We start from the raw sequence: 115,343 nt of genomic DNA on the forward strand, positions 1-115,343 counted from the left end.
CAGGAGTCTCACCATTTCCCCTCCCACCTTGCTATTTTTTGGCGGGACGGAAACCCATGCAAAAGTAGAAACCGCCCATTAATTTTGCATATTCACTTTGATAGTATCCTGTTGGAATAGGATGGTAATGTATTTCAAGGTGCTTATATAAAGAAATTCAATTAGCCTCACTTTAAATTGCTGAAACCAGGTGGGTTTGAGAGGTTAATGACAGCTGGGATGGCTGGGAAATGACGAGACTCCCGTGGGAGAAGGACCTAGACGAGACCCCACAGAGAGCGCAGCGAACGAGGAGGCTCGGCAGTTCCCCCACAGGAAAGCGAGTTATTTTCCAGCCAATTACATATACAAACCCACGATATCTCGGAATCGAATCTTCCAGAATACTGCTATATAGTTGGATAACTTCGAACTCAAGCTGATCAAAGATAGGTGTACAGATCGATTAATGGAAGATAAGCATAAAAAAATAGGGCTGTCTTAAACAGACAGCCCTTCTTTTTTGAAACATTTACGATGATTCAAAAAAGTAAAGGGAGAGGAGAAACCGGAGGAAGTGCTTATGGGGATGTAAGCCTTCTCCGTTTTCAGAAGCAGTTTGTTCCGCTTCAACCTCTAGTATGACCATTGACAACGATGTATATTCAATGGATCTACAAATAATTTTAAAAATCAGGTAGATTTCCTGACCAAGAGTTTTTATGGTAGGATAATGTAGAATGATGACAAAAGAGGTGTACATAACATGCGAGTGATTGCTGGAGAATTCAAAGGAAGACAGCTTAAATCTGTTCCCTCTCACCAGACACGTCCTACGACTGACAAAGTGAAGGAAGCGGTATTCCACATGATTGGCCCTTATTTTCAAGGAGGTCGTGCTTTGGATTTGTTTGCCGGAAGCGGAGGGCTTGGAATCGAAGCTATGAGCCGGGGCGTAGAGTCATGTGTGTTTGTCGACCAACAGCAAAAAGCAATAAAGACGATCCACGAAAACATAGAGTTGTTGAGGATTCACGAGCGTACGGAAGTATTTCGTACGGATGCTATGAGGGCTATTAAGGCAGCGGGAAAGCGCGGTCTTTCATTTGAGTACATTTTCTTGGATCCACCTTACAAGAAGTTTTCCTATAAGGATCTGATGGAAGCGCTTCTAGAACATGATTTAATTGGTGAAAACGGGATCGTTATTTGTGAACACGATGCATCAGAAAGCATTCCATCAACAGTAGGACGTCTGAAGCTAATAAAATCTGATATTTATGGAACGAATATAGGTGTATCTATATTTGAGTGAGGAGGAAAAACGATGACACGTTTAGCGATTTGTCCGGGAAGTTTTGACCCGGTTACATATGGACATTTAGACATTATACAAAGGGGAGCTAAGGTATTTGATCACTTGATCGTGGCTGTTTTTAATAATCAGAGTAAGTCCCCTCTATTTGATGTAGATGAAAGACTAGCGCTTCTTCAGGAAGTGACAAAAGATATGGATAACGTTTCCGTCGACGCGTGTGAAGGTCTTTTAATGGACTATGCAAAAGAAAAAAATGCACAAGCGATCATCCGTGGACTGCGTGCTGTCAGTGATTTTGAGTATGAAATGCAGATCACTTCTATGAACAGAAAGCTGAATGAAGAGATTGAAACCTTTTTCATGATGACAAATAATCAGTATTCATTCTTAAGCTCCAGCATAGTTAAGGAAGTAGCCAAATATCGAGCGAATATTTCTGATCTTGTCCCACCTCCTGTGGAGAAAGCTTTAATGGATAAGTACTTGTAATACAAATACCCTCTATCAACTTTTTCGATAGGGGGTATTTTTAGTATAGGTTTTACCAGTATGGCTCTGCCATTTAAAGAAAATCATAAACATAATCATCATTAAAGTAATTGGTGGTCCATAGTGATGGAAGAATTCCATAATAGGTGTTGTAAAATTCTCCTTGGGGTTCCAAATGGCCAGGCTTTTTGCCTGTAAGGAGGAACGGGTGTAAAAATAATATAAGACGACCATAATCCCCGCGGCTAGCAATCCGTGAGCCAATCGGGCGATTGCATAAGGTTTGAATCCGATATCAGTTTCAGCAAGAATACTTGCTATTTGAGCCTGTATAGAAAAACCGTGGAATCCTAAAATAAAGCTCACAAGTACAAGTTGAGTTAATAAGGGTTCTCCTGTTTGAGTGATGGCTCCGATCCCTGTTGTTAATTCTAGCATTCCTGCGATGAGGGGTGCATGAAAGCTTTCAGGTATTAAGGAGAGAGAAAGAAGGAATGAAAGAATTTCCATAATTCCTGTCTGCTTAAACAACTCTGTTAAAACTGAGAAAAGCATAATGAATCCCCCTACCATAAGCAGGGTATCTACGGATTTTGTTACAGCGTCTCCCATCAGCTTCCCAAGTGTTCGACCGTCATTAATACGAGACTGATGCATTCTAGAAAAAGCATCTCTAATCGAAGAGTAATGGGATTCCCGTAATTCTAAATCTTCGTTCCTTTTATAAAATTTCATTATAAATCCTACGAGTACGTTTCCTCCGTAATGGGAGACAGCGATCAATATCCCTAGAGAAGGATCGTGGAAAAATCCCACTGCGATTGCTCCAAATATAAATAGTGGACTTGAAGCATTTGTAAAAGCAACAAGTCGTTCTGCTTCTACTTTGGTTAGCTCGCCTTTTTTTCGTAAATCTGCCGTCCATTTTGCCCCTGATGGATATCCGCTCGCCATCCCCATGACCCAAATAAAGCCTCCTGATCCAGGAACATTAAATAATGGCCGCATGAATCGCTCGCTCAGGGCCCCAAGGCCATGAACCACTCCGAAACCGATCAAAAGTTCAGCTGTAATAAAGAATGGAAGCAGAGAAGGAAAGACGACTTCCCACCATAAATCCAAGCCTCTTAAGCTTGCAGATAGTGAGTCTTTAGGATAAAGGATTAATGCAGCGGCAAGTCCTGTTGTCAAACAGGTTAACACCAAGGTCTTTATTTTCGATATAGGGAACACCTCCCTTGGCCGTAACGGTTTTCTGTACTTCTAATTTCACTCATAGTAGAATGGGGATATATTTGAACCTATTGCTTGTACCTATACACCATGTGTACGCTCATAACTTATATGTTTATACCATAAAATAAAACAAAGTCAGCGAAGGAGGAATGTCAAGTGAATCGTCCAAAGGTCGGTTTGGCTCTAGGGTCAGGAGGAGCCCGGGGATTTTCCCATTTAGGCGTCCTTAAAACACTCAAAGAGTATGACATTCCGGTTGATATGGTGGCGGGAAGCAGTATGGGAGCTCTGGTAGGCTCTTTTTTTGCAGCGGGTCAACAAATTGAAGACCTCTACAAATTAGCCTTTACTTTCAAGCGGAAATATTATCTTGATTTTACAGTTCCCAAGATGGGCTTTATCCAGGGAAGAAGGATCAAGGAATATATCCGTTTATTTACGTTTGGAAAGAATTTGGAAGATTTTGATTTGCCGATGGCCATTATCGCGACAGATTTATATGCAGGAGAAAAGAAAGTATTTAGAACAGGACCAGCTAGTGAAGCGGTTCGGGCCAGTATTGCGATCCCGGGCATTTTCGTGCCAGAAAAGATTGATGACAGGCTTTACATCGATGGAGGGGTTATGGACCGAGTACCTGTGTCCGTGGTTAAAGAGATGGGGGCAGATGTAGTGATCGCTGTCGACTGTGCTCATTTCGATGCCGACCCGAACATTAACTCTATTTATGATGTCATTATTCAAAGTATTGATATTATGCAGGATGAATTAGTTACGGCTATGGGTGTATCGGTCGACGCTGATGTAATGATCCGGCCAGACGTATCTAAATACAGTTCGCGTGCTTTTACGAATATCAAGGAAATCGTTGAAGCAGGAGAAAAGGAAGCTGTGATCCATATAGAAGCGATCAAGAAAATGTTGGCTGACTGGAAGGAGTCTTAATGAATGAGGTCAAATAAACGAGTAATTATAACTGGAATTATAACTCTTTTAATCGTTGCTTTTCTGGGAGCTTATCGTCTTCCTTACTATATTTATAAACCTGGGAATGCCGATGCCCTTGATCCAATTGTAGAAGTCACAGATGGTTTCTCAAGTGAAGGGGATATGCATCTAGTGACAGTACGGGGAGGACAGGCCACGCCATTACAATGGTTGATTGCAAAAGTTAGACCTTTTCATCAGGTCTATCCATTGGAGGATATCCGACCTGAAGGTATAACTGAAGAAGAGTATTACCACGCTCAATTGCGGATGATGGAATCCTCACAAGAAGCAGCAAAAGTGGTTGCCTATAGGGCCGCTGACAGAGAAATTGACATTAATTATGAAGGTGTATTCGTCATGGATGTAATCAAGGGGATGCCTGCTGAGGATCAATTGAAATCAGGGGACGAAATCACCCAAGTTAATGGGGAAAACATTCAAGAATCTGCCGATTTAATTGATTATGTATCAGATATGAAAAAGGGAGAAAAGGTAACACTGACGATTAAGAGAGAAGGGGAAACGTTACAGAAAGAAATTGAATTAGCCCCATTCCCAGATAACAAGGAAAAAGTAGGAGTAGGAATTTCTTTAGTAACAGATCGTACGGTCGAAGTTAACCCTGAAGTGAAAGTGAAAAGCGGGGAAATTGGTGGCCCTAGTGCAGGATTAATGTTTTCTCTAGAAATGTATGATCAGTTAACTGAAAAGGATGTTACAAAAGGCTACCAAATTGCAGGTACTGGAGAAGTAAATTATGAAGGTCAAGTGGGGCGAATAGGAGGAATCGATAAAAAAGTTGTAGCAGCATCTGAGGATGGATGCCAAATCTTCTTTGCGCCAAACGAAGAAGGCCGTGAAGGTTCTAATTACCATGTTGCTAAGCAAACCGCTGAAGAAATCGACACAGATATGAAGGTGGTTCCAGTGGATACGTTCCAGGATGCCGTTGATTACCTGAATAAGCTAGAAGCGAAAAACAGCTAGCAAAAAACCAGCCAGTCATTGGCTGGTTTTTTATATGCGAATAGGTGGACCAAATTCACGCTGGAACATTTTCACTCTGTTTTCAGCATCCAGAACGCTGTAATAGGCAGTAGCTGCTCTTTCCTCAAGATCAAGCATGGAATGATCTATTTGCTGGGGTTGTGTGATAAGCGGAATATCCATTTGTTTTTTACAAGTGTTCAAGTATTCCCTGCCTGTTTTATTCATTCCTAATACACGAACGTAAGGAGGCTGAGGCAATCTGAGAAGAGAACTTGCCTCTTCCTTTCCTGTACCGATCAAAATGTGTACCAGTGTACGCTGCAGTCTCGTCCATGTGTATCTTTTAGTTTTAAGTGCTTCCATGAATTTATCAAAAGAGGCTGCTCGCTTGATTGTCCGTTTTAAACGGTGCTCAAGTCCTTCATCTACACCATGTATTTTTCGAAGCTCGTGCTCAGGGGTTGTTAAGATCTTGTATTGCAGAAAATGAAAATAACGCTCCCACTCATGCCATAGATGGGTTTTCTCTCTATATTTATTTAACTGATCTTCTGTCACTTTCGGCATCGACTTGCTTGCATTTTCTGTGAAACAATGATCTTTTAGCAATTCTTTTCGAATACTTGTAGCACTGGCGATATCTCCAGCGATCGTATCATCATGGTAATGACTATTTGTCCGCTTAACGGTCATCGGTGCAATATTATCATTGTACAGAAGGATCTGCTTCACATAGCTATAGCCTAGAATATTGTTAGGCTGTGTCAAATCAATACTTTCTGTGGGGAGTTCAATGGCTTTATATCCTAAACGTGACGCTTCTGGAAAAGAGAGTCCTTCACTCAGCTGTTTCTTTACTGTTTCGTTAAATAAACCTTCGTTTCTTTTTAAGTGCTCATGAGCCTCCAAAAACTGATTGATCTCACCGCTTTCGCTGCCAAAACAAATAGCTTCCACTCCCATTTCAGACAACGTCTGTACAGCTCCCTGACTGAAATAATCACTATGTTCTACCGCATATATGTATGGAAGCTCAAGGACCAAGTCTGCTTCCGATTGTAGAGCTGCTTTCGCCCTGTGCCACTTATCTATGATAGCGGGTTCACCACGCTGTAGAAAATTTCCGCTCATAATTGCGATTAGACAATCAGCACCGGATTGCTGTCTTGATTGCTCCAAATGAAATTGATGGCCATTATGAAAGGGATTATATTCAACAATGACTCCACAGGCTTTCATCATTCCATAACCTCCTTTAATTATTATTCGTGTCTATTGAACGTTGGTAAGGTTTATTTTATCATGGAGAGAAGGAAAATTCGCATCGAACATGTCGAATGAAAAAATTTAAATAAACATTCTTCATTGTAGAATAATAAGGTGTAAAGAAAAAATATTGACAAATAAGCGAAATCCTTTTACAATAACTCTTGTTGCCATGAGGTGATAACAATGAAATTTCCTCTACAAAAGCTGAGACAGGCGGGAGACGAACCGTTTGTATTTGATGAAGAAGTGGATATTAGCGAACTAGAGGGTATGAATAATGACATACGCAGGATTACTCCTGTGCATGTTAAAGGTCAAGCGATCACACGAGGAAATGATATTACTGTAACTTTTTCAATTGATGGAGAAATGGTCTTGCCTTGTGCCCGGACGTTAGTCGATGTGACATATCCGTTTCACATTGAGGCAATGGAATTATTTAACCTTTCCCCTTATCATACAGAAGAAGGTGATGATGAAGTTCATCCTGTGGATGGAGAAATGCTTGACTTGACGCCTTATATCAAGGAAAATGTACAATTGGAGATTCCAACTCGCATATTTTCTAATGATGATGAGGCTCACGATGAGGCCCCCCAGGAAGGGAAAGGCTGGCAGGTGGTATCTGAGGAACCTGAGGAAACAAAAGTGGATCCTCGAATGGCTAAACTGCAATCATTATTTAATGACGAAAAGAACGAATAAGAAAATCTTCATGGTTTTCTATCGAAAAAGAAAAAGGAGGTGTACAACATGGCAGTACCAAAGCGTAGAACTTCTAAAAAAGTTAAAAACCAACGTCGTACTCACAAAAAACTTCATGTCCCTGGTATGGTAGAATGCCAAAACTGTGGCGAGTACACGAAACCACACCATGTTTGCAAATCTTGTGGACAATACAACGGAAAACAAGTGGTTAATGACTAATCACGCTGTTTTTGGAGAGTCTGATTCTTATCAGACTCTTTTTTTAATTGTATTATGATAAATTTATGGGAAGGAGGGACTGAATTGGAACTGGTAAAGTTAGCATTTAAAGACGAAGGATACGCTCAATTGACTTTGAACAGAACAGAGAAGTTGAATAGTGTTTCAAAACAGATGACGGATGAGCTCTACAAGGCTCTTCAAAAGGTTAAAGAAATGAAGGATATTAAGTTCCTTACGCTTACAGGTGAGGGAGAAAGAGCCTTTTGTACAGGAGGTGATTTAACGGAACTCCATGCAGATATGAATGCTGAAGAAGCTTATGGTGTACTTCATCCTATGAAGGTAGTGCTGTATGAATTGGTTACGTTACCTGTGCCGACGATTGCTTTGTTAAATGGACAAGCGAGAGGTGGAGGATGTGAACTTGCCACGGCGTGCGACTTTCGATATGGTGTGGATTATGCTTCCTACGGATTCGTGCAGGCGAATCTAGGAATTACTCCAGGGTGGGGAGGAGGAGTGCTGCTCTATTCTCGTATCCATTCAAATGCTGCAGCACACTGGTTAATGGAAGCAAAGATGTATACTGCCAAGCAAGCTTATAATACCGGATGGTTACATAAAGTGGTTACTGTAAACCAACTAAGATCTATGGATATAATCCAGTCTTTTTTAAATAAGACTCCAGAACAAATGAAATGGTTCAAAAAACAATATACCTCTCATATTTTTGCACGTGACTTATCCCTAAAGATGGAAGAGGAAGTGCGTCAATGCTCTCTCCTGTGGGAATCGGATGCTCATAAAGCAGCGGTTCAAAAGTTTATGGATAAGAGAAAAAACTGAAGAATAGGATTCTATCAACCATCGTTCCTGCATAACTATAAACAAACGATAGAGGAGGGATGGTATGGATGCCCCTAGACAAGACGCCTGGAAGGAAGAGGAAGATCTCCTGCTGGCTCAGACCGTGTTGAGATATATACAAGAAGGAAAAACTCAGTTAGAAGCATTCCAAGAAGTGGCGGAGAAACTGCGGAGGACCCCGGCAGCTTGCGGTTTCAGGTGGAATGCAACAGTAAGAAAAGAATACCAGGAAGAAATCCAGCAAGCGAAACAAAACCGAAAAGAGAAACGGACTGTTTTTTCAGCTTCATCTACTACTGAAGATTCCCCTATGTCCATCGACGCAGCAATATCCTTCTTAAAAGAAATGAAAGTGAAGCAATTTGAGGATAACGGGAAGCAGAAGCTTGAATATCAACTGAAGAAACTGGATGAAGATAATCGGAAATTGAGAGATCAATTAAAACAGTGGGAGCAAGCATGGAACGAAATGGATAAACTCGTCCACTGGGTAAAAGAAAGGCATAAAAGCCCTATTTAGGAAGTTAGAACGAGAGCATAAAAAGATGGCATTACCCGAACTAATAATAGTACGTATTGAAAATTAAATGAGGCGCATAAAAAAGGCCACTACGATGCGTAGCGGCCTCATTCGTTTGTATATTTTTATGCGTTGACGTCTCTTTCTTCTACACCTGTCGGCATCCAGATCAACGGATTCTCACTTAAGTCACGCTCTACATCATAGTGAGCTTTTTGAAAGCCCATCTTTTCCCAGAAAGCATGAGAATTAATGCGAGGGTTGGTTTTAATAGGAAGGTTGAAGCTTTTTGCGAATTCTACCAGTGCTTTACCGAACCCTTGCCCACGGTAATCAGGAAGAACTTCTAGCTTCCAAAGCTCCAAATAATCTTGAGGCGGTTGAAAGTAGTTATCGTACTTGGCTTTGACGCGGTATAAGCTCATACGTGCAACTAAAGCGCTTCCATAATAAATACCGAAAAAAGGCGATTCGCTATCGTTCTCAACGATATTGCTTTCAAGATCTTCAAGCATTGTAAGTTCTTGATTTCCGTATTCTTTAAAGCGTTTAAATTCTTCAAGTGTTTTATAATTCACCAAAAGTGGTTGGACCTTAGTAGTGGTCATCATGAAAGATTCCCCTTTCTAATATCTGTATCTTACTTCATTATAATATAAAAATTTTCAGAATGAAATAAACAATTCTCTTCATGACAAAATCTGACTGCCATCCTCAAAGTGACTCTGCTACAATAAGGAAAAAAGAAGACGAGCGAAATGAGGGGTTACGATGAATGTAGGGATTATTGGGATGGGATCGGTAGGTATGCTGATGGCCGCTTATTTGGGAAGGGATCACATTGTCGACGTTTATGTAAGAAATGAGGAGCAGAAAGAAAAACTAAACCTAAAGGGAATCTTCTGTGACGCAATAGGACAACCTGTGTCTGTCAATGCTCATTTATTAGAGGAGGGGCTTCCGAAATCTTATGATGTTCTGATTGTCGCTGTAAAACAAACCGGGATCGATTCTTTGTTAAATAATCGTTTTCCCTCTGATACACCGGTTTTGTTCTTGCAAAATGGTATGGGCCACATTGAAAAATTATTAGAAAAACCCTACCCAGCTTGGGTGGGAATTGTAGAACATGGAGCTTTAAAGCAAGATCACTGTCACGTGCTTCATACAGGAAAAGGTATTGTGAAGATTGCCAGTGTCACAAAGGAAAGAAACATCGAGAAGATAGTTTCCTCATTTAACCACAGCGATTTCCCAGTTGAATATGAACCAGATTACAAGGAAATGCTGATTTCTAAGCTAATAGTAAATACAGTAATCAACCCTCTAACCGCTTTATTTAAAGTTAACAATGGGCATATAATAAGTAATTCTTACTTGAGAGAGTTAGCGGAAGCTGTTTGTTTGGAGGCTTGCCTCACACTTAACCGCTCTTTTCATGAAGAGTGGGAAAATGTCCTGACTATTGCTGAATTGACCTCCGAGAACCAATCCTCTATGTTTAAAGATCTGGTGGAAGGTAGACAAACGGAAGTAGATGCCATCAGTGGTTACATCCTTAATAAGAGTAGAAAACCCCTTCCTTACCACCAATTCCTAGTTCAAGGGATTCACGCACTTCAGTGGGAAAGGGGGATTAGGATAAATGGGTGATGCCCTTGTTTTCTTCTTTGCAGCTATATTAACGCTGCCTATTCCTTTTATTTTCGTCTTTTATTTTTTAACGAGAAAATGGACGAAGCATAAATGGAAAGCGATTCATCGCACGACGAGTTTGTCAGCTCCTGTTTTCATTCTATCTGTCCACTTGCTTTTACTCGTATTATTTGAGCAGAGCTTTTTTGCTTATATTCTTATCTTTTTATTTCTCCTATTAGGTCTGTCCCTTATCGTGCAGTATAAATTACACGAGGAAGTGCGCTTGAGACGGGTGTTTAAAGCGTTTTGGCGTATCAGTTTTCTATTTTTCACTTTCTTTTATTTTGGGCTGACCCTCTATGGTCTTCTTGAGCGATTGTTCTCTTAACAAACAGATTAGATGAACTCCTGGGATCTTTTTTGTACAATACAATAGGATACATACTACTAAGAATACTTAACCCGATAAAGGAGTAGTTCAAGACATGCGTATTGATCCGATTGCATTACAATCGAAGCAATTATTATTTCATGAATATAAAAACAACTTTCAAGCGTTAGAAGATAAATTTGAATATAATCCCCAGGATCAGACTATTTGGTCCAACCGCTTAAACTATTTGCGAAATAACAACTATCAAAGGGAAGCTCTTTCAACTGTAATTAAGAACATGAATGAAGAATGGAGAGCTCCTTCATCAACTTGTACAAATATAGAAATGATGAAAAGAGAAGAGAGTACAGTGGTTATTGCTGGTCAGCAGGCAGGTCTTCTGACAGGTCCTCTTTATACCGTTCATAAAATTATTTCGGTTTTGCAGCTTGCTAGACAGAAGGAAAAGGAACTTAGAAAGCCTGTCATTCCTGTGTTTTGGATTGCAGGGGAGGATCATGACTTTGATGAGATCAACCACCTGTTTATGAAAGACAAGCAATCTATGAAGAAAGCCACTATTCAGCAAGTCCCTGAAAAGAAAGCATCCGTATCTGATATAACTATTGCTCAAGAGGATGCGGAAAATTGGATAAAACAAATCTTTCAGGCTGTCAGAGAGACAGAGTTTACAAGTGATTTCTACCATCAGGTACTACATGCGTTAAAACAATCGGAAAGTTACAGTGATTTCTTTGCGAGGCTTGTCTACTTATTATTTCCTGAAGAAGGGCTTGTGGTCGTAGACGCTCATGATACGCGCATTCGAGATTTGGAAAGTCCATATTTTAAAACAATGATTGAAAAGAACGAGGATATTGCCAAAGGGGTGTTTTCCGCCCTCCATATAAATCGACAGCAAGGATATGAAACGGTTCTCGATAGTGAGTGGAACGATGCTCATCTCTTTTATCATCAAAAAGGAGAACGCGTTTTGCTGACTCGTGATGAAGATGGCATTTTTAGAGGGAAGAATAATGAGGTAGCCTTTACGAAAGAAGAGCTCCTTCAGGTAGCGGAGGAGAATCCCCAACATTTAAGTAATAATGTGGTAACGAGACCATTAATGCAAGAAAGTCTATTCCCTGTGCTAGCATTCATTGGAGGGCCAGGTGAAATCAATTATTGGGCTGTGCTTAAGCCTGCTTTTCAAGCAGCAGGGATGCAAATGCCACCAGTTTTGCCTCGTCTATCTTTTACGCTTATTGACAGGAAGGCGGAACAACATATGGAGCGGCTGCAAATTGAGGCCGCCCATGGCGTTCAATATGGAACTGGGGAAGAAAAAATGAAGTGGCTGGCATCAAGGAACGCTCCTCCGATTCAGGAACTTAGTAAGCAAGTAAAATCAGAAATCGATCGGATTCACCGTCCATTACGTGAGAAATCGTCTGATTTTGGACCTGATATTGAACAACTCGCTGAAAAGAATTTGCAATACATTTTTCAGGAGATTGACTTTTTAGAGAAAAGAATGACCCAGTCATTAGAACAGAAGTATAATCAGGAGGTCAATCAGTTTGATGATCTTGATCTGCTGCTTCGTCCGAGTGGTGGTTTGCAGGAAAGAATGTGGAGCATTGTACCTTGGGTGAACCAGCATGGCACAGATTTGTTCCAACGAATCAATCACCATCATTATTCATTTGAAAAAGATCATTACGTGGTGTATGTATAAAGTCTCCCACAATCCCCCACCATATAAAATGAATACAGAAACCTTTGAAATCTTGCCTTCCGGGGCAGGATTTTTTTATTAGAGTTCGAATGAATAAAAAGTATGTGGAGAAAAGTGGGGCGATGTGGTAAGCTGAAAATAGAAGGTGGGGGAACCATATGTTCATGGGTGAATTTCAACATAACATTGATGCGAAAGGACGAATTATTGTCCCTTCCAAGTTCCGTCAAGATCTTGGAGAAAGCTTCGTCCTCACTAGAGGTTTAGATCAATGCTTATTTGCTTATCCTATGAACGAATGGAAGCTGCTTGAAGAAAAACTGAAGAAGCTCCCACTGACTAAGAAAGATGCCCGTGCCTTCACAAGATTCTTCTTTTCTGGAGCTGTCGAATGTGAAGTGGACAAGCAGGGAAGAATTAACATTCCTCCGCCCCTCAGGAAATATGCGACACTTGAGAAAGAATGTGTAGTCATAGGTGTTTCCAACCGCATTGAATTTTGGAGTAGTGATAATTGGGAAACTTATTTCGAGGCATCTGAAGAGTCGTTCTCTGAAATTGCAGAGAACATGTTAGATTTCGATATTTGATAGACAGAGAAACGAGTGAGACGATGTTTGAACATTATAGTGTGTTAAAAAATGAAACCATCGAGCAGCTACATATTAAGCCTCAGGGGGCATACGTAGATTGCACTCTCGGTGGTGGAGGTCATACAGAATTTATTGCATCCCATTTGGATGACAATGGTCATGTTTATGCTTTTGACCAGGATGAAATGGCTCTAGAAGCCGCTAGAGAGAGATTGAAGCCTTATGAAGGTAAAATTACATTTATTCAAGCGAATTTCCGTCAACTTGAAGAAAAGTTACAAGAGATTGGTGTAGAGAAAATTGATGGAATTGTTTACGATCTCGGGGTTTCAAGTCCACAACTGGATGTAGGTGAACGTGGGTTTAGTTATCAAAACGATGCACCACTGGACATGCGTATGAATCAATCGGCTGATTTAACAGCAAGAGAAGTTGTAAACGAGTGGCCGTTTGAAGATCTAGTGCGTATCTTTTTTAAATATGGTGAAGAAAAGTTTTCGAAGCAGATTGCAAGGAAGATTGAGAAAGCTCGTGAAGGAAAACCGATCGAAACGACGGGAGAACTGGTCGAGTTAATCAAAGAAGGAATTCCAGCTCCTGCAAGGAGGAAAGGAGGGCATCCGGCCAAACGAGTATTCCAAGCAATTCGTATTGCTGTAAATGATGAACTTGGAGCTTTTCAGGACAGTCTTCATCAGGCTGCAAGAGTTGTTTCTGTCGGAGGTAGAATTTCTGTCATTACTTTTCATTCCTTAGAAGATCGTTTGTGCAAACAAGCCTTTAAGAAATGGAGTACTAATCCGCCTTTACCAAAAAATATTCCAGTCATTCCGGATGATAAGCAGCCCCCATTCAAACTTGTAACACGAAAACCGATTGTAGCTGAAGATGTTGAACTTGAAGAGAACCGTCGCTCACGCTCAGCGAAATTAAGGGTGGTAGAGAAAGTCAAACCTTGGAATAGTGAATTTCAATATGAAGAAGGGTGGAAGAGAACATGAGCCTTGAGCATGCCAAAAAGGCCCAGCAGCCTTTACAGCAACCGGAAAAACAAAAACAGGTTAAAGTAAAGGTCCATAAAAAACGGTGGATTAGTACAGGTGAGAAGTTTTTATACTCGATTTCAACGACAGCAGTACTTGCTGCTTCCATTTTCTTTGTCCAGTTTTCAGCGACCACGGACTCTTTGAACCGTGATATTAGAAGCTTAGAGAAAGAAATTTCTCAGCAGGAGTCACAGAATGAGAACCTTGCTTATCAAGTAAAGGAATTGAGTAATCCCGATCGAATTCTGAAAATAGCTAAAGAAAATGGATTGAACATCCAAAATTCAAAGGTGAAACAAGCTGGCACAGTCAGCAACTAAATAATTTGGTGATATGATATGAAAAGTCCGAACACACATAGAGGTGCAGCTCTATTAATTTTGGCGTTTTCTTTCATGTTCCTCATCATTGCCGGAAGGTTCTTATACATTGAAACGACGGCAACGGTCGAAGGAGTAAACTTGGAAAAGTGGGCCAAGGATGTCCGTACAAGTTCTTATGAAATTGACGCAAAAAGAGGAAAGATCTTTGATAAAAATGGTATGGTCCTCGCTTATGATCGACCCATGTACAGGTTACATGCCATTGTAGACCCTGACTATACGACAAATCCTAAGGAGCCCAATCATGTGACGGACATTGAGAAGACAGCGTCAAGATTGGCTCCTTTGTTGGATATGGAAGCAAGTGCCATGGCTGAAATCATGGAAAGCGGTAAAGAAAATAACCGTTTCCAAGTTGAGTTTGGTGCAAACGGTCGAGAAATTTCTCAAGAAAAAATGGAAGAAATCAAGGACCTTGAATTGAGCGGCATCGAATTTGAAGAAGAAGCAAAAAGGTATTATCCAAATGGTTTATTTGCTTCTCATGTCATTGGGTTTGCCCGCTCAGAGGACGGTAAGATTTCTGGTGTTACTGGAATAGAAAAACAAATGGAAAAATATTTACAAGAAAAAAAGGGATCGATTAAATACGAACGTGATAAATACGGAACCAAGTTGCTCGATCCGAATCAAGTAATGACAGAGCCCGATAATGGTGAAGACGTTCATTTGACGATCGATCAAAAAATCCAGACCTTCCTTGAGGATGCCATGAGTCAAGTAGATGACCAATATAGCCCTGAAAAGATCATGGCTGCCGTCATGGATCCTGATACGGGCGAGATTCTTGCCATGAGTAATCGCCCTAGTTATAACCCTAATGACATTGGAGATGTTCAGAACTGGTACAATGATTTGATTTCCTACCCGTTTGAGCCAGGATCGACAATGAAAATCTTCACATGGGCCGCTGCCATTGAGGAAGGTGTTTATAACGGTGACGGTGAGTTGTTTCAGTCTGGGACTTATAAGGTAACCGAGAACTCTCAATCGATTGGTGATCATAATAATGGCGAGGGCTGGGGCAAGATTTCATACGATGAAGGTTTCCAACGGTCCTCCAACGTTGCAGCTTCCAAGCTTGTATATGAAAAGCTTGGACCAACGAAATTTCGTAAGTATTTGTCTGCCTTTAATTTAACAGATAAATCTGGGATCGATCTTCCTGGAGAACTTACAGGTAGATTGGTATATGAACGTCCAATTGAACAGATTACTACAGGGTTTGGACAAGGATCTACTTTTACTCCTATGCAGCTCTTGACCGCTGCAACATCTGTTGCAAACGACGGGAAAATTATGCAGCCATATATGTTATCTGAAATCACTTCCAGTGAAACAGGTGAAGTCTTAAAAGAAGGAAAACCAGAAGTGATTGGTGAACCAATTTCTGAAGATACAGCTGAGAAAGTCAGAGAACTTATGGGAGAAGTCGTAACTTCTGAAAACGGAACAGGACAGTCCTTTAAGCTGGATGATTACTCTCTTGCTGGTAAAACGGGAACAGCGCAAATCAATAAGCCTGGTGGCGGCTATATGTCTGGACGTGAAAACTACGTGTTCTCGTTCATGGGAATGGCTCCGAAAGATGATCCTGAACTGTTGATGTATGTAGCAGTAAAACAGCCAGAGCTTGAACCTACTGAATTAGGTTCAGAACCAGTTTCTTACATTACTAGAACAGTTATGGAAAATAGTTTGCACTATCTAGATATTCAGCCGGATAAAGATGAAGATAACAGTGTATCTCAGCACAAATTGCCAGATGTAACAGAGATGTCTTCGAATGAAGCTGAATCAAAGCTAAAAGAAACTTTCAACAGCGTTGAAATGATTGGGAACGGAGAAAATGTCGTAGATATTCTCCCTGCTCCAGGCACCAAGGTGCTGAAAAATCAACGGATCATGGTGATAACGGATGAACCGGAAATGCCGGATCTAACTGGTTATTCCTTAAGAGATGTTCATCGTTTTGCAGAATATTTTGATTTAAATATTGAAACGATGGGGAACGGATATGTAACCTCACAAGGAATTACAGAAGGATCAAAAATAAAAGAAGACGGGTATTTAGTTGTAGAACTATCCCCGCCCGATACAGAATAAGGCCATTCCAGGCAGTGTTCTAATCGTTTCTTGATTGCATATAGTGATACAAGCCGACTCTAACGACTTTTAAAGGAGTTATGGAGATGAGACGAGTATCACAAGTAATAGTCAAGAAACGATTAATCACTGTTTTTCTTTTTGGAATGGTTATTTTTATGGTTATTATCGGAAGATTAGGCTATGTTCAATTTTTCCTCAGTGACTTTCTTATTTCAAAAGCGGAGGAATCCTGGAGCCGTGACATCACTTTCGAACCTGAACGAGGGAAAATCTTAGATACGAATGGAGAAGTTCTCGTAGGCAATCAGTCAGCGCCTACAGTGATGGTTGTACCCAGACAAATTAAAGATCCTGAATCGACTGCCAAAAACCTAGCCCAAATTCTTGAAATGAGTGTTGAGAAAGCTTACACGCATGTGACGAAACAAATATCCATTGAGAAGATCCACCCTGAAGGAAGAAAGATTTCAGAAGCTCAGGCGAAAGCGATACAATCCCTTTCGATGCCAGGGGTTTATATCGCAGAAGACTCTGAACGTTATTATCCCCATGGATCTTTTCTTTCTCATGTACTCGGTTTTAGTGGAATTGATAATCAAGGATTGCTTGGGCTTGAGGCGCACTATGATGAAGAATTAAGAGGTGAAAAGGGTGCCCTTTCCTTTTTCTCTGATGCCAAAGGGAAACGTATGCCTGATATGGCGGATGTATATAAACCTCCTGTCGACGGAAAAGACTTACAGTTAACAATTGATTACAAAGTGCAGTCTATTATTGAACGTGAGCTGGACATTGCTGTTGCAAAGTATAATCCTGACGGGGCAGTGGCGTTAGCGGTTGACCCTGATACAGGACAAGTCGTCGGAATGGCATCACGTCCGAACTTTAATCCTGCCAATTATCAAGAGGTGGACTCTAAGGTCTATAACAGAAATTTGCCTGTGTGGAGTACGTATGAGCCGGGTTCGACGTTCAAGATCATCACCCTAGCTGCTGCCCTGGAAGAGGATCTTGTGAACTTACAAGATGAACATTTTCATGATTCAGGGGCAGTCAAAGTAGATGGAGCTACTCTCCACTGCTGGAAACGAGGGGGGCATGGAGATCAAACATTCCTGGAAGTTGTGCAAAACTCCTGTAACCCTGGCTTTGTTGAATTGGGACAGCGTTTGGGTAAAGAAAAACTGTTTGAATATATCGATTTGTTCGGTTTTGGTGAGAAAACGGGCATAGACTTAGAAGGGGAAGGTAAAGGAATTCTCTTTAAACCTGAAAACGTAGGTCCTGTCGAACAGGCGACTACGGCTTTTGGTCAAGGGGTTTCAGTTACACCGATTCAGCAAGTCATGGCCGTAGCAGCCGCAGTTAATGGTGGATATTATTATGAGCCTTATATTCAAGAAGCTTGGCTTGACCCTATATCTGGTGAGGTATTAGAAAAGAATGAACCTAAATTGAAGAAGAGGGTCATTTCAGCTGAGACGTCCAAACAAATTCGTGGTGCACTCGAAAGTGTAGTCGCGAAAGGAACAGGTCGAGGAGCTTATGTAGAGGGATACCGTGTTGGAGGTAAGACAGGAACAGCACAAAAGGTAGGCCCTGACGGTAAATATATGGAAAATAATCACATCGTTTCCTTTATCGGTTTTGCTCCTGCTGATGATCCGGAGCTTGTTGTGTACCTCGCGATTGATAACCCTAAAAACACCGTTCAATTCGGTGGTGTAGTCGCTGCACCAATTGTCGGAAACATTATGGAGGACAGTCTGAGAGTATTGGGAGTTAAGCCTCGAAAAGATGGTCTGGAGAAGGAATATTCTTGGCCAGATGAACCTCTCGTTGAAGTACCGAACGTTACAGGGATGGAGAAAAAAGAACTGAAAAATCTCCTTACTCCATTGAAAGTAGAAGTAAGCGGTAAAGGCAATAAGGTCATCACACAGGCCCCAGAAGCAGGGGTTAAGGTTCCAAGCGGTTCAAAAGTTAGAGTGTATATGGGAAATTAAAAAAAGAGAGCATACAAGAGGTTTGTTCGTTTGATATAATACGTCTTGTATGTGTGTGAGGGTGACAGTTATGAAAATGAAAAAGTTGTTAGAGCATCTTCCTTTTTATCAAGTAACTCAGCCCATTTCAAGATTATCGGTTCAAGGGATTTCAATGGATTCAAGATCCATTGGTCCTGGCGACCTTTTTGTTTGTATAAGGGGAATTAAGGTTGATGGTCATGATTATGTCCAGGACGCAGTAAACAATGGGGCTGTTGCTGTCATGTGCGAAGAAAGCGTTGATACTAGCGTCCCTGTCATTCTAGTCAATGATACTGTAAGGGCAATGGCCATGGTGGCTTCTACCTTTTACGGCCATCCGTCAGAAAGTCTGCACGTCATAGGAGTGACTGGCACCAATGGCAAGACGACCATTACTTACTTGCTCGATGAAGTATTCTGCCGTCATAAAAAGGTTACAGGCTTAATCGGAACCATACAAATATGTGTCGCAGGTAAAGCCTATCCAGTAAAAAATACGACACCTGATGCCCTTTCAATCCAAAAATATCTCTCTATGATGAAAAATTCAAAAGTAGATACGGCCATTATGGAGGTATCCTCTCATGCGCTCGATCAAGGCAGAGTATATGGCTGTGATTTTGATATTGCCATATTTACGAATTTAACAAGAGACCATTTGGATTATCATCATGATTTCGATGATTATCTTCGGGCTAAGTCCCTATTGTTCGCGCAATTGGGGAATGGGTATAATAGTGGACGTGACAAATACGCAATTATAAACATGGATTCACCTGTAGCTAAAAGGTTTATCAGATCCACTTCCCAGCCTCTATTGACCTATGGAATCAACCAACGTGCTGACATTATGGCTAAGGATTGTGTGCTTAAGGAGACGGGAACAACTTTTACGCTCACGACTCCAGAGAATGAAGTACGTATTGATAGCCCGCTAATGGGGCTTTTTAATGTTTATAACATGCTCGCCGCTGCAGGAGCAGCTCTTCTCTCAGGTATCCCTTTATCAGTCATTCAACAATCTTTTAACCAATCGAGGGGTGTTCGTGGACGTTTCGAACCTGTTAGAGAAGGGCAAGACTATGGTGTGGTTGTAGATTATGCCCATACACCTGATTCCTTGGAGAACGTACTGAAGACGATAGCAGAATTGTGTACGGGTCAGATTCACGTCGTGGTAGGTTGTGGAGGAGATCGTGATCGCAGCAAGCGTCCTTTAATGGCTCAGGTGGCTGTAAAGTGGGCAGATCGTGTGATTTTCACATCAGATAATCCACGTACTGAAAATCCAAATCAAATATTTAAAGATATGACCAATCATGTACAGGGAACCTATAAAGTTATTGAAAATCGACAACTAGCAATCGAATCCGCATTAAGGACAGCAGCTAAAGGAGATGTCGTATTGATTGCTGGAAAAGGACATGAAACATATCAGGAAATTAACGGCGTCCGTCATCATTTCGATGATTGTGAGGTTGCAAGAAAGATTCTAAGAAGTATGAAGGAGAGTCCATAATGATTTTTGAAGTTCAAGAACTATCTACACTTTTTTCGGATTTTAGGGGAGCGGCAACGGATCGAATTTCAATCAATGAGATTATGACGGATACAAGGAAAGAATCAAGCCAAAGCCTTTTTGTGCCGATCATTGGAGAATCTTTTGACGCCCATCAATTCTTAGCGGAAGCTATAAAGAAAGGCGCCGTAGCATCACTATGGCAAAAAGATCGTGAGTTGCCTGCTATGATTCCGACAGATTTTCCAGTGTTCTTTGTTGAGGACACTACGAAGGGACTGCAGGATCTAGCCTCTTTTTATTTAAATAAAATTTCACCTAAAGTAGTAGGCGTTACAGGCTCAAATGGAAAAACAACTACGAAGGATATGGTGGCATCTGTACTGTCCACTCACTTTAAAACGCACAAAACCCAGGGCAATTTCAACAACCATATCGGTCTTCCTTTGACGATTCTAGCTATGGATCAAGATACCGAAGCACTTGTACTGGAAATGGGGATGGATAAAGCTGGTGAAATTTCCGTGCTCTCCAATTTGGCGCATCCGGATCACGCGATTATTACCAATATTGGTGAGTCTCATATTGAAAATCTGGGTTCAAGAGAAGCGATTGCAGCGGCCAAATTAGAAATTACAGACGGATTGCAACAAAATGGCCGGCTGATTATTGATGGAGATGAACCGCTTCTTTCAAGTGTGAAGAAACAGCAATCAACCATTACGTGTGGGTTTAATGAAAATAATGCTTATCCTATCGTGGTTGAAGAACTTTCCGATAATAGAAGTGTATTCTCGCTTACGGGCCACACGTACGAATTGCCAATGGCCGGTCGCCATAACGTGAAAAATGCTTGTTTCGTAATTGCTCTAGCTGAACAACTTGGTTTAACACAAGAAGAGGTACAAAAAGGTTTTCATCAGCTTGAGATGTCCGGTATGAGATTTGAGAAGGTAGAAGGGCTCAATCATTCCCTCATCATTAATGACGCTTACAATGCGTCACCAACATCGATGAAAGCTGTAATTGAAGTTATTGCGCAATTGACATCCAAATCTAAAAAGGTGTTAATATTAGGTGATATGTTTGAACTTGGTGAGCAATCAGAAGAATTACATGAAAGTGTAGCAGAGGCCATTGATGAGAACATTCATGCTCTCTTTACAATCGGTGATCATTCTGAGAAAATTTCTACGGCTGTCAGTCAGAACAAGCCAACTATTCAAACATCCCATTTCAAAGATAAAGAAGCTTTATGTCATTATGTACGCCCGATGTTGACGTCTGAAACAGTAGTATTAATTAAAGCATCCAGAGGAATGAAACTTGAAGAGCTGCTTAATGAATTAACAGAGTAAACCTACGGCGATGACGATAAAGTATAAGGAGGAGCAATACATGGACGAATACATATTACTTATCACTATGGCATTATCATTCGTGATTACTGTCGTGATATCGCCGATGATTATCCCGTTTTTAAGAAGATTGAAGTTCGGTCAGGCGATTAGAGAAGAAGGACCTCAGTCACATCAGAAAAAATCTGGAACACCAACAATGGGCGGAGTCATGATTATCCTAGCAGTCATTGCAACGACATTGATTGCTTCTTTTTGGTTTAATGCTCAATCTACGAGTATTCATTTGTTTTTAGTATTATTTGTTCTTATAGGTTATGGACTACTAGGATTTCTAGATGACTATATAAAAGTTGCGTTGAAGCGGAACCTTGGGTTGACTTCAAAGCAGAAAATGCTGGGTCAAATCATTATTGCGATTGTTGTATACATGATTTTGAGACAAAATGATTTTCCTACAACGATCGGGGTGCCTGGCACCACATTGGAAGTAGAATTAGGTTTCGGATATGCGCTTCTCATTCTTTTCATGCTCGTTGGGGGTTCCAATGCCGTGAACCTTACCGATGGGCTTGATGGTTTATTAGCAGGAACTGCAGCGATCGCGTTTGGTGCTTTCGGTATTCTTGCATGGACAGGGGATACCAATATTGATGTTACTATTTTCGCATTGGCTGTTGTCGGTGCCCTCCTAGGATTTTTAGTGTTTAATGCTCACCCCGCAAAAGTATTCATGGGCGATACAGGATCACTAGCCCTCGGGGGCGCGATTGCAATTATTGCCATCTTGACGAAATTGGAGTTACTCCTTGTCATTATTGGCGGTGTTTTTGTTCTAGAGACTCTGTCAGTTATTATTCAGGTTATTTCTTTTAAAACGACTGGAAAGCGCGTATTTAAGATGAGTCCTTTACATCACCACTATGAATTAAAGGGCTGGTCAGAGTGGCGCGTCGTAACGACATTCTGGGCAGTAGGATTAATTTTTGCTGTTCTTGGTGTTTATATTGAGGTGATGTTCTGATGAAAAAATTAGAATCTTTCCCTTACAACCACGTGCTCGTCCTTGGGCTGGCCAAAAGCGGGACGGCTGCTGCTCATCTTTTGTTGGACAGCGGCGTAACAGTAAGGATTAATGATAAAAATGCTGTTGAATCCAGCGAAGAGATTCAGCAGTTAAAAGAAAAAGGGGCAGATATCATAACTGGCGGACACCCTTTGTCCGTTTTGGACGATATTGACCTATTAGTAAAGAACCCAGGGATCCCTTATGAGAACCCTGTTGTGGAGGAAAGTGTGAAAAGGAAATTACCTGTCGTGACCGAAGTTGAGCTTGCCGGTCACCTTCACAATGGGCCGCTAATTGCAGTTACAGGTTCCAATGGAAAAACGACAACAACAACATTGATTCATGAAATGATCAAGGCAGATCATCAGCCAGTTTCTATTGCAGGGAACATCGGTAAAGTGTCTTGTGAAGTGGCGCGTTCTACAACAGATGAAGAGACCATGGTGGTTGAATTATCTTCCTTCCAATTGCTTGGAACGGAAAATTTCCGACCGGACATCTCTGTCTTACTAAACCTTTATGAAGCTCACCTTGATTATCATGGCACACTCGAGAACTATCATGAGGCAAAAGTGAAGATTATGGAAAATCAGACAGAAGCGGATACTCTTGTGTTTAACGCTGATGATGAGAAGATTAACGCCTATACTTCACGTACCAAAGCTAAGCTAGTAGCCTTTTCTACTAAACAACAAGTAGAAGGGGCATGGTCCGACGGGGAATGGGTTTATTTTTACGATGAAACTATAATGAAAGTCAGAGAAATCGTACTCGTCGGTGAGCAAAACTTGCAAAATATATTAGCTGCGATTGCTGCGGTAAAAGTTAATGGTGTATCTAATAAAGCCATTCAAAAAGTGTTAAGGACATTCTCAGGAGTAGAACATCGCCTTCAATTTGTAACGGAGAAAAATGGACGTTCTTTTTATAATGATTCAAAGGCGACGAATATTCTAGCTACCTCTTATGCTTTGCGTTCCTTTAAGCAGCCTGTTATTTTACTAGCTGGCGGACTTGATCGGGGTACCACCTTTGAAAGCCTGATTCCTTATCTCGGCTCTGTCAAAGGTATGGTTCTCTTTGGTGAAACGGCTGATCTGTTAGAAGAAACAGGGAGACAAGCAGGGATAGATAAGATTATTAAGGTGAACGGCATGCATGAGGCTGTAGAGAAGGCTAACGAGATGTCTCAGCAAGGAGATGTTATCTTACTTTCCCCTGCATGTGCGAGCTGGGACCAATACAGAACTTTTGAAGAAAGAGGCAACATGTTTATCGATGCTGTGCATAAGCTGAACTAAGGGCTTATGCGAACAAGCTTATAGCCCTGTTTTCCATCCAGATGGGAGGTAGGGCTTTTTTATGGAAGAAAAACAAAAAAAGCCAGATTTATGGTTGAATGCAGCCATTATCGGTATTTTGGTGATTGGGATTGTCATGGTTTACAGTTCATCAAGCATCTGGTCAGAGTATAAGTTTGATGATCCATGGTTTTATGCAAAGAGACAAATTCTCTTTGCAACAGCTGGGCTTATAGCTATGGTGACGTTATCAAGGATCCCTTATTACTTTTGGTACTCTCATGCAAAATGGATCTTGCTCATATGTCTCGTTTTTTTGATTGCTGTGTTGATTCCTGGAGTAGGGATGGTTCGTGGAGGAGCGAGAAGCTGGATTGGTGTAGGAATGTTCAGTATTCAACCGTCTGAATTCATGAAGCTTGGTCTGATTCTTTTCCTTGCACGCTTTTTATCGGACAGGCAAAAACGGATGAACTCTTTCCAGGAAGGTTTCTTGCCTGGCCTCGCACTTATTCTAGTGCCGTTTGCCCTCATCATGCTGCAGCCAGACCTTGGTACAGGGGTCGTTATGGTTGGAACATGTCTTGTCATGATGTTCACAGCTGGTGCTAGAATCAGTCACTTCATGTGGATTGCAGCAGCAGGAATGGCTGGGATGGTTGGATTAATCGCGTCTGCTCCATATCGAATCAAAAGGATAACAGCTTTCTTACACCCGTGGGAAGATCCATTAGGGGCTGGCTTTCAAATTATACAATCCCTGTACGCAATTGGACCAGGTGGACTTTTAGGCCTCGGCTTAGGCAACAGCATGCAAAAATTCTTTTATCTTCCAGAGCCTCAAACAGATTTTATCTTTGCTGTTTTAGCAGAAGAACTTGGATTCTTGGGAGGATTCCTTGTCTTGGCTTTGTTTTTCGTACTACTCTGGAGAGGGGTGCGTACAAGCCTTAACGCTCCTGACCTTTTCGGATCATTACTAGCTCTAGGAATTGTAGGAATGATCTCCATTCAGGTGATGATCAACGTAAGTGTTGTGACAGGTTTGATTCCGGTGACAGGAATCACACTCCCACTGGTTAGTTATGGCGGCTCATCATTGACGCTGACTTTGGCATCTTTAGGGTTACTACTTAGCGTCAGCAGGTTTTCTAATCGAGAGTAGGGGAGGGGCAGAATATGATCTGCGCCCTTTTCTTTTGTATTCTTATTTAATCTGATTGAAAATAATCAACGGGCAGTTACATATGTAGTTTATCAGCGATACAATTAATTAATTTTTTATTAAAAACTAGTTCAACTCTATCAATCTATAACTCCAAATTTATGATATAATGGGATTTACATCAATAAGGTGAAAAACCTTAGCTTAGATATGGGTTTAGCTTATTTTTTTGCAGCCGTGAATCACAACTCAAGGGTGTCATCAGTAAGGAGAAATGCCCGTTATGGAAGAAAGAAAAATTGTTTCCATAGAAGATCGTATACCAAAACTTAAGCAAACAAGAAAAAAGAAGGCGAATCGTCGATTGATCGTTTATTTGACGATTTTATTTCTTTTAATTGCGACAGTCGTTTATTTACAATCCCCTCTTAGTGATGTAAGAGAGGTCGTTGTCAAAGGTCAGCAACATGTGAGTGAAGAAGAGATTCAAGAAATCTCTAAGATCACTAAAGATACGAACATTTGGCAAGTAGAAAGCGACAAAATTAAAAAACGTCTGGAATCACATAATGAAATCACTTTTGCAGATGTAAATCGAAAGTTTCCAAGTACGGTACAAATTGAAGTGGAAGAGGCTGAACGAATCGGATATGTGAAAGAAAACGGTGAGTTCCGCCCTATACTGGAAAATGGTACAGAACTGAAATCTACTTCACCTTTACCTGGAGGAGACGCTCCCATATTAGCAGGCTTTAATAAGCCCACTTACTTAAAAGAAATGTCACAGGAGTTAAAAGAACTGCCAGATAGTGTTTCAAGTCTGATTTCTGAAATTCATTGGGAACCAAAAGAGGACAACCCTTATCAAATTCGTTTGTATATGACTGATGGTTATCAAGTACTTGCTTCGATACGCACCTTCTCGAGTAAGATGCCAGCGTATCCTTCCATCGTATCTCAACTAGATGAAGGGCTTGAAGGAATTATCCATATTGATGTAGGTGCTTATTTCGAGGAATTTACCGAGGCGGAACAAGAACAACAATCAGAAAGTACTGAACAGTCTGGAGAGGAAAGTGTGCAACAGGAGATTAGTCAACAACATAGCAGCCAGCAAGAAGCCGCCCAGCAAGAAAACAACCAAAATGTAGAACAAGATAACACGGACAGTCCTGATGAGGGAAGCATCCAAGAGGAGAGTGCAGATGAGAATCAAGGGTAAACCACTCCTCAATTGGTGCAGTTAAGTGATTCACAATGGGGAAAGATTATTTTTACAAAACAGCTTTTGGAATTAGAAGAAAAAAACAAAAACTGAGAGATGAACTTAAAGTAAAGCGTGACAAAATACAGGAGTATGACAGCAAACTAGCAAGCAGGGAGAAAGTACTGGCTTATTTTGTCCAACGGTGAAATGAACTTTAGATGCTTGCTGGTGTTCTACCAGTATTAGATTCTAGAAGAAAAGTCACGTTAAGAGATGCAGAATACATCCCGGATGAAGAGCAGGTTAATCAATATTTTGTACATGAAATTCATCGTCATCAATGAGTTGTAGTTTGCTTATGTTAGAGCCATTTAAATGACGATCTTGTTTTCAGCAATAGCGATCTTTCTTGTACAGGACCTGTTATCATGTTAGATGGTATCCAGCTTCTTTTGTCAATACGGCAATTGGAGATACATCAAGCTTGGACTTGACGCAAAGCGTCATTGATTACTTTCATTAGATATCCGTTTATTTCCAAATCTAGTGATTATTTGCTGGTGAATTATTGACCAAAAATTACTAGTCAAAATCAGAAAAAAATGAGCGTAAATAAGAGGATATTCGTGAAAGTCTGTGGAAAACAAGTAATGAACGAGTTTTTGGAAACTTACTAGATCATTCGTAGGATGAATTTTTTCAATTCATTTACGTTTGTATTTCATGATTGTATTTTTTTCGTATGTTCGATATGCTTTGAACTACTCATATGGCTTGTTACAGGAGGTGCGTCACTGGTGAATCAAAATGAAATCCTAGTTAGTTTAGATATAGGAACAAGTAGAATCAAAGTGATTATTGGAGAGATTATGAACGAAACGCTAAATATTATTGGCGTTGGATCAGCAAAATCAAATGGCATGAAGAAAGGAGCCATTGTTGATATCGATCAAACGGTCCATTCGATTCGTACTGCTGTCGAGCAAGCAGAGCGGATGGTGGATATGAAAATAGACCGAGTTGTCGTAGGAGTTAACGGGAACCATATTCAACTGCAGCCATGTCATGGGGTAGTTGCTGTTTCTAGTGAAAGCAGAGAGATTGGTAATGAGGACATTAGACGTGTCATCGACGCTGCGCAAGTTGTTTCAGTTCCTCCAGAGCGCGAAATTATAGATGTCATTCCACGCCAGTTTATTGTAGATGGTCAGGACGAAATCACAGACCCACGTGGGATGATTGGTGTACGTTTAGAGATGGAAGGTATGATTATTACATGCGCAAAAACCGTCTTACATAACACCTTAAAATGCGTGGAAAGAGCAGGACTTGAAGTGTTGGATGTATGTTTACAACCACTAGCTTCAGGAACCGTTTCCTTATCTGAAGACGAAAAGAACCTGGGCGTTGCGCTTGTAGACGTTGGAGGAGGATCTACCACTGTCTCTGTTTTTGAAGAAGGACATCTAAAAGGAACGAGTATGATTCCTTTTGGGGGAGATAATCTTACAAAAGACCTGTCCATTGGGTTGAGGACTTCAACCGAGGAAGCAGAACAAGTGAAACTTGAACATGGGCATGCCTTTTTCGATGATGCCAACGAAGATGAAAGTTTTTCTGTAACAATTATAGGAAGTAATCGAGAACAAGCATTCAATCAATTGCAAATCTCTGATATGATTGAAGCTAGAATGGAAGAAATTTTTGTGTTTGCTGCTCAGGAAATTCAACGCATGGGAGTCCGGGAGTTACCGGGCGGTTTTGTGTTGACTGGCGGTACAATGAATATGCCAGGAGTCCTTGAACTGGCGCAGGATGTATTCCATTCTAATGTAAGACTCGCAATTCCAGATTATATCGGAGTGCGCGAACCACAATTTACAAGTGGTGTAGGCATCTTGCAATTCGCTTATCGTAATGCGAAAATACAAGGAAAAGAGATTTTTCCATCTGTAACCGCTGAATTAGAACAACCGGCACCTAAAAAGCAAAAACGTGCAGCAACAAAACAGCAAAAAGAAGAAACAGAAAAACCAGAGAAGAAAAAAGAGTCAGGCTTGTCCAATCTATTAAAATATTTCTTTGATTAATTGGAAGCTTGGAGTCGGTCAAAGGACGGACGATACAATAAATCTTGTAATCTCGTGTATTAGGAGGAACGGATGATGTTAGATTTTGATACAAGCATGGACCAATTGGCAACCATTAAAGTAATCGGAGTAGGCGGTGGCGGTAGTAACGCCGTAAACCGCATGATTGAACATGGGGTGCAAGGTGTTGAATTTATTGCAGTCAACACAGACGCCCAGGCATTAAACCTTTCTAAAGCAGAGGTCAAAATGCAAATTGGAGGAAAACTAACTCGTGGTTTAGGAGCGGGTGCAAACCCTGAAGTAGGGCGGAAAGCCGCTGAAGAAAGTAAAGAACAGCTCGAAGAAGCGTTGCAAGGCGCAGACATGGTATTTGTTACTGCTGGTATGGGTGGAGGAACCGGTACTGGTGCAGCCCCTGTCATCGCGCAAGTAGCAAAAGAGCTAGGTGCTCTTACAGTAGGTGTAGTTACACGACCATTTACATTCGAAGGTCGTAAGCGTTCTACACAAGCAGCTGGCGGAATTGAAGGACTTAAAGGCGCTGTCGATACATTGATCGTAATCCCTAATGATCGTCTGCTAGAAATTGTTGATAAAAATACACCTATGCTTGAAGCATTCCGTGAAGCGGACAATGTACTTCGTCAAGGTGTACAAGGTATTTCAGACTTAATTGCTGTACCTGGACTAATCAACGTAGACTTTGCGGATGTGAAGACAATCATGGTGGACAAAGGTTCCGCATTAATGGGAATCGGTATCGCTACTGGGGAAAGCCGTGCAGCAGAAGCTGCGAAGAAAGCAATCTCCTCACCACTTCTTGAAACATCCATTGATGGAGCACATGGTGTTCTTATGAATATCAGTGGAGGTACAAACTTAAGCCTGTATGAAGTGCAGGAAGCGGCGGATATCGTAACATCTGCAGCAGACCAAGAAGTAAATGTAATCTTCGGTTCTGTTATCAATGAGAACCTGAAAGACGAAATCGTTGTAACTGTAATTGCTACAGGATTTGATGAAGCTCAGATTGCGCAAGGACAACAAAAGAAACGTCCACAACCGCAACAACAGCCAAAACAAAACACAGTTGAACGTTCAGTGAGAGAAGAACAGCCACGTCGTGAATCTCCTCAACCTCAACAACAAAAGATGCCGAATCAAGAAGAAGATACACTTGATATTCCGACATTCTTAAGAAATCGGAACCGTCGTCGTTAATTATCTCGAGCGTAAACCCGCTGCACATTAGAGTGCAGCGGGTTTTTTGTAATCTAAATTTATGGAGCTTATGGATAATGTGGTCTAGCCCTAATGGGAGGAAATAATGCCTAAGTGAAAAGAATCGTATCGAAACTTTAATACTAAGCAAAAGGTTATATAGTGATTTTTGAGGCAATAAACCGCCGCTTGTAGGGGTGCCATCCCCGCCCTCTCCATATTTCATTGTCCAGTTCCGTTGTACAAACACTCGAGTCATAAGTCAATCTTAACAAGGTGGTACACTACTTCAATGCTTGGTTTATGCTTGCCGTGTTTATCAAACTTGTCCGCATATCTTACAGACATTTTGTTACAAAACTTGCTTAGGTCTGGTTCAGATTCTGACAGACTTTTCGCGGGGACAGGCTTATACTTTGCTATAACAAGACAAGAAAGGAGAGGGGAAAATTTATCTCGATGCCGTGTGGCTGCTCAATTTCTTGATGGATGCCATGATTCTTTTTTTAACACAGGGAGTAACACGAGCAAAGTCAAAAAGAAGTCGGGTATTTTTAGCTGCTTTGGTAGCTTCAGTCATTGTGCCAATATCGATATACATGCCAGATTCGTGGTTGATGAGTAGTTTAGGGAAGGTCTTTTATTCTTTTTTCATCGTTTGGGTAGCCTTTTCTTTTTCCTCTCTCCGAGCCTTTTTTTTTCAATGGGTAACTTTTTACTTTATTACCTTTACGATTGGTGGAAGCATGCTTGGGGTTCACTTCTTTTTAGCAACAGAGATCAGCGTCCAAGGTGGATCAGTTGTTACATTCACCGGGGGGTATGGTGACCCGGTCAGTTGGTTATTCGTTCTAATTGGGTTTCCTTGTTCGTTTTTGTTTACAAAATGGAGGCTGGAGCAAGTCAGTGTTCATCGGATGAAACTTGAAAACATTTATGACGTGAGTGTTAGTTGGAATGGGAAGAAGGCTGGGTGCAAAGGACTCGTTGACAGTGGTAACCAGTTGATTGATCCAGTGAGCAGAAAGATGGTGTTTTTAGCAGATCCGAGTGTCTTAAAACAATTCATGGGACAAAAGGAGCTTGATCTTCTTCAAGTCGATCAAGTCGTGACTTCAATGGACGATTTGCCGGATGAGATTCAAAAAGCGGTAAGATTAGTGCCTTATTCAGCAGCAGGAATAAAAGGTCAGCTCCTTGTAACTCTGTTAGTTGATTCCATCACGATAGAGACTCCAGATGGACATTTGGAAATAAAACAGGCTTTACTTGGAGTTCAACAGCAGGATTTGACACATGATCGTCTTTATCAATTGTTAATTCATCCACATGTCATGGTCAAAGGAAAATCAGCGTAAAGTTCAAGGGGGATTTCTATGGTAAAGTGGTTTTTCAAAGCGCGGCTATGGTTTTATCGTATTCTCATCAAGTTAGGCATTAAGCAGGACGAAATCTACTATATTGGTGGGAGTGAAGCCTTACCGCCTCCACTATCGAGAGAAGAAGAAAAAGAGTTATTAGAACTTCTTCCTAAAGGTGACAAAGCAGCAAGAGCAATGCTGATTGAGAGAAACCTTCGTCTAGTCGTTTATATCGCACGAAAGTTTGAAAACACAGGTTTAAATATCGAGGACTTAATCAGTATCGGGACAATAGGGCTGATCAAGGCTGTCAATACGTTCGATCCCGAGAAGAAAATTAAACTTGCTACGTATGCTTCCCGATGTATTGAAAATGAAATCCTTATGCACCTTAGAAAAAGTAATAAGCTTAAAACAGAAGTTTCGTTTGATGAACCTTTGAATGTTGACTGGGACGGAAACGAATTATTGCTATCTGATATCCTAGGTACAGAAGAAGATTTAATCACTAAAGGTATCGAGAAAAAAATTGATAAAAAGTTACTAAAGACAGCTTTGGAACAGCTTAATGATCGCGAGAAACAAATTATGGAACTTCGTTTTGGATTGATCGGTAAAAAAGAAAAAACTCAAAAAGATGTGGCGGATATGATGGGTATTTCACAGTCCTACATATCCCGTTTAGAAAAGAAAATTATACGCAGGTTGCAAAGGGAATTTGATAAGATGGTATAAATTTTCCAAATGCAAGCATGCATAAATTTTCCTTCCAGGGAGATACTGAAAACGTATTCTAGCTTCCTGGGAGGGTCTTGCATTGACACGACATAAAGTAGAAATATGCGGTGTAGATACATCTAAACTTCCTGTACTAACCAATAAAGAGATGAGGGCCCTGTTTGTACGTCTGCAAAGCGGAGAAATCGAAGCACGTGAAGAATTGGTCAATGGAAATCTTCGCTTAGTCTTGTCCGTCATTCAGCGCTTTAACAATCGTGGGGAGTATGGTGATGACCTTTTTCAAGTCGGATGTATCGGTTTGATGAAATCCATTGATAATTTCGATTTAAGTCACAACGTGAAGTTTTCTACTTACGCTGTACCGATGATCATCGGTGAGATTCGCAGGTATTTGAGAGACAATAACCCGATACGTGTTTCTAGATCCTTAAGAGATACGGCATACAAAGCCTTGCAAATGAGAGAAAAAATCATTAGTGAAACGAGTAAAGATCCAGCTCCACATGAAATTGCCGAGAAGATGGGCGTTCCCCATGAGGATGTCGTTTTCGCAATGGATGCTATTCAGGATCCTGTTTCGTTGTTCGAGCCGATTTATAATGATGGTGGAGATCCAATCTTTGTAGTCGATCAATTGAAAGACGATCGTGAAAATGATGCCACCTGGCTTGATGAGCTTTCATTGCGGGAAGGTATGAAGAAGTTAAATGATCGTGAAAAAATGATTTTGACGAAACGCTTTTTTCAAGGAAAAACACAAATGGAGGTTGCTGAAGAGATCGGTATATCACAAGCTCAGGTGTCACGCTTAGAAAAAGCCGCCATTAAAGAAATGAATTCATCCATGTTCCAATAATCAAATGTACGCTTCTGTTTATAAAAACAGAAGCGCTTTTTTATGGTCAAAAATAGTTAGGGAACAGAGACCCTGTATTATGGAACATAGAAAAGACAATAGGGAACAGAGAAGAGAAGAAAAGGAGCAGAGGAGGTGTACCCGTTTTCTGAATTGAGGGCTTTACCTAGGGCTCGCAGCCCCTCTTCTCATTTCTAAACAAGTCACTGCCTTCTTCTGCATATAGTTTTACAAAGGAGTGAAGCGAAAATGAAAATTACTGAATTACAAATGAAAGATGTTATTGCAATGGAAACAGGAGAACGCTTAGGCTATATTAGCGATTTAGATATCGATACCCAGCGCGGAAGGCTTCAAGGGTTAGTTTTGACACTGAAGGGTAAAGCTATGGGACTGTTTGGGAAAGAAGAGGAGCTCGTCATTCCATGGGATCAGATTGTGAATATTGGTGCTGATGTCATCCTGGTCAAAAAATCAGGGTACAGTGGATATTCTACAAGCCAAAAGTCAGAATCCGACTAATTAAACGAGAAAAACAAGGAAGAATGTGTTAAAATGAAGGGAAATTGAGGTGGTAAAATGATCGAGCCCTTCAAACACGAGACTTTACGACAATTAAATTGCTTTCGTGAATATAAAAATCTTATAGCTGGTATTACAACTCGGCAAGGTGGTCATAGTCAAAAACCTTTTGACACATTGAATATGGGACTGCATGTACCTGACCACAAAGAAACCGTTTTAGATAATAGGATAGAGCTGGCAAATGAAGTCGGCATTCCTTTAGAACAGTGGGCGATAGGTGAACAAGTTCATAATACGAAGATTAAGACAGTCACAAAAGAAGATTGTGGAAAAGGAGCATTTACACACACGTCCGCATTGGCTGGAGTCGATGGGGTAATTACGAATCAGCCAAATATACTTCTGGCAGCTTTCTATGCGGATTGTGTACCATTATTTTTTTGTGAGCCCGATAATGGCTGGATTGGAGTCGCACACGCAGGCTGGAAAGGGACCGTCAAAGGGATGGCTTCTCACATGGTTAAGGAACTTGTTAACCAAGGCTGTAACGTCGAAACCATCCAGATGACGATCGGCCCTTGCATAAGCTCAAAAAACTATGAGGTTGATCAACGTGTTAAGGATGCAATCCCCGAGGCATATCAAAACGAGACTATAATGGAAATAGGGAATAATAAATATTTGTTGGATTTGAAGAAACTGAACGAGAAAGTTGCTATTGAAGCTGGAGTGCAGTCATCCAACGTGTTTACCTCAAATTATTGTACATACGAGGAAGATGCTTTATTTTATTCCCATCGACGCGACCAAGGAAAAACCGGGCGGATGCTTGGTTATATAGGTTGGAAGAGTTGATCAGCGGGAAGGAGTATAAGGATGACAGTAAGAGAGAATTTAGCAAAAATTACAGAAACAATTGGACAAGCATGTGAAAACTGTGGACGTTCTAAAGATGAGATTACCATTATTGCTGTCACTAAATATGTAACGATAGATCGTGCCCGTGAAGCGGTGGAGGCAGGAATAAAGGATTTAGGTGAAAATCGAAAAGATGAATTTCTTGAGAAGTATGAAGCAATTGGAGATGATGTCAGCTGGCATTTCATCGGTTCCTTACAATCAAGAAAAGTAAAAGATGTTATTAACCAAGTCACGATGATCCATTCATTGGACCGTAAATCATTGGCAAAAGAAATTAATAAACGTGCAAATGAACCTATCCAGTGTTTTGTGCAAGTCAATGTCAGTGAAGAGGAATCTAAACACGGTCTTCAAATGGAAGAGGTTGAAGAATTTATTGATCTTGTGAAAAATTATGAGAATATCAGAGTAGTCGGCTTAATGACAATGGCCCCTCACACAGATGATGAAGAAAAACTGCGTGGTGTATTCAGGCAGCTGAGGGCGCAAAGAGACAGAATCAGAGACAAGCATATGCCTCATGCACCATGTGAGTACTTGTCCATGGGCATGAGCAATGATTATGCGTTAGCTATTGAAGAAGGCGCTACCCATATTCGAATTGGTTCTAGTCTAGTTGGCTAATAAAATTAAACTGAGGTGATCAAAATGAGCATGAAAAATAAATTTCGTTCATTTTTTACGCTGGATGATGAATATGAATACATTGAAGAGGAAGTAGAGGATGATGAAATGGAAGAAGAATACGAGCCGAAACAACGAACCGCTAGAAAACAAGATACTCAAAACATAGTGAGTTTAAAAAGTGCGAAATCTTCCTCAAAAATGGTACTTAGTGAGCCTAGCAACTATAACGAAGCTCAGGAAATTGCTGATCAGCTTGTAAGCCGTCGTGCCGTTGTTATTAACCTTCAAAGGGTTGATCATCATCAAGCTAAGCGAATTGTAGATTTTTTGAGCGGTACCGTATATGCTATAGGTGGAGATATTCAAAAGCTAGGTGCACAAACATTTCTTTGCACACCGGATAATGTAGAAATTTCCGGTTCAATTTCAGAAATGATTTCACAGGAAGAAGATGAAATTTATAGAAGGTGGTAGCCCATGGTTTTTTTGTTCAACATTTTGATGACAGTTATGCAGGTGTATAGCTGGATTCTCATCATTTATATTTTAATGTCCTGGTTCCCTGGTGCAAGGGAATCGAGTTTTGGTGAAATCTTAGCTAGAATGGCAGAGCCATTTCTAGAGCCATTCCGTAAGATCATCCCTCCTCTAGGAATGATTGATATTTCACCAATCGTAGCAATTCTTGTGCTGAACTTTGCAAGGCAGGGATTGCAGCAACTATATTTTATGATTTTTTAATTTAACAAGGGAACAGGTTAAGAATACAAATACTGTGTTCTTTAATCTGTTCCTTTTATTGTGTATGGAGGTTTTGTTATGGATATCTATCAGCACTTCCGCGAAGAAGAACGTCCTTTCATCGATCAGGTCCTTTCTTGGCGTGAAGATGTAGAGTTGAAATACCAAAGGAAACTTAGTGATTTTCTTGACCCAAGAGAGCAGTTGATTTTAAGGACGATTCTTGGGAATACGCCAGACCTCATATATGGTCTTTCTGGGGGAAAAGAGAATACCGAGAGAAAACGTGCAATAATTGCCCCGGAGTATGAGGTTATCGATGAAGAAGATTATCAGCTTGCTCTGCTTGAGGCAACGTACCTTACAAAGTTCGTAACCCTTGAACATAGAGATGTTCTAGGTGCCTTTATGTCTCTCGGCATAAAACGAGAAAAATTGGGCGATTTGATTGTTCAAGATGGTAAAATTCAAATTGTTGCTGCCTCTGAAATTAGTGATTATATTAAGATGAATTTGACTGGTGTAAAAAAGTCGAGTGTGCAATTCGAAGAGAAGCCTATGTCCCATCTTCTTGAAAATTCAAATGAGTGGTCAAAGAAGGAAACAACAGTCTCCTCTCTCCGGTTAGATGTCCTTCTTAAAGAAATCTACGGGATGTCCCGAAAAAAAGCAGTTATGCATATTGAAGCGAAGCATGTGAAGGTGAATTTCAGGGTTGTAGAAAATCCAGCATTTCTTTTAGAAGAAGGAGATCTCATGTCATTACGTGGAAAAGGCAGAAGCCGCTTGGAAGAAGTCCAAGGAAAAACAAAAAAAGAGAAATACAAAGTGACGACAGGAAAACTAATTTAAATCGAAAAAAAGCAGGATTTCGTAGAGATCTGTCGAAACCAATATGTACCAGATTACGCTAAGGAGGTGGTTGGTGTGCCATTAACACCATTGGATATTCACAACAAAGAGTTTACAAAAGCATTTAGAGGCTATGAAGAGGATGAAGTAAATGAGTTTCTTGATCAAGTGATTAAGGACTACGAAATTATTATCAGGCAAAAAAAAGAATTAGAACGTGAAGTAGAACAATTGAATGAGCGACTCGGCCATTTTACAAATATCGAGACGACTCTGAACAAATCAATTCTTGTGGCACAGGAAACCGCAGAAGATGTGAAAAGCAATGCCAATAAAGAATCAAAAATTATCATCCAGGAAGCGGAAAAGAATGCTGATCGGATTGTTAATGAGGCGTTAGATAAATCAAGGCGTCTATCCTATGAAGTCGAAGAAATGAAGAAGCAAGCGAAAGTGTTTAAGACAAGGTTGAGTAAGCTTGTTGAAGCTCAAATGGAAATGATTAATAATGACGATTGGGATCATTTGTTTGATACTGAGCTTGATAAAGAGGAAGAAGTGAAAGAGCTAGTTGAGAAGGAATTGACATCACAAAATTCATAAAATGCCGTGTTTTACATAACGCGAAATTCAATTATTTTAGGAAGGTGTCGTACTGATTTTAGTCGACACCTTTTGTTTTTGATTTTACACCTTCTTTTTATGGTACAATAGCCTAGGAATAAGATTCATGGAGGCCGTTTATGTTAGCGTACTATTTATTAGCTCTCGGAATGATTATATTAGATCAAATCACAAAGTGGCTGGTCGTAACAAACATGCGTATAGGGGAAAGTATTCCTATCATAGAAAATTTCTTTTACCTGACATCCCATCGCAACAAGGGAGCTGCGTGGGGAATTTTACAAGGGCAGATGTGGTTCTTCTATATTGTCACAGTCATTGTGATTGGGGTCGTCATTTACTACATTCAGCAATATGGGAAAGAGAGTAAGCTCGCAGGTGTAGCCCTTTCATTAATTCTGGCTGGTGCGATTGGTAACTTTATTGATCGAGTGTTACGTAAAGAAGTGGTTGATTTTGCAGACACCTATATTTTTACCTATGATTTTCCAATATTTAATGTTGCGGATTCATCACTTGTTATTGGAGTTATCTTAGTGATGATCGCAACGTTTTTAGATGAGCGTAAAAAGAAAGGAAGTATAGAAACGTGAGTGAACAATATCAAGTTTTGGAAAGCGATCAGTCGAAAAGAATTGATAAATTATTGACTGATATCGTTGAAGATGCTTCAAGATCACAAATCCAGAGCTGGCTAAAAGACAAGTTTGTTTTAGTGGATGGAGAAGCTGTAAAAAGTAATTATAAGGTGCAGGAAGGGGAAGTGATCTCATGGAGCATTCCTGAGCCAGAACCCTTAGAAATTGTGGCAGAAGATATTCCTATTGAAATCGTTTATGAAGACGAAGATGTGGTAGTAGTCAATAAGCCTTCCGGAATGGTTGTACACCCATCAGCTGGTCATCCGTCAGGCACGCTTGTGAATGCACTTTTATTCCATTGTAAGGACCTGTCAGGTATCAATGGGGTTGAGCGGCCGGGAATTGTCCATCGGATAGATAAAGATACAAGCGGACTCCTTATGGTAGCAAAGAATGATAAAGCACATAGATCTCTTGTTGAGCAGCTTCAAAATAAATCAGTGGAGCGGAAGTATGAAGCAATTGTCCATGGTATGATCTCTCACGAGTATGGAACCATTGATGCTCCAATAGGCCGTGATCCGAAGGACCGTCAAAAGATGGCAGTAGTTGAAGGCGGAAGAGAAGCTGTCACACACTTTAGGGTGCTAAAACATTTTCAAGATTTTACTTTAGTTGAATGTAAACTAGAGACGGGAAGAACACACCAAATCCGTGTTCATATGCGGTACATTAACCACCCGTTAGCCGGTGATCCTAAATATGGTCCTCGGAAAACATGGGGGCTTGATGGTCAGGCGCTGCACGCGAAGTCTTTAGGATTTGACCATCCAAGAACTGGGGAATGGAAGGAATTTGAAGTAGAGCCTCCAAAAGAATTCACTGATATGATTACGTTTCTGGAGAATAGAGAGTAAGATACAAAAGAAGTAGCTGTCTCTATGTGGGACAGCTCTTTTTCCAATGATGTTCTTATTCAATCAACAGTACTAAAGACTTTGAATTTAATGTAACATTGGGTGGGATGATTCCGTTACCATAGATGTAACATGGTTGTCCGGTTTTGGATCGAAACTGAGTCTATAGGGTTATTGTAATAGGAGTTCTTTTTTTATAATTACAAACCGATCATTAATGCTTTTCATGTAGCACAAGAGTAGAAAGGATGAGCAGATTGAAAATACAAAATAGCGAAGTCCAAGTCAAAGGAAATCAGACTTGGAATGTATATCGTCTTGTAAATGATCAAGGCATGTATGTCGAATTTATAAACTACGGAGGAATCATTACGGACATATCCGTTCCAGACAGAAATGGAAATAAGGAGAATGTTGTACTTGCCTTCAAAAACCATAACGATTACTTAGATAATCCTATCTATTTTGGCGCACTCATCGGTCGTGTTGCTGGCCGTATCAAACAATCTTCTTTCGAAATAAATGGACAAAATTATCAACTTGATCCTAATGAAGGCGACAACCATTTACATGGAGGGAAAAACGGTTTCCATTCAAGGATCTGGGAAGTATCTCCTTATGAGACAGAGGAAGAGGTTGGAGCAAAACTTTCGATGGTCAGTCCAGATGGTGATGGTGGATATCCTGGTCAAGTGAAGGTTGAGGTCACTTATACACTTACTAATGATAATAAGTTTATCATTTCTTATGAGGCGAGTTCGGACAAAACGACTCCTTTAACATTAACGAATCACACGTATTTTAATCTGAGTGGCAATAATAAAAGAACATTGGAAGATCAGGAACTGTGTTTAGACAGTTCGAAAATGGTAGAACTTGATAAGGAGTTAATTCCAACAGGAAAGTGGTTAGACGTTACAGATTCCCCATTTGATTTTCGGGATAAGAAAAAATTAGAAAGTGTATTTACATATGAAACTCCTCAGCAAAAAATTGCTAATGGTGGAATGGACCATTTCTTTAAGTTTGATAAACACCGTGAAGTAGATGTTTATTTGGAAGATCCGAAGTCTGGAAGGACATTGAGTATAGAGACAGACCAGCCAGGTATTGTTATCTATACGTCTAATAGCTTTCCTGAGGGAATAGAATTAGCTGAGGGGAAACCGAAGAAACATGCGGGCTTATGCTTTGAAACGCAAAGTTCTCCGGCTTCCTTGCATGAAGTGGGCTTTCCAAATATTATCCTAGATAAGGAACAGTCTTACTCAAAGCGAACGATTTTTACATTTGGCATTCAATGAATTGAAATTAACCATTGACAAATTTCGATCTGTTTGTCATAATCTAACGTAGAATTAAATAGTCCTTTAAGAGCAGTCCTGTGAGGCTGGAAAGGTAACGGAATATACATGTGAGACATGTATCTAAAACCCCTTTTCTGCCTCTGTGTAGAAAAGGGGTTTTTAGTACCCTTAATTAAAAGGACAAAGTCAACAGCAGAATGGAGGTCCCCGATTATGAAAGCCAAAGCAACCGTTTTAGATGATGCAGCGATTCGGAGAGCGTTAACAAGAATCTCCCATGAAATTATTGAAAAAAATAAGGGAGTGGAAGATCTAGTCCTTGTCGGGATTAAAACAAGAGGTGTACCGATCGCTCAGCGTCTTAAGGAAAAAATTCAGGAAATAGAGAGTTTTGATATTCCTGGAGGGGAGCTTGACATCACTTTGTATCGGGATGATTTAACTCCGAAGCAGAACCAAGCAGAACCAGAAATTAAAGAAACAAATATTCAGACTGATATTGATGGGAAAAAAGTAATCTTAGTTGATGATGTTCTATACACTGGTCGAACGGTGCGTGCCGCAATGGACGCCTTAATTGATCATGGCAGACCTGCTCAGATACAGCTTGCTGTCCTCGTAGATCGTGGTCACAGGGAGCTTCCGATACGAGCAGATTTTGTTGGTAAAAACGTACCTACTTCTCACGATGAAGTTGTGACCGTGACTCTATCAGAAACTGATCAAGCCGATGAAGTGAAAATTTATGAAAAATAAATGAGTTGCAACCTTTAAAAGAAGTCCCGTGAGGCTTAGAAGGTTCGTATGGAAGCAACGTGTACTGTAAACACGTCTACCTCTTTGCGTACCTTTTGAGCGCAAAGAGTTTTTTTTGTGTAGAAAAGCGGAGGCGAGTGTTCAGCGACGTACGGACTGGACTGAGCTGGAGGAGATAAAGGAAACACGAAGAACGAAGTGATTCGATGTTGACTTATCGTACAGAAGCGAGGGAAGTCTCGCTAGTCGCTATGAGCCAGAGCTAGACAAGGAAAAGCGGAGGCGAGTGTTCAGCAGGAAGAAGAATAACAATCATGACTTTAGGAGGAATTAAGGATGAATCAACATAAAGCAGCCCTTGATGTTAATGAAGTACCAAAAATGCATAAATGGTTGACACTAAGCTTGCAGCACTTGTTCGCCATGTTTGGAGCAACCATTCTCGTTCCATTTTTGACAGGACTTTCACCAGCGGTCGCACTCGTATCAAGCGGGTTCGGTACGCTTGCTTATATACTAATCACGAGAGGGAAGATACCAGCCTATCTCGGATCTAGCTTTGCTTTTATCGCTCCAATTATAGAAGTTTCGAAATCGAGTGGAGTTGCCGGAGCCATGGTTGGAAGTTTCCTGACCGGTCTTGTGTATGGCCTCGTTGCTCTTCTTATCTCCATGTTCGGTACTAAATGGTTAATGAAGTTATTACCACCAATTGTTGTGGGACCTGTCATTATCGTTATCGGTCTCGGCCTCGCATCAACCGCAGTGGATATGGCTATGTACCTGCCAGGACAAGAAGGAAATGTGTATAGTGGCACGCATCTGATGGTTGCCTTAGTGACTTTAGCTATAACTATCATTGCATCGATCTTCTTCCGAGGGTTTTTCTCACTAGTACCGATTCTGTTCGGAATTGTTGGGGGTTACATTTTCGCGATGACCCAGGGAATTGTCGACACGAGTGGGATTCAAGAAGAATGGGCAGCCATTACTTCAGCTGGTTCGATTGGTGGAGTACTTGCTGCAATTTTCCAAGCACCAGACTTTGTTGTGCCTTTCGTTGATTTCTCTCCATTTGAAGTTATCAGCTGGGAAATAGCAGCCCTTATGATTCCGTTCGCGCTTGTAACCATTACAGAGCACACAGGAGATCAGATGGTACTTTCAAAAGTTGTAGGAAAAAACTTCTTAAAAGAACCAGGACTGAACCGTTCTATCCTAGGAGACGGAGTCGCTACGATGATTGCTTCTTTCTTAGGCGGACCACCGAATACAACCTACGGTGAGAACATCGGTGTACTAGCCATAACAAGAGTATACAGCGTATTTGTCATCGGAGGAGCGGCAGTGGTCGCCATCGTGTTCGGTTTTGTCGGCATGATTACAGCAGTTATTAGTTCGATTCCTACTGCAGTAATGGGCGGAGTTTCCATCCTACTCTTCGGAATTATCGCTTCCAGCGGGCTGCGTATGCTTATAGACAACCAAATTGATTTTGGCGAGAAACGAAACTTGATTATTTCATCTGTTATCCTTGTCATCGGTGTTGGAGGAGCATTCGTCCAAGTAAATGAAGACATTCAAATCGCAGGCATGGCGCTTGCCGCCATTATCGGTGTCCTTCTGAATCTAATCCTTCCTGGAAAAGAAAAAGGTGAAGGAAACGGAAAGATGTTCGAAGCACCAAAAGAAGAAACAGAGAATCAACAAAGAAAAAATGGAGTCGCATAGCGAAACCAGCACACGTTTTAAATGAGTCCCGTGAGGCTCACAAAGGTGTACTAGGGTTTGGCTCGCTTGTCATGCGAGCAAAGCACCCCCAGCACACCTGGGGGTGCTTTTTTCATACCCGGCACCACAATTACAGAAGAGGCTACCAGGTACCGAATATAAAAATTGCGTACCTGTCCCACAAAAAGGAGAGATGACCATGAATTTGATTAGCTCGAGAAAACATTTACTTTCCATGAAGCACTTATCAAACGAAGATATTTATCAGTTGTTTTCCATGGTTAAGGAAATAGAAAAAGGCAATGGAACCTCACCTTTTCAAGGGCGCTTTGCGGCAAACTTATTCCTTGAACCCAGTACAAGAACTAAAAGCAGTTTCCATATTGCTGAAAAGAGACTTGGTATGGAGGTTCTTTCTTTGGATGGCATGGATTCAAGCATTACCAAAGGAGAAAGTCTATACGATACTTTGAAAACTCTTGAAGCAATTGGGGTTGAACTGGCAGTTGTCCGCCAATCAGAAGTCGGTTTGCTGAATAGTTGTGCGGAAGACCTTAACCTCTCTCTAATTAATGCAGGAGATGGTTGTGGAGAACACCCGACTCAATCCCTGCTTGATTTATACACAATCCATGAGCAGTTTGCTCGTTTTCAAGGTTTGAATGTTGCGATTGCTGGAGACTTAAAGCATAGCAGGGTTGCTAGATCAAATGCTCATGCCTTGAACCAATTAGGAGCAAATGTCTCTTTTGTAACAAAGCCAGAGTGGCAGGATCACTCTCTCACTACCAATTACATAACGATGGACGAGGCGGTCGATCGTTGTGATGTGTTGATGCTATTACGCATTCAGCATGAAAGGCACGATCAAACGATGTCATCCACGTCCTATTTGGAACAATTTGGACTAACGAAGGAGCGTGAAGCTCGCATGAAAGACCACGCTATTATCCTTCACCCTGCACCAGTCAATCGTGGTGTGGAAATTGATAGTGAATTAGTTGAATCTAGTAAATCAAGGATTTTCAGGCAAATGACCAATGGTGTAACAGTGAGGATGGCTGTCATCCAAGCACTTATGAAAGGGGAGCTGTAAATGAGTAAAAAAATTATAAACGCTAAGCGAATTGTAAGCGGATCTTATGAGAAATGTGAGGTTCTGATTTCACAAGGTGAAATCTCTAAGGTTGCAGATACAATTGATCAACATGCTGATCACACGATAGATGCTAAAGGTCTACTGCTTCTACCGGGTCTGGTGGATGTCCATGTTCACCTAAGAGAGCCAGGTGGAGAAGCGAAAGAAACCATTGAAACTGGAACGAAAGCGGCGGCAAAAGGAGGTTTCACAACTGTATGTGCAATGCCGAATACACGCCCGGTTCCTGACTCCCCTGAAACATTAACAGCATTATTAGAAAAAATTAACTTAGATGCAAGCGTAAGAGTTCTTCCTTACGCCTCGATTACGACAAGGCAGCTTGGTAAAGAGATTGTCGACATGGAAGCTTTAAGTGATCTTGGAGCATTTGCTTTTACAGATGATGGAGTCGGTGTGCAAACGGCGGGAAAAATGTTTGAAGCCATGAAGCAGGCAAGCCGGTTAAATAAGGCAATTGTAGCTCATTGTGAAGACAATTCACTCGTTTACGGTGGGGTTTCACACCAGGGAGAGGTCAGTGAGCGTCTGGGTCTGCCAGGAATTCCAAACGTGGCCGAATCTGTGCAAATCGCTCGTGACGTGCTTTTAGCTGAAGCAGCAGACTGCCATTACCATGTCTGCCACGTTTCTACAAAAGAGTCTGTTAGAGTCATAAGAGACGCAAAACGAGCTGGAATCAAAGTAACCGCTGAAGTGACACCGCATCATATTTTACTCAATGAAACAGATGTAAAAGAAGACGATGCACTCTTCAAAATGAATCCACCGCTTCGTTCAAAAGAAGATCAAAAAGCGTTAATTGAAGGCTTGCATGATGGAACAATCGATTTTATTGCGACTGATCATGCTCCCCATACTGAGGAAGAAAAGCAGCAAGGGTTCCGGTATTCTCCATTTGGAATTACAGGTTTGGAAACAGCTTTTCCGCTTTTATATACGCATATGGTCGAAACCGGATTGGCTACAATGAAAGACTTAGTAGAATGGCTGACAGTCAAGCCTGCAGAAGCATTTTCACTCCCTTATGGGTGTTTAGAAGAAGGGAGCCCAGCTGATTTGACCATTGTAGACTTAGACTCAGAAAAAGAAGTAGATCGACATCAACTGGTTTCAAAAGGAAAGAACAGCCCTTTTCATGGACGGAATTTGAAAGGATGGCCAGTTATGACGCTAGTAAATGGAGAAATCGTATTTGAGGAGGCTAAACATGAAACAGCTCGTTCTTGAGGATGGCACGGTGTTTAAAGGTGAAGGGTTTGGAAGTGACAGGGAAACAATTGGAGAGGTCGTATTCAACACAGGAATGACAGGATATCAAGAAGTTATTTCTGATCCTTCCTACTGTGGACAGCTCGTAACCTTCACATATCCATTGGTCGGAAATTATGGAATCAATCGCGATGATTTTGAAACGGTCAATCCTGCTATTTTAGGTGTCATTGTAAAAGAGCATTGCGAGTTTCCTTCGAATTTTAGAAATGAGGAAACATTGGACTCCTTTCTAAAAGCGAAAAAAATCCCTGGAATTAGCGGAATTGATACAAGAAAGCTAACTAAAATCATTCGTGAGTATGGAACGATGAAAGCGATGATAACTTCAGTAGATCGATCTGTGGAAGAAGTGCTGAGAATCCTTGAGGATACTCCTCTTGCAACCGATCAAGTAAAGCAAGTGTCAACGGTAAAACCTTATGTAGTACCAGGTCGAGGATACCGCATCGTGCTTGTGGATTATGGTATGAAACATGGAATATTAAGAGAGTTTACGAAAAGAAACTGTCACGTAACCGTTGTACCGTATAATACATCTGCAGAAGAAATTGAGCGTTTGAAACCAGATGGGGTCATGCTCTCTAATGGCCCAGGAGATCCAAAAAGTGTACCAGAAGCGATCCAGACTATCCGTGACCTGATTGGTGCAATTCCGGTGTTCGGTATTTGTCTCGGTCACCAGCTTATTGCTCTTGCAGCCGGTGCAGATACTTCTAAAATGAAATTCGGACATCGAGGGGCGAATCAGCCTGTGAAGGATCTGCGGACAGGAAGAACTTTCATTACATCTCAAAATCATGGGTATGCCGTTGATCAAGAGTCCCTGGAATCTACTAAACTACGACTTACTCAATTTTCGTTGAACGACGAAACAGTTGAAGGGCTTGAACACGCCCTGCACCCTGTGTTTTCGGTACAGTATCACCCGGAAAGCTCACCGGGACCTGAAGATACCTCACATCTGTTTGATGAGTTTTTACAGCGTATTAAAGATGCACAAGGAACGAAGAAGGAGGACTCCACATGCCTAAGCGTACAGATATAAAGAAAATTCTAGTGATCGGATCAGGACCGATCGTCATCGGACAGGCAGCAGAATTTGACTATTCTGGTACTCAAGCTTGCCAATCCTTGAAAGAAGAAGGGTACGAGGTTATTTTAGCCAACTCAAACCCAGCAACGATCATGACGGATCATACGTTTGCTGATCAGGTCTATATGGAGCCGCTCACACTTGATTTTATGAGTAAAATCATTCGAAAAGAAAAGCCGGATGCGATACTGCCTACGCTTGGAGGACAGACAGGACTTAACATGGCGGTAGAGCTCAGTGAATCAGGTATTCTTGAACAATACAAGGTGGAGCTTCTTGGTACTCCTCTCGATGCAATTGAACAGGCGGAAGACCGTGAAAAATTCCGAGCTCTTATGCATCAAATGAATCAACCTGTACCAGAAAGTGAAATCGTCAGTTCAGTGGATGCGGCAGTTAACTTCGCAGAAGACATCGGTTATCCAGTTATTGTTCGTCCTGCCTACACGATGGGCGGTGCTGGAGGAGGCATGTGTGATAACGAAGCTGAACTGAGAGAAACAGCTCGAAACGGATTGTCTATGTCACCAGTCAGCCAGTGTCTTATTGAGAAAAATATCGCAGGCTTTAAAGAGATCGAGTATGAAGTTATGCGTGATAGCAACGATAACAAAATAGTCGTTTGTAACATGGAAAACTTTGACCCAGTTGGTATTCATACAGGGGACTCGATCGTTGTAGCTCCATCCCAGACGCTTAGTGACAGGGAATATCAAATGCTTCGAAATGCCTCATTAGACATCATCGGTGCATTAAATATCGAAGGCGGCTGTAATGTTCAACTTGCTCTTGACCCGCACAGCTTTCAGTACTACATCATTGAGGTAAACCCAAGGGTCAGCCGTTCTTCTGCTTTAGCATCAAAAGCAACCGGCTATCCGATTGCCAAACTGGCTGCGAAAATTTCAATTGGCATGACGCTGGATGAAATCAAAAATCCAATTACAGGGACGACTTACGCTTGCTTCGAACCAGCTCTAGATTATGTGGTAACAAAAATTCCTCGCTGGCCATTTGATAAATTCGCCAAAGGAAATCGCAGACTAGGTACGCAAATGAAGGCGACAGGGGAAGTCATGTCAATCGGACGTACGTTGGAAGAGTCGCTGTTAAAAGGAGTTCGCTCTTTAGAAGGCGTAACAGAAGACCTTTACCTTCCATCGATTATTAAATTATCGGATGATGAACTGCAAACAAGAATGAAGCGAGCGGATGATGAGCGGATCTTTATATTGGCTGAAGCTTTAAGAAGAAAATATTCGTTAGAGACTATTCATGAGATCACAGGCATCGACTTTTTCTTCCTTTACAAAATGAAACGAATTATAGATCTTGAAGAATCACTTACAAAAGATGGGCTCACGACAGATCTCTTAGAAAAGGTGAAAAAGGTTGGATTTTCTGATCAGCAGATTGCCAGGGTGACAGATAAAACGGTTGAAGAAGTGCTCGACATACGACGTGAACATAATATCCGCCCTGTTTACAAGATGGTGGATACGTGTGCAGGAGAGTTCGCTTCTGAGACGCCATATTTTTATAGCAGCTATGAAGAAGAAAATGAATCTGTTCAGTCTACGAATAAGAAAGTACTCGTCATCGGTTCCGGACCGATTCGTATAGGGCAAGGAGTCGAATTCGACTATGCAACCGTCCATTCTGTGCTTGCATTAAAAGAGATGGGCTACGAAGCAATTATCATGAACAATAATCCAGAAACGGTTTCCACAGACTTCAGTGTTTCAGATAAGCTTTATTTTGAACCACTCACGTTAGAAGACGTCATGAATGTCATCGACCTGGAACAGCCGGAAGGCGTGATTGTACAGTTTGGCGGTCAGACTGCGATTAACCTTGTAGAAGATTTGAGCCGTCAAGGTGTACAAATCCTTGGAACAACTATGGATGCAATCAATCAGACAGAAGATCGTGATTTGTTTGAACAATTGCTGAACAAACTTGAAATCGCCAAGCCAGGTGGGGAAAGTGTAACGAGTGAAGAAGAAGCTTTTGCTGCTGCTGAGAAAGTTGGATATCCAGTTGTTGTCCGTCCGTCTTATGTGCTTGGTGGACGAGCAATGGCGATTGTCTACTCTGAAGCTGAACTTGAGTCTTATTTAGAAAACAACGTAACTGTGCATAATGGTCATCCGATCTTAGTTGATAAATACATGACAGGTATGGAGATCGAAGTAGATGCGATCTCAGATGGTGAAGATGTCTTCATCCCTGGAATTATGGAGCACATTGAACGTGCCGGCGTGCACTCTGGAGATTCCATGGCTGTATATCCGACTCAGCGTTTATCTAAGGAACTGGAGCAGCAGTGTATCGACGCAACGACGAAAATCGCACGAGAACTCAACATGAAAGGATTAATTAATATTCAATTCGTCGTTCATGATGGAATAGCGTATGTCCTTGAGGTCAATCCAAGAGCAAGTCGTACGGTTCCATTTTTAAGTAAAATCACTGGCGTTCCTATGGCAAGACTTGCTACCTATGTCATCCTTGGGAATCGTTTGAAAGAATATGGCTATTCATCCGGTGTAGCACAAAAGCCAAATGGAGTTTACGTAAAAGTGCCCGTCTTCTCTTTCGAAAAACTACGTAGTGTTGATACGACGCTCGGACCAGAGATGAAGTCCACAGGAGAAGTAATTGGATACGATGAAACGCTGGAAAAAGCCTTATACAAAGGAATGACATCTGCAGGACTGAAGATCCCTACTCATGGATCTGTCCTTTTAACAGTGGCTGACAAAGATAAAAATGAAATGCTTTCGATAGCCGAAACATTCTACGAACTAGGATTCCAGCTATTCGCAACAGAAGGGACAGCATCCGTTATCGCAGAAGCGAACATTCCAGTAGAAGCGGTAGGCAAAGTCGGTTCTTCACAACGAGATGTGATCGATTTGATTCAAAATGGTGATGTGCAAGTAGTTGTCAACACACTTAATAAAGGAATGAGAGCAAGGTCTGACGGTTTCCGTATCAGAAGAGAAGCTGTAGAGCACGGTATTGCCTGCTTAACGAGCCTTGATACCGCACGAACTATTGTAGACGTCATTAATGCAATGTCCTTTAGCGCACGTGCCATTACACCAGTGGAAAGGGTGACGTCATGAGACGCGAATGGATGACGATCATCGAGCACCAAGAAATTGCAAAACAAACTTACCGTCTCGTCCTAGAGGGCGAGATGGTCTGTGATGTCTCAGAGCCTGGACAGTTCGTGCATATTCAAATAAGTAAAGATTATTATTTGCGTCGTCCAGTTTCCATCTCTGACATTGATATGGAAAACAAAACAATGACTCTATTATATAAAGTAATGGGAAAAGGTACGGATGCGATGACAGAAAAGAAAGTCGCTGAAAAAGTTGATGTCCTTGGACCCGGGGGGCAAGGATTTCCTATTAATAAGATCAACACAAAGCAAGCTTTACTTGTTGGAGGAGGTATTGGAGTTCCTCCTCTCTATTATTTAGCCAAGCAGCTAGAGAAAGATGGTGTACAAGTAACGAGTATTCTTGGATTCCAATCTGCTGAAGAAGCTTTTCTAGTTGATGAGTTCGAATCCATTGGAGACGTATATGTGACTACAAATGATGGCACCTTAGGTCATCAAGGGTTAGTGACTGATCTTTTTCCTCATGTAAAAGGAAGATTTGATACGTACTTTACTTGCGGTCCGACTGTTATGTTAAAAGCAGTAGCAAGTGAACTTTCCGATGTTCCTGGCTACATCTCAATGGAAGAACGTATGGGTTGTGGAATCGGGGCATGTTTTGCCTGTGTTGTGCCTTCTAATGATGAAAAGGGTTATAGAAGAATTTGTTGCGATGGTCCTGTTTTTGATGCGAAGGAGGTCGTGCTTTCATGACCCTTTACCAAACTTTACCGGGACTATCCTTGAAAAATCCAATTATGCCCGCTTCTGGTTGCTTCGGCTTTGGAAAAGAGTTCACACAGTTTTATAACTTGTCCGCCCTTGGCGCTGTTATCATGAAAGCCGCTACAGGTGAAAAGCGGTTTGGAAATGGTACCCCGAGGGTTGCTGAAACTTCAAGCGGCATGCTGAATGCGATCGGATTGCAGAACCCTGGCGTGGACTCAATCATAAAGGACGAGATCCCGTTTTTACAAGAATACGACATGCCGATTATTGCCAATGTAGCTGGAAGTACCGTAGAAGAGTATGTACAAGTAGCGGAAAAAATTTCTCATCATGTGAATGCTCTTGAATTAAACATCTCCTGTCCAAACGTAAAAGAGGGAGGCGTGCAATTTGGTACGGATCCTTTACTTGCTGAAGAGGTAACTAAAAAGGTTGTTGAAGCAAGTGTTGTTCCTGTCTATGTAAAGCTATCCCCAAATGTCACAGATATCGTGTCGATGGCAAAAGCCGTTCAGGCAGGAGGTGCGCATGGCTTGACGATGATCAATACGTTGACAGGCATGCGTATTGACCCTGCAACGAGAAAACCGATTATTTCAAACCTAACAGGCGGATTATCAGGAGCTGCGATCAAGCCTGTGGCTATTCGCATGATACATCAGGTGTATAAGGAGGTAGACCTGCCGATCATCGGAATGGGCGGTATCGAAACTGCAGAGGATGTTATTGAATTCTTACTCGCTGGGGCAAGTGCAGTTGCAATCGGAAGTGCAAATTTCAAAAATCCGTTGATCTGCAAAGAGATCATTGATGAATTGCCTGGCACATTGAAAAAATTCGGCTTCCATTCTATCGAGGAAGTCATTGGAGGTGCGCATCATGAACCGTCTCGAGCCGGTGTATTTCGCACTTGATTTTGAAACAGGAAAAGAAGCAATGGAATTTTTGAAAAACCATCATCTCCGTGGCATTCCAGTCAAAGTGGGAATGGAGCTTTTTTACCGCGAAGGTCCTGGAATGATCCATCAGTTGAAAGAAGCAGGCCATTCCATCTTTCTTGATTTGAAGTTACATGACATTCCAGAAACAGTAAGGCGCTCTATGCGTAATCTCGCCAAATTGAAGGTGGATGTCGTCAACGTCCATGCTCAAGGAGGCGGAATGATGATGAATGCCGCAAGAAGAGGGCTTGAGGAAGGATCACCAGAGAAGCGACCTTTACTATTAGCTGTAACGATGCTCACCTCTACAGATCAAACAATGATTGAAAAAGAACTATTACTCGATCGCCCATTAAGTGAGGTAGTAGAGCATTATGGTGAGCTTGCAGAGAAAAATGGCGTAGACGGCGTTGTATGCTCTGTTGAAGAGGCACAATTGATCAAGGAATACACAAACCTTTATGCTTTGACTCCTGGCATACGACTTGAAGGTGGCGTTAAGCATGACCAAAAGCGTGTCGCTACGCCTGCAGTCGCGATGGAGAAAGGGAGTGATTCCATCGTTGTAGGACGTGCAATAAGGGAAGCGGATGATCCTCATGCCGTTTACCAACAAATCAAGGAGGAATTTCACCGTGACTTCCAACATAATACAAGACTTAATTAAAATCGGAGCAGTCAAAATTGAAACAGAGGACTTGTTTACGTGGACCTCAGGATTACGTTCTCCGATTTACTGTGATAATCGGCTGACAATGTCTTATCCTGAGATCCGTCGTCGTATTGCCGATGCGTTTGTAGAAAAAATCCAGAAGCTTGAGACGCCAGTTGATGTAATCGCTGGATGTGCGACTGCAGGAATCCCTCATGCGGCCTGGGTAGCAGAAAAGTTGGACCTGCCAATGGTTTACGTACGTTCATCAGCAAAAAAACATGGAAAAGGCAACCAGATTGAAGGAAAGATCGAAGCTGGGCAGCGTGTGGTGGTCATTGAGGACTTAATTTCAACCGGGAAGTCCTCGATTCAAGCTGCCGATGCCTTAAAAGCAGAAGGTGTTGTAGTCATTGAAGTGTTATCCATCTTTACGTACGGTCTTCAAAAAGCAACAGATGCTTTTACTGAAAAAGGGTTGACGTATAACTCAATTGCAAGCTACGAAGAGCTTTTGGAACAATTAGTAAACGACAACCTAATGGATGAAAATGAGAGAGAACGTATGGCTCAATGGCGGAATGACCCTTATATTTTTACAAACTCTTAAACTACCAGACAGTTGCTATTTAAAGCCCTTACTTGTACGATGGAATCATCAGAAAGTATTGGTGATGTCGATGACAATGAAATCCAGAAAACATTCCTTTTTTATTTTAATGAATGCCTCCCTTGGACTTTTAACTTGTTTTGTTTATTTATATACATGGGTGGCTTTTTCTTTCATGGAGTCGATGTGGTCGTGGGAACCGCTTCTCAGTTTAATTGGCTCGCTTACTTTATTCATATTGTGGAATATTTATATGCTAAGGAATGAAAGGAACAGGTATTGGGCACAGGCCGTTTTTTCCTATCTAGGGTCAATCGCTATTTTCGCATACTTTTTAACGTAGTTCGTGAAACCGTGATGGAGATCTCCATTACGGTTTTTCTCATTTGTAACTTTATTTGATGCAGGCAGGGTTTCCTGAATTCTTAACGAACTAATCATAAATATAAATTTTTAAAAAGGAAGTGGTGTAGTGACTGATTTGAATAAAGAGATTGTTTTGCTTCCAACTTATCGTGCAATCGGGCTAAAGTGGGAAGGGCCATATGAGGAGGTACCCGAGTTAAAGAAAAAAATTGACCGAATGAGTAAGAGAATAGATGAGATAGACGCCATCGACCCTGATATCCAACTAGGATTATCTTATCATCTGCGCCCTGATGGGTTCGTCCATTTTTCAAGTTATGAAGTGAATGAAGATCATCCAATCCCTGAAGGAATGGTAGACATTACGGTTCCTGAGTTGACTTACTTGAAGGTACACTATCGTAAAAATCAAAATATCGGAGAAACATACGACAAGATCTATAGATGGATTATGGAAAGTGATTATAAGCCTTATGAAGAAGCTGATAGAACTTATTACGATCCGCTTCCTATTAAGCATGAGCGCTATCCAAAAGATCGTGAATTTGATAACCCACACTTTGATATATTTATTCCAATAACAAAACAAGGTCAACGAAGCTGAAGACTCACAGGGTCTTCAGTTTTTAGATTAACGGATCTTCTACATTAGTTAATTTAGCGGTAATAAAGGTGCTAGGATTTCCTAATAGTTGATATAATAGGGAAAGGAAGGAGGGAAAAGAGTTGGACAAATTTAGGCTGGCTCTATTATTGACTGCCCTATTTGTGTTTGTAAATCAACTAGATCCTAGTGAGCGAAGAAATGAGCAGGCTACTGAGTTCACTTTTACTTCTTCAGGTATCGTTATTTCTGACCAAGCATTTCTTCCCTTCCATCCATTTGTCACAAAGGAAAAGAGGTATCCGTATTTAGCGCTTACCGCTCTGTTCCTCCTATTCTTATTAATAAATATGTACAATCAAAAACCCCAAGTTCGCTGGATTGCGTATTTTGCGTCTCGGAGGTTTATGATTCAAAGAAAATTCCACTCAAAATATTTATGGTCTTCCTCATAACGAATGTACCAAGGTCACAAACAAAATTAAATTCGTATTGAGGAGATAAAGATTACATGAGAGTTGACAAATTTAAAGATGAGATTGAATCATTTACCATGTCGATTTTTATTATTCTGGTTCTGCTTGGTGGAATCTACTTGTCTGGTAGGATCGCTGGGGTTCACTGGGAAGAATACTGGCTTGATTTCTCATGGACGATGTTTAATAGTGAGGAGATAAAACAAATGGTAAAAATAAAATAAGAGAGGGTGGTCTATATGCCCTTCCTCTATCATTCATATGATAAAGGTAGCAGGTGTTATGTTTAGCATGAGTCATCGCTCTGCTGCTCATTTTACCTTCATCATGGCTGTTCCGATTATGCTTGGGGCAAGCTGCTTGTCTCTTTACAAGAACTTTGAATTCTTTTCACTGAACGCACTTCCATTATTTTCCGCTGGATTCATAAGTGCGTTTATCTTTGCTTTTCTATCAATTCAGTTTTTTTTGAAGCTTATCAATAAAATAAAGCTTATTCCTTTTGCGATTTACCGTTTAATCTTAGTAGGCGTAATTTACATGCTCTAAATTTAAAAAAGTCAGATAACCTGCAAGTAAAAAGCCGTGACCCTAAGAGTCACGGCTTTTTTCCTTAGCTAGTTGTTTTAATTTCTTAACATAAGATGATTCAGGTGTTACAAACAAAGTTTGTTGGTGATCATAAATAACGTATCCTGGCTTTGCTCCTGATGGCTTCTTCACATGTTTGATCTGGGTGTAATCGACAGGAACGGTGGAAGACTTACTAGATTTACTAAAATTGGCTGCCAATTGAGCTGCCTCAAATAGTGTATCTTCAGAAGGGTTTTCACCCCGAATGACGACGTGAGACCCTGGGATGTCTTTGGCGTGTAGCCAAATGTCCGATTTATTGGCCATGCGATTTGTCAGATATTCATTTTGCTTATTATTTCTTCCTACAAAAATAGGGGTACCATCAGTTGATAAGAAACTTTCAGGTGACGGTTTTGCAGGTTTGTTCTTTTTCTTGTTCGAAGAGGAAGTTTTTTTCTTCAAATAACCCTGTTCACGTAGCTCTTCTCTGATTTCTTCGATATCCTGTTCTCGAGCAGATTCAACTTGTTGAATAAGTCTTTCAAAATATTGAATCTCATCTTCCGCTTTTTTAATTTCCTGTTGGACCACTTGCTTAGACTTTTTCAGCTTTTGATAGGTTTGGAAATAGCTTTGAGCGTTTTCACTTGGAGTTTTATTCGGGTTCAGTTCAATCGTCCTTTCTGCTTGGTTAGGATCGTAATAATCTACGACCTTTACTTCGCTATCCCCGTTTTTAACCATATGCATATGAGCGGTCAACAGTTCGCCAAGGCGCTGATATTCTTCTGCTGATTCTGATTTTTTCAGTGTATGGTGGTGCTTCTTGATTTTCCGAATATTTTTATCTCGTTCGTTTTTCATAAAACGGTAGAGATCTCCGGCTTGCTGTTTAACACGATCTCGTTCTGCTTTTCCTGAGTAGTAGGCGTCTAGCATGGCACTGACGCTATCAAATTCCTCTGCTTCGTCAGAGAAGTCATGGAGCGGCAGAACATGAAACTGTTCCCGAACTCCAAAATGTACTTTTGGTTGATAATCATGGGTTATGATTCGCTCCCGTAGTTGATCATAAGCTTTTTTATAAGCTTCGGTTCCTCCAAGCTTGGCTTGATAGGCAATTTCCTTTGTGATCATTGGGGAGAATCCCATGACAATTCCAAGGATTTGTTTATCCATCTTTCCAGCATTAAAATCCAGTTTTTTAATCAGAGATTCTGGCTCCAAATCTATAGGGCTTATTTTTCCTTGTTCTGGAGGAAGTTTGTAAGGCTGTCCTGGCATGATCGTGCGATGGCGATTTTGAGAAGGGGGCAAGTGTTTGATGCTGTCTAAAATATGCCCTTGTTCTTCATCGACCAAAAGGATGTTCGAGTGTTTCCCCATCACCTCGATTATTAACGTTTTTACCGTTTCATCCCCGATTTCATTCCTGCTCCGTATATGGAACTTGACGATCCGTTCCATTTCCACTTGTTCAATTTTCTCAACAAAACCTCCGACGAGATGTTTACGTAATAGCATACAGAGCATAGGAGGCTCTTTAGGGTTAGAGTACTGGTCATTGGTTAAATGAAACCGAGCATAACTCGAGTGCGCAGACAGTAAAAGGGTGTGATTTTTCCTTTGTGCCCTTACTGTGAAAATTAGTTCCGTATCTGTAGGTTGATAAATTTTCATAACTCTTCCGGACTGTATTGTCCTGTTTAATTCATTCGTAATCGCTCTAGTTACAATTCCATCAAAAGACATAGCGTTCACCTCTCTAATTCTTCAGTATAGCATGATTTTCTTCTGAATCTCTAAATATATGATTAAATATCGTCAATGATTCGCATTACGTTTGAGTATTTTGGTAAAATTAGATAGGCGATTCTAAATGATAGTTGGATGTGATGATATATGGTTAAAAGTATGACAGGTTATGGGAAAAAGAGTATTGAAGTCGCAGAAACTCGTCTTCATGTTGAGATTCGTTCTGTTAACCACCGTTTTTTGGACATTTCCGCAAAAATGCCGCGGAATCTTATGTTCATAGAAGAAAAATTAAAACGTAAAATTCGAGAAGTTCTTTCACGAGGGCGGATTGATTTATTTATAACTGTTGAAGGACAAAGCATATTCGAAAAGAAAGTAGATGTGGACTGGAGAATTTTAGATCAATACGTAGAAAAACTGAAGCAAATTAAGGCTCACTACGATTTGACTGAACATATATCTATTGATATGGTTACCAAGTTAGAGAATGTGTTTTCGGTCCAGGAGATCGAAGAGAATACAAATGAATTACAGGAAGCACTAACGTCTTCTATTGAGGAAGCGTTAAATCGCTTGATTGTTATGAGAACGGCAGAGGGCGAGCGTCTTAAAAGTGACTTGCATCAAAGAATTACAAAGGTAAGCTCACTCTTGGAGAAGCTGGAAGCACGCAGACCTTATGTAGTAGAAGAATATAAAGAGCGAATCCGTGCAAGGATCGAAGAATATACCAAAGAAGAAATCCAACCAGATGATACGAGAATTTTACAAGAGGTAGGCCTGCTTGCTGAAAAAGGGGATGTGACCGAAGAATTTACTCGTATGCATTCTCATTTATCTCAGTTCTCCAAGATCCTGACGCTGGAAGAACCTATCGGCCGCCGTCTTGATTTCATCGTACAGGAAATGCATAGGGAAGTGAATACGATTGGATCTAAATCCAATGATGCAAAGCTTACCGAGTGGGTCGTAGATTTAAAGAATGAAATCGAGAAAATGAAAGAACAAGTCCAAAATATTGAATAACAATTGTGTTTACCGCTAGTTTTTTCATATAATAGAGGTAGTCATTTTAAGGTTTCGTATGAAGAAGGAGGAGACAGCTTTGAGTTTAAAATTAATTAATATCGGCTTTGGTAATGTGGTTTCAGCAAACCGGATTATTTCGATCGTTTCTCCGGAATCCGCTCCAATCAAACGTATCATTACCGTTGCACGTGACAATAATAAATTAGTAGATGCTACATACGGACGCCGTACACGTGCGGTCATTGTGACCGACAGCGACCATGTCGTTTTATCCGCTGTTCAACCTGAAACAGTCGGTCAACGCGTGATCAATAACGACGAGATTTCAGACGAAAACTAGGAGGGCCTTTGCTGTGATAGATGAGAAAGGAATTTTATTTATTCTTTCCGGACCTTCGGGTGTTGGGAAAGGTACAGTGCGAAAGGCGCTATTTGATCAATCGACAGACTTGCGCTATTCCATATCTATGACTACGCGTGAGCCGCGTGAGGGCGAGGTGGATGGAGTAGATTATTTTTTCAAAAGCCGAGATGAATTCGAAAAATTGATCAGTGAAGGGCAGCTGATCGAACATGCCGAATACGTTGGTAATTATTATGGAACACCAAGACAATATGTCGAACAAACTTTGGATCAAGGAAAAGATGTATTCCTTGAGATCGAGGTACAGGGTGCATTGAAAGTCCGCGAGAACTTTCCTCAGGGCGTTTTTATCTTCTTGATTCCACCTTCTTTGGAAGAATTGAAAGACCGCATTGTCAATCGAGGAACGGAAACAGAAGAAAAAGTGAAAAATCGATTGCTCGCGGCAAAAGAAGAAATCGATATGATGGATGCCTATGATTACGTTGTTGTTAATGATGAAATTAATCATGCCGTTAAGAAGGTACAATCCATTGTGTCAAGTGAACATTGCAAACGTGAACGTGTAGCCAATCAATATAAAAAAGCATTGGAGGAATAAGTTATGATGTTAGAACCATCCATTGATTCATTACAGAAGCAGATCAAATCCAAGTACACTCTTGTAACTTTGTCAGCTAGAAGGGCACGTGAACTGAAACAAGGAAGTGCTCCGATGATTGATAATCCGACTTCTCATCAGCAAGTCGGAGTGGCACTTGAGGAAATCCGTGATGGGAAACTGAATTTCACGTATTCCGATGAAATCCAGTCTCGTACTGAAACGACATAATTCACGCAAGAGCCGCGCTATTACACCTAATTAGCGCGGTTTTTCTTATCAATTGCTCTAAGTTTTAGAAAATGGTTCAATCATAATTCGGGTTCACAACAGAAGGAGTGTGTCGGATGTTAAATGGAAAAAGAATTGTTTTAGGGGTTTCAGGTGGAATTGCTGCTTATAAAGCAGCTACATTGACGAGTAAGTTAGTCCAGGCCGGGGCGCAAGTAAAGGTAATTATGACAGTGAGCGCACAAAAATTTGTTGCACCGACTACATTCCAGGCTTTATCAAGACAACCCGTTTACACAGATACGTTCGACGAACAGGATCCGTCACAAATCCAACATATTGATGTGGCCGATTGGGCTGATTTGATTTTGCTTGCACCCGCAACCGCGAATGTCATTGGTAAACTCTCAGGCGGTATAGCTGATGACATGCTGACCACGACTCTATTGGCTACAGAGGCTCCTGTTTATTTAGCTCCCGCTATGAATGTACATATGTATAGTCATCCAGCTGTCATGCACAATATGAAACAATTGGATGAATGGGGATTCAACTTCATCGAACCAGGGGAAGGTTACCTTGCTTGCGGATACGTAGGGAAAGGACGTTTAGAAGAGCCGGAAACCATAGTAAAGGTATTGGAAGAAGAACAGAAAAAGACGCAGTTGCTTAAAGGAGTAAAAGTACTGATTACTGCAGGGCCTACAAGGGAAAAGATCGACCCTGTTCGTTTCTTTACAAATCCTTCAACAGGAAAAATGGGATATGCATTGGCACGTCAAGCTTCATTACTTGGGGCTGAGGTGACGTTGATTTCTGGCCCTGTAGAACTACCGACTCCAACTGGGGTTAGACGGATTGATGTGACGACAGCTGAAGAGATGTATTATCAAGTGCTTGAGCATTACCCAACGAGCGATTTAGTAATTAAATCCGCTGCGGTAGCTGATTATCGCCCGAGGGTGACGTATGATCAAAAGATGAAAAAATCTCCTGGAGAATATGTCGTTGAGATGGAGCGCACAAGGGATATTTTAATGGAATTAGGCGAACGAAAGGAACATCAATACTTAATAGGTTTCGCAGCGGAGACACAGGATGCAGAGGAGTATGGCAGACAGAAACTTGAATCGAAAAACCTTGACGCTATTGTCGTCAATAATGTATCGGAAGAAGGGGCAGGCTTCGGCCATGACACCAATGTATCTCTTTGGCTCACGAAGGAAGGGGAACAAAAATCTTTTCCACTTATGAGTAAAGATGAGCTGGCCAAGAAAATTATTGAGGAAGCGGCCGATCATATAAAGGGTGACAATGAGTGAGTATAGCTAATGTAATTGTTGACGTCCCATCTCAAAATACGAACCGTCCATTTGACTACAGAATCCCCGAAAAATTCGAAGGGATTGTCCAGCCAGGGGTGCGTGTCATCATTCCATTTGGACCGAGAAAAATTATGGGATATGTCGTATCACTAGCGGAGGAAACTGACTTTTCCAAGGTGAAAAACATCATAGACGTACTTGATGTAACTCCTGTCCTGACTCATGAACTTCTTCACCTCGGAAAATGGCTTTCTCAACAAACGCTCAGCTTTTATATTTCTTGCCTACAGGTCATGCTTCCTCAAGTGATGAAAGCAAAGTATCGTAAAGAACTTTGGAAGCTTTCAGATGAAAAGCTGGTATCAGAGCTGGAGGATGTTTTTGACGGAAGGGCAGTTATTGACTATGAAGAATTCGAACAAGCCGGGATCAGTTATCATGTCCTGCGAAAACATATTGACGAAGGGGAAGTCGATGTTCATTACGAAGTTAAAAGCAGGGAAACTAAAAAGGTTACCCCGATGGTTGAAGCGATCATGGATGAAATGGGACTTGAAGAAATTCTTGTGGACCTTTCATCGAAGGCAAAGAAACAACGTGCAATCGTAGGGTTTTTTATAAACCATCAGGAACCTATGCCAAAGAAACAATTGCTTGAAACTTTATCAACGACTTCTGCATCCTTGAAGCCTCTTGTAAAGCAAGGAATCATAAGGGAGTTTAAGCAGGAAGTCTTTAGAGATCCCTATGAAAATAGAGAATTTGAACGAACCCAACCTTTTGAACTTACAGAAGAGCAGGCGCTGGCAATTCAGCCAATCTTAAAAACGATAGAAGAAAAGCAGCATGATGTGTTTCTTTTGCACGGAGTGACCGGCAGCGGGAAAACTGAAGTCTATTTGCAATCAATTCAAAGAGTAATTGATGAGGGAAAAGAAGCGGTTATGCTCGTGCCAGAGATTGCTCTGACCCCCCAGATGGTTGAACGGTTTAAAGGAAGGTTCGGGTCAAATGTTGCAGTCTTGCATAGTGCCTTATCTGCAGGAGAGAAATATGATGAATGGAGAAAAATACAAAGAAAAGAAGTACAAGTCGTAGTTGGTGCTAGGTCAGCGATATTTGCCCCGTTCACGAATATCGGACTCATTATCATTGATGAAGAACATGAGACGAGTTACAAACAGGAAGATCGGACACGTTATCATGCACGGGATGTGGCAATTGAAAGAGCAAAGAATCATCAATGCCCTGTGGTTCTCGGCAGTGCAACGCCGGCATTGGAAAGTTACGCACGTGCAGTCAAGGGGAATTATCAGCTGCTGACACTATCAAAACGGATGAACAATGCTGTCATGCCTGAGGTTGAGCTAATAGATATGAGAGAAGAGCTCCATGAAGGAAACCGTTCAATGTTCTCTCGTATATTAAAAGAGAAAATTGAAGATCGGCTGTCAAAAGGAGAGCAAGTAGTGCTCTTTTTGAACAGGCGAGGGTATTCGACCTTTGTCATGTGCCGCGATTGTGGTCACGTTCAAGAATGTCCACATTGTGATATTGCTTTGACTTATCATAAGAATCAAAATCGTTTAAAATGCCATTATTGTTCTCACGAGGAACCGATGCCTACTCAATGTCCAGAGTGTGAAAGTAAAACCATCCGTTACTTTGGTACAGGAACTCAAAAGGTAGAAGAAGCCTTGCAGCAATTGATTCCGGAAGCGAGAGTATTAAGAATGGACGTAGATACCACACGAAGGAAGGGAGCCCATGAGCGTCTACTTACGAAGTTTGGAAACAAAGAAGCTGACATTCTACTTGGGACCCAGATGATCGCGAAAGGTCTGGATTTTGGTAATGTCACACTTGTAGGCGTTTTAGCTGCGGATGCCATGTTGAATCTTCCTGATTTCCGCGCTTCTGAAAAAACTTTCCAGCTGCTAACCCAAGTCAGTGGAAGAGCAGGGCGCCACGAAAAGCCTGGCGAAGTGATTGTGCAGACTTACACACCTGACCATTACAGTATTGATCTTGCCAGTCAATATGAGTATGAACAATTTTTTGCGGAAGAGATGAAGCTCAGAAAGGCGTTCAATTACCCGCCATACTATTTTTTGACCCTGATCACCGTCTCTCATCCAAACCAGTTGAAGGTCCAGGATGTCACACAGAAGATTGTTCAATTTATGCAGCAGAAGCTTTCCAACCAGTCCTATATTCTCGGACCAACTCCCTCTGCACTGACTCGGATCAACAATAGATATCGATACCAATGCATGGTAAAATACAAGAAGGAACCAGAGCAGCGGAAATTAATTGAACGAATTCTGCATTACTATGAAGACGAATTGAAACAAGAAAACGGATTGCAAATCATTGTAGATTTTCAACCGTATCAGTTGATGTAAGAAAGGAGCTACACTTCATGACACGAATTGCATTTATGGGGACACCTGATTTTGCAGTACCAGTCCTGGACCGCATCGTAGAAGATGGTTACGAAGTGGTACTTGTCATAACCCAGCCTGACCGACCGAAAGGCAGAAAAAAGGTGATGACTCCCCCTCCTGTAAAAGTAGCTGCTGAAAAACATGGTATACCTGTTTTCCAGCCAGAGAAGATCAAGAACGAGTATGAAGAGGTATTGAAATATAAACCGGATTTAATTGTGACGGCGGCATTCGGCCAAATCTTGCCTGAGGCACTGCTAGAGGCGCCTACATATGGGTGCATAAACGTCCACGCCTCTTTATTACCAGAGTTGAGAGGTGGTGCTCCGATTCACTATGCCATCCTTCAAGGGAAGAAGGAAACGGGTGTAACCATTATGTATATGGTTAAAAAACTCGATGCAGGAGACATGCTTGCCAAAGTGACCGTTCCGATCGACGATAATGATCATGTAGGAACCCTCCATGATAAGCTTTCAGTAGCTGGTGCTGATTTACTGGCGCAGACTCTTCCTAAGTTGCTAAAAGGTGAGTTAGAAGCAGAGGAACAGGATCATGAAACGGCCACTTTCGCATCCAACATAAAACGGGAACAGGAGCTTATTGACTGGTCAAACGATCAGCAGACGGTTTACGACCATGTTCGTGGTTTACATCCATGGCCAGTAGCTTTCACTTTTTGGAAAGGCAAACCAATGAAAATATGGTGGACAGAGAAAGTGAACGGTACATTTAACGAAAATCCTGGAACAGTCGTTAGAGTTGATGATAATGGTTTTCTTGTTCAGACAGGTGATGGAAAAGCTGTGAAGATAACAGAATTACAACCATCCGGGAAAAAGAAAATGAATGGTGAGGCCTTTATTAATGGGGCTGGCCAATCTCTTGCTGAAGGCGATCGTCTGGGGGAGAACGATGAGTAAATATGTCCTCAGAGAAACGGCGCTTCATCTTCTTACAAGAATAGGTGAACAGGGTGGATTCAGCCATGTGCTCCTTGACAGAGAAATTAAAAAACAGAATTTGTCCCCTCAAGACGGTGGCTTGCTGACGGAAATCGTATATGGAACATTACAAAGAAGAGATTTGATTGACTATTATTTGCAGCCTTATTTATCGAAACAGAAAAAATTAAAGCCATGGGTAAAATGGCTGTTATACATGTCAGTCTATCAAATGAAATTTTTGGAGCGAGTTCCTGATCATGCTATTCTTCATGAAGCTGTCGAGATTGCCAAGAAAAAAGGTCATAAAGGAATTTCCTCTTTAACTAACGGAGTTTTACGTAATGTACAGAGGAATGAGACAAGAGATTTGAACGAGATTTCTGATCCGATTGAACGTATTGCAGTTGAGACGAGCCATCCTAAGTGGCTGGTTGAACGTTGGAGGGAGCAATACGGTGAAGAGATCACGACAAAAATGTGCCGCGCGAATATGCAGCATTTACCCATGTCTGTCAGGATACAGCCGCTGAGAACCTCTAGAAGCGCTGCAATAGATGAGCTTGAAAGAGATGGATATGAAGTAAAAAAAAGTATTTTCTCAGACCAGGGTTTAATCGTATCTAAAGGCAATATCTTAAACCATCCATTATTTATAGAAGGAAAATTAACTGTTCAGGATCAAAGCTCCATGATTGTAGCAGAGATGATGGATTTGGAAGAAGGTTTGACTGTACTGGACGCTTGCAGTGCACCAGGAGGAAAAACTACACATATTGCAGAAAAAATGAAAGATACTGGTCAGATTCTTGCGTATGATTTGCATGATAAAAAGGCTAAAATGGTAAGTAAGAAGGCGGAACAGCTTCAACTGACGTCAATTGAAGCTGCTCAGGCGGATTCACGAACACTTCAAGATATCCACCCAGAACAGAGTTTTGATCGAATACTTCTTGACGCTCCATGTTCAGGATTGGGTGTTCTTAGAGGAAAACCTGATATCAAATATCATAAGAAAGAAGAAGATATTTTTTCCTTGAGGAAGATACAGGATGATCTACTAGAACATATAGCTCCACTTCTTAAGGAAGATGGCAAATTCATATATAGTACATGTACCGTAGATCAACATGAAAACGAAGAAGCCATTCAATATTTCTTAAACAATCATCCAGACTTTTCAATAGATCCAGACTTTGTTACAGACCTTCCAAAGCCGTTGCAGCAATCAGAAGGGTTGAGTGAGTACGGACTACAAATCTTTCCATATCAATGGGATACGGATGGTTTTTTCCTAACAAGGTTAGTGAAAAAATAAAACACTGTATTCTAATGAAAAAATTACCTAATTGAGCTCCCTTCCACTGTCCATAAGGGGAAGGGGGCAACAGAAATGAGGTGAGTCCATGAATGGTTATTTTCTAACAGACCAAGGAAAAGTAAGAAATCATAATGAAGATGCTGGTGGAGTTTTTAAGAATGATGCCGGCCAGATTCTTGCCGTAGTCGCAGACGGCATGGGCGGGCACCGTGCAGGTGATGTGGCCAGTGAACTTGCAATTTCCCAGTTACATAAACGATGGCAGGAGACTGAAGCTTTACAATCACCTGATCAATCAGAACAGTGGGTAAAAGAATCTATTCAATCTGTTAATCTTGAAATTAAAGATTATGCAGATAGACACGAAGACTGTTACGGGATGGGGACAACGGTGGTCGTTGCCGTCTGTACGAAACAATTCTTTACGGTTGCTCACATAGGAGACAGCCGCTGTTATATGGCCAATTCCTTTGGATTCAAACAGTTAACAGAAGATCATTCACTTGTAAATGAACTTGTGCGTTCTGGACAAATAACAGAAGAACAGGCTGAACAACATCCTCGAAAAAATGTACTTCTTAAAGCTTTGGGGACAGAATATGATATCTCTGCTGATATTCATACTTTAGCTTTTGAACCGGATGACCGTCTGTTGTTATGTACAGACGGATTAACGAATAAAGTCCGTGACGATGAACTTTCAAAGCTTTCAGAATACGAAGGTGACTGGTCAGAGTTTTGTCAAAAGTTCGTGGATTTAGCTAATGAACGTGGTGGAGAAGACAACATTACTCTTGCCGTAGTGCATTATGACCGTACAGCTGAGAAAGAGGGTGCTGAGTAATGCTGAACGACCGTCTCCTTAGTGAGCGTTATAAAATAGGGGAGATGATAGGCGGCGGTGGAATGGCTAACGTCTATTTAGCTCATGACATCATATTGGATCGTAATGTTGCGATTAAAGTTTTGCGTCTTGAGCACGGAAACGATGAAGAATTCATTGCGAGGTTTCATAGAGAAGCTCAATCCGCAACAAGCTTGTCTCATCCGAATATTGTCAATATATATGATGTGGGCGAAGAGGATGACATCTATTATATGGTGATGGAGTATGTAGACGGAATGACGTTGAAGCAATATATTCAGCAGCATAGTCCTATTGAAATCTCAGAGGCCGTTGACATTATGAGACAAGTAACTTCGGCAATTTCCCACGCCCATGATAATGAAATTGTTCACAGGGATATCAAGCCGCAGAATATCTTGATTGATCATTATGGTCATGTGAAAGTGACAGATTTTGGTATAGCCATGGCACTGAGTGCTACAGCGTTAACCCAGACAAATTCAGTACTAGGATCCGTCCACTATCTTTCCCCTGAGCAAGCTAGAGGTGGCATGGCTACAAAAAAATCTGATGTCTACTCTCTAGGGATCGTTTTCTTTGAATTATTAACGGGGCGTCTGCCTTTTTCAGGTGAGTCTCCTGTTTCAATTGCTCTAAAACATTTACAACATGACACTCCATCCTTAAAGAGATGGATCAATGATTTACCTCAAAGTGTAGAAAATATTGTATTGAAAGCGACTGCCAAGGATCCATTCCATCGTTATGAATCGGTCTATGACATGGAAGCTGACTTAGAAACATCTTTAGAACCCGAACGGTTAAATGAACCAGAGTTCCAAGTTCCAGAGGAAGATGAAGAGGAAAAGACAAAGGCTATTCCAGTCATAACTCAAGATGCTTACGGTGAACAGCCTGAAGAAAATACAATCATTCATACGAACTCTAGTCCAAGTACGTCCCAATCAAATACGATTGTAAATGAACGGCCAGGTTCGGAAACCAAAAATTCTTCAGAGCCTTCAGTAAAGAAGAAAAAGAAGAAACGGAAAGCCTGGCCATGGATCGTCTCACTATTAACGCTGCTTCTTATCGGAGGTCTCATTGCCATTTTCACTATTCCCGGGATCGTTCAACCTGCAAATGTAGAAATGATAGACGTGACAGGGATGGAATATGAAGAAGCTTACAGCCGTTTAAACGATCTCAACCTTAATGTGAAGCGGAAGACCATGTTTTCGGAAGATGTTCAGGAAGGCATGGTTATCAGAACAGATCCTGAAGAGGGTCGAATTATTAAAGAAGAGTCAGAAGTAACTGTGTATTCTAGTCTTGGAAGAGAAAAGGTAGAATTTGAAGATTATACTGGAGAACAATATGACCAGGTAGAAAAAGAACTGAATGATAAAGGCTATGAGTCTGTACGATCATTTACAGCAACGAATGATCGCCCTGAGGGGGAAATTATTAATCAGTTGACCCCGGAACCGGGAGAAGAGGTGATTCCCGATCAAACTCGTGTCGTTTTTGAAGTAAGTAGCGGACCACCAAAAGTCAGATTGGAGAGTATGAGAGGGTGGACTCAAGACGAAGCCATGAATTACTTGTCCAATAGCAATTTAAAAGTCGAGGTTACTGAGAATTATTCCCAAACCCCTCAAGGACAAGTGATTTCTCAAAGTCAAGCAGCAGGAACTGAGGTTAAAGAAGGATCTACTGTATCAATAACTGTCTCCTTAGGACCAAAAGAGGAGCCACCAAGAACAGAAACTGTTACGGTCAAAGTACCTTTTGATGAAGAATCAGAAGAAGCAGAACAAGAAGTACTCATCTATGTAGGTGATATGGACAGCGATATATCTGAGGTGAGTCAAAAGGAAACGATTACAGAGACCACTTCATTTGATATCGAACTGACTATAGAGCCCGGATCAGAGGCATCGTATAAAGTTCAAAGAGGTGAACAAGTAATTGATGAAGGAACTGTTGAATATTAAGAGGTTTTTACAATGCCGGTAGGAAAAATAATTAAAGCGCTAAGTGGTTTTTATTATGTATGGCACGAAGGTGAAGTTTATCAATGCAGAGGCAGGGGGAATTTTAGAAAGCGTAAAGTCTCACCTCTGGTTGGTGATATCGTTGAATTTAAAGCGGAAAAACAAGATGAAGGCTATATCCTCTCCATAGAAGATAGAAAAAATGAGTTTATTCGGCCACCCATAGCAAACGTTGATCAAGCATTGATTGTTACTTCAGCTACTCATCCAGAATTTAATGCTTTATTATTAGATCGTTTCCTGGTCCTTGTAGAAGCAAAGCGAATCGAGCCTTTTATTGTGATTTCCAAAATGGATCAATTAACTGATGAGCAAATAGAAATAATGAAGGGCTATAAGCAAATGTATGAGGCTATTGGCTATCCTGTTATTCTTTCAGCGGTCGATGATGAAGAAGCGATGGATCAAGTTCAATCCCATCTTACAAGACGGACTACAGTCATAGCTGGTCAGTCCGGTGTCGGAAAATCATCATTGCTTAATTCCATCGACCCCAGGCTAGCTATTGATACGAATGAGATTTCAGAGAGTCTTGGAAGGGGTAAACACACCACAAGGCATGTAGAATTGTACGAGATAGCTGGAGGACTTGTTGCTGATACTCCAGGATTCAGCTCACTAGAATTTGGTGATTTGGAAACTGAGCAATTGCCTGAGTGTTTTCCTGAATTCGTGGAGGTCCAGGACGGATGTAAATTCAGAGGCTGCCTGCATCATAAAGAACCAAAGTGTGCCGTTAAAGCAGCTGTGTCTGAAGGGAAGATATCCGAACAGAGATATGAGCACTATTTACAGTTCCTTGAAGAAATACAGAATAGAAAGCCGAGGTATTAATTATGACTAAAATTGCACCTTCCATTCTTGCATCCGACTTTGCCAAACTAGGTGAGGAGATTTTGGATGTAGAGAAAGCGGGCGCTGATTATATCCACGTTGACGTCATGGATGGTCATTTCGTTCCTAACATTACGATTGGTCCACTGATCGTCGATGCGATTCGCCCGAAAACTTCTCTACCGCTGGATGTCCATTTAATGATTGAAAATCCAGACAATTATATTGAAGCTTTTGCAAAAGCAGGTTCAGATATCATCACTGTTCATCAGGAAGCTTGTCCTCATTTGCATCGGACCATCCAATTGATTAAAAGCCATGGAGTAAAAGCTGGAGTGGTAATCAATCCTGCGACCCCTGCTGAAATGATCAAACCGGTTTTAGCTGATGTGGACTTAGTTCTTCTTATGACGGTTAATCCTGGATTTGGTGGACAATCCTTTATTGAATCGGTCGTACCAAAAATTCGTGAAATATCAGAATGGCGCGAAGAGCTTGGGTTATCCTTCGAAATTGAAGTTGATGGCGGCGTAAAAGCAGAAACAGCTTCTGTTTGCGTGGATGCAGGCGCTGATGTCCTTGTTGCAGGCAGTGCGATTTTCAATCAGCCTGATCGTAAAGAGGCTATCGATTTAATTCGCCGATCTTTATAAAAAATTTCCGATATTACAAAAAGCCCAGCGAATTGCATTTGCGATTCCGTTGGGCTTTTCTTAAAGTGAGGTGAAAGGAAATTGAGTAGAACGGTTGCCATAATAGGTGGAGGACCAAAGCCTTTTATTCCAGATTTAACTCCTTACGACAAAGAGGGAGTGCTTTGGATTGGGGCTGATCAGGGAGCGGAAGTATTACTTGAAAGAGAATTAGTTCCGGATCTTGCGGTCGGAGATTTCGATTCAGTCAGTAAAGCATCTTTAGAAGACATAAAGGAAAAGTCTGCAGTGTATAAAGAGTATCCCAATGAAAAAGATGAAACAGATCTTGAACTTGCCATAAGAGAAGCACTGAAATGGGACCCCCAGCATATTCTATTATTCGGAGTAACGGGTGGGAGAATGGATCATTCCCTCGCCAACATCCAACTTCTTTATCCTCTAACGCAAAAAAATGTGCAGGCCAAAATTATCGATGTACAAAATCAAGTGGAATTAGTTTCCCCAGGGAAGCATACAATTGAAGCGAATGAGCATTACCCTTATCTTTCTTTCCTTCCAATCACACTGGAAGTGAAGAAACTGACGCTCAAGGGCTTTTATTATCCATTAACTGAGGCTTATCTTCCATACGGTTCGACCTTATGCATATCAAACAAGCTGATTAAAGAAGCAGGTACTTTTTCTTTTGAGTCTGGCATACTCTTAGTAATAAGAAGTAAAGACTTGACTAATAGAGGATAACGAAGGGCGTTTCGCATTAGCTTTATATATGAGGAGGGGGCTCTTTGAAGTTTTATACGATCAAACTCCCAAGGTTTGTCGGGGGTTTAGTGCGCGCAGTCATAAGTACTTTTAAAAAAGACTAAGGGGGATAGTCAGTTTAGACGGATTCCCTAGGATAAGACCCGCATTCGTAAGGCGTTTGCCACGATGCGGGTCTTATCCTGATGAAGTAGACATTTGTTAAGCGCTATTTAAATGGTATCTCTTCGATCACCGGTGGAGCTTTCATCAGATTTGATTCATAGCTAGACCATTATGTCATTTTAATTCTAAGTATAATAAGCATAAAAAAAGCACCCTCATAGCGGGTGCTTTTTTTAATCGAAGATAATTCTTCGATGACTGTGCTTTGTTAATTATACACGTTGTACTTTACCAGATTTCAATTCACGAGCAGTGACATAAACTTTTTTAGGTTTGCCATCCACAAGGATACGTACTTTTTGTACATTAGCTTTAAATTTACGTTTATTAGCGTTCATTGCGTGTGAACGGTGGTTTCCGGAACGTGTACCTTTACCAGAAATTACGCTTCTGCGTGCCATATGAAAAATCCCTCCTGTTACTTACATAAATCATCAGATACTTAGTAACTGTATCATATCAAATGTATGTTTGCAATATAGCAGCTGAAATTATATCAAGAATTTTCTCTTGACAGATACTATGAATTGATACAAAGTATAGTAGGGGAAACAGTCTCATTTTCTGTACGTAATCATAGCGTTTTCATTCCTTTCATTGTGTTATAATAAGGGATAGAAGATGAGCAGTAAAAAGGAGGATATATATGTCCGTTGATTTGAATAATAAATATGGTCATATTACCATCAGTAATGAAGTCATTTCCACCATTGCAGGAGGAGCAGCAGTTGAGTGCTATGGAATCGTAGGAATGGCCTCAAAAAATCAAATTCGTGATGGATTTACAGAAATGCTTCGCAAAGAAAACTTCTCGAAAGGTGTCGTAGTCAGACAGGACGACGATAACCTTCACATAGACATGTATATCATTGTAAGCTATGGTACGAAAATATCGGAAGTTGCACACAACGTCCAATCACAAGTTAAATATACCCTCAATAAAACAGTTGGTTTATCCGTAGATTCTGTGAACATATTCATTCATGGTGTGCGGGTAACGAGCGATTAGGTAAGCGGTGCAGTCAAAGGAGGAAGTAAGCGTGACGTTACAAAAGCTAGATGGCAAGACATTAGCCGAAATGATCCTACAAGGAGCCCATCATTTGAATAAAAATTCTCAAATGATTGACGCTCTCAATGTATTCCCCGTTCCGGATGGAGATACAGGAACCAACATGAATTTATCAATGACTTCAGGCGCGGAAGAGGTAAAAGCTGTTGATCAGAATCATGCTGGTGACGTCTCTAAAGCTCTAGCCAAAGGATTATTGATGGGAGCGCGTGGGAACTCAGGCGTAATTCTTTCACAATTATTTAGAGGATTCTCAAGAGCTATTGAAGCCAAAGAGGTTCTTACAACTAAGGATTTTTCTGATGCATTGCAAGGGGGAGTTGAAACAGCTTATAAAGCTGTGATGAAACCAGTTGAAGGCACGATATTGACCGTTGCTAAAGACTCTGCTGAAGCATCCGTGGCAATAGCTGAAAAAGAAACTGATTTCTTGACATTCATTGAAGGTGTAGTTGAAGAGGCAAAATCTTCACTAAAACGGACTCCTGACCTTCTACCGGTATTAAAGGAAGTAGGAGTTGTTGATAGTGGAGGACAAGGACTTCTAACCATTTATGAAGGAATGTTAGCCAATCTGAAAGGCGAAGAGATGCCGGACATAGAAGAAGTGGTATCTATGGATGATATGGTTAATGCAGAACATCATAAGCTTGCTCAAGACTTCATGGATACAGAAGACATTGAATTTGGCTATTGTACAGAATTTATGGTCAAATTTGAAGAAGATAAGCTTTCTGAAAATCCTTATGATGAAGAACACTTTAGGCAGCAATTGAGTGAACTGGGGGATTCATTGCTGGTCGTTTCAGATGAAGAATTAATTAAAGTTCACGTTCACGCTGAATATCCTGGCCAAGCCTTAAGCCTTGGTCAACAATTTGGTAGCTTGATTAATATGAAGATTGAAAATATGCGTGAGCAGCATACTTCTATTGTAGGAGAAAAGAAAAATGTGAAGAAACCTGCAAAAGAAAAAGCTGAATATGGAATCGTTACTGTAAGCATGGGGGATGGGATTAAGAAGCTGTTTGAAAGTCTTGGAGCGACAGTCGTTATCCAGGGAGGACAGACGATGAATCCGAGTACTCAGGATATATCTGAAGCCATTAAACAAGCTCATGCTAACAAGGTATTTATTTTACCTAACAACAAAAACATCGTAATGGCTGCAGAACAAGCGGCTGAGATAGCTGAAGGGGAAGTGTCTGTCATTCCTTCTAAGACAATTCCTCAAGGGATGAGCGCTCTGTTAGGTTATAATCCAGAAGCTGATCTTGAAACAAATAAGGAAGAGATGACCGGTTTGCTTAGTGAAGTAAAAACTGGGCAGATTACCTATGCTGTTAGGGATACACAAATTGAAGGTCTAACGATTGAAAAAGGCAACTTCATGGGCATCTCAGAAGGAAAAATCTCAGCTACAGATAAAGACGCTCTGGCGACAGCCAAAACTCTGTTGAATCAAATGATTGATGAAGATGAGGATGAAATTCTTACAATTCTAACTGGTGAAGATGTGGATGAAAAAGATGTTGCAGAACTTGAAGCGTATATCGAAGATACATTTGAGGATTTGGAAGTCGAAATTCATAACGGTGGACAACCCATATATCCGTATATCTTTTCTGTTGAATAATTGAAGCGCAGCGATAAAGCTGCGCTTTTTATTTGTGAATTTATTGGTAAGTCTTTGAGGTTTTGTTACTATGAGTCAAAATTTACTAGAGATTTTCCATTAGTTTTTTCGCAATACGTTCGTAGTCATCTCGGTCAATTCCTGGAGCGAACTCTTCAGGCAAGTCTTCTAAATCCGGAATAGGAGCTCCTTCTGGAGTTCCTTGTTTGACGATGAGCGGTTTTCCGTTTTCAGGGTTGGTTCCTTTCCATATCTGGTTAATGTCCTTATAATCTGTATCACTCCATGTGTAAAGGATATTGTCCAATCCCTGGTCGATGAATGGTCTGGCATAATCAAATTGTGTGTTATCCAAATCAGGCACAGGAATCATTTTCTTGACGTCGACTCCTGTAGCTATTTCGAGAGCTTTTGCGTAAGCAAGGGCATGTGTGCCTCCCCGTACAAGAAGATAACCAATCATTTCGCGTGCGGTAGGGTGATTGGTCATTTCGTAAACTCTCATCTTGTGTGTTCTTGCTCCTAACTCCAGGAAGAAGTTGTGCAGCAAATCTAGGACAAGGTTTCCGCTATTGAATACATAGTCCCCTGTCCAAGATTTACCCATTGAATCAAAAGGCAGTGCAGTTTGAGCGGAGGCTATAAAATGATAAGTATTTCGTTTGTTCAATCCATTCTGGAGTGGTGTGATGTCAGGGTCACCTGAAAAAGTAACACCCCTCATTAATAAGTTAATCGATTGATTGACAAGTTCTACATGACCAAATTCTTCTGCTGTGATACTTGCCACCAAATCGTAAAAAGGCTTAAATTTTTTTTTGTTTCTAAAACCGAAGGATTGGTACATGTAATTATTCAAGGTCGACATTTCTCCGAATTTTCCCCCCAGAAGTTCTTGCACAGCCGCAGCAGCATTTGCATCACCATGTGCAGGAATTGAAAGGGGGATCTGCATTCGGTTTAAACGTTTAAACATTTTATACCTCCTTTCTTAGCGTTGAGAAGGGGTTACCCACACAATTTCTTGGGTCCTGATGAAAAAAGGGTTTCCGCTGACCTCGACCACAATGTGATCTGGCATGACGGTTTTAAGCGGTCCTCTTAGTGAGCCCTGGGATGTTTGGACAACGACATTTGTACCTGTAATAGATGACAAAGTCTGATATACATAAGGATCAATCCAAGAAGACATAGAAATGTTTTGCTCGTTCACACGATTCAGCTCCTTACTGAAATGGTCTTTAGATGTATATGTAAGCCGTTATCAAAATATTGAAGTAGGAGTATCAGTAATCATATCTATTTGGGCAGAAGTACATTTTATTTTTCTGAGGATATCAATATTTTCAATTAGGCATATGTTGTTAGTATATGAAGAGAGGGGGGAAAGCTGCTGGGACACAAACGAAGTGACTTGCCGGAAAGTTTTGATGCATCTATTTACAAATTCATGAAAAGTGTTGATTCCTTTTTCGAAAATGCTTTGGGGAAGATCAGTTCTTCCATACACCCACTACCGATGGAAATTAAAACTTTTGAGAAGCATGACCATTATGTGATAAGAGTCGAAGGAGTTATGAAGGAACAGCTCCGGTTTGAAGTTGTTGATGGATTTTTAAAGCTAGAAGTAGAGGAATCTAAAGAGTCAATAATCCAAAACGACAAGACCGGTTTCTCCAGTGAAGAAAGATCATATCAGCGCATGGAAAGGTTTATTCCAATTTCAGAAGGTTTAACTAAGAAAGATATAGTAACAACTTATAATGACGAGGTAATCACATTTTATGTTCCTAAAGTAAGGTGAAGGGATAGGATATGACAACTTTCCCTTCATATATCTTTACATATAATTAAGGTAGTGTTGCTAAGAAGGGGCGGGAGTAATGTGTTGAATAAAAACTGGTACCCTGTATATGCGCCATATTTCTATAATCCTCATTATTATTACTATCGTGGCGCGCAGAACCGACCTTATCCCTCAATTGACCCTAATATGTTTAAGAAGTCTGCCACTGAGATGCATGATTTAATGTTAAAGGCAGACTCTTTAATGCAGAAGCTTGGAAGCTCTGAATCTTTTGCTAAAGAAGTAATGAATGCTGCTCAACAAAATCAGCAACAGAAAGTTAAACAACTTCTCAAATCAACTGGGTTGGAAGCAGAGATGGAAACAAATTATAATCCAGACTCCCTTACGATTAAACTTCAATCTGATGTAAACAATATCGATTGCTGCCATTTGACGATAGTTTTGAGGTGGTAGGAATAACAATGAACCCCCTTCTCCCAATGGTTATGGAGAGGGGGGATTCATTGTTATTCCGGGTATTTCCATAGTGATACTACCTATGGTGGTATCTGGTTTTCTGGTTGCATCGCCCTGCCCCTCGAGATCTTAAGTCACTTAACTACATGCAGAAAGAACACTGTATGTAGTTAAGTTCTTAAGTTTGTCGGAGCTGACCAAGCGATTCCCCACTTTACTATTATCCGGTTGCGGCTCCTAGCGACTAGCGAGACTTCCCTCGCTTCTGTACGATAAGTCAACATCGAATCGCTTCGCTCTTCGTGTTTCCTTTATCTCCTTCAGCTCAGTTGAGTTTTGAAGCCTAGACACTCGAGGCATAAGTCAATCGGTTCCGTGAAATAAACTGCACTGCACCGCTTGTCGTGTCTATCAAGGCTTCTCCACATCCTAGAAGTCCAGTCCGTACGTCGCTAACCAGTCGCCTCCACACTTAAATTAATGCCCGAGGGTTCGCATGATAAATTCAATGAGAAAGACCATGGCGATAAGGACGACAGGCGTCGATAGTTCTCTTTGTTTTCCGATGGCTAATTTCACAATCGGGTAAGCAATGAAACCGAAGGCCATCCCGTCAGCGATGGAGTAGGTGAATGGAATCATTACAATGATTAGAAAAGCCGGCATCGATTCGGACAGTTGATCGAGTGGTATCTCTCTGATGTTTTGGACCATTAGTGCGCCGACAATGATTAGTATCGGGCTAATTGCTGTGGATGGTACCATTGAGATCCATGGGATCAATAAAAGTGTACCAATGAAAAGCGCCCCCATAGTTAAAGCTGCCCTTCCGGTTTTTCCACCTGAAGCAATGACAGCTGCACTCTCTGCTGAGGAAACGGTCGGTGATGTGCCGAACAGACCACTAGTCAGGGAGGCAAAAGCTGTAGCTTGGTAAGAACGTTTGAATTTGTTTTCTTGGCCTAGCATGTTCAGTTGTCCATGAATCAATCCCATATTCTCAAAGATTAGAACGATGGCTAATGGAAATACAGCCATCCAAAATCCAAACTCGCCTATACTACTGAAGTCGGGTATGAACACCCAGGATTGTTCTTTTAAAGTAATCATCTTTCCTGGCTGACTTAAGACACCAGTGAAGTAAGCGATGATTGTTCCCGCCACCATAGTGACAAGAAAGTTCCCTGGTACATTTCTCGTAAACAAGAAAATACCGATAAACAAGGTTAACAGACTTGTAATGACCATAGCAGATGAGGGATTTCCTAAAGTAATCAGAGAGTATTCGCCTCGAACGACAAGACCGCCTTTTTCTAAACCGATTAGTGTCAGAAACAATCCTAGTCCCACCGTTATCGCATGCTTCAATGATTCTGGAATCGCATGCTTCAGCCAGTCTCCTAATCTAGTAAAAGCTGTTACTAAAAATAGGAGGGAGGCCATCAAAACAACGGCAAGCCCTTCTTGGAAATCCAGCCCTGTACCTTCTACTATAGAGTAGGCAAACAGAGCATTGACCCCCATACCTGGAATGAGAACCATAGGCGCATTGGCGTATATGGCGATGATCAAACAGCCGATGGCGCTGGCGAGAATTGTGGCAACCATACCGCTTTCAAGCGGCAAACCTGCACTCTCGAGAATTTGACTGTTAACAGCAACAATATACACTGTTGTGAAGTAACCGATTAGCCCAGCCATAAATTCTTTCTTCCAGCTTACTTGCTTTGTATGCTGATTGAGCATAACAATCTACCTCTATGAAATTATCCCTCTCCCGCCCGGTTACCATGTAACCCACAAACATCAATCTTACCCCTTTTTCCCTGAATAATCAATAATTCCAGTTTGATTTTTGTAAATATTAATCATTTCTGTTGGCAATGTGATAAAATACTTATGGGCTACCTTGAGATAGAAAGCGTTTTCTTTTTAGAATAGAGGTAGACATTTAAGGGATGGTGAAGAGAAATGAAATACAGATCTGTGTTTGATATCATCGGTCCAGTTATGATTGGACCATCCAGTTCACATACGGCAGGGGCTGCCCGTATAGGCAGAGCCGCCCGCCACCTTTTTGGACGAGAACCTAAATATGCGCATATCCATCTGTATGGATCATTCGCAAAAACATATAAAGGTCATGGTACCGATGTGGCAATCATCGGAGGCTTGCTTGACTATGAAACATTTGATGAAAGAATCGGGCAGGCGCTTGAAACGGCCCGCAAAAATGGAATGAAGGTTCGCTTTCACGAAGAAGATGCCCATACCGATCATCCGAATACCGCACGCTTAAAAATAGGCGATGACGACGGAGAATTAGAACTAGTAGGAATCTCCATCGGTGGGGGAAAAGCGGAAATTACTGAACTCAACGGGTTCGATCTTAACCTTTCGGGAAGTCATCCTGCGATTCTTCTTATCCATAACGATCGATATGGGGCTATCGCATCGGCAACGGCCATACTTGCAAAAAATGAAATCAATATTGGACGTATGGAAGTATCGCGGAAAGCCCAGGGAGAGCAGGCTTTGATGGTGATAGAAATGGACCAGAATATTGATGATACTGTGTTAAGTGAGCTTGAGCGTGCTGATCACATCATTCAAGTCGCTAAAATTTCCGAATAAGAAAGGAGCAGCACGATGTTTAGAAATGTTGCAGAACTAGTAGAACTCGCTGAAAGTCAAAATATACAAATTTCAGAAGTTATGATTCGTCAGGAGATGGAGGTTAAACAACTGACCCGTGAAGAAGTCGTAGGCCAGATGGAGAAAAACCTAGATGTCATGGAAAAAGCGATCGAAGACGGATTAAAGGGAGTTAAATCCCATAGTGGCTTAACGGGCGGGGATGCTGTTCTTATTCAAAACTACATGAAGAACCACACACCTTTATCGGGAAACTTATTGATGGACGCTGTCAGTAAAGCTGTTGCCACAAATGAAGTGAATGCTGCGATGGGAACTATTTGTGCGACGCCTACAGCTGGTAGTGCTGGTTGTGTACCTGGGACTCTTTTCGCTGTTAAGAACCAATTGAACCCAACGCGTGAACAAATGGTGCGCTACCTATTCACTTCAGGAGCGTTCGGTTTTGTTGTAGCAAATAATGCTTCCATCTCTGGAGCAGCAGGAGGATGCCAGGCTGAAGTAGGCTCAGCAGCAGGAATGGCTGCAGCTGCGATTGTTGAAATGGCTGATGGAACTCCATCCCAGTCTGCTGAAGCTATGGCCATCACCTTGAAAAATATGCTCGGCCTTATTTGCGACCCTGTAGCTGGTCTAGTTGAGGTTCCTTGTGTGAAAAGGAACGCCATGGGCGCATCCAATGCGGTAGTTGCAGCCGATATGGCACTGGCAGGAGTAAAGAGCCGAATCCCTTGTGATGAGGTCATTGATGCTATGTACAAAGTAGGTCAGCGGATGCCTTCTGCTTTTCGTGAAACGGCACAAGGCGGGCTTGCAGCTACTCCTACTGGCAGGGAGCTCGAAGCAAAAGTGTATGGAATCTCATTGAAGAAAGAGTGAATGTTGTGTTAAGCCAATCGATTAGCGAAATCAAAGGAGTCGGAGAAAAATTTGAAGAACACCTAAACGATCTCGGTCTATTTACGGTAGAGGACTTATTGTTTTATTTTCCTTTCCGCTATGACTCTTATGAAACAAAACCTTTAACCGAATTGACTCATAATGAAAAAGCTACGATTGAGGGGAAGGTTGCTTCTGAGCCTTCCCTTAGCTATTTTGGTAGAAAAAAATCGCGTTTGACGTTTACGTTGCAGGTTGAACAATTTGCTGTTAAGGCTGTGATGTTTAACAGAGCCTTTGCAAAAAAACAATTGAACCCTGGAGATACTGTCACGGTTACGGGGAAATGGGACCAGCAGCGATTGCAAATTACGGTCAGTCAATTTAAAAAAGGGGAAGCTAAGAGTCAGGAGCCCATTCAGCCTGTCTACCAGTTGAAAGAAGGAGTGGCTTTACAGCGGCTTAGGAAAATTATCAAGAGCGCTTTAGATGAGTACGGGGATAAAGTACCAGAAATTCTTTCCGAAGATTTACAGCTATCTTATAAACTCCCTGATCGAACTAGTGCAATAAGGCAGATGCACTATCCTGAAACTCGAATTCTGTTAAAGCATGCAAAGCGACGGTTTATCTATGAGGAATTTCTGCTTTTCCAATTGAAAATGCAAATTTTAAGGAAGCAGCATAGAGAAGCTACAACGGGGAACGCGCAGGATTATGATAATGATAAGCTGACAAGTTTCGTTCAATCCCTGCCTTTTGAACTTACAAAAGCGCAAAAAAGGTCGCTTGCAGAAATTCTGAAAGATATGAAAAGCCCGCACAGAATGAACCGTCTATTGCAGGGCGATGTAGGGTCTGGAAAAACAGCCGTAGCTGCGATCGCCCTATATGCATCCATTACTTCAGGTAAACAAGGGTCTCTTATGGTTCCAACGGAAATTCTGGCAGAACAGCATCATCAATCTTTAAAAGCACTGTTTGATGGGCGCGCTAAAGTTGCCTTACTGACCGGGTCGATTAAGGGTAAGCGCCGCAAAGAGATATTAGAGGACGTTCGAAAAGGTGAAATTGATATTCTGATTGGCACCCACGCGCTCATTCAGGAAGAGGTACAATTTAAGGATTTAGGATTCGTTATTGTAGACGAACAGCATCGATTTGGTGTGAATCAGCGGAGAGCTTTAAGGGATAAAGGGCTGAACCCGGATGTGTTGTTTATGACCGCGACACCTATTCCGAGGACGTTAGCGATAACTGCTTTTGGCGATATGGATGTCTCAGTCATTGATGAGATGCCTGCAGGACGAAAACCAGTAGAAACCTATTGGGTAAAAGGGCAAATGACAGAGCGTGTTTTATCCTTCATCCAAAAAGAAATCGATAAAGGACATCAAGCATATGTGATCTGTCCACTCATTGAAGAGTCAGATCAATTGGATATTCAAAATGCGGTTGACCTTTACGAACAATTGTCATCTGTTTATGAACCGAATGTTCCTGTAGGGTTAATGCATGGTCGATTACACAACGATGAAAAAGAGCAAGTAATGCAGCAATTCGCAAACAACCAACTTAAAATCCTAGTTTCTACAACAGTTGTAGAAGTAGGTGTTAACGTTCCAAATGCCACCGTAATGGTCATCTATGATGCCGAGCGGTTTGGTCTCTCGCAGCTACACCAATTAAGAGGACGTGTAGGGAGAGGGTCTGATCAAAGTTACTGTATTTTGCTTGCGGACCCGAAAGGTGATGTCGGAAAAGAAAGAATGAGAATCATGACAGAGACTAGTGATGGTTTCGAATTATCTGATCAGGATTTGAAGCTTAGAGGACCGGGTGACTTTTTTGGTAAGAAGCAAAGTGGTATGCCGGAATTCAGAGTCGGAGATATGGTTCATGATTATCGAGCTTTAGAAACAGCTAGAAAAGATGCTGCTGAGATGATTTTTAACGAATCTTTAGACCGCGATGAGAGATACAGAGCTTTGAAGGAGAAAGTTTATGAGGACGAAAGGCTATTAGGAGATGTTTTGGATTAAACAAATGGTTTGATTTGATGATTTAATGTAAAGTTCCTCCATAAGGAAATATACGTATCTAAGCTTGCCGAATCCGTATGATCATCCAATTATGGATAAAGCCTGAACAATCAAGTATTCAGTCTGTCCTTGCGAAATTTTTCTTGGTATTATATATTACTATTAGTACCTAGTCATAAAGCTCGTGCTGATGATTATACGGACGGTGAACCCACGATGAAAAAAACGAAAAAAGTAAGGCAAGAGGAACTAAAAAAAACAATTGAAGCTTCGCCTTTTATTACAGACGAAGAATTAGCCAAACGATTCGGGGTTAGTATTCAAACCATCCGCCTTGATCGGATGGAAATGTCCATACCTGAACTTAGGGAACGGATAAAGTCAGTAGCTACTCAGGAATGGAATGAAACAGTTAAAGCCTTGCCGATTGAAGAAGTAATCGGAGAGGTTGTAGACTTAGAACTTGATGAACGGGCAATTTCCATTTTAGATATTAAGCCAGAACATGTTTTCTCGCGAAATAATATTGCTCGGGGTCATCATTTGTTTGCACAAGCCAATTCCCTTGCTGTTGCGGTCATCAACGATGAACTTGCATTAACAGCCCGTTCCAGTATCCAATTTTCGAGACAAGTGAAACTTGGAGAGCGTGTTGTTGCTAAAGCAGTAGTCAAAGGAAAAGACGAACGTGGGCAAACAATTGTGCAAGTGCAAAGTTTTGTTGAGAACGAAGAAGTTTTTTCTGGAACGTTTCATATGTACCGTTCCAATCAGTAGAAGGAGTTGTAAGAGATGAGGCTTGCCATAGATGCTATGGGTGGGGATAACGCTCCTGAAGCAATCGTCAAAGGCGCAGTGAAAGCTGCTGAAACGATCAACAATCTTGAAATTACCCTTGTTGGGGATGAGGATAAGATTAACCCACTATTAAGCGGTCAAAAAAATATCACAGTTCTACATACAACAGAAATGATAACTTCAGAGGATGAGCCGGTAAGAGCAGTACGGAGGAAGAAAAATTCATCTATGGTACTGACGGCTAACGAGGTAAAAGAAGGACGTGCGGATGGCTGTATTTCAGCCGGAAATACCGGAGCTTTAATGAGTGCCGGATTGTTTGTAGTCGGCCGTATGAATGGAGTTGACAGGCCTGCTCTAAGTCCTACGCTGCCTACTCAGGATGGGAAAGGTTTTTTAATGTTAGATGTTGGGGCGAACGTAGATGCCAAGCCTGAACATTTACTGCAATATGGTGTGATTGGATCGATTTACGCAGAAAATGTCCGTAACATTTCCCGTCCTCGAGTAGGATTATTAAATGTGGGCACCGAAGATGGTAAGGGAAGTGATTTAACTAAAAAAGCTTTTCAGTTATTGAACAATGCACCGATCCATTTCGTCGGAAATGTAGAAGCCCGCGACTTACTAGATGGAGTTGCAGATGTCGTTGTAACGGACGGGTTTACAGGAAATGTAGCATTAAAAACAATTGAAGGAACAGCCATGACGATGTTTTCCATGATGAAAAAAACGTTCATGAGCAATTTCAAAACAAAAATCGCAGCTGGTTTAGCTAAAAATGATTTAAGAAAATTAAAAGACCAGCTTGATTATTCTGAATATGGGGGAGCCGGTTTATTCGGGTTGGCTTCTCCCGTAATTAAAGCGCACGGATCCTCAAATGAACGGGCCGTGTTCAACGCGATTCGTCAGGCATGTCAAATGATTGAATTGAATGTGACTTCAACGATTTCAAATACATTGCAAGATATGCAGCAGAAGGAGGAAAAATAATGAAACGAACTGCTTTTGTTTTTCCAGGACAAGGATCACAAGAAGTAGGAATGGGTAAAGAAATGTATGAGGCTTATCCTTCTGTAAAAAAATTATTTGATGAAGCAGATGAAGCTCTCGGTTATTCTTTGACTACATTGATGTTTGAAGGGCCTGCAGAAGAGTTGACTAAGACAGAAAATGCACAGCCGGCTCTTTTACTGAATAGCGTGGCCATCAATCAAGTATTGAAAGAACAGGGTGTTGCACCAAGTATGACTGCTGGGCACAGCCTCGGAGAATACAGTGCTCTTGTAGCTTCAGGGTCTCTCGATCCACTAGATGCAGTTAAACTCGTTCACTTAAGAGGCAAGTTAATGGAAGAGGCTTACCCTACAGGCAAAGGAACTATGGCAGCTGTTCTAGGATTAAGTCAGGAAAATATTGAAGATGTAATTAAGGAGTTCGATGGGGAGTTGGCCGTAGATCTGGCAAACATTAACTGCCCTGGTCAGATTGTCATCTCAGGAACAAAGCAAGGTGTAGAAGAAGCATCAAATAAATTAAATGAAGCGGGAGCAAAACGTGTAATTCCCCTTAATGTCAGTGGTCCTTTTCATTCACGCTTAATGAAGCCTGCGAGTGATGATTTTTCTGACCATTTATCCAAAACAGAAGTACGTGATGCGGAGGTACCTGTCTATGCTAATGTAACAGCCTCTCCGGTTACAGAAGCTGAAACTATTGAGAAACTGCTAGTTGAACAGCTGTATTCTCCAGTTCGTTTTCAGCAGATCTTAGAAGCCTTTGTAGAAGAGGGTGTTGAGGCAATCGTCGAAGTTGGTCATGGCAAGGTGCTTAGCGGACTTGTCCGAAAAGTGAAGCGTAGAATGAAAACATTCAACGTACAGAATCCAGAAACTTTAGAAGATTTCATTCAGTGGTATAAGGAGGATTCGTAATGTTACAAGATCAAGTAGCCCTTGTTACAGGGGCATCCCGTGGAATCGGCCGTTCTATCGCAATTGAGCTGGCTTCAAAGGGAGCAAAAGTTGCTGTCAACTACGCGGGGAGCGAGGACCGTGCTGAGGCAGTCGTGCAAGAGATCCGAGAGGCAGGCGGCGTTGCTATGAAAATTCAGGCGGACGTAGCTAATGAAGAGGACGTAAAACGTATGATAAAAACGGTCGTGGATGAGTTCAGCCGTTTAGATATTCTTGTCAACAACGCTGGAATTACTAAAGATAATCTTCTTATGCGAATGAAGGAAGAAGAGTTTGATGCGGTAATTAATACGAACTTGAAAGGTGTCTTTATGTGCACTAAAGGCGTAACACGTCAAATGATGAAACAGAAATACGGACGTATTGTAAATGTTGCTTCTATCGTGGGTGTCACTGGTAACCCGGGCCAAGCAAACTATGTAGCAGCAAAAGCAGGGGTCATTGGGTTGACGAAGTCAAACGCAAAAGAGCTTGCTTCAAGAAATATTCAAGTAAACGCTGTGGCGCCTGGATACATCACTACGGATATGACAGATGCACTTACAGACGAACAACGCGAGCAGATGCTGTCATTAATCCCGCTTAAGCGACTGGGAGAAGCGCAAGACGTTGCTAGGGTCGTTCGATTTCTAGCGTCTGAAGATGCCAACTACATGACAGGTCAGACACTTCATGTCGACGGCGGCATGGTGATGTAATTATAAGTGTTGAATCGTCCAGATAGATTAGACATGCTTAAACAAATTACCTTAGTGAAGTGTGCTTTTTCACAGTGGTGGAGTGTTTATTTCTGGGCGGTGAAAACAGATTGTAAATACGAAAGCGATGTACAAGATTTCTGTTAACTAGATATAGGAAGTAAGAAAAATTCCTATTTTTAAGGGGCTCTTGCGCTTTTAATAAAACTTTTACTATAATTACTGAAGGGAGGTGAAGTTCCAATGGCAGAAACATTCGATAAAGTAAAACAGATCATCGTTGATCGATTAGACGTTGATGAATCTAAAGTAACAATGGAAGCTTCCTTCAAAGAAGATTTAGAAGCAGACTCTTTAGACGTAGTAGAGCTTGTAATGGAGCTGGAAGATGAGTTTGATATGGAAATCTCTGATGAAGAAGCTGAAAAAATCAATACAGTAGGCGACGCTGTGAATTACATAAACAGCGTATCGTAATACTTCAATAGCTGCCTGCATCTTGCAGGCAGCCTTTCCTATTTTAAATTTGCAGTAAAGGACAAGGTGAATTATGGGTGATTTTTCCAGTTTTCAGAACAATATAAATATCCAGTTCAATGATGTTTCGTTACTGGAACAAGCTTTCACACATTCATCTTATGTGAATGAGCATCGTAAAACCGACCGTGAAGATAATGAACGACTGGAGTTTTTGGGAGATGCGGTATTAGAGTTAGGCGTATCCCAATACTTGTATCGAGAGTTTCCTGAGATGGCAGAGGGAGAATTGACAAAGTTCCGGGCATCAATCGTATGTGAAGTGTCCCTTGTGCAATTTGCTAATGAGTTAAATTTTCAGGAACTAATCCTTTTAGGAAAAGGGGAGGAGATGACTGGAGGAAGGAACCGTCCAGCACTTCTCGCAGATGTATTTGAAGCCTTTATAGGGGCTCTATACCTCGATCAGGGATTTGAGACAGTCGTCCAGTTTTTAAGGTCTTATGTGTATCCTAAAGTTAAAAAAGGTGCTTTTTCTCATGCGATGGATTTTAAGAGTCAATTGCAAGAGTTCATTCAACGAGACAAAAACAGTAAAATTGAATACGAAATTGTTGAAGAAAGAGGGCCAGCCCACAGTAGAGAGTTTATTGCTCACGTGAGGATTCAGGGAGAAACTGGGGGAATCGGTATCGGTAGAACGAAGAAAGAAGCTGAACAGAAGGCTGCTCAACAAGCTTTGGAAAACCATGGTGCAATTTCCTAAATGAGATCGCTCAGACCACTAAAAAAGGTTTTGGGCGATCTTTTTCTCTGTATAAGCATCCTTATCCAAAAGACTAAGTTTCGAGACTTTTAATGTGATTGATGGTGGATGGGAAAACGTTTCGCTTTCCGTGGGCATGTGCTGAGCCTCCTCAAACTTCGTTTTCCGGGGTCTCATCTAGCATGTTCATCCCACAGGAGTCTCGAAGTTATCCCATCCACCATACGTTATGAAGAGGCTCGAAACGGTCTCTTATGGAATAAGAAATGTAAAAGGTGGGATGTTGTAATTCAACATTCTCATACTGCTAGATTATTGAATAAGCCCTAGTGCTTCAAAACAATTGTCAGTTTGATGGAATGAAAAAACCTTCAAGACTTGTAGCCTTGAAGGTTTGGAGAAGATCTTAAGAATCTTTTCTGTACTGACCCAGCTCTTGAACAAAAGCCTGAATTTCAGAAACACTTAGCTGGCCTTTCATTTGAATGATATCATGTAACGACTTGATCTCCTCATATTTAGCCAAGTCATAATCTTCTGGATCCATGATAGAGCGATTCACGACTTGAAGCTTTTCAGCCATATCATGAATGATCGTTTCAAGGTTTTCTTGCGTAGGTTGTTCTAAACTCAACGTATATCCTCCTCAGCAAATCCTGTTTTTTGCGCTAGTACATATGATAAGATACTTTACACTTTTTTAAAACCCTATTCTTAAAAAGTGATTTCTAGTCATTAAAAAGGATGACGTTGGTTCCTACCGTACAGTAGGGGATTATGATAGAATATATAAGTTAGATGTTAGAAAGATTTGTGAAAATACAGGAGGATGAATATGTTCCTCAAACAATTGGATACAGTAGGATTTAAATCGTTTGCCGAACGTGTAACCGTAGATTTCGTCTCAGGAGTTACATCGGTCGTCGGTCCTAATGGCAGCGGAAAGAGTAATATAACCGACGCGATTCGCTGGGTGCTAGGCGAGCAATCTGCCCGCTCCCTTCGCGGAACTAAGATGGAAGACATCATTTTTGCAGGAAGTGATTCCAGAAGTCCTCTGAACATGGCAGAAGTTACTTTAACTTTGGATAATAAGGATCAGACTCTTCCTCTTGAGTATCAGGAGGTTAGTGTAACCAGAAGGGTTTATCGTACTGGTGAAAGTGAGTTTTACATTAACAACCAGGCCTGCAGACTAAAGGATATCGTTGACTTATTTATGGACTCTGGTCTAGGACGAGAAGCATTTTCTATTATCAGTCAGGGAAAAGTTGAAGAAATCTTAAGTTCGAAAGCCGAAGAGCGCCGCTCTATCTTTGAGGAGGCGGCAGGTGTATTAAAATATAAACAACGAAAGAAAAAAGCAGAATACAAGCTGGCAGAAACACAAGAGAATTTGAACAGGGTTGAAGATATTATCTATGAAATTGACAGCCAGCTCGAACCACTCAAGGAGCAGGCTGCTGTCGCTAGAGATTATCTAGAAAAAAAAGAAGATCTCAAACAAGTGGAGATTTCGCTGCTTGTTACTCAAATTGAACAATTGCACAAAGAGTGGCAGCAATTACTTACAGATTTGGAAGTAGTTAAAAGGCAGGAAAAAGAACTGCATGCGAAGATAGATACAAAAGAGACATCTGTTAAAGAACAACGAGATAATATGCAAGCACTCGATGAATCGATCGAAGATTTGCAAGAGACTTTGTTGGTTCTTACAAGAGAATTGGAGAACTTAGAAGGCAAGAAAGAGCTTATAAAAGAACGTCATAAGCACTACGAGGAAAATAAATCTAAACTTGAACAGGATTATGAAGATTTATCAAATAGATGGAAAAAATTAACTAAAGTGGCCAAGGAAGAATCCGAAAAGCTGGCCGAAACAAAAGAGAAAAGAAAACAGACGAAACACGAATTGCATCAAACAAACGAAGCTTTAAGCAAGGATATTCAAATGATTGAAGACCAGATCGAGGATCTAAAAAGCGACTACATCGATCTACTAAATGATCAAGCAGCAAAAAGGAACGAAAAGCAGTTATTAGATAAGCAGTTGTCACAAATAAGTTATAAGAAAGACCATCAGGAAGGTAAATTCAAAGATTTAAGAGAAGAGCGTCATCAACTTGAAACAACATTGCAGCAGTTGAAAGAAGAATTGCAATTAATCTCTTCAGAAAGAAAAGAGAAAGAAGAACAACTTAAACACCTACAGCAAAATTTAAACAGTAACACGGAATCTTATCAAAATTGGCAGGAGAAGCTCTATAAAGGGTATCAGTACTTAGAAAAAATGCGATCCAAAAAAGAAATGCTTGAAGATATGAAAGAAGATTTTTCCGGCTATTTCCAAGGTGTCCGTGAAATACTTAAAGCAAGGCAAAGAGGTCAGATTCAAGGTATTGAAGGAGCGGTTCTAGAATTAATCGAAATCCCAAGCAATCTACTTACAGCGATTGAGACTGCTTTGGGAGCTCAGGCACAACATATCGTTGTTAAAGACGAAAAGACAGGCAGACAAGCCATTCACTGGTTAAAGTCTAATCATAAAGGACGAGCCACCTTTTTGCCTCTAACAGCTATTCAGCCTCGTTCGATTTACGGGCAAGCGGCTTCTGGCCTTCCAGAGCAGAATGGTTTTGTAGGTATTGCTGTGGATTTAGTAGAGTTTGATTCAGCTTATCAGAAAGCGATTCAGCATTTACTTGGACATATCGTGATCGCAGAGACGTTAGAAGATGCTAACGCTATAGCGCGATTTTTAAACCGTAAATATCGTGTCGTAACGGTAGACGGAGATGTGGTCAACCCAGGTGGTTCTATGTCTGGTGGAGGGCAAAAGAAATCTAATCAATCGCTTTTTACAAGAGAAAAAGAACTTCAGGAGATTAGCGGTAAAATCGAAGAGTTCGATGCAAAAACTAAAGATGTCGAAGAGAAAGTGAAAACATTAAAACAGACAATTACTGAACAACAGCGTAAAGTAGATGAATTGGACCAAGAACTAGCTGGTGTCAAGAACAATGAATATGAAAAACAATCGAACATTCGCGAATATCAGCTTAAGCTGAGTCACTTGAATGATCAACTGCAATTATTCGACCAGGACCAGGCCCAATATGATAAAGACCGAAGTCAGGCGGGGGAACAACTCCAACAGTTAGATATAGACTTATCTAAGCTTGGCGAAGAATTGGAATCGGTTCAACATCAAATTTCAGAATTAACCGAGGCAAAGGACCGCCAAAAATTAGATGCAGAGAACCTGCAAAAACGTAAAAATGAGTTGCAAATTCAATTGGCTGAACAAGATTCGGCTGTCAGAAATCAGCAAGAAAAAGCTGACAGATATAGTGAAGAACTCTCTGGTATTAATCACAGCCTTGAAGAAAATCGTAAAGCCTACAAGCAATTGATTGAATTAGTTGATTCGAACCAGACAGAAGAAGAGCTTGTTGAGGCTATAAACGAAACAAAACAAAGAAAAGAAACCACTTCTTCTCTAATACAGGACCGAAGAAAAGAGCGTAATCAATATGGACAGGAAATTCAGGAAGCAGAGCGTATTCTTAAAGAGCAGAAGCGCAATCATCAGAATTTTAATCAGGATATTCAACAAAAAGAGGTTAAGACTAACCGCCTTGATGTCGAGCTTGAAAATATGTTGAACTATCTTCAGGAAGAGTATGTGACAACTTTTGAACGAGCAAAAGGTGAATATCCTCCTGTTGATGATATTGAACAGGCATCCACCCAAGTAAAACTAATTAAACGGTCTATGGAAGAATTAGGTACAGTGAATTTAGGTGCGATTGACGAGTATGAGCGCATCGTAGAAAGGTACGACTTTTTGAAAGGTCAGCAGGACGATCTTCTTGAAGCTAAACAAACGCTGCATTCCGTCATTAATGAAATGGATGGAGAGATGGACAGACGTTTTACGGATACCTTTACAAAAATTCGTAATGAGTTCGGTGAAGTGTTCCGTGACCTATTTGGAGGAGGAAAAGCTGATCTTCAATTGACGGAACCAGAAAATATGTTAGAAACAGGTGTTGATATTGTAGCTCAGCCGCCAGGAAAAAAACTTCAAAACCTCAGTCTTCTTTCAGGTGGGGAACGGGCCTTAACGGCGATTGCCTTATTATTTTCTATCCTTAGAGTGAGGCCAGTTCCTTTTTGTGTGCTTGATGAGGTAGAAGCAGCTTTAGATGAGGCGAACGTTGACCGATTTGCCCGCTTCTTAAAAGAATTCAGCACAAACACTCAGTTCATTGTTATTACCCACAGAAAAGGAACGATGGAAGAATCGGATGTACTCTATGGAGTGACCATGCAGGAGTCAGGGGTATCAAAACTTGTTTCCGTTCGCTTGGAAGAAACTCCCGAATTACTTGAAGCATAGAAAGGAAGAGTAGATGAGCTTTTTTAAAAAATTAAAGGAAAAATTTGTGAAAGATTTTGATTTGAGTGAAGATAAAAATCAAGAAGAAGAGATTAAAGATTCAGAGGAACAAAAAGACCTGGATGTTGAGGAAGGGGAGAGCAAAGAAGAACTCCCTCTAGAAGAGGAAACGGAAGTCCCTGTGGGTGAGACAGAAGAGGTGCCACAAGGGGAAGAAGATGAATATGAAGAAGACCGGTTCACAGAAGATGCGTATCAAGAAAACACATTGGCAGATGAAAGAGTAGATGAAGAGGTTGAGGCACTTCCTGAGGAAAAAGTGGAAGAAGATTCAATTGCTACTAAATTCAAGCGTGGATTAGCTAAAACAAGAAATTCCTTTTCTACTAAAATTAATGATCTTGTAGCTCGTTACCGTACTGTAGATGAAGACTTTTTCGAAGAACTCGAAGAAGTGTTAATTTCTGCAGACGTGGGCGTAAATACAGTAATGGAAATGATTGATGAGCTTGAGATGGAAGTCAAGCGTAGAAATATCAAGGATACAAAACAAGTGAAAGAAGTGATCTCTGAAAAACTTGTAGAGATTTATTATGGAGATGATCAGGCTGGAGATGTGGAAGGATTAAATGAAAATCCGGACGGGTTGACCATTTATCTTTTTGTTGGAGTAAATGGTGTAGGAAAAACGACGACAATTGGAAAGCTCGCGCATCGGTTGAAAGCTGAAGGCAAGAAGGTTACGTTAGCAGCCGGGGATACATTCCGTGCGGGCGCAATCGATCAACTCGAGGCTTGGGGCGACCGTGTAGGTGTTAATACCATTAAGCACAGCGAGGGGAGTGATCCCGCTGCAGTAATTTTTGACGGAATTAAATCAGCCAAATCCCGAAATGCAGATGTTCTTATCTGCGATACAGCTGGACGCCTTCAAAATAAAGTCAACCTGATGAATGAGCTCTCCAAAGTTAAACGTGTCATTGAAAGAGAAGTCCCAGGTGCACCTCATGAAGTTTTGCTTGTATTGGATGCCACGACAGGACAAAATGCGATGAGCCAAGCGAAAACTTTCTCTGAAGCAACCGATGTGTCGGGCATTGTACTTTCCAAGTTAGATGGAACAGCGAAAGGTGGAATTGTACTGGCCATCCGTAATGAGTTGGAAATTCCAGTGAAATTAGTAGGGCTTGGTGAGAAAGTGACAGACTTAGAAAAATTTGATGCCCATGCATTTGTCTATGGACTATTTGCAGACATGATCGAAGACTTTGAAGATGAAGAAAATGAGGATTAGACCTTGACACGACACCTAGGACTCCGTTAGTATTCTCATGTAAAGGTATTTCACTTAACAAGGAGTGCTTAACTGTGCTTGAAAAAACGACAAGAGTGAACTATTTATTTGATTTCTATCAGTCGTTATTAACTCCTAAACAAAGAAACTATATGGAGTTGTATTTTCTAGAAGATTACTCTTTAGGTGAAATATCAGAAACGTTTGATGTGTCTCGTCAAGCTGTTTATGATAACATTCGCCGCACAGAGACAATGCTTGAAGAATATGAAAAAAAGCTTCATCTTTATGAAAAGTTTCAAGAACGCCAGCAGGTGTTACGCGATATGGAAACTGAATTAGAAGCGGGAAAGTATCCTGAGCAATTCAGCCGTTGGGTTACACAACTACAAGAATTAGAATAGGGGGGTTCCTTGGATGGCATTTGAAGGTTTATCCGACCGTTTGCAGGAAACTATGAAAAAAATCAAAGGCAAAGGGAAGGTAACCGAACAAGACGTAAAAGAGATGAGTCGAGAAGTTCGTCTCGCCCTCCTTGAGGCCGATGTTAACTTTAAAGTAGTTAAAGACTTCGTTAAACGTATACGCGAACGTGCAATCGGTCAGGAGGTCATGGAAAGCTTAACCCCAGGACAGCAAGTAATCAAAGTGGTTAAAGAAGAATTAACAGATTTAATGGGCGGCGATGAAAGCAGAATTGCTGTTGCAAAACGTCCACCGACAGTCATCATGATGGTAGGTTTACAGGGTGCCGGTAAAACAACCACGACCGGAAAGCTTGCTAACCTGTTAAGGAAAAATTATAACCGTACACCGCTTCTTGCGGCGGCTGATGTTTACCGGCCTGCGGCTATTCAACAATTGCAGACGTTAGGAAAACAGCTGAGCATGCCTGTTCATGCGGAAGGAACTGAAGCTGATCCAGTTGATATTGCTAAGAATGCGATTGAAAAAGCGAAAGAAGAACACAATGATTATGTGATCATTGATACCGCTGGTCGTTTACACGTCGATGAAGGACTGATGGGTGAATTACAGAACATCAAAGAGGCCGTTCAGCCTGATGAAATTTTCCTTGTTGTTGATGCAATGACAGGACAAGACGCAGTAAACGTAGCGCAAAGCTTTGATGAACAGCTTGACGTAACAGGCGTCCTGCTTACGAAGCTTGATGGTGATACCCGTGGTGGGGCTGCCTTATCCATTAAGGCTGTGACAGGTAAACCGATAAAGTTTGCTGGTATGGGAGAGAAACTTGATCAATTAGAGGCATTCCACCCAGAACGGATGGCCTCACGTATTCTCGGTATGGGAGATATGCTGACTCTTATTGAAAAAGCTCAAACCCAAGTCGACGAAAAACAGGCAAAAGAACTAGAATCGAAGATGCGAACAGCATCCTTTACATTCGAAGATTTCCTTGACCAGATGGATCAAGTGAAGAATATGGGACCACTGGACGAACTAATCAATATGATTCCAGGAGCAAATAAAATGAAGGGATTGAAAAACGTTTCCTTCGATGATAAACAAATCGTACATGTGGAAGCGATTATTCAATCGATGACGAAGAAAGAACGCGTCGACCCTTCTGTGATGAATGCAAGTCGTAAAAAGCGAATTGCGAAAGGATCTGGAACATCAGTTTCAGAGGTCAACCGACTATTGAAACAGTTCGAGGAAATGAAGAAAATGATGAAACAAATGAGTAACACCAAGGGCAAAAAAGGTAAAGGAATGAATTTTCCTTTTATGTAATGCAAAAATCCTTTACACACAATTGAAGTTCTGCTAAAATCTAAATTTGTGTGAAACATTTAAGAAAAATATGGAGGTTGTTAAATATGGCAGTAAAAATTCGCCTAAAACGTATGGGATCTAAACGTAACCCATTTTACCGTGTAGTAGTAGCAGATTCACGTTCTCCTCGTGATGGACGTATCATTGAACAAATCGGCACATATAATCCAGTTTCTAACCCTGTAGAGGTTAAACTTGACGCTGAAAAAGCGATGGATTGGATGTCAAATGGTGCTCAGCCGAGTGATACAGTTCGTAACCTATTCTCTAAAGAAGGCATCATGAAGCAGTTCCACGAAAAGAAAAACAAATAATAAAGTAGTGGTGATATCATGAAAGCCTTAATTGAAACAATCGTCACTCCGCTTGTTGATCACCCCGAAGATATCGTTGTGGATGTAAAAGAGGAAGAACAGAAAGTTACTTATCATCTTACGGTGAATCCTGACGACGTCGGAAAAGTGATTGGTAAAAACGGAAGGATTGCTAAGGCGATTCGAACTGTCGTTTATGCGGCAGGCTCTGATTCAGAAAAACGAATCTATCTGGATATCATGTAAGAAGGGAGAGGGATAACCTTTCCCTTTTTTACCATTCAGAAAAGATTCAGAGAGGCGGAGCGACCCATGCAAATCATTCGAAAAATCCCTGTTAAACAAGTGTTGACTGAAGATAGCCGTGCCCAATTAAAGGAACGTTTCTATGAAAGGTGTACACAATTAGATAAAGAGTGCCGCCAATTAGCTTTTGAGCAAAAAAAATTAGAACGTAAATCAGGAATTTCTAAAACCGAAGTGGAACGTCGTTTCTCTAAAGAGATTAGTCGACGAAGGGATCAAATTCGATGGACGGAACATCAACTAAATCAGCTAGAAGTACTTCCAAATGGAAGTGAACTGGAAACAGACGAGGTAGAAGCTTTGATTGATGTTAATGAAGGCGATTCGTGGCAGGAATTGATTGAAGAGAGGCAGATTGTCATTCAAGATGGAAAAGTCATACGAGCGAGGTAAGGATAGACATGGAGAAACAAATGTTCAATGTCGGAAAAATAATAAATACTCATGGCATTAAAGGAGAAGTGAAAGTCCAGCGAATCACGGACTTTGAGGAACGTTTCCAACCAGGCCAGCTTTTGTATTGGGTAAATGATAATAAAGAACCTAAGGAATTAATTGTACGGTCCCATAGAGTACACAAAGGCTTCGATCTTCTAACTTTTGAAGATCATCCGTCTATTAACGAAGTGGAAAGGTATAAAAATGGGATGCTGATGGTCACGGAGGATGCACAAGAAGAGTTAGAGGAATATGAATTCTATTTTCATGAAATCATTGGCTGTACAGTGTATTTGCAAACTGGTGAAGAAATCGGCCAGGTGAAGGAAATTTTGACTCCGGGCGCCAATGACGTTTGGGTCGTCAAGCGAACAAATCAGTCAGATTTACTCGTACCCTATATTGAGCCTGTAGTGAAAAAAGTGGATCCTGAACAACAAACGATTATCATTGATCCGATAGAGGGGCTGTTAGACTAATGCATATCGATATATTGACTTTGTTTCCAGAAATGTTTGATGGGGTGTTAAATACATCTATCATGAAACGAGCCCAAGATCGAGAAGCGTTCAGCTACCGCTATGTAAATTTCAGGGATTTTACGACTAATAAACACAATAAAGTGGATGACTATCCATATGGAGGAGGAGCAGGGCTTGTCCTTACTCCACAGCCTATCTTCGATGCAATTGAAGATATAAAACAAAAGAGTGAAACACAACCAAGAGTTGTACTCATGTGTCCTCAAGGAGAACCCCATTCACAAAAGAAAGCAGAAGAATTATCTAAAGAGGACCATATCATATTTATTTGTGGCCACTATGAAGGATATGACGAGAGAATTAGACAAGAGCTTGTTACAGATGAGATCTCTCTAGGTGACTATGTCTTAACGGGTGGAGAACTAGGAACAATGGTTGTGATGGACTCTGTTATAAGACTTTTACCTGGTGTGTTAGGAAATGAACAGTCGGCTCCACAAGACTCTTTTTCAGATGGACTGCTTGAACACCCTCATTATACGAGGCCGGCGGATTTTAGAGGTCATCACGTACCGGATGTTTTACTTTCCGGAAATCACGCTAAAATAGAGGAATGGAGACATTACCAGTCTCTTAAACGGACATTCGAACGACGTCCTGATTTACTTGAGAATAGAGAGCTTTCTTCAAAGGAAAATGCTTGGATTAATGAGTGGAAAAATCGCTAAGGATCCTTGCGAAATCTAGTGGTTTATGATATATTTATCTTTGTGCTTAAACGTTCGGTTTAAGCGGAAAACGATGTTCCGCTGCCTCTTAGTAGACAAGAGCATTAGTTCAAAAGGAGTGAAACACGATGCAACAACTAATTCATGACATTACAAAAGAACAGCTTCGTACGGATCACCCAGACTTCCGTCCTGGTGACACTGTCAAAGTACACGTGAAGGTTGTCGAAGGTAACCGTGAGCGTATCCAGGTATTCGAAGGTGTTGTTATTAAGCGTCAAAATGGCGGAATTAGCGAAACATTCACTGTACGTAAGATTACTTACGGTGTAGGTGTTGAGCGTACATTCCCATTGCATTCACCACGAATTGCAAAAATTGAGCGTTCCCGCCGCGGTAAAGTCCGTCAAGCGAGACTTTACTACTTGCGTAACCTGCGCGGTAAAGCTGCTCGTATTAAAGAAATCATCTAATTTAGTTGAAAGGAGCTTGCATTTGCCAAGCTCCTTTTTTCTAATCATTGTAAGGGAATGGGGAATAGTAATGAAGAAACAGTGGTTGGATTGGATTAAAGCATTTGTTATTGCAGCGGTTTTAGCCATAATTGTACGTGTATTCCTTTTTGCTCCAGTGGTGGTAGAAGGCCCATCAATGCTACCTACCTTACATAGCGGTGATCATTTGATTGTCAGTAAAATTAACTATACTTTAGGATCTCCTGAAAGGTTTGATGTAGTCGTCTTCCATGCAACAGAAAAAAAAGATTACATAAAGCGGGTTATTGGCTTACCTGGGGATCATGTAGAATATAAAAACGATAAGCTATACATAAATGGGAAAGAAATGGAAGAACCTTTTTTAACAGAAGAAAAAGAACATGTTGAATCAGGAGAAGTAAATACCGATGATTTTACGATTGAAGAGCTTCCTGGAGGATATGAAGAGGTTCCGGAGAATCATTTCCTTGTATTAGGAGATAATCGGACAAACTCGACGGACAGTCGCATGCTTGGCGTCATTCCCGATAATCAAATCGTGGGGGAAGCTATCCTTTCTTACTGGCCATTAAATCGCATAGAACTTATCAATTAGGAGGCACCTTATGAGCATACAGTGGTTTCCAGGACACATGGCAAAGGCAAAACGAGAAGTGGCTGAGAAGCTTAAGCTCGTTGATTTCGTGATTGAGCTTGTTGATGCTCGAGCTCCTTTGTCCTCACAAAACCCAATGTTACATGAAATATTGCAAGATAAGCCAAAAATGATTGTACTAATGAAAAAAGATTTGGCCGATTCAAATGTGACAAATGAATGGATTAGTTACAATGAACAAAGAGGAACGCCATCACTCGCCATAGAAGCAAACAAAAAACAAGATATTCAAAAAGTGGTCCAGATGGCTAAGGACCTTGGAAAAGAAAAAATAGAAAAGTTAAAAGCTAAAGGTGTTAGACCACGACCTTCTCGAGCGATGATTATCGGCATTCCCAATGTAGGTAAGTCAACATTAATCAATCGCCTTGCAAACAAAAAGATGGCACAGACGGGAGATAAGCCGGGTGTTACGAAAAAACAACAGTGGATAAAAGTGAAGAAAGAGTTTGAACTTCTTGATACCCCTGGTATATTATGGCCGAAATTTGAAGAAGAAGAAGTTGGATATCGTTTGGCTTCAATAGGAACGATTAAAGATCAAATTCTTCCAAAAGAGGATGTGGCCGCTTACGTTTTAGATTATTTACAAAATCATTACCCTTCGCTTCTAGGAGCAAGGTTTGGCTTTGAGAGCTATAATGATATTATGGAAGCTTTCGAAACAATCGGAAAAAAACGTGGTTGTCTTGAAAGTGGCGGGCATGTTAATTTTGAAAAAGTTTCTGATGTGATTTTGCAAGATTTACGCACAGGAAAGCTCGGCTTAATCAGCTTGGAACGGCCATAAAAAATTACTAAACAAGCGCAATGTGGATTACCCACTTTGCGTTTTTTCATGGTGTCTTATTATGGATGAAGCTGTCTAATGGTTCATTCCAATAAATAGCAGTTATCTTGAAGACTAGATTTCGAGGTACTGTGAAGTTTCCGTTGCCCTAAGCGGAATTTGGAGGTCCGAGAAATCACTCGCTTTCCGTGGGCATGTGCTGAGCCTCCTCGAGCTAAAGCTTACCGGGGTCTCACCTATCATGTTCATCCCACAGGAGTCTCGCGATTTCTCGGACCTCCTTACGGGTGTTGGGATAAACGGAAACGTTATTAGTACCGAAAATCTTTCTGTAATTTAGGAAATCAGAGCCTCCCTACTCCAAATATGGTAACGGCCCCAGTAAGTCTCGAAACTGAGTCTTCAGGAGGCTTTAATGGAAGCAAATAGCATTTGTGTTAAAGATTATTTACAAGTGTCATAAATAAAAGTTTTTTATGGTAATTACATAACGAACGATTTGGGTGAATTTAAAAATATACGGGGAGATAAACAGATGACCAGAATGATGACAATAACAGAAATAAAAAAGAAAATGAAACAAGCAGAACTTTCTCACAAGGAAATTGAACATTTGAGAAATGATGCAAGAAAAGGTGTTCAGAAGCTGATTAGTCAATATGATTCCATCCAAATGAAGCAAGCAAAATTAAAAAAACAATACGATGAAATGATGGCCTACGAAAAGGAGAATTACTATAAGGGGAAAGCTTTTATTGCAGGAATTGATGAAGCAGGACGAGGCCCGCTGGCTGGTCCAGTAGTAGCGGCAGCCGTCATTTTGCCAGAAGATTTTTATTTAGAAGGGCTTAATGATTCCAAAAAGTTGTCTCTAGATCAACGAGAACAATTTTTTAAAGAAATATTAAATAGTGCTGATACGGGAAGAGGCATTGTAACTAGTGAAGAAATTGATCGATTGAATATATATCAGGCGACAAAACTAGCCATGAAACGAGCAGTGAATGACCTTTTTCAATCACCAGATCACTTGCTTATTGATGCGGTGACTCTCGATGATTTACCATTAACTCAAACAAATATTGTAAAAGGAGATCAAAAGAGCGTATCGATCGCGGCTGCTAGTGTTATAGCCAAGGTAATACGAGACCGAATGATGGCTGATCTTCATAGCAAATATCCTATGTATCAGTTTGTCTCCAATCAAGGTTATGGAACGAAAGAGCATTTAAAAGCTTTAGAAACTCATGGCCCGTCGCCGTATCATCGAAGAAGCTTTGCTCCAGTAAGAGATTTAATAAACAAGGGTGGGTAAAGAGGAAAAGCTCTGAATACGAATTATCGATTTTGCAGCATGTGTCTCTTGCAGAACTTCTGGCAGGACTGAAAATTAATGACCAAATTCCAGAGTCATTTTGCCATATGATTGCTCTATATTTCATATAGCAAAGTTTAAAAGAGGGGGATTATAACTCCCACATTATAGTTTACATAATAAAAAACTCGTCAATCTGTTGAATTTTTCGACAGATATCTGCCCTTAGTATGGACAATTGATAACGTTTTTTTATACAATGAACATGCAGTGAAAATTGATGGGAGGATGAAACATGAACATTCACGAGTATCAAGGAAAACAAATCATGCGTGATTTTGGCGTATCTGTGCCAAATGGCCACGTCGCATATACCGTAGATGAAGCTGTTGAAGCAGCTGAGAAATTAGGTAGCGATGTAACAGTCGTCAAAGCGCAAATCCATGCAGGCGGACGTGGGAAAGCCGGTGGAGTAAAAATTGCGAAGAATCTTGATGAAGTGCGTACATACGCTGATGAGATACTAGGAAAGACACTTGTAACCCATCAGACTGGTCCAGAAGGCAAAGAAGTAAAGCGCTTACTCATTGAAGAAGGTTGCGACATTCAAAGTGAATACTATGTTGGACTTGTGCTGGATCGTGCGACAAGTAAAGTTACAATGATGGCATCTGAAGAGGGCGGTACAGAAATCGAAGAAGTAGCCGCGGAAACTCCTGAGAAAATCTTTAAAGAAGTAATCGATCCGGTTACTGGCTTAACACCTTTCCAGGCGCGCCGTCTTGCCTTTAATATCAATATTCCAAAAGAGGCTTTGGGTAAAGCCGTTAAATTTATGCTTGGACTTTATGACGTTTTCGTGAAAAAGGATTGCTCTGTAGCTGAGATCAACCCTCTAGTTACAACAGGAGACGGCGATGTCCTTGCGCTTGATTCTAAGCTGAATTTTGACGATAACGCTTTATTCCGTCAAAAAGACATCTCCGAACTTCGTGATTTAGACGAAGAGGATCCAAAAGAAGTAGAAGCGTCCAAGTATGACCTAAGCTACATTGCACTTGATGGTAACATTGGCTGCATGGTTAATGGAGCTGGCTTGGCAATGGCGACTATGGATACAATCAAACACTATAATGGTGATCCTGCTAACTTCCTTGATGTTGGTGGTGGTGCAACAGCCGAAAAAGTTACGGAAGCTTTCAAAATTATTCTTTCTGATGATAACGTTAAAGGTATTTTTGTAAACATCTTCGGAGGTATTATGAAGTGTGATGTCATTGCCGAAGGTGTTGTTGAAGCTACGAAGCAAATTGGCTTGACACTTCCGTTAGTCGTCCGTTTAGAAGGCACGAATGTAGAACAAGGTAAGAAGATCCTGGACGATTCCGGATTAAATATCACCTCTGCGGATTCTATGGCAGAAGGCGCTCAAAAAATCGTAGAACTAGTCAAGTAAGAAAGGCGGGGAAATCAGATGAGTGTATATATTAACAAAGACACAAAAGTTATTGTTCAAGGAATTACGGGCTCTACAGCTCTTTTCCATACAAAACAAATGGTTGAATACGGTACACAGATCGTCGGAGGGGTAACTCCTGGTAAAGGCGGTACAGAAGTCGAAGGAATTCCTGTTTTTAATACCGTACAGGAAGCTGTTGAGAAGACAGGCGCGAATGCATCTGTCATTTATGTACCCGCTCCATTTGCAGCTGATGCAATTATGGAAGCTACGGATGCTGAGCTTGACCTTGCTATTTGTATCACAGAGCACATTCCTGTTCTTGATATGGTAAAAGTAAAACGCTTTATGGAAGGCAAGAAAACGCGTCTAGTGGGGCCGAACTGTCCTGGAGTCATCACTCCTGACCAGTGTAAGATTGGCATTATGCCTGGTTATATTCATAAAAAAGGGCATGTAGGTGTAGTATCACGTTCTGGGACCTTGACTTATGAAGCTGTGCACCAGCTTTCTGAAGCTGGAATTGGTCAGTCTACCGCCGTAGGTATCGGTGGAGATCCTGTTAATGGTACGGATTTCATCGACGTTCTAAAAGCATTCAATGAAGATGAAGATACAGAAGCTGTTATAATGATTGGTGAAATCGGAGGTACTGCTGAGGAAGAAGCGGCTGAATGGGTAAAAGAGAATATGAATAAACCAGTCGTAGGATTTATCGGTGGTCGTACAGCTCCTCCTGGAAAACGAATGGGCCACGCAGGTGCCATCATTTCTGGTGGTAAAGGAACGGCTGATGAAAAAATTCGTGTGATGAACGAATGCGGTATTGAAGTAGCTGAAACGCCTTCTGTAATGGGAGAAACGCTCATTAATGTATTAAAGAGTGAAGGTCTTTTTGATAAATGTAAAACCCACTAAGTATCTCAAAATACCATATAAAATGGCGGATAGCCGTGCCTGTTATGGGCACGGTTTTCCCTCTTTGGAAAGAGGTAAGTTATGAATAGAAGACGAGAAAATTTAATACGGCTACACTCCTCCCCTAATGTTACACGAACATTGATTCGAAAGCTTCTCCAGGTAGACCCTCACTTATATTCCCCCTTTACTTTGTCCCCCAGATCCTTCTCCCTAATAGCAAAGATTAAAGAGTCAAGAGCAGCAGCCATCCAGAATTATATCAATGACTATAATATAATGAAGAAACTCGACACTGATTTGCAAAAAATACACTGTTTAACTATATTCGACAACAACTATCCTTCCCTTCTAAGGTCGATCCCCGATCCGCCTCTTGTCTTATATGCGATTGGTAATCTGATGCTTCTTGAACACCCTTTATCTTTAAGCGTAGTCGGTACGAGGAAGCCTTCCTCTTACGCTTACCCATCTATGAAAAAAATTCTTTCCCCACTCATTCAGCAAGGTTTTACGATAGTCAGCGGAATGGCAAAGGGCGTTGACCAATTTGCTCATCATTTGGCGTTAGCCTACAATGGTGCTACGATTGCTATTCTAGGATCAGGCTTTCATCATATTTATCCTACGAATGACATAGCCTTGTATCAACGATTGGTTAGCGAGCATTTGGTATTAAGTGAGTACCCTCCTGACCGTCCGCCAAAAAAATTTCATTTTCCAGAACGAAACCGAATTATTTCTGGACTGACCAGTGGGACCTTTGTTGTTGAAGCAAGAGTAAAGAGTGGATCGCTAATTACAGTTGATCAGGCATTAGAGCAAGGAAAAGATGTTTATGCCATGCCTGGTATGCCTGGAAATCCTATGAGTGAAGGATGCCATAAGATGATCAATGATGGGGCGAAATTAGTACATTCGCATCACGATATTTTAGAAGATTGGGAAGAAAAGATTTGAATAAAATGTTTCAAAAGTGTTAAAGTCTAGATTAGTAATTGGAAAAAATACCCGCAACAATGTAGTTATGATGTTTGACAAACGGTTTCATTGTATTTAATAATAGGGAAGATTTATTTTATGAAGGTAATGATATAAAAAAGAAAACAACCTCTATGGGAGGAACCTACATGGCAGATTATCTTGTAATCGTCGAATCTCCTGCGAAAGCAAAAACGATCGAACGATATCTTGGAAAAAAATATAAAGTGAAAGCATCACTAGGACATGTCCGTGACTTGCCAAAAAGTCAAATGGGTGTCGATGTTGAAAAAGAATTTGAACCGAAGTATATTACGATCCGAGGAAAAGGACCCGTATTAAAAGAATTAAAAACTGCAGCTAAAAAAGCCAAACGCGTTTATCTCGCGGCCGACCCCGATAGGGAAGGGGAGGCGATCGCCTGGCATTTGGCACACAGTCTTGATATAGACGATCGTTCCGAATGTCGTGTTGTTTTTAATGAAATTACGAAAGAAGCCATCAAGAATTCTTTCAAACAGCCAAGGAAAATTAATTCAAATCTCGTAGATGCCCAACAGGCACGGCGTGTGTTGGACCGTCTTGTCGGTTACAACATCAGTCCAATTCTATGGAAAAAAGTTAAAAAAGGATTATCAGCTGGTCGTGTCCAATCGGTGGCTGTTAAGATCATCATTGATCGTGAAAACGAAATCAAAAATTTCGTACCAGAAGAGTATTGGACAATTGAAGCTGATTTTCTAAAGGATAAAGAGAAGTTCGAAGGCTCTTTTTATGGCGTTGAGGGTAAAAAGCAGGATCTTAAGACAGAGGATGACGTCAAAGCTATCCAACAACGTATGAAAGGAAAAGAATTCTCTGTAGATAAAGTGAACAAACGGGAAAGAAAACGAAATCCTTCCTTACCTTTTACAACTTCATCTTTACAGCAGGAAGCTGCTCGAAAGCTGAACTTCAGGGCTAAGAAAACCATGATGATTGCTCAGCAGCTTTACGAGGGAATCGATTTAGGTGGAAAACAAGGGATTACCGGTTTGATTACGTATATGCGTACAGACTCTACACGTTTATCTAATTCTGCTAAAGCAGATGCAAAACAGTATATCGAAAATAATTTCGGTAAAGAGTATTTAGGCTTCAGGAAAGATGCTAAGAAACAAGAAGGAGCTCAGGATGCTCACGAAGCGATTCGTCCAACAGGTGCTGAGAGAGATCCTAAAGCGATGAAGAGCATACTATCAAGGGACCAGTATCGTTTATACAAACTGGTTTGGGACCGATTCATTGCAAGTCAGATGGCACCAGCTGTCCTTGATACAATGACCGTTCATTTGTATAACGAGGGGGTAGAATTCCGAGCTACTGGCTCTGAAGTAAAATTTAAAGGGTTCATGAAAGTGTATATTGAAGGTAGAGATGACAATAAAAAAGAAAAAGACAAGCTTCTGCCTCATTTAGAAGAAGGCATGAAGGTTAAGGCTGAAGAAATCAAACCAAATCAGCACTTTACTCAGCCGCCTCCAAGATATACAGAGGCCAGACTTGTAAAAACACTGGAAGAGTTAGGCATTGGCCGTCCATCCACATATGCTCCTACGCTGGACACCATTCAGCGACGAGGATATGTAGCTCTAGACAATAAGCGTTTCGTTCCAACGGAGCTGGGAGAAATAGTATTAGAACAGCTGAAAGACTATTTCCCAGAGATTATAGATGTTGACTTTACGAAAGAAATGGAAGACGACCTTGATGCTATTGAAGAAGGGAAAGAAGAATGGGTTTCAATTATCAGCGACTTTTATAAAGATTTTGAACCACGCTTATCGAAAGCGGAGAAAGAGATGGAAGAAATTGAAATTAAGGATGAGCCTGCAGGGATTGATTGTGAAAAATGCGGCCATGAGATGGTCTATAAAATGGGGCGCTACGGCAAATTCCTTGCATGCTCGAATTTCCCCGACTGTAGAAATACAAAACCGATCTTGAAGAAAGTAGGGGTCACTTGTCCGAAGTGTAATGAGGGCGAAGTAGTTGAAAGAAAAAGTAAGAAAAATCGCAAGTTCTTCGGATGCGAGCGATATCCTGAATGTGATTTCATTTCATGGGACAAACCAATCAGTCGTCCTTGTCCGAAATGTGAATCTTTACTTGTTGAGAAAAAGTCCAAAAAAGGGACACAGATTCAATGTACCAATTGCGATTACAAAGAAGAACCTCAATCGTAATCTGTAGTTATAAAAGAAGGAGCCACTGACTAACCTAATAGTCAGTGGCTCCTTTTATGATGAATAGATATGAATTGACACATTTCGACAAGACCGCTATAATTACGCTTTGGTAAGTCTACATACTTGACAGTTCATGGAAATGAAATTGAAACAAATAGTTTGTAAATACTCAATAGAGAATAAAAACATTACATGATTAATGTTTACGCTTGGAAACAATTCAGAATTTTGTTACATTTTAATTAAATTCATTGTCGTACGAATCTGAAATGTGATAAAATTTAAACGCCTTTGTGAGGTGAAACATGGAAAAACAATTGGCAGCACTTCAGCAATCGTTTATCGAATATCTAAAAATAGAAAAAAATGCTTCTCCTTTGACTGTTGAAAACTATAAGAAGGATATTGAAGTATTTAGTGATTTTTTAAATGCCGAAGGGTTATCCATTACCGAGTGTGAATACTCTACGATTCGTATCTTTTTATCTCGTTTGTATGAAGCGGAGCTTTCTAGAAGAACGGTATCTAGAAAGGTTTCCAGCCTTCGAAGCTTTTTTAGGTTCTTAGATCGAGAAGAAATCATCAAGTCTAATCCCTTTGTGAATGTTTCACTCCCTAAAGAGAGCCGGATGATCCCTGATTTTTTCTATGAAGAAGAGATAAAGCAACTTTTTACAGTCAGCGATTTATCTGATCCTCTAGGTCAGAGAAATCAAGCAATTATCGAATTGCTTTACGGGACAGGAATCCGGGTAAGTGAGTGCACAAAAATAGAGCTTGGGGACATTGATTTTTCTTTAACAACTCTGCTTGTGCATGGAAAGGGGCGAAAAGAAAGGTATGTACCTTTCGGTCAATTCGCTTCCCGGGCGTTATCTAGATATATAGAGCAAGGTAGGAAGCAGCTTGCAGCAAAAAGCAAACAGCAGACAGCTAATCTTTTCTTAAACGCAAGAGGTGGGCCTCTAACAGCCAGAGGCGTACGGTTAATTCTAGATAAGATGGTAAAAGAAGCTGCCTTGACAGTGGATATCCATCCGCATAAACTTAGACACTCGTTTGCGACCCATTTACTGAACGCAGGTGCTGATCTTCGTTCTGTTCAAGAATTGCTGGGTCATGAACACCTTTCATCGACACAAGTCTATACACACGTTACCAAAGATCGGCTCCGGAATGTCTATATGAATAGCCATCCAAGAGCTAATAAATGAGGTGAAATGATGGAACAACAATTTCATGCAACAACTATTTTTGCTGTACAACACAATGGCCAAAGCGCCATGAGTGGTGACGGCCAGGTGACTCTTGGAAACCAGGTTGTCATGAAGCATAAAGCACAGAAAGTCCGCCGGCTCTTCAATGGTCAAATACTGGCTGGATTTGCAGGTTCTGTTGCCGATGCATTCACCCTGTTTGAAAAGTTTGAAGGTAAACTGGAAACGTTTGATGGAAATCTTGCGAGAGCATCAGTTGAACTGGCTAAAGAATGGCGCAGTGATCGTGTTCTTCGTAAATTAGAAGCGATGTTGATTGTCATGAATAATGAGAAAATGTTTTTAGTTTCCGGTACTGGGGAAGTGATAGAACCGGATGATGGAATTCTCGCAATCGGTTCAGGAGGGAATTTCGCCTTAAGTGCTGGAAGAGCGTTGAAGAGATATTCTCCAGAACAGACAGCTGAACAGATTGCAAAAGCAGCGTTAGAGATTGCAGGAGAGATTTGTGTATTTACAAATGACCAAATCATTCTAGAGGTTCTCGAATAAGGAGGGCGTTTTTATGTCACTGAACTTAACACCGAAGCAAATTGTAGAGAAACTAGATCAATATATTATCGGTCAAAACAGTGCGAAAAGATCGGTAGCGATTGCGCTTAGAAATCGATACAGACGTATGCAGCTGCAGGATGAAATCAGAGATGAAATAGTTCCAAAAAATATTCTTATGATGGGGCCAACTGGTGTAGGTAAAACAGAAATTGCACGTAGGCTGGCAAAATTGGTCGGTGCACCTTTTGTTAAGGTTGAGGCTACCAAATTTACTGAAGTCGGCTATGTAGGACGTGATGTAGAGTCTATGGTGCGTGATCTCGTTGAAATGGCCGTCAGAATGGTAAAAGAAGAAAAAATGGAGTCTGTGAAAGATCGAGCACAAGAACAAGCAAATAAGCGGCTTGTAAAACTATTAGTTCCTTCAAAGAAAAAGCAGGCAAATAACTTTAAAAACCCTCTTGAAATGTTTTTTAATCAGGGGGCACAGCAAGATAATGAACCAAAACAAGATAACGAGGAAGCAGAATTAGAAACAAAGAGAAGCCGTATCCGACATCAATTGGATATGGGTGAACTAGAAGACCGAATGGTGACCATTGAAGTAGAAGAGTCACAGTCATCGATGTTTGACATGCTCCAGGGTTCAGGAATGGAACAAATGGGAATGAACATGCAAGATGCATTCAGTCAGTTCATGCCTAAAAAGAAAAAAAAGCGAAGATTACCCGTTTCTGAAGCACGTAAAGTATTAACCCAGGAAGAGGCGAGCAAACTTGTCGATATGGATGAAGTAGGCCAGGAGGCTGTTGAAAAAGTAGAACAGGCCGGCATGATCTTTATTGACGAGATCGATAAAGTTGCTGCAAAAGGTGACAACCAGGCGAATGTTTCACGTGAAGGCGTTCAGCGTGATATCTTGCCGATCGTTGAAGGATCAACAGTAGTTACAAAATACGGGCCTGTTTCTACCGATCATATTCTATTCATTGCTGCAGGTGCTTTTCATATGGCAAAGCCTTCGGATTTAATTCCTGAACTGCAAGGTCGTTTTCCGATTAGAGTAGAATTGAATAAGCTCACTGTAGATGATTTCAGAAACATTTTAGTAGAGCCTTCTAACGCCCTTTTAAAGCAATATAAGGCACTTCTTGAAGTTGAAGGTATAAAGGTGGAATTTTCTGACGATGCTATTACTAGACTCGCAGAAATTGCTCAGGAAGTGAATCAGGAAACAGACAATATCGGAGCAAGACGTTTACACACGATATTAGAAAAGCTTTTGGAAGACCTCTCCTTTGAAGCACCTGATGTCATGATGGAAAAAATAGAAATAACACCGCAATACGTAGACAGCAAACTATCTTCTATTGTAAAAAATAAAGATCTAAGTAGATTCATTTTATAATCAAAAGGAGGAAACACACATGAAATTGTTGGATCGAACAAGAAGAATTAACGCAATGCTTCAAAAAACTACGGGGAAATCAGTCGACTTTAACGATATGTCAGCTACACTTCGTGACGTGATCGAAGCAAACACTTTCGTATTAAGCCGCAGAGGAAAACTATTAGGATTTGCTATCAATCAGGAAATTGAAAATGAGCGTATGAAAGCGATGCTATCTGAGCGTCAATTCCCTCAAGAATATACCGAGAACCTTTTCAATATTAAGGAAACTACGCCGGATATTGACATCAACAGTGAATATACCGCATTTCCTGTTGAAAACCGTGAATTATTTGAGAATGGACTTACTACGATCGTTCCAATCATTGGAGGCGGGCAGCGACTAGGAACATTGATTCTTAGTCGTCTGGATAGTAGTTTCAATGACGACGATCTACTGCTAGCTGAATATGGTGCTACGGTTGTTGGAATGGAAATTCTTCACGAGAAAACTGAAGAAATTGAACAGGAAGCACGCAGTAAAGCAGTTGTTCAGATGGCGATCAGTTCGCTTTCTTACAGTGAATTAGAAGCGATCGAGCACATATTCGAAGAGCTTGAAGGCAATGAAGGTTTGCTTGTTGCAAGTAAAGTCGCAGACCGTGTAGGAATCACTCGTTCTGTAATCGTTAATGCCTTGAGAAAACTTGAAAGTGCTGGAGTAATCGAATCACGATCACTTGGCATGAAAGGTACTTACATCAAAGTCCTTAATAATAACTTTTTACTTGAGCTGCAAAAGCTCCGTACGAACTAAATAATACAACAAACAAAGAGCCGCTGTGATGAGAATATCGCAGCGGCTCTTTGTTTGTTGTATTATCCATGAAACAAGTAAAACTTATCATATCCAATTATATAACCTATAACCTACTTAATCCTGAAAACTCTAGGGGAAAGCTATGCAATAATGCAAATTCGAATAATGGTAAAACAAGTAAAGTAATAAAGAAGAATGTCCTAGCTCTTTAGGACTCTTTATAATGTAATCGTAAAAATACAGGAGTTAAAGTAGACAGATGTATACAAATTTTTTTACAATTAATTTTGCTAGACTGGAAAATTGTCGAAAAGAAGGGGGGAATATGTCATTGGTCAGCACTACGTTCCCACGCTGGTTTGAGGATCGAATGAACGGGAAATTTTGCAGTCAGATATCTTTGATAAAAGGGGTGCTTATTGCACAGAGTGAGAATGGATGTAGCATCTTCTAATATAGCCAATGAAAACTCACCACAGGCATTTACTTAACGAAAAAAGAGAATGGGAACCTTTAGGAGGAAAATGGTTGTGTGCCGATCAGAGGCTAAATCTTTCAAATCATATCTTCATTCGACTCTATTTCTACTTCCTCGAGTGGAGTAAAGGCTGTGAAAATTGTTGAAGGTAAAAAGCCATTTAAGCTAGTCTTCAATCCTTCTCATTAGATACAAACGTAGAAGGTTATGGAAAAGCGCCCAATCTCGACCCGCTACAGGAAATAGTCGATCAGATGATTGCAACTTGACTTACAAGGCGAATTTAACTTGATTGACCGCTTCAAAGAGTATCTGATGAAAGCTTTGGAAATTGGTAGATAAAAAACAGGAGAATGAACAATACCTGAAGTTAATACGAATGTGAATCCAGCGAGCAATTTCTGCAAACTTCCCCACATCTAATAATCAATATCATGTTCCCCTGGTAATGCCTAACTAAAATTTGCTGAAAAGCTTAATAAATTATAAAAGCATCAAAATAAACCTAAACATGACTCAAGAAATGGCATGAGGTCGGTAATTTACATAATTTGATGATTCTCTCACAAAAAGCGAGCATAACTATGAAGGCTACTGTTGAGATACAAAATGAAGTGTTTGAAGCTTTTAAAGAAATACTAAGAATACAAATTTAATTCTCAGCTATTTCATATCTATACTATTCTCTTAAGTCGAGCGTTTTTAGGGGGCATTTATGAAAGACAAATTTTTTACATATCCATCACTTGTCTAAGAAAAGAATGGTCTATGAATGTTAATGTCAGATCACTATTTTAACTTAGAGATTAGCAATGAAATAAAAAATACTATTATGCAGGGGGGGCTTATGGCAATTTCTTTATCTCCTCAGGAAAAACAATTGTGGAAGCTATGGACGGCCAGTCAAGACAGTGAAGCAGCAAACCAATTGATTCAGTGTTATGACTATCTGGTAAGCTATCATGTACAGAGGATATCTGCCCATCTACCTAAAAGTGTGAGTAAAGATGATGTAAGAAGCCTTGGTATGCTTGGTTTATTCGATGCACTGAAAAAGTTTGATTTAGATAGAGATCTGAAGTTTGATACCTACGCTTCTTTTAGAATAAAGGGCACCATTATAGATGGGTTACGAAAGGAAGACTGGCTCCCTCGCTCGGTAAGAGACAAATCTAAGAAAATAGAACAATCTGCTCTACGGCTAGAACAGCAGTTACAAAGGCCACCAACATCTTCAGAAATCGCACATTATCTAAATGTAGAAAAAGAAGAAGTGGAAGAAGTGGTTAAAGATTCTTTATTCGCTAAGGTGTTATCTATGGAAGATAAATCAAAAGACGGGAGAGACGACCATAAAGAAGGGATCGGTTATTCCCTCCCTGATTATCAAACCCCTACACCTGCTGACGCAGTAATTAAAAAGGAAAACTTTGAGGAACTTGCCTCGCAAATACAGAAGTTGAACGATAAGGAACAAATGGTAATCAGATTATTTTACGATGAAGAACTCACCCTTACGGAGATCGGCCAAATATTGGATTTTACGACATCACGAATTTCTCAAATTCACGCAAAAGCTATTTTTAAGCTGAAAACCTCTCTTAAAGAAATCGTTCAGATGTAACAAATTTTATTGCATTCAAAAAAATTAATTATGAAAAAACGGATTATCTATTGAAAAAATTGTAAGAGAACTAGACAAAGAAAAAACAGAGGTGGAACTACTTCTTAAATTTAACTCAAAAAAATAGTGAAAGAACTTGAATGAAGCGCATGGTTATGGTATATTTACTGTCGGTGTCAATACACACGCCTTTGGATTCTTCTATAGGTTGCTCTAGTAAAGAGTTTGTAGAGGAAAATGATAAGGGCGGAGGATACTAAAATAAACCAAACAGGAGGAACTATAATGTCTGTAATTTCTATGAAACAGCTATTAGAAGCTGGTGTTCACTTTGGACACCAAACCCGTCGCTGGAATCCGAAGATGAAGAAGTATATCTTCACAGAGCGTAACGGAATTTACATCATCGACCTTCAAAAAACAGTTAAAAAGGTTGATGAAGCCTTTAACTACGTGAAAGATGTCGCTGCAAACGGCGGTAACATTCTTTTTGTAGGAACGAAGAAGCAAGCACAGGACACTGTCCGTGATGAAGCTACTCGTTGTGGCATGTACTACATCAACCAGCGTTGGTTGGGTGGAACACTTACTAACTTTGAAACGATCCGTAAGCGTATCAATCGTCTAAAAGATATTGAGCGCATGGAAGAAGACGGTACTTTCGACGTACTTCCTAAAAAAGAAGTTGTCGACATGCTTAAAGAAAAAGATCGTCTTGTTAAATTCCTAGGCGGAATCAAAGAAATGAATACTCTTCCAGATGCAATGTTTGTCATTGACCCTCGTAAAGAGCGCATTGCAATTGCTGAAGCACACAAACTAAACATTCCAGTAGTAGGAATCGTCGATACAAACTGTGATCCTGATGAAATCGATTATGTGATCCCAGCGAACGACGATGCAATCCGTGCTGTTAAATTGTTAACATCTAAAATGGCAGACGCTGTACTTGAAGCAAAACAAGGTGAAGAAACTGAAACAACTGAAGAAGCTGAAGTAGAGGCTGCTACTGAGTAAGATGACTTTTAAAGGTGATAAGGGGGTATACCTTTTATCACCTTTTTTAAAAACGAAAAGCTTTCAGAGAACTGCTTCTCCTGTTCTCTTTGGGCTAATCTTCACACATTCGTTTATTTAACAAGGAGGCTTTAAAATGGCTGTAAACGCTAAAATGGTAAAAGAACTTCGTGAAAAAACTGGTGCTGGAATGATGGACTGTAAAAAAGCACTGACTGAAACTGATGGAGACATGGAAAAAGCTGTTGACTGGCTTCGTGAGAAAGGAATCTCTAAAGCACAGAAGAAAGCTGACCGTATTGCTGCGGAAGGTTCTGCTGCAATTGAAATCTCCGGTAACACAGCTGTACTTTTTGAAGTGAACTGTGAAACTGACTTCGTTACAAAGAACGATCAGTTTAAAGCACTTCTTAAAGAGTTGGGTGAGCATCTTGTTTCCCAGAAACCAGCAACTGTTGAAGAAGCGCTTGAACAAAAACTTCATGGCGAAGGCGAAGTTCTAAGCAGCTATATCACAGACATCGTCGCGAAAATCGGAGAGAAAATTTCTCTTCGCCGCTTCGTAATCAAAGAGAAAACAGACAACGACGCTTTTGGTGCTTACCTTCACATGGGTGGTAACATCGGAGTCCTTACAGTACTAGAAGGTTCTACTGACGAGCAAGCAGCTAAAGATGTTGCTATGCACGTAGCAGCCGTTAACCCTCGATATGTATCTAGTGATGAAATTCCTGAAGAAGAAGCAAACGCAGAGCGCGAAATGCTTAAGACTCAAGCGATGAATGAAGGAAAACCTGAAAACATCGTTGAAAAAATGGTAGAAGGTCGTATGAATAAGTTTTACGAAGAAGTTTGCTTGCTGCAACAAAGTTTCGTAAAAGACCCAGACCAAAAAGTGAAGAAATTCGTTGAGTCTAAAGGTGGAACAATCACTGGATTCAGCCGTTTCGAAGTTGGCGAAGGCATGGAAAAACGTGAAGAAAACTTCGCTGATGAAGTAATGAACCAAGTTAAAAAATAATGATGGTTTGGTATAGGGGACACCACGTGCGTGTTCCCTATTTTCAAAAATGATGCTACATAGCACACTTTACAACTAGTAGCAGGACTACACAGCAAACACACGGGAGGTTACTATGACTACTGCTCGCTATCGTCGAATTGTACTGAAACTAAGTGGTGAAGCCTTAAGTGGTGAAGCTGGTTTCGGACTAGAACCAAGTATTATCCAATCTGTTTCACGCCAAGTAAAAGAAGTTGCCGAACTCGGTGTTGAAGTTGCCGTAGTTGTCGGAGGCGGCAATATTTGGCGAGGAAAAGTTGGAAGCGAAATGGGAATGGATCGGGCTAACGCCGATTATATGGGAATGTTAGCTACCGTAATGAACTCTCTGGCACTCCAGGACAGTTTAGAAAACCAGGGCATTCCAACCCGTGTTCAAACCTCTATAGAGATGAGACAAGTAGCAGAACCATACATTCGTAGGAAAGCTATTCGCCATTTAGAAAAGAAACGCGTTGTTATCTTCGCAGCGGGTACGGGGAATCCGTATTTCTCTACAGATACAACTGCTGCACTGAGAGCGGCTGAAATAGAAGCCGATGTCATTCTTATGGCGAAAAACAATGTGGATGGTGTTTATACGGATGATCCTAAGATCAATGAAGACGCTAAGAAATATGACCAACTTTCCTACATGGAAGTTTTAAATGAAGGATTAGGTGTCATGGATTCAACTGCATCTTCATTATGTATGGACAACGACATTGATTTATTGGTATTCTCTATTACAGAAGAAGGTAATATCAAAAAGGCCGTAATGGGCGAAAATATTGGAACCATTGTAAGGGGGAAATAATCATGTCTGATGCCGTGATTAATGAAACAAAACAACAAATGGAACAAGCTGTTCAAGCTTTTTCTCGTCAGCTTGCTACTGTAAGAGCAGGTCGCGCTAATCCTTCTATTTTGGATAATGTTTATGTGGATTATTATGGTGCTGCTACACCTCTCAATCAGCTTGCGCAAGTAGGGGCTCCTGAACCTCGTCTACTTGTCATCACGCCATATGATAAATCTGCGATCGCTGAGATCGAGAAAGCCATTCAAAAGGCTGATTTAGGTCTTTCACCATCCAGCGATGGAAATGTAGTGCGTATAAACATCCCTGCGTTGACTGAAGAACGTCGTAAAGACCTTTCTAAAGTAGTTGGCCGTTATTCTGAAGAAGCTAAAGTTCAAGTTCGTAACATCCGTCGTGATTCTAATGATCGTCTAAAAAAACTAGAAAAAAACGGGGAAATGACGGAAGATGATTTGAAGTCTTATCTTGAAGACGTTCAAAAGGCTACAGATGAGCATGTGGATAAGATCGACAAGCTTGCTAAAGCAAAAGAAGAAGAAATAATGGAAGTGTAATACGAAGAAGAACGATATGCCATAAGGTGTATAAAGCCGCGCTGTAGATGTTTGGCAGCGCGGCTTTTTATTTGCGAGTTGTATTCAAGAGTTTTAACCTTTCTCAATCTTTTAGACTCTATTGTTCCAACTATTGAAAAAGAGTCACACATCGGACATTATTTGGGCCTGCAGGTGGCAGGTTTGCCAAAATTTACTATGCTTTTCGTAATCATATTTACCTCTTTATGTAGGTGTGGGCATGTTGTAGGATTATAGTATATAATAGAAAGATGGAAGAAACGGACTGGAGGATTGAACATGCCAATCAAGTTTCCATTTACTAAAAACAAAAAACAGACATCATCGCAGCCTCTAGGCCTAGATTTTAATCATCTGCCAGAACACGTAGCGATTATTATGGACGGAAATGGACGATGGGCAAAAAATCGTGGGATGCCAAGGATCGCAGGTCATAAAGAAGGCATGAGTGTTGTCAAAAAAGTCGTGAGACACGCATCAGATATAGGACTAAAAGTTCTCACTTTGTATGCTTTCTCAACAGAAAATTGGAAACGTCCAAAAAATGAGGTAGACTTTTTAATGAAGCTGCCTGTCGATTTTTTAAATACATATTTGCCAGAACTCATTGAAAAAAATGTTCAAGTGCAAACCATCGGAGATTTTGAAGTGCTGCCACAGCACACTCAAAAAGCAGTAAATGAAGCTATTGAACGAACAAGAGATAACGATGGTCTTGTTTTAAATTTTGCTTTGAACTATGGAAGTCGCTTTGAAATGGTCAATGCAGTGAAGCAAATAGCCTCAAAAGTCAAACAGGGTGAACTCAATCCAGAGGAAATTAATGAAGATCTTTTTTCATCAGAGCTCTATACGAAAGATCTTATCGAGCCGGATTTGTTGATTCGGACAAGTGGTGAACAACGCCTGAGTAATTTTTTGCTATGGCAGCTGGCCTATGCCGAATTTTGGTTCACGGAAGTATACTGGCCGGATTTCGACGAAGGTCTTTTTGAGAAAGCACTGTACGACTATCAAAACCGTAAACGACGTTATGGTGGAGTGTAAGGGTGAAAGGATATGAAACAAAGGACAATAACCGCCGTAGTAGCGGCATTAATTTTTATACCTATTATTGTATCTGGAGGGTGGTTTTTTAAGCTCTTCGTTTACGTAATTGCGAGTATTGCTCTATTAGAATTGGTTAGAATGAAAAAAATCTCACGTTATTCTGTAGCTTCAGGTCTAGGCCTTTTACTTATGTGGGCCTTGATGTTTCCATACAAAGACCTCGCAGAGTATGGCATAGTAACTGAAAATTTGATTACTAAGTCCGAAATCACATTGCTGGCTGTACTAGTATTGCTCAGTTACACCGTTCTTGTTAAGAACCGCTTCACTTTCGATGATGCCGGTTTTTTACTAATATCTACGATCTATATTGGGATGGGTTTTCACTATTTAATCGAAACCCGAGTAGCTGAACAAGGTCTTAAATACTTGTTTTTCGCTCTTTTCGTAGTGTGGGCTACCGACACAGGTGCCTATCTTTTCGGAAGAGCTCTAGGAAAACATAAATTATGGCCTCAAATCAGTCCTAAAAAAACCATTGAGGGATCTGTAGGAGGAATTGTGCTGGCATGTGTGGTAGCCATTATCTTTCAGTTGGTTGCCCCTTTAAGTCATTCCATGCTGATCGTGCTTCTAGTAACGATTTTGGTTTCAATTGCTGGGCAAATTGGAGATTTGGTCGAGTCGGCATTCAAGAGACATTATGCTGTGAAGGATTCAGGGAAAATTTTACCTGGTCATGGAGGAGTGCTCGACCGTTTTGATAGTTTAATTTTCATTCTTCCTATCCTCCATCTCATTAATTTCATTTCTTAACTGTGAGGAGAGTGAACAATGAAACAAGTGGCTTTACTTGGTGCAACTGGGTCGATCGGCATTCAAACGCTGGACGTGATTCGGTTACATCCTGAAGAATTTTCATTATATGCAATGGCTTTCGGAAGAAACCTAGAAAAAGCACTGCCTCTTATTAAAGAATTTAAGCCCGAAATGATCGTGGTTCAAGATGAACCTACTAAAGAACATCTGCAAAGAGAGATCGACCATAGTCAAATTCTTATTGGCAGTGAAGGACTTATAGAAGCAAGTGTAGCAGATCCTGTAGATGTCGTCGTGAATGCTGTAATGGGTAGTATTGGCCTTCCAGCTACATTAAAAGCTATTCAGGCGAAAAAGCTTATTGCCATCGCCAACAAAGAAACGCTAGTAACGGCTGGACATCTTGTTATGCAAGAAGCTAAAAAACACAGTGTTGAATTACTACCGGTGGATAGTGAGCATTCAGCCATTTATCAATCTCTAAATGGAGAAAACAAAAAAGACATCCACAAATTAATCATTACCGCCTCCGGTGGAAGTTTCCGAGACAAAAGAAGAGAGGAACTTGTTGGAGTGACGGTTAAAGATGCGTTAAATCACCCAAACTGGAGTATGGGCGCGAAAATTACGATAGATTCCGCTTCTATGATGAATAAGGGTTTGGAAGTTGTTGAGGCTCACTGGCTTTTTGATGTACCTTACGACCAAATTCATGTTATTCTTCATAGAGAAAGTGTCATTCATTCTATGGTTGAGTATGTAGATCGAAGTGTGATGGCCCAACTGGGGACTCCGGATATGAAAGTTCCAATTCAATATGCTTTAACTTACCCTAACCGTTTAGACTTGCCGATTACGAAACAGCTCGATCTAGAAGAGATAGCGACATTACATTTTGAGAAAATGGATATGGAACGTTTTCCTTGTTTGCGTATGGCTTATGAGGCAGGACGCTCAGGCGGTTCAATGACTACAGTATTGAATGCAGCTAATGAAGAAGCTGTTCAGTTGTTCCTGGAAGAAAAAATTTCGTTTTTAGAGATTGAAAAATTGATTGAACGAGCACTTGAAAGTCATGACCGTATTCATA

Annotated in this window: 116 protein-coding genes and 3 pseudogenes (1 of these 119 running past the window's edge); 110 read left to right on the forward strand and 9 right to left on the reverse strand. The window is 40.9% G+C overall.

Annotated features, from left to right (window positions below):
- Nucleotides 1–736: 736 nt before the first annotated feature.
- Nucleotides 737–1,294, forward strand: a pseudogene (gene rsmD, locus ACRYKC_RS07830) (16S rRNA (guanine(966)-N(2))-methyltransferase RsmD); the annotation flags it as partial.
- Between the two features lie 12 nt (nucleotides 1,295–1,306).
- Complete coding sequence (gene coaD, locus ACRYKC_RS07835; RefSeq protein ID WP_433806191.1) at nucleotides 1,307–1,786, forward strand: pantetheine-phosphate adenylyltransferase; 480 nt, start codon at nucleotides 1,307–1,309, stop codon at nucleotides 1,784–1,786.
- Nucleotides 1,787–1,801: 15 nt separating this feature from the next.
- On the opposite strand, the gene ylbJ is transcribed toward coaD, so the two are convergent.
- Nucleotides 1,802–2,989, reverse strand: a complete 1,188-nt coding sequence (ylbJ, locus tag ACRYKC_RS07840) for a sporulation integral membrane protein YlbJ (protein WP_433806192.1) — start codon at nucleotides 2,987–2,989, stop codon at nucleotides 1,802–1,804.
- A gap of 189 nt (nucleotides 2,990–3,178) precedes the next feature.
- On the opposite strand from ylbJ, the gene ACRYKC_RS07845 reads away from it, so the two are divergent.
- Together ACRYKC_RS07845 and ACRYKC_RS07850 are read left to right on the forward strand one after the other, a co-directional pair.
- Nucleotides 3,179–3,967: a patatin-like phospholipase family protein gene (locus tag ACRYKC_RS07845; RefSeq protein ID WP_433806193.1), complete on the forward strand. Its 789-nt coding sequence runs from the start codon at nucleotides 3,179–3,181 to the stop codon at nucleotides 3,965–3,967.
- A 3-nt stretch (nucleotides 3,968–3,970) separates the two neighbouring features.
- Nucleotides 3,971–4,999: a SepM family pheromone-processing serine protease gene (locus tag ACRYKC_RS07850; RefSeq protein ID WP_433806194.1), complete on the forward strand. Its 1,029-nt coding sequence runs from the start codon at nucleotides 3,971–3,973 to the stop codon at nucleotides 4,997–4,999.
- 30 nt (nucleotides 5,000–5,029) lie between these two features.
- Here ACRYKC_RS07850 and ACRYKC_RS07855 read toward each other — a convergent pair whose 3' ends face one another.
- The gene (locus tag ACRYKC_RS07855; RefSeq protein ID WP_433806195.1) at nucleotides 5,030–6,244 is read right to left on the reverse strand and encodes a nucleotidyltransferase; all 1,215 of its coding nucleotides are present in this window, start codon (nucleotides 6,242–6,244) and stop codon (nucleotides 5,030–5,032) included.
- A gap of 210 nt (nucleotides 6,245–6,454) precedes the next feature.
- On the opposite strand from ACRYKC_RS07855, the gene ACRYKC_RS07860 reads away from it, so the two are divergent.
- The 4 genes from ACRYKC_RS07860 to ACRYKC_RS07875 all read left to right on the forward strand — a co-directional run bounded on the left by ACRYKC_RS07860 (nucleotide 6,455) and on the right by ACRYKC_RS07875 (nucleotide 8,588).
- Complete coding sequence (locus ACRYKC_RS07860; RefSeq protein WP_433806196.1) at nucleotides 6,455–6,976, forward strand: YceD family protein; 522 nt, start codon at nucleotides 6,455–6,457, stop codon at nucleotides 6,974–6,976.
- Nucleotides 6,977–7,024: 48 nt separating this feature from the next.
- Entirely contained in the window at nucleotides 7,025–7,198 is a 174-nt protein-coding gene (gene rpmF, locus ACRYKC_RS07865) for a 50S ribosomal protein L32 (protein ID WP_085030048.1), read from the forward strand.
- A gap of 84 nt (nucleotides 7,199–7,282) precedes the next feature.
- On the forward strand, nucleotides 7,283–8,047 hold the full coding sequence (locus ACRYKC_RS07870; protein WP_433806197.1) for an enoyl-CoA hydratase/isomerase family protein: 765 nt from the start codon (nucleotides 7,283–7,285) through the stop codon (nucleotides 8,045–8,047).
- Nucleotides 8,048–8,111: 64 nt separating this feature from the next.
- Entirely contained in the window at nucleotides 8,112–8,588 is a 477-nt protein-coding gene (locus tag ACRYKC_RS07875) for an RsfA family transcriptional regulator (RefSeq protein WP_433806198.1), read from the forward strand.
- Nucleotides 8,589–8,713: 125 nt separating this feature from the next.
- Here the strand turns inward: ACRYKC_RS07875 and ACRYKC_RS07880 are convergent, their stop codons facing one another.
- Entirely contained in the window at nucleotides 8,714–9,199 is a 486-nt protein-coding gene (locus tag ACRYKC_RS07880) for an N-acetyltransferase (RefSeq protein ID WP_433806199.1), read from the reverse strand.
- Between the two features lie 160 nt (nucleotides 9,200–9,359).
- Between ACRYKC_RS07880 and ACRYKC_RS07885 the strand changes: the two genes are divergently transcribed.
- The 45 genes and pseudogenes from ACRYKC_RS07885 to ACRYKC_RS08105 form a co-directional block, all read left to right on the forward strand.
- On the forward strand, nucleotides 9,360–10,241 hold the full coding sequence (locus tag ACRYKC_RS07885) for a 2-dehydropantoate 2-reductase (RefSeq protein WP_433806200.1): 882 nt from the start codon (nucleotides 9,360–9,362) through the stop codon (nucleotides 10,239–10,241).
- Complete coding sequence (locus ACRYKC_RS07890) at nucleotides 10,234–10,614, forward strand: DUF3397 family protein (protein WP_433806201.1); 381 nt, start codon at nucleotides 10,234–10,236, stop codon at nucleotides 10,612–10,614. The genes ACRYKC_RS07885 and ACRYKC_RS07890 overlap by 8 nt, the downstream gene beginning before the upstream one ends.
- A 97-nt stretch (nucleotides 10,615–10,711) precedes the next feature.
- Nucleotides 10,712–12,337: a bacillithiol biosynthesis cysteine-adding enzyme BshC gene (gene bshC / locus ACRYKC_RS07895; protein WP_433806202.1), complete on the forward strand. Its 1,626-nt coding sequence runs from the start codon at nucleotides 10,712–10,714 to the stop codon at nucleotides 12,335–12,337.
- Nucleotides 12,338–12,495: 158 nt separating this feature from the next.
- Nucleotides 12,496–12,927 carry a division/cell wall cluster transcriptional repressor MraZ gene (gene mraZ, locus ACRYKC_RS07900; RefSeq protein WP_433806203.1) on the forward strand — a complete coding sequence of 144 codons (432 nt, stop codon included), beginning with the start codon at nucleotides 12,496–12,498 and terminating at the stop codon, nucleotides 12,925–12,927.
- A gap of 23 nt (nucleotides 12,928–12,950) precedes the next feature.
- Nucleotides 12,951–13,931, forward strand: coding sequence for a 16S rRNA (cytosine(1402)-N(4))-methyltransferase RsmH (rsmH, locus tag ACRYKC_RS07905; protein WP_433806204.1), 981 nt, complete (start codon nucleotides 12,951–12,953; stop codon nucleotides 13,929–13,931).
- Nucleotides 13,928–14,296, forward strand: coding sequence for a cell division protein FtsL (ftsL, locus tag ACRYKC_RS07910; RefSeq protein WP_433806205.1), 369 nt, complete (start codon nucleotides 13,928–13,930; stop codon nucleotides 14,294–14,296). Before rsmH ends, ftsL begins: the two co-directional genes overlap by 4 nt.
- Nucleotides 14,297–14,314: 18 nt before the next feature.
- The gene (locus ACRYKC_RS07915) at nucleotides 14,315–16,465 is read left to right on the forward strand and encodes a penicillin-binding protein (protein WP_433806206.1); all 2,151 of its coding nucleotides are present in this window, start codon (nucleotides 14,315–14,317) and stop codon (nucleotides 16,463–16,465) included.
- An 86-nt stretch (nucleotides 16,466–16,551) separates the two neighbouring features.
- Nucleotides 16,552–18,474 (forward strand): stage V sporulation protein D, encoded by a 1,923-nt coding sequence (locus ACRYKC_RS07920; protein ID WP_433806207.1) that lies wholly within the window; start codon nucleotides 16,552–16,554, stop codon nucleotides 18,472–18,474.
- Between the two features lie 70 nt (nucleotides 18,475–18,544).
- Nucleotides 18,545–20,017 (forward strand): UDP-N-acetylmuramoyl-L-alanyl-D-glutamate--2,6-diaminopimelate ligase, encoded by a 1,473-nt coding sequence (locus ACRYKC_RS07925; RefSeq protein WP_433806208.1) that lies wholly within the window; start codon nucleotides 18,545–18,547, stop codon nucleotides 20,015–20,017.
- Entirely contained in the window at nucleotides 20,017–21,375 is a 1,359-nt protein-coding gene (locus ACRYKC_RS07930; protein ID WP_433806209.1) for a UDP-N-acetylmuramoyl-tripeptide--D-alanyl-D-alanine ligase, read from the forward strand. The genes ACRYKC_RS07925 and ACRYKC_RS07930 overlap by 1 nt, the downstream gene beginning before the upstream one ends.
- A gap of 40 nt (nucleotides 21,376–21,415) precedes the next feature.
- Nucleotides 21,416–22,399 (forward strand): phospho-N-acetylmuramoyl-pentapeptide-transferase, encoded by a 984-nt coding sequence (mraY, locus tag ACRYKC_RS07935; RefSeq protein ID WP_433806210.1) that lies wholly within the window; start codon nucleotides 21,416–21,418, stop codon nucleotides 22,397–22,399.
- The gene (gene murD, locus ACRYKC_RS07940) at nucleotides 22,399–23,745 is read left to right on the forward strand and encodes a UDP-N-acetylmuramoyl-L-alanine--D-glutamate ligase (RefSeq protein WP_433806211.1); all 1,347 of its coding nucleotides are present in this window, start codon (nucleotides 22,399–22,401) and stop codon (nucleotides 23,743–23,745) included. The genes mraY and murD overlap by 1 nt, the downstream gene beginning before the upstream one ends.
- A gap of 61 nt (nucleotides 23,746–23,806) precedes the next feature.
- Nucleotides 23,807–24,910 carry a stage V sporulation protein E gene (gene spoVE / locus ACRYKC_RS07945; RefSeq protein ID WP_085030032.1) on the forward strand — a complete coding sequence of 368 codons (1,104 nt, stop codon included), beginning with the start codon at nucleotides 23,807–23,809 and terminating at the stop codon, nucleotides 24,908–24,910.
- Between the two features lie 283 nt (nucleotides 24,911–25,193).
- Nucleotides 25,194–26,132, forward strand: coding sequence for a cell division protein FtsQ/DivIB (locus ACRYKC_RS07950; protein ID WP_433806212.1), 939 nt, complete (start codon nucleotides 25,194–25,196; stop codon nucleotides 26,130–26,132).
- Between the two features lie 35 nt (nucleotides 26,133–26,167).
- Nucleotides 26,168–26,323 carry a hypothetical protein gene (locus tag ACRYKC_RS07955; RefSeq protein ID WP_433806213.1) on the forward strand — a complete coding sequence of 52 codons (156 nt, stop codon included), beginning with the start codon at nucleotides 26,168–26,170 and terminating at the stop codon, nucleotides 26,321–26,323.
- A gap of 591 nt (nucleotides 26,324–26,914) precedes the next feature.
- Nucleotides 26,915–28,207 carry a cell division protein FtsA gene (gene ftsA / locus ACRYKC_RS07960; RefSeq protein WP_433806214.1) on the forward strand — a complete coding sequence of 431 codons (1,293 nt, stop codon included), beginning with the start codon at nucleotides 26,915–26,917 and terminating at the stop codon, nucleotides 28,205–28,207.
- 75 nt (nucleotides 28,208–28,282) lie between these two features.
- Nucleotides 28,283–29,431 carry a cell division protein FtsZ gene (ftsZ, locus tag ACRYKC_RS07965; RefSeq protein WP_433806215.1) on the forward strand — a complete coding sequence of 383 codons (1,149 nt, stop codon included), beginning with the start codon at nucleotides 28,283–28,285 and terminating at the stop codon, nucleotides 29,429–29,431.
- 449 nt (nucleotides 29,432–29,880) lie between these two features.
- Nucleotides 29,881–30,789, forward strand: a complete 909-nt coding sequence (gene spoIIGA, locus ACRYKC_RS07970; protein WP_433806586.1) for a sigma-E processing peptidase SpoIIGA — start codon at nucleotides 29,881–29,883, stop codon at nucleotides 30,787–30,789.
- 18 nt (nucleotides 30,790–30,807) lie between these two features.
- Nucleotides 30,808–31,527 (forward strand): RNA polymerase sporulation sigma factor SigE, encoded by a 720-nt coding sequence (sigE, locus tag ACRYKC_RS07975; RefSeq protein ID WP_085030026.1) that lies wholly within the window; start codon nucleotides 30,808–30,810, stop codon nucleotides 31,525–31,527.
- An 82-nt stretch (nucleotides 31,528–31,609) separates the two neighbouring features.
- Entirely contained in the window at nucleotides 31,610–32,389 is a 780-nt protein-coding gene (gene sigG / locus ACRYKC_RS07980; RefSeq protein ID WP_433806216.1) for an RNA polymerase sporulation sigma factor SigG, read from the forward strand.
- 249 nt (nucleotides 32,390–32,638) lie between these two features.
- Complete coding sequence (locus ACRYKC_RS07985; protein WP_433806217.1) at nucleotides 32,639–32,911, forward strand: YlmC/YmxH family sporulation protein; 273 nt, start codon at nucleotides 32,639–32,641, stop codon at nucleotides 32,909–32,911.
- 57 nt (nucleotides 32,912–32,968) lie between these two features.
- Nucleotides 32,969–33,769: a peptidoglycan editing factor PgeF gene (pgeF, locus tag ACRYKC_RS07990; RefSeq protein WP_433806218.1), complete on the forward strand. Its 801-nt coding sequence runs from the start codon at nucleotides 32,969–32,971 to the stop codon at nucleotides 33,767–33,769.
- 21 nt (nucleotides 33,770–33,790) lie between these two features.
- Entirely contained in the window at nucleotides 33,791–34,459 is a 669-nt protein-coding gene (locus ACRYKC_RS07995) for a YggS family pyridoxal phosphate-dependent enzyme (RefSeq protein ID WP_433806219.1), read from the forward strand.
- Between the two features lie 24 nt (nucleotides 34,460–34,483).
- The gene (locus tag ACRYKC_RS08000) at nucleotides 34,484–34,936 is read left to right on the forward strand and encodes a cell division protein SepF (protein ID WP_433806220.1); all 453 of its coding nucleotides are present in this window, start codon (nucleotides 34,484–34,486) and stop codon (nucleotides 34,934–34,936) included.
- 3 nt (nucleotides 34,937–34,939) lie between these two features.
- Complete coding sequence (locus tag ACRYKC_RS08005) at nucleotides 34,940–35,203, forward strand: YggT family protein (protein WP_433806221.1); 264 nt, start codon at nucleotides 34,940–34,942, stop codon at nucleotides 35,201–35,203.
- 78 nt (nucleotides 35,204–35,281) lie between these two features.
- Nucleotides 35,282–36,055: a YlmH family RNA-binding protein gene (locus tag ACRYKC_RS08010; RefSeq protein WP_433806222.1), complete on the forward strand. Its 774-nt coding sequence runs from the start codon at nucleotides 35,282–35,284 to the stop codon at nucleotides 36,053–36,055.
- A 75-nt stretch (nucleotides 36,056–36,130) separates the two neighbouring features.
- On the forward strand, nucleotides 36,131–36,658 hold the full coding sequence (locus ACRYKC_RS08015; RefSeq protein ID WP_433806223.1) for a DivIVA domain-containing protein: 528 nt from the start codon (nucleotides 36,131–36,133) through the stop codon (nucleotides 36,656–36,658).
- A gap of 140 nt (nucleotides 36,659–36,798) precedes the next feature.
- Nucleotides 36,799–37,272, forward strand: a complete 474-nt coding sequence (gene lspA / locus ACRYKC_RS08020; protein WP_433806224.1) for a signal peptidase II — start codon at nucleotides 36,799–36,801, stop codon at nucleotides 37,270–37,272.
- Nucleotides 37,269–38,177 (forward strand): RluA family pseudouridine synthase, encoded by a 909-nt coding sequence (locus ACRYKC_RS08025; protein ID WP_433806225.1) that lies wholly within the window; start codon nucleotides 37,269–37,271, stop codon nucleotides 38,175–38,177. The genes lspA and ACRYKC_RS08025 overlap by 4 nt, the downstream gene beginning before the upstream one ends.
- Before the next feature lie 248 nt (nucleotides 38,178–38,425).
- Nucleotides 38,426–39,481, forward strand: coding sequence for an aldose epimerase family protein (locus ACRYKC_RS08030; RefSeq protein WP_433806226.1), 1,056 nt, complete (start codon nucleotides 38,426–38,428; stop codon nucleotides 39,479–39,481).
- Between the two features lie 216 nt (nucleotides 39,482–39,697).
- Nucleotides 39,698–40,240, forward strand: a complete 543-nt coding sequence (gene pyrR / locus ACRYKC_RS08035) for a bifunctional pyr operon transcriptional regulator/uracil phosphoribosyltransferase PyrR (RefSeq protein ID WP_433806227.1) — start codon at nucleotides 39,698–39,700, stop codon at nucleotides 40,238–40,240.
- 336 nt (nucleotides 40,241–40,576) lie between these two features.
- A complete protein-coding gene (locus ACRYKC_RS08040; protein ID WP_433806228.1) occupies nucleotides 40,577–41,971 on the forward strand; it encodes a solute carrier family 23 protein in 1,395 nt (464 codons plus the stop codon).
- A gap of 199 nt (nucleotides 41,972–42,170) precedes the next feature.
- Nucleotides 42,171–43,067, forward strand: a complete 897-nt coding sequence (locus ACRYKC_RS08045) for an aspartate carbamoyltransferase catalytic subunit (protein ID WP_433806229.1) — start codon at nucleotides 42,171–42,173, stop codon at nucleotides 43,065–43,067.
- The gene (locus ACRYKC_RS08050; protein ID WP_433806230.1) at nucleotides 43,068–44,360 is read left to right on the forward strand and encodes a dihydroorotase; all 1,293 of its coding nucleotides are present in this window, start codon (nucleotides 43,068–43,070) and stop codon (nucleotides 44,358–44,360) included.
- A complete protein-coding gene (locus ACRYKC_RS08055; RefSeq protein WP_433806231.1) occupies nucleotides 44,341–45,450 on the forward strand; it encodes a carbamoyl phosphate synthase small subunit in 1,110 nt (369 codons plus the stop codon). Before ACRYKC_RS08050 ends, ACRYKC_RS08055 begins: the two co-directional genes overlap by 20 nt.
- Complete coding sequence (carB, locus tag ACRYKC_RS08060; protein ID WP_433806232.1) at nucleotides 45,429–48,629, forward strand: carbamoyl-phosphate synthase large subunit; 3,201 nt, start codon at nucleotides 45,429–45,431, stop codon at nucleotides 48,627–48,629. Before ACRYKC_RS08055 ends, carB begins: the two co-directional genes overlap by 22 nt.
- Nucleotides 48,626–49,387: a dihydroorotate dehydrogenase electron transfer subunit gene (locus ACRYKC_RS08065; protein ID WP_433806233.1), complete on the forward strand. Its 762-nt coding sequence runs from the start codon at nucleotides 48,626–48,628 to the stop codon at nucleotides 49,385–49,387. Before carB ends, ACRYKC_RS08065 begins: the two co-directional genes overlap by 4 nt.
- Nucleotides 49,384–50,316, forward strand: a complete 933-nt coding sequence (locus tag ACRYKC_RS08070) for a dihydroorotate dehydrogenase (protein ID WP_433806234.1) — start codon at nucleotides 49,384–49,386, stop codon at nucleotides 50,314–50,316. The genes ACRYKC_RS08065 and ACRYKC_RS08070 overlap by 4 nt, the downstream gene beginning before the upstream one ends.
- The gene (pyrF, locus tag ACRYKC_RS08075) at nucleotides 50,282–51,010 is read left to right on the forward strand and encodes an orotidine-5'-phosphate decarboxylase (protein ID WP_433806235.1); all 729 of its coding nucleotides are present in this window, start codon (nucleotides 50,282–50,284) and stop codon (nucleotides 51,008–51,010) included. The genes ACRYKC_RS08070 and pyrF overlap by 35 nt, the downstream gene beginning before the upstream one ends.
- A complete protein-coding gene (gene pyrE, locus ACRYKC_RS08080) occupies nucleotides 50,943–51,605 on the forward strand; it encodes an orotate phosphoribosyltransferase (protein WP_433806236.1) in 663 nt (220 codons plus the stop codon). The genes pyrF and pyrE overlap by 68 nt, the downstream gene beginning before the upstream one ends.
- A 39-nt stretch (nucleotides 51,606–51,644) precedes the next feature.
- Nucleotides 51,645–51,872, forward strand: coding sequence for a hypothetical protein (locus ACRYKC_RS08085; RefSeq protein ID WP_433806237.1), 228 nt, complete (start codon nucleotides 51,645–51,647; stop codon nucleotides 51,870–51,872).
- Nucleotides 51,873–52,077: 205 nt separating this feature from the next.
- The gene (locus ACRYKC_RS08090) at nucleotides 52,078–52,575 is read left to right on the forward strand and encodes a GyrI-like domain-containing protein (RefSeq protein ID WP_433806238.1); all 498 of its coding nucleotides are present in this window, start codon (nucleotides 52,078–52,080) and stop codon (nucleotides 52,573–52,575) included.
- Between the two features lie 122 nt (nucleotides 52,576–52,697).
- A complete protein-coding gene (locus tag ACRYKC_RS08095; RefSeq protein WP_433806239.1) occupies nucleotides 52,698–53,030 on the forward strand; it encodes a hypothetical protein in 333 nt (110 codons plus the stop codon).
- Between the two features lie 56 nt (nucleotides 53,031–53,086).
- The gene (locus tag ACRYKC_RS08100; RefSeq protein ID WP_433806240.1) at nucleotides 53,087–53,275 is read left to right on the forward strand and encodes a hypothetical protein; all 189 of its coding nucleotides are present in this window, start codon (nucleotides 53,087–53,089) and stop codon (nucleotides 53,273–53,275) included.
- A 52-nt stretch (nucleotides 53,276–53,327) separates the two neighbouring features.
- A pseudogene (locus tag ACRYKC_RS08105) lies at nucleotides 53,328–53,600 on the forward strand (undecaprenyl-diphosphate phosphatase); the annotation flags it as partial.
- A gap of 42 nt (nucleotides 53,601–53,642) precedes the next feature.
- Here ACRYKC_RS08105 and ACRYKC_RS08110 read toward each other — a convergent pair.
- Nucleotides 53,643–55,379 (reverse strand): Rqc2 family fibronectin-binding protein, encoded by a 1,737-nt coding sequence (locus tag ACRYKC_RS08110; protein WP_433806241.1) that lies wholly within the window; start codon nucleotides 55,377–55,379, stop codon nucleotides 53,643–53,645.
- Between the two features lie 150 nt (nucleotides 55,380–55,529).
- Here ACRYKC_RS08110 and ACRYKC_RS08115 point away from each other — a divergent pair, with 150 nt between their 5' ends.
- The 14 genes from ACRYKC_RS08115 (at nucleotide 55,530) to spoVM (ending at nucleotide 68,907) form a co-directional block, all read left to right on the forward strand.
- Entirely contained in the window at nucleotides 55,530–56,411 is an 882-nt protein-coding gene (locus ACRYKC_RS08115; protein ID WP_433806242.1) for a YicC/YloC family endoribonuclease, read from the forward strand.
- A gap of 79 nt (nucleotides 56,412–56,490) precedes the next feature.
- The gene (gene remA / locus ACRYKC_RS08120; RefSeq protein WP_035545527.1) at nucleotides 56,491–56,754 is read left to right on the forward strand and encodes an extracellular matrix/biofilm regulator RemA; all 264 of its coding nucleotides are present in this window, start codon (nucleotides 56,491–56,493) and stop codon (nucleotides 56,752–56,754) included.
- A gap of 13 nt (nucleotides 56,755–56,767) precedes the next feature.
- Nucleotides 56,768–57,379 (forward strand): guanylate kinase, encoded by a 612-nt coding sequence (gene gmk, locus ACRYKC_RS08125; RefSeq protein ID WP_433806243.1) that lies wholly within the window; start codon nucleotides 56,768–56,770, stop codon nucleotides 57,377–57,379.
- 3 nt (nucleotides 57,380–57,382) lie between these two features.
- Nucleotides 57,383–57,610 carry a DNA-directed RNA polymerase subunit omega gene (gene rpoZ, locus ACRYKC_RS08130; protein ID WP_085029998.1) on the forward strand — a complete coding sequence of 76 codons (228 nt, stop codon included), beginning with the start codon at nucleotides 57,383–57,385 and terminating at the stop codon, nucleotides 57,608–57,610.
- A 116-nt stretch (nucleotides 57,611–57,726) separates the two neighbouring features.
- Nucleotides 57,727–58,932 (forward strand): bifunctional phosphopantothenoylcysteine decarboxylase/phosphopantothenate--cysteine ligase CoaBC, encoded by a 1,206-nt coding sequence (gene coaBC, locus ACRYKC_RS08135; protein ID WP_433806244.1) that lies wholly within the window; start codon nucleotides 57,727–57,729, stop codon nucleotides 58,930–58,932.
- Nucleotides 58,929–61,340, forward strand: coding sequence for a primosomal protein N' (gene priA, locus ACRYKC_RS08140; protein WP_433806245.1), 2,412 nt, complete (start codon nucleotides 58,929–58,931; stop codon nucleotides 61,338–61,340). Before coaBC ends, priA begins: the two co-directional genes overlap by 4 nt.
- 17 nt (nucleotides 61,341–61,357) lie before the next feature.
- The gene (gene fmt, locus ACRYKC_RS08145; RefSeq protein ID WP_433806246.1) at nucleotides 61,358–62,305 is read left to right on the forward strand and encodes a methionyl-tRNA formyltransferase; all 948 of its coding nucleotides are present in this window, start codon (nucleotides 61,358–61,360) and stop codon (nucleotides 62,303–62,305) included.
- Complete coding sequence (gene rsmB, locus ACRYKC_RS08150; protein ID WP_433806247.1) at nucleotides 62,298–63,644, forward strand: 16S rRNA (cytosine(967)-C(5))-methyltransferase RsmB; 1,347 nt, start codon at nucleotides 62,298–62,300, stop codon at nucleotides 63,642–63,644. The genes fmt and rsmB overlap by 8 nt, the downstream gene beginning before the upstream one ends.
- Nucleotides 63,645–63,732: 88 nt before the next feature.
- Nucleotides 63,733–64,491, forward strand: a complete 759-nt coding sequence (locus tag ACRYKC_RS08155) for a Stp1/IreP family PP2C-type Ser/Thr phosphatase (protein ID WP_433806248.1) — start codon at nucleotides 63,733–63,735, stop codon at nucleotides 64,489–64,491.
- Entirely contained in the window at nucleotides 64,491–66,491 is a 2,001-nt protein-coding gene (pknB, locus tag ACRYKC_RS08160) for a Stk1 family PASTA domain-containing Ser/Thr kinase (RefSeq protein ID WP_433806249.1), read from the forward strand. The genes ACRYKC_RS08155 and pknB overlap by 1 nt, the downstream gene beginning before the upstream one ends.
- 12 nt (nucleotides 66,492–66,503) lie before the next feature.
- Nucleotides 66,504–67,385 carry a ribosome small subunit-dependent GTPase A gene (gene rsgA / locus ACRYKC_RS08165; protein WP_433806250.1) on the forward strand — a complete coding sequence of 294 codons (882 nt, stop codon included), beginning with the start codon at nucleotides 66,504–66,506 and terminating at the stop codon, nucleotides 67,383–67,385.
- A 2-nt stretch (nucleotides 67,386–67,387) separates the two neighbouring features.
- Nucleotides 67,388–68,038, forward strand: coding sequence for a ribulose-phosphate 3-epimerase (gene rpe / locus ACRYKC_RS08170; protein ID WP_433806251.1), 651 nt, complete (start codon nucleotides 67,388–67,390; stop codon nucleotides 68,036–68,038).
- 81 nt (nucleotides 68,039–68,119) lie between these two features.
- The gene (locus tag ACRYKC_RS08175; RefSeq protein ID WP_433806252.1) at nucleotides 68,120–68,782 is read left to right on the forward strand and encodes a thiamine diphosphokinase; all 663 of its coding nucleotides are present in this window, start codon (nucleotides 68,120–68,122) and stop codon (nucleotides 68,780–68,782) included.
- A 44-nt stretch (nucleotides 68,783–68,826) separates the two neighbouring features.
- A complete protein-coding gene (gene spoVM / locus ACRYKC_RS08180; protein WP_035505439.1) occupies nucleotides 68,827–68,907 on the forward strand; it encodes a stage V sporulation protein SpoVM in 81 nt (26 codons plus the stop codon).
- Between the two features lie 273 nt (nucleotides 68,908–69,180).
- On the opposite strand, the gene rpmB is transcribed toward spoVM, so the two are convergent.
- Nucleotides 69,181–69,369, reverse strand: a complete 189-nt coding sequence (rpmB, locus tag ACRYKC_RS08185; protein ID WP_085029988.1) for a 50S ribosomal protein L28 — start codon at nucleotides 69,367–69,369, stop codon at nucleotides 69,181–69,183.
- Nucleotides 69,370–69,614: 245 nt separating this feature from the next.
- On the opposite strand from rpmB, the gene ACRYKC_RS08190 reads away from it, so the two are divergent.
- Together ACRYKC_RS08190 and ACRYKC_RS08195 are read left to right on the forward strand one after the other, a co-directional pair.
- A complete protein-coding gene (locus ACRYKC_RS08190) occupies nucleotides 69,615–69,977 on the forward strand; it encodes an Asp23/Gls24 family envelope stress response protein (RefSeq protein ID WP_433806253.1) in 363 nt (120 codons plus the stop codon).
- Between the two features lie 31 nt (nucleotides 69,978–70,008).
- Nucleotides 70,009–71,676, forward strand: coding sequence for a DAK2 domain-containing protein (locus ACRYKC_RS08195; RefSeq protein ID WP_433806254.1), 1,668 nt, complete (start codon nucleotides 70,009–70,011; stop codon nucleotides 71,674–71,676).
- An 85-nt stretch (nucleotides 71,677–71,761) separates the two neighbouring features.
- On the opposite strand, the gene ACRYKC_RS08200 is transcribed toward ACRYKC_RS08195, so the two are convergent.
- Together ACRYKC_RS08200 and ACRYKC_RS08205 are read right to left on the reverse strand one after the other, a co-directional pair.
- Nucleotides 71,762–72,652: a manganese catalase family protein gene (locus ACRYKC_RS08200; RefSeq protein ID WP_433806255.1), complete on the reverse strand. Its 891-nt coding sequence runs from the start codon at nucleotides 72,650–72,652 to the stop codon at nucleotides 71,762–71,764.
- 15 nt (nucleotides 72,653–72,667) lie between these two features.
- Nucleotides 72,668–72,889, reverse strand: a complete 222-nt coding sequence (locus tag ACRYKC_RS08205; RefSeq protein WP_433806256.1) for a YuzF family protein — start codon at nucleotides 72,887–72,889, stop codon at nucleotides 72,668–72,670.
- A gap of 201 nt (nucleotides 72,890–73,090) precedes the next feature.
- On the opposite strand from ACRYKC_RS08205, the gene ACRYKC_RS08210 reads away from it, so the two are divergent.
- Complete coding sequence (locus tag ACRYKC_RS08210; protein ID WP_433806257.1) at nucleotides 73,091–73,480, forward strand: Hsp20/alpha crystallin family protein; 390 nt, start codon at nucleotides 73,091–73,093, stop codon at nucleotides 73,478–73,480.
- 189 nt (nucleotides 73,481–73,669) lie between these two features.
- Nucleotides 73,670–73,939 carry a YuzC family spore coat inner layer protein gene (locus tag ACRYKC_RS08215; protein WP_433806258.1) on the forward strand — a complete coding sequence of 90 codons (270 nt, stop codon included), beginning with the start codon at nucleotides 73,670–73,672 and terminating at the stop codon, nucleotides 73,937–73,939.
- Nucleotides 73,940–74,419: 480 nt separating this feature from the next.
- Here ACRYKC_RS08215 and ACRYKC_RS08220 read toward each other — a convergent pair whose 3' ends face one another.
- Nucleotides 74,420–75,688 (reverse strand): NCS2 family permease, encoded by a 1,269-nt coding sequence (locus ACRYKC_RS08220; RefSeq protein WP_433806259.1) that lies wholly within the window; start codon nucleotides 75,686–75,688, stop codon nucleotides 74,420–74,422.
- Between the two features lie 225 nt (nucleotides 75,689–75,913).
- On the opposite strand from ACRYKC_RS08220, the gene sdaAB reads away from it, so the two are divergent.
- The 9 genes from sdaAB (at nucleotide 75,914) to rnc (ending at nucleotide 84,236) form a co-directional block, all read left to right on the forward strand.
- Nucleotides 75,914–76,576: an L-serine ammonia-lyase, iron-sulfur-dependent subunit beta gene (sdaAB, locus tag ACRYKC_RS08225; RefSeq protein WP_433806260.1), complete on the forward strand. Its 663-nt coding sequence runs from the start codon at nucleotides 75,914–75,916 to the stop codon at nucleotides 76,574–76,576.
- A 15-nt stretch (nucleotides 76,577–76,591) separates the two neighbouring features.
- Nucleotides 76,592–77,476 (forward strand): L-serine ammonia-lyase, iron-sulfur-dependent, subunit alpha, encoded by an 885-nt coding sequence (gene sdaAA, locus ACRYKC_RS08230; protein WP_433806261.1) that lies wholly within the window; start codon nucleotides 76,592–76,594, stop codon nucleotides 77,474–77,476.
- Nucleotides 77,477–77,481: 5 nt separating this feature from the next.
- Nucleotides 77,482–79,518, forward strand: coding sequence for an ATP-dependent DNA helicase RecG (recG, locus tag ACRYKC_RS08235; RefSeq protein WP_433806587.1), 2,037 nt, complete (start codon nucleotides 77,482–77,484; stop codon nucleotides 79,516–79,518).
- Between the two features lie 216 nt (nucleotides 79,519–79,734).
- Nucleotides 79,735–80,295 (forward strand): transcription factor FapR, encoded by a 561-nt coding sequence (gene fapR / locus ACRYKC_RS08240; protein ID WP_433806262.1) that lies wholly within the window; start codon nucleotides 79,735–79,737, stop codon nucleotides 80,293–80,295.
- Nucleotides 80,296–80,310: 15 nt separating this feature from the next.
- Nucleotides 80,311–81,312, forward strand: a complete 1,002-nt coding sequence (gene plsX, locus ACRYKC_RS08245) for a phosphate acyltransferase PlsX (protein ID WP_433806263.1) — start codon at nucleotides 80,311–80,313, stop codon at nucleotides 81,310–81,312.
- A complete protein-coding gene (gene fabD, locus ACRYKC_RS08250) occupies nucleotides 81,312–82,253 on the forward strand; it encodes an ACP S-malonyltransferase (RefSeq protein WP_433806264.1) in 942 nt (313 codons plus the stop codon). The genes plsX and fabD overlap by 1 nt, the downstream gene beginning before the upstream one ends.
- Nucleotides 82,253–82,993, forward strand: a complete 741-nt coding sequence (gene fabG, locus ACRYKC_RS08255) for a 3-oxoacyl-[acyl-carrier-protein] reductase (protein ID WP_433806265.1) — start codon at nucleotides 82,253–82,255, stop codon at nucleotides 82,991–82,993. The genes fabD and fabG overlap by 1 nt, the downstream gene beginning before the upstream one ends.
- A 243-nt stretch (nucleotides 82,994–83,236) precedes the next feature.
- Entirely contained in the window at nucleotides 83,237–83,470 is a 234-nt protein-coding gene (gene acpP, locus ACRYKC_RS08260; RefSeq protein ID WP_035546161.1) for an acyl carrier protein, read from the forward strand.
- Between the two features lie 73 nt (nucleotides 83,471–83,543).
- Entirely contained in the window at nucleotides 83,544–84,236 is a 693-nt protein-coding gene (gene rnc / locus ACRYKC_RS08265; RefSeq protein WP_433806266.1) for a ribonuclease III, read from the forward strand.
- A gap of 406 nt (nucleotides 84,237–84,642) precedes the next feature.
- On the opposite strand, the gene ACRYKC_RS08270 is transcribed toward rnc, so the two are convergent.
- Nucleotides 84,643–84,870: a DUF1128 domain-containing protein gene (locus ACRYKC_RS08270; protein WP_085029973.1), complete on the reverse strand. Its 228-nt coding sequence runs from the start codon at nucleotides 84,868–84,870 to the stop codon at nucleotides 84,643–84,645.
- Between the two features lie 201 nt (nucleotides 84,871–85,071).
- Here ACRYKC_RS08270 and smc point away from each other — a divergent pair, with 201 nt between their 5' ends.
- From smc to dxr, 30 genes and pseudogenes are all read left to right on the forward strand, one after another.
- Nucleotides 85,072–88,638 (forward strand): chromosome segregation protein SMC, encoded by a 3,567-nt coding sequence (gene smc, locus ACRYKC_RS08275; RefSeq protein WP_433806267.1) that lies wholly within the window; start codon nucleotides 85,072–85,074, stop codon nucleotides 88,636–88,638.
- A 13-nt stretch (nucleotides 88,639–88,651) separates the two neighbouring features.
- On the forward strand, nucleotides 88,652–89,932 hold the full coding sequence (ftsY, locus tag ACRYKC_RS08280) for a signal recognition particle-docking protein FtsY (RefSeq protein WP_433806268.1): 1,281 nt from the start codon (nucleotides 88,652–88,654) through the stop codon (nucleotides 89,930–89,932).
- A gap of 74 nt (nucleotides 89,933–90,006) precedes the next feature.
- Nucleotides 90,007–90,336: a putative DNA-binding protein gene (locus ACRYKC_RS08285; protein WP_433806269.1), complete on the forward strand. Its 330-nt coding sequence runs from the start codon at nucleotides 90,007–90,009 to the stop codon at nucleotides 90,334–90,336.
- Between the two features lie 13 nt (nucleotides 90,337–90,349).
- Nucleotides 90,350–91,690 carry a signal recognition particle protein gene (ffh, locus tag ACRYKC_RS08290; RefSeq protein ID WP_433806270.1) on the forward strand — a complete coding sequence of 447 codons (1,341 nt, stop codon included), beginning with the start codon at nucleotides 90,350–90,352 and terminating at the stop codon, nucleotides 91,688–91,690.
- Between the two features lie 86 nt (nucleotides 91,691–91,776).
- Complete coding sequence (rpsP, locus tag ACRYKC_RS08295) at nucleotides 91,777–92,046, forward strand: 30S ribosomal protein S16 (protein WP_085029968.1); 270 nt, start codon at nucleotides 91,777–91,779, stop codon at nucleotides 92,044–92,046.
- Nucleotides 92,047–92,064: 18 nt separating this feature from the next.
- Complete coding sequence (locus ACRYKC_RS08300; RefSeq protein ID WP_433806271.1) at nucleotides 92,065–92,292, forward strand: KH domain-containing protein; 228 nt, start codon at nucleotides 92,065–92,067, stop codon at nucleotides 92,290–92,292.
- 66 nt (nucleotides 92,293–92,358) lie between these two features.
- Nucleotides 92,359–92,745 carry a YlqD family protein gene (locus ACRYKC_RS08305; protein ID WP_433806272.1) on the forward strand — a complete coding sequence of 129 codons (387 nt, stop codon included), beginning with the start codon at nucleotides 92,359–92,361 and terminating at the stop codon, nucleotides 92,743–92,745.
- Between the two features lie 8 nt (nucleotides 92,746–92,753).
- Nucleotides 92,754–93,269 carry a ribosome maturation factor RimM gene (gene rimM, locus ACRYKC_RS08310; RefSeq protein ID WP_433806273.1) on the forward strand — a complete coding sequence of 172 codons (516 nt, stop codon included), beginning with the start codon at nucleotides 92,754–92,756 and terminating at the stop codon, nucleotides 93,267–93,269.
- On the forward strand, nucleotides 93,269–94,000 hold the full coding sequence (trmD, locus tag ACRYKC_RS08315) for a tRNA (guanosine(37)-N1)-methyltransferase TrmD (protein ID WP_433806274.1): 732 nt from the start codon (nucleotides 93,269–93,271) through the stop codon (nucleotides 93,998–94,000). The genes rimM and trmD overlap by 1 nt, the downstream gene beginning before the upstream one ends.
- 128 nt (nucleotides 94,001–94,128) lie before the next feature.
- On the forward strand, nucleotides 94,129–94,473 hold the full coding sequence (gene rplS, locus ACRYKC_RS08320; RefSeq protein WP_085029964.1) for a 50S ribosomal protein L19: 345 nt from the start codon (nucleotides 94,129–94,131) through the stop codon (nucleotides 94,471–94,473).
- Between the two features lie 70 nt (nucleotides 94,474–94,543).
- On the forward strand, nucleotides 94,544–95,092 hold the full coding sequence (gene lepB, locus ACRYKC_RS08325) for a signal peptidase I (RefSeq protein ID WP_433806275.1): 549 nt from the start codon (nucleotides 94,544–94,546) through the stop codon (nucleotides 95,090–95,092).
- 10 nt (nucleotides 95,093–95,102) lie between these two features.
- Nucleotides 95,103–95,942, forward strand: a complete 840-nt coding sequence (gene ylqF / locus ACRYKC_RS08330; protein ID WP_433806276.1) for a ribosome biogenesis GTPase YlqF — start codon at nucleotides 95,103–95,105, stop codon at nucleotides 95,940–95,942.
- 535 nt (nucleotides 95,943–96,477) lie between these two features.
- A complete protein-coding gene (locus ACRYKC_RS08335) occupies nucleotides 96,478–97,257 on the forward strand; it encodes a ribonuclease HII (protein WP_433806277.1) in 780 nt (259 codons plus the stop codon).
- Between the two features lie 295 nt (nucleotides 97,258–97,552).
- Nucleotides 97,553–98,713: an ADP-forming succinate--CoA ligase subunit beta gene (gene sucC / locus ACRYKC_RS08340; protein ID WP_433806278.1), complete on the forward strand. Its 1,161-nt coding sequence runs from the start codon at nucleotides 97,553–97,555 to the stop codon at nucleotides 98,711–98,713.
- 18 nt (nucleotides 98,714–98,731) lie between these two features.
- On the forward strand, nucleotides 98,732–99,634 hold the full coding sequence (gene sucD, locus ACRYKC_RS08345; RefSeq protein WP_433806279.1) for a succinate--CoA ligase subunit alpha: 903 nt from the start codon (nucleotides 98,732–98,734) through the stop codon (nucleotides 99,632–99,634).
- A 279-nt stretch (nucleotides 99,635–99,913) separates the two neighbouring features.
- Nucleotides 99,914–100,594, forward strand: coding sequence for a DNA-processing protein DprA (gene dprA, locus ACRYKC_RS08350; protein ID WP_433806280.1), 681 nt, complete (start codon nucleotides 99,914–99,916; stop codon nucleotides 100,592–100,594).
- 170 nt (nucleotides 100,595–100,764) lie between these two features.
- Nucleotides 100,765–102,840, forward strand: coding sequence for a type I DNA topoisomerase (gene topA / locus ACRYKC_RS08355; protein ID WP_433806281.1), 2,076 nt, complete (start codon nucleotides 100,765–100,767; stop codon nucleotides 102,838–102,840).
- Between the two features lie 308 nt (nucleotides 102,841–103,148).
- Entirely contained in the window at nucleotides 103,149–104,057 is a 909-nt protein-coding gene (xerC, locus tag ACRYKC_RS08360; protein ID WP_433806282.1) for a tyrosine recombinase XerC, read from the forward strand.
- A gap of 9 nt (nucleotides 104,058–104,066) precedes the next feature.
- A complete protein-coding gene (gene hslV / locus ACRYKC_RS08365; protein ID WP_433806283.1) occupies nucleotides 104,067–104,612 on the forward strand; it encodes an ATP-dependent protease subunit HslV in 546 nt (181 codons plus the stop codon).
- Between the two features lie 13 nt (nucleotides 104,613–104,625).
- Entirely contained in the window at nucleotides 104,626–106,023 is a 1,398-nt protein-coding gene (gene hslU / locus ACRYKC_RS08370) for an ATP-dependent protease ATPase subunit HslU (protein ID WP_433806284.1), read from the forward strand.
- A gap of 19 nt (nucleotides 106,024–106,042) precedes the next feature.
- Nucleotides 106,043–106,822, forward strand: a complete 780-nt coding sequence (codY, locus tag ACRYKC_RS08375; protein ID WP_433806285.1) for a GTP-sensing pleiotropic transcriptional regulator CodY — start codon at nucleotides 106,043–106,045, stop codon at nucleotides 106,820–106,822.
- A 1,029-nt stretch (nucleotides 106,823–107,851) separates the two neighbouring features.
- Nucleotides 107,852–107,959 (forward strand): annotated as a pseudogene (gene fliE / locus ACRYKC_RS08380) (flagellar hook-basal body complex protein FliE); the annotation flags it as partial.
- A gap of 191 nt (nucleotides 107,960–108,150) precedes the next feature.
- On the forward strand, nucleotides 108,151–108,927 hold the full coding sequence (locus ACRYKC_RS08385; RefSeq protein ID WP_433806286.1) for a FliA/WhiG family RNA polymerase sigma factor: 777 nt from the start codon (nucleotides 108,151–108,153) through the stop codon (nucleotides 108,925–108,927).
- 285 nt (nucleotides 108,928–109,212) lie between these two features.
- On the forward strand, nucleotides 109,213–109,944 hold the full coding sequence (gene rpsB, locus ACRYKC_RS08390; protein ID WP_433806287.1) for a 30S ribosomal protein S2: 732 nt from the start codon (nucleotides 109,213–109,215) through the stop codon (nucleotides 109,942–109,944).
- Between the two features lie 136 nt (nucleotides 109,945–110,080).
- Complete coding sequence (tsf, locus tag ACRYKC_RS08395) at nucleotides 110,081–110,965, forward strand: translation elongation factor Ts (protein ID WP_433806288.1); 885 nt, start codon at nucleotides 110,081–110,083, stop codon at nucleotides 110,963–110,965.
- A gap of 115 nt (nucleotides 110,966–111,080) precedes the next feature.
- Nucleotides 111,081–111,803 carry a UMP kinase gene (pyrH, locus tag ACRYKC_RS08400; RefSeq protein ID WP_433806289.1) on the forward strand — a complete coding sequence of 241 codons (723 nt, stop codon included), beginning with the start codon at nucleotides 111,081–111,083 and terminating at the stop codon, nucleotides 111,801–111,803.
- 2 nt (nucleotides 111,804–111,805) lie between these two features.
- The gene (gene frr / locus ACRYKC_RS08405) at nucleotides 111,806–112,363 is read left to right on the forward strand and encodes a ribosome recycling factor (RefSeq protein ID WP_433806290.1); all 558 of its coding nucleotides are present in this window, start codon (nucleotides 111,806–111,808) and stop codon (nucleotides 112,361–112,363) included.
- Nucleotides 112,364–112,663: 300 nt separating this feature from the next.
- Nucleotides 112,664–113,431: an undecaprenyl pyrophosphate synthase gene (gene uppS, locus ACRYKC_RS08410; RefSeq protein WP_433806291.1), complete on the forward strand. Its 768-nt coding sequence runs from the start codon at nucleotides 112,664–112,666 to the stop codon at nucleotides 113,429–113,431.
- 12 nt (nucleotides 113,432–113,443) lie between these two features.
- Complete coding sequence (locus tag ACRYKC_RS08415; protein WP_433806292.1) at nucleotides 113,444–114,250, forward strand: phosphatidate cytidylyltransferase; 807 nt, start codon at nucleotides 113,444–113,446, stop codon at nucleotides 114,248–114,250.
- An 18-nt stretch (nucleotides 114,251–114,268) separates the two neighbouring features.
- Nucleotides 114,269–115,343 carry the 5' portion of a 1-deoxy-D-xylulose-5-phosphate reductoisomerase gene (dxr, locus tag ACRYKC_RS08420; RefSeq protein ID WP_433806293.1) on the forward strand. The gene runs 71 nt beyond the window's last position, so the window shows 1,075 of its 1,146 coding nt (coding positions 1–1,075); its start codon is at nucleotides 114,269–114,271; the stop codon falls past the right edge of the window.

It is taken from the genome of Halobacillus sp. A1-3 (genome assembly GCF_050971765.1).
Classification (GTDB): Bacteria; Bacillota; Bacilli; order Bacillales; family Halobacillaceae; genus Halobacillus; species Halobacillus mangrovi_B.

What these genes read in the sequence shown, in the direction of transcription:
- coaD (WP_433806191.1), top strand. Translation starts at nt 1,307, where the DNA reads ATGACACGTTTAGCGATTTGTCCGGGAAGTTTTGACCCGGTTACATAT.
- ACRYKC_RS07850 (WP_433806194.1), top strand. Translation starts at nt 3,971, where the DNA reads ATGAGGTCAAATAAACGAGTAATTATAACTGGAATTATAACTCTTTTA.
- ACRYKC_RS07855 (WP_433806195.1), bottom strand. Translation starts at nt 6,244, where the DNA reads ATGATGAAAGCCTGTGGAGTCATTGTTGAATATAATCCCTTTCATAAT.
- ACRYKC_RS07860 (WP_433806196.1), top strand. Translation starts at nt 6,455, where the DNA reads ATGAAATTTCCTCTACAAAAGCTGAGACAGGCGGGAGACGAACCGTTT.
- rpmF (WP_085030048.1), top strand. Translation starts at nt 7,025, where the DNA reads ATGGCAGTACCAAAGCGTAGAACTTCTAAAAAAGTTAAAAACCAACGT.
- ACRYKC_RS07875 (WP_433806198.1), top strand. Translation starts at nt 8,112, where the DNA reads ATGGATGCCCCTAGACAAGACGCCTGGAAGGAAGAGGAAGATCTCCTG.
- ACRYKC_RS07880 (WP_433806199.1), bottom strand. Translation starts at nt 9,199, where the DNA reads ATGATGACCACTACTAAGGTCCAACCACTTTTGGTGAATTATAAAACA.
- ACRYKC_RS07885 (WP_433806200.1), top strand. Translation starts at nt 9,360, where the DNA reads ATGAATGTAGGGATTATTGGGATGGGATCGGTAGGTATGCTGATGGCC.
- ACRYKC_RS07890 (WP_433806201.1), top strand. Translation starts at nt 10,234, where the DNA reads ATGGGTGATGCCCTTGTTTTCTTCTTTGCAGCTATATTAACGCTGCCT.
- bshC (WP_433806202.1), top strand. Translation starts at nt 10,712, where the DNA reads ATGCGTATTGATCCGATTGCATTACAATCGAAGCAATTATTATTTCAT.
- mraZ (WP_433806203.1), top strand. Translation starts at nt 12,496, where the DNA reads ATGTTCATGGGTGAATTTCAACATAACATTGATGCGAAAGGACGAATT.
- rsmH (WP_433806204.1), top strand. Translation starts at nt 12,951, where the DNA reads ATGTTTGAACATTATAGTGTGTTAAAAAATGAAACCATCGAGCAGCTA.
- ftsL (WP_433806205.1), top strand. Translation starts at nt 13,928, where the DNA reads ATGAGCCTTGAGCATGCCAAAAAGGCCCAGCAGCCTTTACAGCAACCG.
- ACRYKC_RS07915 (WP_433806206.1), top strand. Translation starts at nt 14,315, where the DNA reads ATGAAAAGTCCGAACACACATAGAGGTGCAGCTCTATTAATTTTGGCG.
- ACRYKC_RS07920 (WP_433806207.1), top strand. Translation starts at nt 16,552, where the DNA reads ATGAGACGAGTATCACAAGTAATAGTCAAGAAACGATTAATCACTGTT.
- ACRYKC_RS07925 (WP_433806208.1), top strand. Translation starts at nt 18,545, where the DNA reads ATGAAAATGAAAAAGTTGTTAGAGCATCTTCCTTTTTATCAAGTAACT.
- ACRYKC_RS07930 (WP_433806209.1), top strand. Translation starts at nt 20,017, where the DNA reads ATGATTTTTGAAGTTCAAGAACTATCTACACTTTTTTCGGATTTTAGG.
- mraY (WP_433806210.1), top strand. Translation starts at nt 21,416, where the DNA reads ATGGACGAATACATATTACTTATCACTATGGCATTATCATTCGTGATT.
- murD (WP_433806211.1), top strand. Translation starts at nt 22,399, where the DNA reads ATGAAAAAATTAGAATCTTTCCCTTACAACCACGTGCTCGTCCTTGGG.
- spoVE (WP_085030032.1), top strand. Translation starts at nt 23,807, where the DNA reads ATGGAAGAAAAACAAAAAAAGCCAGATTTATGGTTGAATGCAGCCATT.
- ACRYKC_RS07950 (WP_433806212.1), top strand. Translation starts at nt 25,194, where the DNA reads ATGGAAGAAAGAAAAATTGTTTCCATAGAAGATCGTATACCAAAACTT.
- ACRYKC_RS07955 (WP_433806213.1), top strand. Translation starts at nt 26,168, where the DNA reads ATGGGGAAAGATTATTTTTACAAAACAGCTTTTGGAATTAGAAGAAAA.
- ftsZ (WP_433806215.1), top strand. Translation starts at nt 28,283, where the DNA reads ATGTTAGATTTTGATACAAGCATGGACCAATTGGCAACCATTAAAGTA.
- sigE (WP_085030026.1), top strand. Translation starts at nt 30,808, where the DNA reads ATGGTAAAGTGGTTTTTCAAAGCGCGGCTATGGTTTTATCGTATTCTC.
- ACRYKC_RS07985 (WP_433806217.1), top strand. Translation starts at nt 32,639, where the DNA reads ATGAAAATTACTGAATTACAAATGAAAGATGTTATTGCAATGGAAACA.
- pgeF (WP_433806218.1), top strand. Translation starts at nt 32,969, where the DNA reads ATGATCGAGCCCTTCAAACACGAGACTTTACGACAATTAAATTGCTTT.
- ACRYKC_RS07995 (WP_433806219.1), top strand. Translation starts at nt 33,791, where the DNA reads ATGACAGTAAGAGAGAATTTAGCAAAAATTACAGAAACAATTGGACAA.
- ACRYKC_RS08000 (WP_433806220.1), top strand. Translation starts at nt 34,484, where the DNA reads ATGAGCATGAAAAATAAATTTCGTTCATTTTTTACGCTGGATGATGAA.
- ACRYKC_RS08005 (WP_433806221.1), top strand. Translation starts at nt 34,940, where the DNA reads ATGGTTTTTTTGTTCAACATTTTGATGACAGTTATGCAGGTGTATAGC.
- ACRYKC_RS08010 (WP_433806222.1), top strand. Translation starts at nt 35,282, where the DNA reads ATGGATATCTATCAGCACTTCCGCGAAGAAGAACGTCCTTTCATCGAT.
- lspA (WP_433806224.1), top strand. Translation starts at nt 36,799, where the DNA reads ATGTTAGCGTACTATTTATTAGCTCTCGGAATGATTATATTAGATCAA.
- ACRYKC_RS08030 (WP_433806226.1), top strand. Translation starts at nt 38,426, where the DNA reads ATGAGCAGATTGAAAATACAAAATAGCGAAGTCCAAGTCAAAGGAAAT.
- pyrR (WP_433806227.1), top strand. Translation starts at nt 39,698, where the DNA reads ATGAAAGCCAAAGCAACCGTTTTAGATGATGCAGCGATTCGGAGAGCG.
- ACRYKC_RS08040 (WP_433806228.1), top strand. Translation starts at nt 40,577, where the DNA reads ATGAATCAACATAAAGCAGCCCTTGATGTTAATGAAGTACCAAAAATG.
- ACRYKC_RS08045 (WP_433806229.1), top strand. Translation starts at nt 42,171, where the DNA reads ATGAATTTGATTAGCTCGAGAAAACATTTACTTTCCATGAAGCACTTA.
- ACRYKC_RS08050 (WP_433806230.1), top strand. Translation starts at nt 43,068, where the DNA reads ATGAGTAAAAAAATTATAAACGCTAAGCGAATTGTAAGCGGATCTTAT.
- ACRYKC_RS08055 (WP_433806231.1), top strand. Translation starts at nt 44,341, where the DNA reads ATGAAACAGCTCGTTCTTGAGGATGGCACGGTGTTTAAAGGTGAAGGG.
- carB (WP_433806232.1), top strand. Translation starts at nt 45,429, where the DNA reads ATGCCTAAGCGTACAGATATAAAGAAAATTCTAGTGATCGGATCAGGA.
- ACRYKC_RS08065 (WP_433806233.1), top strand. Translation starts at nt 48,626, where the DNA reads ATGAGACGCGAATGGATGACGATCATCGAGCACCAAGAAATTGCAAAA.
- ACRYKC_RS08070 (WP_433806234.1), top strand. Translation starts at nt 49,384, where the DNA reads ATGACCCTTTACCAAACTTTACCGGGACTATCCTTGAAAAATCCAATT.
- pyrF (WP_433806235.1), top strand. Translation starts at nt 50,282, where the DNA reads ATGAACCGTCTCGAGCCGGTGTATTTCGCACTTGATTTTGAAACAGGA.
- pyrE (WP_433806236.1), top strand. Translation starts at nt 50,943, where the DNA reads ATGCCGTTTACCAACAAATCAAGGAGGAATTTCACCGTGACTTCCAAC.
- ACRYKC_RS08085 (WP_433806237.1), top strand. Translation starts at nt 51,645, where the DNA reads ATGGAATCATCAGAAAGTATTGGTGATGTCGATGACAATGAAATCCAG.
- ACRYKC_RS08100 (WP_433806240.1), top strand. Translation starts at nt 53,087, where the DNA reads ATGAGAGTTGACAAATTTAAAGATGAGATTGAATCATTTACCATGTCG.
- ACRYKC_RS08110 (WP_433806241.1), bottom strand. Translation starts at nt 55,379, where the DNA reads ATGTCTTTTGATGGAATTGTAACTAGAGCGATTACGAATGAATTAAAC.
- ACRYKC_RS08115 (WP_433806242.1), top strand. Translation starts at nt 55,530, where the DNA reads ATGGTTAAAAGTATGACAGGTTATGGGAAAAAGAGTATTGAAGTCGCA.
- rpoZ (WP_085029998.1), top strand. Translation starts at nt 57,383, where the DNA reads ATGATGTTAGAACCATCCATTGATTCATTACAGAAGCAGATCAAATCC.
- coaBC (WP_433806244.1), top strand. Translation starts at nt 57,727, where the DNA reads ATGTTAAATGGAAAAAGAATTGTTTTAGGGGTTTCAGGTGGAATTGCT.
- fmt (WP_433806246.1), top strand. Translation starts at nt 61,358, where the DNA reads ATGACACGAATTGCATTTATGGGGACACCTGATTTTGCAGTACCAGTC.
- rsmB (WP_433806247.1), top strand. Translation starts at nt 62,298, where the DNA reads ATGAGTAAATATGTCCTCAGAGAAACGGCGCTTCATCTTCTTACAAGA.
- ACRYKC_RS08155 (WP_433806248.1), top strand. Translation starts at nt 63,733, where the DNA reads ATGAATGGTTATTTTCTAACAGACCAAGGAAAAGTAAGAAATCATAAT.
- pknB (WP_433806249.1), top strand. Translation starts at nt 64,491, where the DNA reads ATGCTGAACGACCGTCTCCTTAGTGAGCGTTATAAAATAGGGGAGATG.
- rsgA (WP_433806250.1), top strand. Translation starts at nt 66,504, where the DNA reads ATGCCGGTAGGAAAAATAATTAAAGCGCTAAGTGGTTTTTATTATGTA.
- rpe (WP_433806251.1), top strand. Translation starts at nt 67,388, where the DNA reads ATGACTAAAATTGCACCTTCCATTCTTGCATCCGACTTTGCCAAACTA.
- rpmB (WP_085029988.1), bottom strand. Translation starts at nt 69,369, where the DNA reads ATGGCACGCAGAAGCGTAATTTCTGGTAAAGGTACACGTTCCGGAAAC.
- ACRYKC_RS08190 (WP_433806253.1), top strand. Translation starts at nt 69,615, where the DNA reads ATGTCCGTTGATTTGAATAATAAATATGGTCATATTACCATCAGTAAT.
- ACRYKC_RS08200 (WP_433806255.1), bottom strand. Translation starts at nt 72,652, where the DNA reads ATGTTTAAACGTTTAAACCGAATGCAGATCCCCCTTTCAATTCCTGCA.
- ACRYKC_RS08215 (WP_433806258.1), top strand. Translation starts at nt 73,670, where the DNA reads ATGTTTAAGAAGTCTGCCACTGAGATGCATGATTTAATGTTAAAGGCA.
- ACRYKC_RS08220 (WP_433806259.1), bottom strand. Translation starts at nt 75,688, where the DNA reads ATGCTCAATCAGCATACAAAGCAAGTAAGCTGGAAGAAAGAATTTATG.
- sdaAB (WP_433806260.1), top strand. Translation starts at nt 75,914, where the DNA reads ATGAAATACAGATCTGTGTTTGATATCATCGGTCCAGTTATGATTGGA.
- sdaAA (WP_433806261.1), top strand. Translation starts at nt 76,592, where the DNA reads ATGTTTAGAAATGTTGCAGAACTAGTAGAACTCGCTGAAAGTCAAAAT.
- fapR (WP_433806262.1), top strand. Translation starts at nt 79,735, where the DNA reads ATGAAAAAAACGAAAAAAGTAAGGCAAGAGGAACTAAAAAAAACAATT.
- plsX (WP_433806263.1), top strand. Translation starts at nt 80,311, where the DNA reads ATGAGGCTTGCCATAGATGCTATGGGTGGGGATAACGCTCCTGAAGCA.
- fabD (WP_433806264.1), top strand. Translation starts at nt 81,312, where the DNA reads ATGAAACGAACTGCTTTTGTTTTTCCAGGACAAGGATCACAAGAAGTA.
- fabG (WP_433806265.1), top strand. Translation starts at nt 82,253, where the DNA reads ATGTTACAAGATCAAGTAGCCCTTGTTACAGGGGCATCCCGTGGAATC.
- acpP (WP_035546161.1), top strand. Translation starts at nt 83,237, where the DNA reads ATGGCAGAAACATTCGATAAAGTAAAACAGATCATCGTTGATCGATTA.
- rnc (WP_433806266.1), top strand. Translation starts at nt 83,544, where the DNA reads ATGGGTGATTTTTCCAGTTTTCAGAACAATATAAATATCCAGTTCAAT.
- smc (WP_433806267.1), top strand. Translation starts at nt 85,072, where the DNA reads ATGTTCCTCAAACAATTGGATACAGTAGGATTTAAATCGTTTGCCGAA.
- ftsY (WP_433806268.1), top strand. Translation starts at nt 88,652, where the DNA reads ATGAGCTTTTTTAAAAAATTAAAGGAAAAATTTGTGAAAGATTTTGAT.
- ffh (WP_433806270.1), top strand. Translation starts at nt 90,350, where the DNA reads ATGGCATTTGAAGGTTTATCCGACCGTTTGCAGGAAACTATGAAAAAA.
- rpsP (WP_085029968.1), top strand. Translation starts at nt 91,777, where the DNA reads ATGGCAGTAAAAATTCGCCTAAAACGTATGGGATCTAAACGTAACCCA.
- ACRYKC_RS08300 (WP_433806271.1), top strand. Translation starts at nt 92,065, where the DNA reads ATGAAAGCCTTAATTGAAACAATCGTCACTCCGCTTGTTGATCACCCC.
- ACRYKC_RS08305 (WP_433806272.1), top strand. Translation starts at nt 92,359, where the DNA reads ATGCAAATCATTCGAAAAATCCCTGTTAAACAAGTGTTGACTGAAGAT.
- rimM (WP_433806273.1), top strand. Translation starts at nt 92,754, where the DNA reads ATGGAGAAACAAATGTTCAATGTCGGAAAAATAATAAATACTCATGGC.
- trmD (WP_433806274.1), top strand. Translation starts at nt 93,269, where the DNA reads ATGCATATCGATATATTGACTTTGTTTCCAGAAATGTTTGATGGGGTG.
- rplS (WP_085029964.1), top strand. Translation starts at nt 94,129, where the DNA reads ATGCAACAACTAATTCATGACATTACAAAAGAACAGCTTCGTACGGAT.
- lepB (WP_433806275.1), top strand. Translation starts at nt 94,544, where the DNA reads ATGAAGAAACAGTGGTTGGATTGGATTAAAGCATTTGTTATTGCAGCG.
- ylqF (WP_433806276.1), top strand. Translation starts at nt 95,103, where the DNA reads ATGAGCATACAGTGGTTTCCAGGACACATGGCAAAGGCAAAACGAGAA.
- ACRYKC_RS08335 (WP_433806277.1), top strand. Translation starts at nt 96,478, where the DNA reads ATGACCAGAATGATGACAATAACAGAAATAAAAAAGAAAATGAAACAA.
- sucC (WP_433806278.1), top strand. Translation starts at nt 97,553, where the DNA reads ATGAACATTCACGAGTATCAAGGAAAACAAATCATGCGTGATTTTGGC.
- sucD (WP_433806279.1), top strand. Translation starts at nt 98,732, where the DNA reads ATGAGTGTATATATTAACAAAGACACAAAAGTTATTGTTCAAGGAATT.
- dprA (WP_433806280.1), top strand. Translation starts at nt 99,914, where the DNA reads ATGAAGAAACTCGACACTGATTTGCAAAAAATACACTGTTTAACTATA.
- topA (WP_433806281.1), top strand. Translation starts at nt 100,765, where the DNA reads ATGGCAGATTATCTTGTAATCGTCGAATCTCCTGCGAAAGCAAAAACG.
- xerC (WP_433806282.1), top strand. Translation starts at nt 103,149, where the DNA reads ATGGAAAAACAATTGGCAGCACTTCAGCAATCGTTTATCGAATATCTA.
- hslV (WP_433806283.1), top strand. Translation starts at nt 104,067, where the DNA reads ATGGAACAACAATTTCATGCAACAACTATTTTTGCTGTACAACACAAT.
- hslU (WP_433806284.1), top strand. Translation starts at nt 104,626, where the DNA reads ATGTCACTGAACTTAACACCGAAGCAAATTGTAGAGAAACTAGATCAA.
- codY (WP_433806285.1), top strand. Translation starts at nt 106,043, where the DNA reads ATGAAATTGTTGGATCGAACAAGAAGAATTAACGCAATGCTTCAAAAA.
- ACRYKC_RS08385 (WP_433806286.1), top strand. Translation starts at nt 108,151, where the DNA reads ATGGCAATTTCTTTATCTCCTCAGGAAAAACAATTGTGGAAGCTATGG.
- rpsB (WP_433806287.1), top strand. Translation starts at nt 109,213, where the DNA reads ATGTCTGTAATTTCTATGAAACAGCTATTAGAAGCTGGTGTTCACTTT.
- tsf (WP_433806288.1), top strand. Translation starts at nt 110,081, where the DNA reads ATGGCTGTAAACGCTAAAATGGTAAAAGAACTTCGTGAAAAAACTGGT.
- pyrH (WP_433806289.1), top strand. Translation starts at nt 111,081, where the DNA reads ATGACTACTGCTCGCTATCGTCGAATTGTACTGAAACTAAGTGGTGAA.
- frr (WP_433806290.1), top strand. Translation starts at nt 111,806, where the DNA reads ATGTCTGATGCCGTGATTAATGAAACAAAACAACAAATGGAACAAGCT.
- uppS (WP_433806291.1), top strand. Translation starts at nt 112,664, where the DNA reads ATGCCAATCAAGTTTCCATTTACTAAAAACAAAAAACAGACATCATCG.
- ACRYKC_RS08415 (WP_433806292.1), top strand. Translation starts at nt 113,444, where the DNA reads ATGAAACAAAGGACAATAACCGCCGTAGTAGCGGCATTAATTTTTATA.